This window comes from Dolosigranulum pigrum ATCC 51524 (assembly GCF_000245815.1).
GTDB lineage: Bacteria > Bacillota > Bacilli > Lactobacillales > Carnobacteriaceae_A > Dolosigranulum > Dolosigranulum pigrum.
This window is the reverse complement of record NZ_JH601103.1, coordinates 1,128,452-1,243,794: the sequence shown is the minus strand read 5'-3', so window position 1 is coordinate 1,243,794 and position 115,343 is coordinate 1,128,452. Positions and strand designations below refer to the sequence as shown.

The following is a 115,343-nucleotide window of genomic DNA, read 5'->3' as shown; positions in this document are numbered from 1 at the left end:
TGATGAGTGAGAAAGAAAAAGAGACTCAACCAGAATTAACAGGTGATGAAAAAACAGTCGAAAAAGAACCAACTGATCCAAAAGCAAGTAAAAATACAGTAGTTGGTGAAGTAAAAGAAGTTGACTCACCACTAAACGGCGATGCAGAAGCCGTTGAAGCACCGCAGGATCCACAGTTAGTGGATGAAGCGTAAACTGATAAACAGTATGAGGCAAAGTATGTGTTTGATAATACATGCTTTGCTTTTCCTTTGTCTTAAATAAATGTTCAGGATCCAATAAAATAGAAATGACTATCGCGATATCGCTTTATCTATGATAAAATAAAGAAGATAATGAGTTTAAACAAGATGAAGATAACTATATATCAAAAAAGAAGGAGAGTTATTATGAGCGTTGAACCAGTAAAAGCATTAGATGACAACTATATTTGGGTTTATACACAAGCTTCCGATGCTGTAGTAGTTGATCCGGGAGAGGCTTCCTCTATTTTAACTTACTTGCAAGAGCATAATTTAAACGTGATCACTATTTTATTAACACATGATCATGATGATCATACAGCAGGTGTTAAAAAAGTGTTGGAAGTTTATCCTAAAGCATCTGTTATTGGACCAAAAGAAACCGAACGATTTAATACACAAACGGTTGCACCGGGAGATTCATTGACTCTATTTGAGCAAGAAGTGAAGGTTTTGTTGACAGCGGGACATACTTCTGGGCATATTTCTTATTTAACAAATGATATGTTGTTTTGTGGGGATGCGCTTTTTTCTGCTGGCTGTGGTCGTGTGTTTACTGGAGATTATCAGGCGCAGTATGATGCACTTAAGATATTTAGTGAACTATCAAATAATACGCGAGTTTTTGCAGGGCATGAGTATACAGAAACAAACTTGAAATTTGCTCAAAGTTTAGCGGAATATCCTGAAGCGGTAGATAAGAAGTTAACGGAAGTATCTCTGTTGCGGATGCAAGATATTCCGACATTACCAAGTACAATTGGTCAAGAGAAAGAAATTAATGTCTTTTTACAAGCAGATACGTTGGCTGATTTTAAGGCGTTGCGAGATAAACGCGATAATTTCTAAAAAATAAGCGATTAGAAATTGTGAGATACAATGAAATATACGAACCATGCAGCGAAAAAAATAAAAAATAGTCACTTAATGATAATTAGTTGTGGTGTGTGTAAAGAAGAATTAATCATATATCAAAAAGTGGGGACGGGGCAGTTACTTAAGCTATTTGTTGAGCGGATTTTGGCTTGTGAAATGGGAATTGGTCATTCAGATCAGTTAACTTGTCCGAAATGCCAAAATGTCATGGGATATAAGGTTAGAATAGATGGAAAGCTTGCTTATAAGATGACACGAAGTCGCTATAATACTCGAATAAAGCATCGGTAACTCGGATAGAATGAATTAGATCAAAAGTGGGGGATGGACGCACAATGGATGAGGTGCAATTTATTGAACAGGCGGCGTTAACCATAACGCGCCATGATGTAGTAGCTTTATCAGAGATAGAACAGATACAAAATACGGTAGTAGATAACGTATTCGTACCGAATAATGGTCAACAAACAGACGGTATGAAATGGTTGCAATATCTTGATCACATGAAAATACTTGAAAAAGAAGCACAGCGAATATTCGAATTAGAAGAGCGTAAATCCCCTGCTGAGCGTGTATTTGTGGCGGCTAAAGAAGTCACAGCAATGGATCAGTCATCAGTTGAAAGAACAGTAAACACTGAACCTATTGCAGAAAAGATTGAATCTAAACCAACACCTCAGACAGCATTAGGATCTAACACTGAAAAAGTAGAACAACTGCATAAAAATGATATAGGATTACTATCGGATCAGTTGGAAGTAAGCCCTGATGAGACTGTAAGTATTCAAGAGTTGTGTCACTTGATTGCGCAACACAGCTAATAGTAGGGTTAAAACTTAATAACTGTAGTAAAATAAGGAGTATATTGCATTATGAAATACAGAATTGTTAAAAAGAGACCGTTTAGTATTGTAGGCTTCAAAAAGCAAGTCCCTGTAGTAACAGAAGGAACTAATCCTGAAATTGAAGCTATGAGAGAGTTGTTAACTGATGAAGTTATGGAAGATTTATCTAATTTAGCAGATACGGAACCGTTTGGCATTATTAGTGTGTCACAAGCTACAACAAATGAGTTAGATGAACCAATGATTGATCATTATTTAGGCGTGGCTGTCTCATCTGGTCAGACGAAAAGTTATGATGTGTTACCCGTTGAGCGGACGGATTGGGCAGTCTTTGAAGCAGTCGGGCAATTTCCAGAATCTTTAGAAAGCTTATGGCACGAAATCTTTACAGAATGGTTACCCAATGCAGATTATGTTATCAATGAAGCGATTCCTTTATTATGGAATGCGGAGGATTACACTGCTGACACGAAAAATCCTGTTTGTGAAGTATGGATACCGGTAACGCCAAAATAGTGAGTTAATATATATTTGCAGACCTGTGAACGACATGAATTATTTCTAATAATGAAACATGCAAATCAATAGAAATTCTGCTATAATAAGAACATGTGATTTAGTTAGGAGTTAGAATATGAGTGAACCAAAATATGAACGAATTGTGTTGAAATTAAGTGGTGAAGCGCTCGCGGGAGAGGATGGCTTTGGGATTAAGCCACCGACCATTCACGAGATTTGCCAGGAAATTAAACAAGTTTATGATATGGGAGTAGAAATCGCAATTGTAGTCGGTGGGGGCAATATATGGCGCGGACAGATTGGCTCAGAGATGGGCATGGAACGCTCACAAGCAGATTATATGGGCATGCTGGCCACCGTAATGAACGGACTAGCTTTGCAAGATAGTTTGGAAAATATCGGTGTGCCGACGCGTATGCAAACTTCTATCGAGATGCGACAAATTGCGGAACCGTATATTCGTCGCCGAGCTATTCGTCATCTTGAGAAGAAGCGCGTCGTTATCTTCGCAGGAGGAACAGGAAATCCTTACTTCTCGACTGATACAACTTCAGCCCTTCGAGCGGCAGAAATTCAGGCCGATGTTATTATGATGGCAAAAAATAATGTGGATGGTATTTATTCTGCTGATCCAAAAGTCGATCAAGAGGCAGTAAAATATGATGAATTGACCTATCTCGATATTATTAATAAGTCTTTGAAGGTTATGGATACCACCGCATCAAGCTTAAGTATGGATAACGATATTCCATTAGTTGTCTTTAACTTAAACGAAAAAGGTAATATTAAACGAGCAGTGTCTGGTGAACGCATCGGTACAACTGTTATTAAATAAAGGAGACCAAAAAATGACTGATCAATTATTGAAAGATTTAAAACAACGGATGAAAAAAGCAGAAGAATCATTAGAATATGAATTAGGAGGTATCCGTGCTGGGCGAGCAAACGCTAGCTTAGTTGACCGCATTACAGTTAATTACTATGGAGCAGATACCCCACTAAACCAAATGGCAAATATTTCTGTACCTGAAGCACGTGTACTTTTAATTTCACCATATGACAAGAGCACATTAGGTGATATCGAAACAGCTATTCAAAAATCAGATATTGGTATTCCGCCATCAAATGACGGAGATGTTATTCGACTAGTTATTCCAGCCTTGACTGAAGAACGTCGTAAAGAAATTGCTAAACGTGTTGGTCAAGAAGAGGAAAATGCTAAGATTGCAATTCGTAATATTCGTCGTGATGGTATGGATAGTGTCAAGAAAAGTGAAAAAAATGGTGACATCTCAGAAGATGAACGCCATCGCTTAGAAGATGACATCCAAAAATTAACTGATGAATTTACTAAACGAGCAGACAAAGCAGCCCGAGTAAAAGAGGACGAAATTTTGGGGAACTAAGACTAAGATAAAGCAAATATAAAAAGCGAGGGGATAACCCTCGCTTTTTATATGATTTAAACGACTTCATCAATAAGGTAGTTGACAATTTTAGATACAACAAAGGATATCATCAATCCTAATATATATTTTTTTACGCGACGTTTCAATCCAATCCCTCCTTTATTTTGTTAAGTGCTTTTAGTATATCACAGAATAGGGGATAATAATAATTTTTTAAGACAAATTATTCTAACTTGTTAATCAATGAGTCGGACAGATTTTGTAGAAAACCATTGACGTGAAAGCGGTATTAAGGTAAGCTGAAATAAATTAACGTAAGGGAATGAGTGAAGATGGTCAAGAAAGAAAATATTCAGGGGAGTCAGCCCAATATTGTACTTATTGTATCGGATGATCATGGTTATGGCGATTTAGGGTTTAGAGAAGAATTATCAGATATAGCGACACCTAATTTAGATCGTTTGCGGGCATCGGGCATGTTATTGGAGCAGGGCTATGTCAGTGCGCCGATTTGTTCACCATCGCGGGCTGGCTTGATGGTCGGCAACTATCAGCAACGATGGGGAGCAAAATGGTTTGACTCCTCAAATTTTGCTCCAGAACCGTATTTATCGATTCCAGAAGTCTTGAAGCAAGCGGGCTATCGGTCTGGTTATTTTGGGAAAGTACACTATGGACCTGATCAACCTGGAACGCGTGCTTGTCCAGATCAGCACGGTTTTGATGAGTCTTTTTATGGACTAGCGGCGCTCAGTATGGGGCGATTGCATTATTTGAAACATGAAGTAGCAGCTGAAGATAAGTTTGGTAAAGAAAATGCGGAGCGCAATGGATTTTATCCAATGTACCACAATGGGGAGCCAGTTGATTGTCATACACATTTAACGGTTGAATTTGCGAATCGAGCGATTGACTTTATCGATGAATCCTTACAAGCTGAGGTGCCGTATTTTTGTATGGTGGCCTTCAATGCGGTACACAATTTTGCTTGGCAACTGCCGGATGATGAATTGAGACAACGGAACTTACCAGCATTTCCGGATTTTGATGAAGCGAAGCATGATTATTATGATTGGTATGATGGCGTGATTATGCCACATTTGGAGAATGGACGTGATTATTATTTGGCGCAGTTGGATATTATGGACCGTGAGATTGGCCGGATTCTAGATAAGATTGAAGCTGCAGGCGAGCAAGAGAATACGCTCATTATTTACTTGACAGATAATGGTGGTTCACCGTGTAATTATGGGAATAATACTCCCTTGTTTGGGACGAAATATTCATTATATGAAGGAGGAGTTCGCGTACCATTCATTGCATCATGGCCGGGGGTAGTAGAAGCCAATAGTCAGTCACGGAATTTAGTCTCGAGCTTAGATTTATTACCAACATTTGCTTATTTAGCCAGTGGAGAGTTAATTAATCAATCTTATCCAACTGATGGCAAAAATATTATTCCGACTTTGCTGGGACAAGATGGGGGACATAAAGAACTATACTTCGATACCGGTTTTCAATGGAGTGTTCGCGATCAGGAATGGAAGCTACGCACTGTGAGTGGTGAAGAAGCTAGAGATGCTGCCCGAGCACTTAAAGATACTGAACATGCGGATATTGGCTATGGGACATCTCTGGTACCAATTGGGCAGTCCTTGGATGAGTCTGATGAAGCAAACCAAGCCACTGATCGACCTGATTTGGTTGCTTATTACCAAAAGCGTTATAAGCAATGGGCAGCTGATGTTTATGGTACAACAGAAGATTCAAATAATACGAATTAAAAATAAGTATTTGGTAGAAATACAGGTATATACGTTTATACCTGTATTTTTCTAACTGTAGAAAAGCAAAAAAAATTGTAAAGCTCCGTTTTTGAGAGAAAATGTATGTTATAATAAAGTGGATGCGAGAAAAATTGTACGTGAGCGAAAGATAAATAATACAGATTCAAAGTAAGGATGAGTGCAGTGAGTAACCAATTAGCGGTACCTAAGCATGTGGCAATTATTATGGATGGGAATGGACGTTGGGCGAAAGAACGTGGCTTAAAGCGAACAGAAGGCCATCGTGAAGGGATGGAGGCTATTCGTCGAGTGGCGCATCATGCAGCTAATAGAGGGGTTAAAGTCTTAACATTATACGCCTTTTCAACTGAAAATTGGAAACGTCCTCCTCAAGAAGTACATTATTTAATGAAGTTACCGGTTGAATTTTTTGACCGCTTTGTTCCGGAATTAATCGAAAACAATATACGAGTCCATATGATGGGGATTGAAGAGAAGGTGCCGTCCTCGACGCTAAAATCTATTCATAAGGCTATGGATGAGACGAAACATTGTACCGGGATGGTGTTAAACTTTGCATTTAATTATGGTGGGCGCTTAGAAATTACTGAAGCAATTAAAACAATTGCTCAAGATGTTTTAGAAGGACAAGTAGCCGTCAGAGATATTGATGAAGAATTGATTGCTCAGCAATTATTTTCTAATGATTTAGCACCATATAGTGATATTGATTTAATGATTCGAACAAGTGGTGAACAGCGATTGAGTAACTTTATGTTATGGCAAAATGCGTATAGTGAGTTTTATTTTGCAGAAAAAAATTGGCCAGACTTTAATGGTGAACTATTCGATCAAGCATTATCGAGTTACCAACAAAGACATCGACGTTATGGTGGTTTAGCTTAATGGTAAGAGAGGATGAGTAAGTATGAGAGAACGTGTTAAGACAGCAATCATATTCGGTGCTGTATTTATACCGATATTGGTGCTAGGAGACTTGCCACTGCTTTTATTGACCACATTTTTAGCGATTAGAGGATTATTTGAGCTGTTGCGTATGATTAATGTGCCATTTTTTAGTTGGCCAAGTATGTTAGCTCATTTTAGTATTTCTTTTATTGTTTTTAGTGATGTTATAACACCATTTTTACCCGGATTTACTGAGGGACATCATGTAATCGGGATGATGACGCTAGCTTTATTAGTACTGGCTACCGTTCACCAACAATTTACGTTTATTGATGCCGGAATTACTTTGATCGGTTTAATTTATATTGGCTTTGGTTTTTATTCATTACATTATATTCGACGAGAGAGTGCTTTTTTACTTATTTTTATTGTTTTAATCATTTGGGCTTCTGATATTGGTGCCTATATGGTGGGCCGACGTTTCGGCAAACGAAAATTAGCCCCCGCTTTATCCCCGAATAAAACCATTGAAGGATCGCTAGGTGGTATTATTTTAGCAATGCTAGTGGGTGCTATTTATATTAGTATTTTACCGAGCTTTCAATATAATCTTCCAGTAGGTATGCTTGTGGCGGGTATTTGTGCGGTGTCGGGACAGTTTGGGGACTTAATTGAATCAGGCATGAAGCGCGAGTTTAAGGTGAAAGATTCGGGACGAATTTTGCCTGGGCATGGTGGGATATTGGATCGGTTTGATAGTTTGATTTTTACGATGACCTTAGTTGTATTGTTAGGCATCGTATAAGAGGAGAGGAAGGACAAACATGCAATCTATAGTGCTGTTTATTATTGTATTTGGTATTTTGGTCTTTATTCATGAATTAGGCCACTATTTATTAGCAAAACGAGCAGGTATTTTGGTACGTGAATTTGCGATTGGTTTCGGACCTAAGTTAGTCAGTATTCGCAGAGGGGAGACTGCTTATACGCTTCGGATGTTGCCATTAGGAGGCTATGTCATGATGGCAGGGTATGAAGACGATGATGATATTCGTTCGGGGATGTTGGTATCAGTAGAACTCAATCATAACGGGGAAATTACACATATTGACACCACGCAAGAAGTTCAACTGAACAATGCCTTGCCAATAGAAGTTCGAGAATTTGATTTAGTAGATGATTTATACTTAGAAGGGCGTGTCCAGGGTCAAGAGGAAAGTGAGCGTTTTGCGATAACAGAGACGGCTCTTGTTACGAAAGAAAATGGTGTAGCTGTTCAAATTGCGCCGCGTCATCGTCGGTTTAACCATGCCAAGGTAGGAGATAAGATGTTGACTAACTTTGCTGGGCCGTTCAATAATTTTATTTTAGCTATTATTTTATTTATGGCGCTGGCCTTTATTCAAGGTGGAGCCCCTCCAACCCTTAATTCCACGCCAATTGTCGGAGATATATTACCTAATTCGCCTGCTCAAGCAGCACAAATTCAATCAGGCGATGAAATTATTGCGATTGATGGACAAACAGCGAACACTATTCAGGCGGTATCGGATGCAATTTCCACCCATCCGGATGAAATGATTACATTGGATGTTCAACGAGGCAATGATCGTCAGACATTGCAAGTTACTCCGGAACAAGTAGAGACCCCAAGTGGCGAAATGATCGGACAGATTGGGATTGTGTATGCTCGTGAAAATGGATTTTTTGCCAAGGTGTCTTATGGTTTTACACAAACATGGGATGTGATTAAGCAATTAGTTGGTGCATTTACTGGTTTATTCACGGGACGTCTAGGTATCGAACAATTAGGTGGACCAGTTGCTGTTTTTCAAGTTACTGACACAGTCGTACAGACATCGGGACTAATTGGTTTACTAAGCTTGGCAGCAGGGTTAAGTGCCAACTTAGGATTCGTCAACTTGATTCCTATCCCAGGACTTGATGGTGGGAAGTTATTGTTGAATATTATTGAAATTATAAAAGGAAAACCTATAAGTGAAGAAAGAGAAATGATGATTACGATGGTGGGTGCGCTCTTTTTAATCGGACTTATGATTGTAGTGACATGGAACGATATTCAGAATTTTTTCTAAAGATAAGATAGGAGAGATGACATAGATGAAACAATCAAAATTATTTGCCCCAACGCTAAGAGAAATGCCAAGTGATGCTGAGGCTAAGAGTCACCAATTAATGCTTCGAGCAGGGTATATTAGACAAGTGGCTTCAGGTGTCTATGCTTATTTACCACTTGCGCACCGTGTCTTAGCTAATATTACACAAATTGTGCGTGAAGAGATGGAAGCGATCGATGCGGTTGAGATGGACTTACCAAGCTTTATTCCGGCTGATTTATGGCAAGAGACAGGTCGTTATGCGACCTATGGACCAGAATTAATGAAGATAAAAGATCGTCATGAACGTGACTTTATTTTAGGACCGACGCATGAAGAGACTTTCACAGATTTAATTCGTGGGGATATTGATTCTTATAAGAAATTACCATTGACGTTATACCAGATTCAGACAAAATATCGTGATGAAAAAAGACCGCGCTTTGGTTTGTTACGGGGACGCGAATTCTTAATGAAAGATGCGTACTCTTTTCATATGAGTGATGAAACCTTAGATGAAACCTATCAAGCAATGAACCAAGCTTATAGTAAAATATTTAGTCGTCTAGGCTTGAATTATAAAGCGATTATCGGAGATGCTGGATCGATGGGGGGCCGAGAGTCGACAGAATTTATGGCACTATCTGAATCAGGCGAAGATACTATTGTATACTCTAACGCGAGTGATTATGCTGCTAACTTAGAAATGGCAGAGAGTGCCGTTTTGGAAATCTCTAATGACCAACCACAATTAGAACGAGAAATCGTCGAAACACCCAATGTACGTACGATTGAAGAAGTCGGTGAATTTTTATCAAAAACATCTGCAGAAATCTTAAAGAGTGTTTTGTTTATAGTGGATGACGAGCAACCTGTCTTTGTAGTTGTGCGTGGCGATCATACGGTGAATGAAGTGAAGGTGAAGGGGCAAGTCGGTGCTTCTAGCTTAAGGCCAGCAACAGATGAAGAAATTATCGAACAGTTTAGGGCGACACCTGGCTTTGCTGGACCAATTGATTTGCCAGAAAATGTTCAGATTATTGTAGACTATCATGTTAAAAATAGCATTAATACTGTTATTGGAGCGAACAAAGAAGGATATCATTTCATCAATATTAATCCTGACCGTGATTTTGATCAGTTCGAATATGCTGACTTACGTACGGTAGAAGAAGGGGATCCTGCACCGACTGATGAGGGGCAACTTGTCTTCGAACGTGGAATTGAAATTGGTCATATCTTTAAATTAGGGACTTTTTACAGTGAAAAAATGAATGCGACGGTATTAGACAATACAGGGCGTCCTCAACCTATTATTATGGGAAGCTACGGAATCGGGATTAGTCGCTTATTATCAGCTATTATCGAACAGAATTATGATGATAAGGGAATTGTTTGGCCGAGTAATATTGCCCCATTCGACGTTCATATTGTGCCAATTAAGTTAACTGATGCAGATCAGAGTGCCCTTACGGAAGAAATTAAGCAATTATTGGAAGAAGCGGGGCTGTCAGTTTTAATCGATGACCGGAATGAACGGGCGGGTGTTAAATTCACGGATGCTGAATTGTTTGGTATTCCTGTTCAGATTACAGTTGGCCGCGATGCAGCAGATGGTATAGTTGAACTTACCTCGCGCCGTGATGGGCAACAATTTAATCTTAAAAAAGAAGATATTATCGATACAATTAAGCAATTAGATCAATAATTAACAAATTATATTAGGAGAGGGATTCGTTCCTCTCCTAATTATTTAAGTGCAATGAAAGTAGGTAGAATATGGCGTTAAGTAGTCACGACTTATTTCAAGTGTTATTAAAACAGCTTAACTTAGCTGATCAGAATAATGAGACAACATTAAAGCGAGGGGAGATTCAGTCACTCACCGTATTAAAAAGTAAACAACAATGGAATCTGCAGTTGCGATTTCCATCATTGTTATCGGTGGATCAATATATGGTGCTAAAGAGTCAGTTAGACCGTACATTTGCTGATATTGCAACGATTCATTTAACTATTAATACAGAAGATAAAACTTATTCTGAAGCGGATATGATAGCTTATTGGCGATCAGCCTGTCAATTAAGTGAGATTGATTCACCGCTGTGTAATCAATTATTCGAAGAGGCAACTCCGATCATAAAGCAAGGAAAGCCGATTTTTTATATTGAGCATGAATTAACATTGGACAAATTTAAGCAAGATTTTTTTACTGTCATTAATGAGGCATATCATCAATTAGGGTTTCCTGATAACTTTCGAATTGAGCCAGTTGTGGATGAGCAGAAGAGCCAGGCGAGAGTGAATGAGTTTAAGGAAGAGAAAGAAAAACAGGATGAAGCCCTTGCACAGCGTTTAACAGAGCAATTCCATGAAGTACAAGCTCGTCAGCAACAACAGCAAGCTCATGTGGATACGCCAAGTGGTCCGATTCAGATAGGACGCGATATTCCGACTAATGACCCTATTCGTGAGATGGAGACGGTAGTGAGTGAAGAAGGTCAAGTGACATTCGAAGGCTATATATTTGATGTTAATATTCGTGATCTGCGTTCAGGGCGGAAGTTGCTCTTGATGAGTATGACGGATTATACCTCTTCTTTTAGATTGAAGAAGTTCTTAAATCCAAATGAAGAAGCTGACGCTGAGCTAATTAAAGAAGGAATGTGGATGCGCGCGCGTGGACGTGTACAAGAAGACACCTTCGATAAAGATATTGTAATGATGGTGCAGAGTCTGCAAGAAATAAAAAAAGAACCGCGTAAAGATACCGCACCAGATGAACGTAAACGAATTGAATTGCACGCTCATTCAACGATGAGTCAGATGGATTCCGTTGTGAGCCCAACAGAATTGGTAGAAAAAGCAGCTGAATTTGGTCACGCGGCTATTGCTTTAAGTGATCATGCGGTGTTGCAAGGATATCCGGATGCTCACTTCGCTGCCCAAAAGCATGGTATAAAGATGATTTACGGGCTAGAAGCTTATTTAGTTGATGATGGTGTTCCAGTAGCCTATCATCCCGCTGAATTGAACTTGCAAGAAGCAACTTATGTCGTCTTTGATGTGGAGACAACAGGTTTGTCAGCTATTTATGACAAAATTATTGAGCTAGCTGCTGTGAAGATGGTAGATGGCCAGATTATTGAGGAGTTTCAAGAATTTATCGATCCTGGTCATGCATTATCGGAGACGACGATTAACTTAACGGGAATTACCGATGATATGGTCCGGGGCTCAAAATCAGAAGTAGAAGTATTAGAAGCCTTTAAAGCATTCACTAAAGATACGATTTTGGTGGCGCATAATGCTAGTTTCGATATGGGGTTTTTAAATGCCGCGTATAATCATCATCAACTTGGCGAGTCCACATTACCTGTGATCGATACGTTAGAGCTGTCCCGGACGCTTCACCCCAATATTAAAACACACCGCTTAAATACGTTAGCAAAACGTTATGATGTAGCCTTAGAACAGCATCACCGAGCTATTTATGATTCGCAAACAACGGCTCGTTTACTCTGGATTTTTCTTAAAGAAGCGAGAGATAAATTTCAAATGGAAACACACCGCTCACTTAATAATCGAGTTGGAGAAGGTGATGCGTACAAACAAGCGCGTCCAACACATGCTACCATTTTAGTGAAAAATGCGACGGGCTTGAAAAACTTGTTTAAAATTGTGTCAGAATCATTAACCCGTTATTATTACCGGGTTCCTCGTGTACCCAAGTCGTTGCTCGATAAATATCGGGAGGGCTTGCTTGTCGGGAGTGGTTGCGGGCAAGGAGAAGTTTTTGAAGCAATGATGCAAAAGGGGATGGATGAAGCGCGGAGTGTCTCTAAGTATTATGACTACATTGAACTGCTGCCGAAAGAAGCTTATATTGACTTGATTGATCGTGAATTAATTCAAGATGAGGCCAATTTGGAAGATATTTTGCGAAACTTAATTAAACTAGCGCACAATGAGAATAAATATCCTGTCGCAGTGGGCAATGTGCATTATTTGGAACCGAGAGATGCAATATTCCGTGACATTTTGTTGGAAACCTCGAAAAAAGGAGCGCGTGCGAACACTCGAAATCCGCAAGTCCATTTTAGAACAACAGATGAAATGTTAGAGGCATTCTCGTTCTTAGAGCCGGAATTAGCTGAAGAAATTGTTATTGACAATACGCATAAAATTGCGGATTCCATTGACTCAATTTCTCCAGTACGAACAGATCTCTATACGCCGAAGATGGAGGGCGCAGAAGCAGAAATCCGTCAGATGAGTTTTGATAAAGCACGGGAATTATACGGTGATCCACTACCAGAACTGGTTCAAAAACGCTTGGAAAAAGAGCTAGATAGTATTATAGGGAATGGATTCTCTGTTATTTATCTAATTTCACAAAAATTAGTGAATAAAAGTGTTCAAGATGGGTACTTGGTCGGTTCACGAGGATCGGTCGGGTCAAGTTTTGTAGCAACCATGACAGGTATTACAGAAGTGAATCCGCTAGCGCCACATTACCGATGTCCTAATTGTCAGTATTCTCACTTTTTTACGGAAGGAGAAGTGGGGTCCGGCTTTGATTTACCTGAGAAGAATTGTCCGGAATGTGGGACTAAAATGGACTCAGATGGCCATGATATTCCGTTCGAGACATTCTTAGGTTTCAAAGGAGATAAGGTTCCCGATATTGATTTGAACTTTTCAGGAGAATATCAGGCACATGCGCATAATTATACGAAGGAATTGTTCGGAGAAGATTATGTTTATCGAGCAGGAACGATTACAACCATTGCCGATAAGACTGCTTTCGGCTTTGTGAAAGGATATGAAGGGGATAAGCAATTGACCTACCGCAAGCCAGAAATTGATCGCTTGGCCAAAGGATTGACGGGGGTACGCCGATCAACTGGTCAGCACCCGGGTGGTATTATTGTTGTGCCGAATGATATGGATATTTATGATTTTACACCTATTCAGTATCCAGCTGACGATCAAGAAGCAGAGTGGAAGACAACGCACTTCGATTTCCATTCCATTCATGATAACTTGCTTAAGCTCGATATTCTGGGTCATGATGATCCAACGATGATTCGGAAGTTACAAGATTTATCTGGGATTGATCCACAGACAATTCCGGTGAGCGATGAAGAAGTGATGAAAATTTTCAGCGGGCCCGAAGTGCTTGGTGTAACAGCGGAGCAAATTTTTTCTAAGACAGGGACACTCGGTATACCTGAGTTCGGAACTGGCTTCGTGCGGGGAATGTTAGAGCAGACGCATCCATCAACCTTCTCTGAGTTGCTTCAGATTTCTGGTTTATCACATGGGACCGATGTATGGCTAGATAATGCAGAAGAGTTGATTCGGAAGCGAAACATCCCACTATCCGAAGTGATTGGGTGTCGTGATGATATTATGGTTTATCTACAACATCAAGGCCTTGATGATGATTTAGCTTTTAAGATTATGGAGTTCGTGCGAAAAGGTCGCGGTCTTAGCGAGGAATGGATTGCTGAGATGAAAGAACATGGTGTGCCGCAATGGTACATCGATTCCTGCTTGAAAATTAAATATATGTTCCCGAAAGCTCATGCCGCCGCTTATGTCTTGATGGCGCTCAGGGTGGCTTACTTCAAGGTTCACCACCCGCTCTATTATTACGCAGCGTACTTCTCTGTTCGTGCCAGTGATTTTGACTTAGTGGCTATGACACAAGGGAAGAATTCAGTAAAAGCCGCTATTAAAGAAATCAATGACAAAGGGTATGACCAAACAGCTAAAGATCGTTCGCTATTGACAGTTCTGGAATTGGCTAATGAAATGATCGAACGTGGCTTTAATTTTGAGATGGTTAATATTGATGAATCACACGCCACCGATTTTCTAGTGAAGGATGAGAAGACGCTCCTAGCACCGTTCCGGGCAGTTCCTTCACTTGGCTCTAGCGTTGCCCAAGCGATTGTGCAAGCGCGAGAAGATAGTGATTTCTTATCTAAAGAAGATTTATCCAAGCGCGGTAAAGTATCTAAAACGGTGATGGAATACTTCAGTGTGAATCATGTTGTAGACCACTTGCCTGACGAGAACCAATTGTCACTATTCGATTTGTAAAATAACGGTACTTCAAGGTTAATAGTTGCGTTCAAACAAAATATATGGTAATATGAACTAGCAAGAGGTCGTAGAAGTTAGATATTCAGAAGGGGGTGAGTGCATTGAAGCACTCACTCTTTTTAACGACAAGGTATGAATTGAAAGTGGGGAGAAAAGCTAAAATGAGTATTGTAGAAAAAGTTGAAGACATGATTACACCGATTGCTCAAGAGAGCGGTTATCAACTTATTGATTTGGAATACTTGAAAGAAGGGCAAAACTGGTTTTTAAGAATTTATATTGATAAAGTTGGCGGTGTTAGCTTGGATGATTGCACATTCTTCAGCGAAAAAGTATCAGCTGTCTTAGATCAGCAACCGGAAAATTTTATTCCGCAAGCGTATTATCTTGAAGTCTCGTCACCGGGGGCAGAACGTCCACTTAAGACACGAGAAGATATCGATCAAGCGGTTGGTGAATATATTCATGTGAAGTTGTACAATATGATTGGCCCGTACAATTCATATGAAGGTCGTTTGTTAAGTACGGATGAAGACACCATTACGATGAATTATAAAGAAAAAACGCGCGTAAAAGAAGTTGAAATTCAGCGCGATAATATTTCTAAAGCACGTACAGCAATTGAATTTTAGATTCGAAGGAGAGAATTATGAACCAGAAATTAGTTGGCGCACTGGAAGTCTTGGAGAAAGAAAAAGGGATTTCGAAAGAAATTGTCTCTGAAGCACTAGAGGCAGCCTTAATCGCTGCTTATAAGCGTCATTACGGAACATCTCAGAATGTTGAAGTAACATTCGACACCGATACGGGAGATATTAAAGTTCTACAAGTAAAAGAAGTTGTTGATGAGGTATTCGATTCACAGTCTGAGATTGCCTTAGTTGATGCACGCGAGCGCAACCGAGCTTACGAGCCGGGGGACAAAATTAAGTTCGAAGTCACTCCAGAGAATTTTGGTCGAATTGCGGCTCAAACAGCTAAACAAGTCGTCATGCAGCGCATGCGAGAAGCAGAACGTTCTATTATCTACAACGAATACATCGAATATCAAGATGATTTGATGACAGGAACGGTTGAGCGTCAAGATGATCGGTTTATCTATATTGATTTAGGAAAAGTAGAAGCTGTCTTGTCTCAGCGCGATCAAATTGAAGGTGAGCAATATAATGCGCATGATCGAATTAAAGTCTATGTCAGCAATGTAGAAGATTCAACGAAAGGACCGCAAGTCTTCGTGAGTCGTACGCATCCTGGCTTGATTAAACGCTTATTCGAGCAGGAAGTTCCTGAAATTTATGATGGAACGGTTGAGATTATGTCTGTTGCGCGTGAAGCAGGAGACCGTTCGAAAGTTGCCGTGACGTCTCGTGATGGCGAGGTGGATGCAGTTGGAACATGTGTCGGTCCTAAAGGGGCACGTGTTCAAGTGATTGTGGATGAATTGAACGGGGAAAACATGGATATCGTTGAATGGAGCGAGGATCCAGCCGTCTTCATCCAAAATGCTTTGAATCCAGCTGAAGTACTCGATGTTCGCTTCGATGATATCGAACAATCGTGTGTCGTTGTTGTACCGGATTATCAACTGTCATTAGCAATTGGTAAACGAGGACAAAATGTTCGTCTAGCAGCTAAATTAACCGGCTACAAGATCGACATTAAGTCTGACGTTGAGATGGAAGAATTGGAACGTGAAGCATTAGCTGAATCGTCAGAAAAAGTAGATAAATCAGCTGAGGAGTCTTCGGAAGTATTAACAGATTCTATTGAGGACAATTCGGCTGAAACAGATACTGAAGTAGATGAGTTCTTCCAAGCGCTTGAAGCTAATCAAGTCACAGCGGAGGAAGACGAAGAAGAATTAGACTTTTCTGAAACGGAAGAAGATGAGGTTTCCGAGACTTTAGACGACGATTCTGAAGCAGAATAGAATGTTGAGGAGAGAATAAACATGGCCAAAAAAACGCCGATGCGAAAATGTGTTTTGTCAGGTGAGATGAAACCAAAAAAAGATATGGTTCGGATTGTTCGCAATCCAGATAAATCGGTAGCAATCGATCCAACCGGTAAAAAAAATGGCCGTGGTGCCTATGTATCGATGGATCTTCAACTACTTGAATCAATGAAAAAATCCGCCAAGCTAAGCCAAGCATTAAATACAGAAGTACCAGCGGAATTTTTTGAAGAATTAATCGATCATGTAGATTATAAATTAGCACGAATGGAATTATTAAATGATCAATAAAGAAAAAGCACTGAATTTATTAGGCCTTGCGATGAAAGCAGGCAAGTTGAAGACGGGTCAAGGAGCTACATTGGATGCTATCCGTAGTACACGAGCAAAATTAGTCATCATGGCTAGTGATGCCAGCCCAAACACCCAAAAAATATTTAATGATAAATGCGAATCCTATGATGTACCATTGTTTTCAGGATTCACACAAGAGGAAATTTCAAGAGCAATTGGAAAGAATCGGACAAATTGTGCACTAATTGATAGTGGCTTTGTCAAATCTTTTAATCAATTGACAGAAAGGTGATTGTATGAGTAAAAAACGTATATATCAATTTGCAAGAGAACAGGATATGTCCAGTAAAGAACTTTTGGAAATTGCCCAAGATGCTGGATTAGATTACAGCAGTCATATGGCAACAATTAACGATAACGAAATGGCGAAATTAAAAGAATTTATGAATAATAAAACAAATAAACAGCAAAAAAGTAATACAGCTAATCAATCAGGACACAATCAGACAAAACAAGCAACAGCTGATAAGAAAAATAACCAAAAGGACGAGTCTTCAAACGAACAGTCGAGTCTAAATCCTGAAAAACGAACAACCAGTGAGAAACAGAAAGCAAAAGAGCGTCAAAACCGTTCGAAAAAACGTCATTCGCGTCAGCACCGTGGGATTAATGGTGGACCAGCTGGGAACCGAACAAAGCGTAAGACAAACACGGATCACAAGCAACAGGATAATTCTTCACAACAATCAACGAAAAAACAACCGTTACCAGATGTAGTAGAATATACAGAAGGGATGACTGTTGCAGAGTTGGCCAAAGAATTGCACAAGCCAGCTGCTGAAATTGTTAAGAAATTATTCATGATGGGTGTTATTGCGAATAAAAACCAATCACTTGATAGTGGCTCCATTGAAATTATTTTAGAAGAGTATGGTGTACAAGCTCAAGAAAAAGTCGAAATCGATGAAACAGACTTCGACACTTACTTTGAGCAAGAAGTTAATGAAGAAAACTTAACATTACGCCCACCAACTGTCACTATTATGGGGCACGTTGACCATGGGAAAACCACCTTACTTGATACACTTCGTCAAGAAAAAGTGGCAGATGGAGAAGCAGGTGGGATTACCCAACACATTGGTGCTTACCAATTAGAAGTTGAAGGGAAACCCATCACATTCTTAGATACACCAGGACACGCAGCCTTTACAACCATGCGAGCACGTGGAGCTGATGTGACTGATATTGCTATTATTGTTGTAGCAGCTGATGATGGCGTTATGCCACAAACTGTTGAAGCAATTAATCATGCCAAAGCAGCTGAAGTCCCTATTATCGTTGCGGTTAACAAAGTTGATAAACCAGAGGCTAACCCACAACAAGTCATGCAGGAATTATCTCAATATGAATTAATTCCAGAAGACTGGGGTGGCCAAACTATATTTGTTGAAATTTCAGCGAAGTTTAACCAGAACTTAGATGAATTACTCGAGATGATTCTTCTAGTTGCTGAAGTTGAAGAATTGAAGGCAGATCCAACACGTCTAGCAATCGGAACGGTCTTGGAAGCCCGTCTAGATAAGGCACAAGGACCAATTGCGACATTGCTTGTACAAGAAGGAACCTTGAAGCACGGGGATCCAATCGTTGTCGGAACAGCGAATGGACGTATTCGTACAATGACGAATGATCAAGGACAACGTGTTAAAAAAGCTGGTCCATCGATGCCAGTAGAGATTACTGGATTGAACGACACACCACAAGCTGGAGATCGTTTCGTTGTCTTCGATGATGAGAAGAAAGCCCGTTCGATTGGTCAATCTCGTGCGCAAGCAGCGAACGAAGCACAGCGTAATGCTGTTCAAAAAGTAACCCTTGAGAACTTATTCGATTCGATTGAAGAAGGCGAATTAAAAGAAATTACAGTTATTGTAAAAGGTGATGTACAAGGATCTGTTGAAGCGATTGTAGCCAGCCTTGAGAAGATCGAAGTTGAAGGTGTGAAGATTAAGATTGTTCATACCGGAGTCGGTGCAATTAATGAAAGTGATGTAACTCTTGCGTCTGCAAGTGGATCTATCATTATTGGATTTAACGTACGACCAACACCTCAAGCACAAGAAAGTGCTAACCGTGAACAAATTGACATTCGAACTCACCGCGTTATCTACAATGCGATTGATGAGATCGAATCAGCGATGAAAGGAATGCTGGATCCAGAATTTGAAGAAAAAGTTACTGGTCAAGCGACTGTTCGCGAAACATTCAATGTATCTAAAGTCGGAACTATTGCTGGATGTTACGTTAACGACGGAGTTATCAAGCGCTCTAGCTCGGTTCGTGTTATTCGTCAAGGGGTTGTGAAGTATGAAGGAGAACTTTCAAGCTTGAAACGATTCCAAGACGATGCCAAGGAAGTATCTAATGGTTATGAGTGTGGATTGACCATTGAAAACTTTAATGATATTAAGATTGATGATGTTATTGAAGCATACGAAATGGTTGAAGTGAAGCGTAACTAAGATCAACCATATAATATAAGGATTAAGAGGTGAAAATATGCCAAAATATAGAGTCGAACGTGTCTCACAAGAAATATTAAGAGAAGTAAATGATATTTTGTTAAAGACAGTCAAAGATCCACGTGTCCAGAATGTTACGATTACAGATGTGGAAGTAACTGGTGACCTTCAACATGCAACAGTTTACTACAGCACGTTAGAAAAAGATGAGCAAGCACGTGAAGACACTCAAACTGGCTTAGATAAAATTGCTGGTCTGGTGAGAAGTGAAATCGGGAATCGGATTAAGTTGTACAAAACACCCGAAATTAGATTCGAACGTGATAAATCCTTAGAGCAAGGACAGCGCATCGAAAAGATTTTGAAAGACTTAAAATAATAATTCAACTTAACAGTTTACTGTTAATGAAAAAAGCGCCCATCATAATGATGGGCGCAAATTTTTATATTAAAGCAAATTTTCTCTTATTTAGTCAAAATATTGACTATCATTTTGGTTCAACCAAGAATGGGTAAGTCCCATGATAAGGCCACCACCAATATAATTTCCAATTAAGACAATAATCCAGTTTATTAAAATAGTGCTAGCAGTAAAACTTTCAAGTGCTCCGGGGTTAGTGAATTGTACAATACCAAACATTGAGAAGTTCGCGATTAAGTGCTCATAACCGAGCAATACGAAAATCGAAATAGTTCCCATTAGATAGATAAACTTAGCAATGAACTCTTTCGTACGTAACATTCCCATAATACCAATATTAACAATGATATTAGCAATAATTGCTTCGATGAATAAGCGACCAACTGATTTTGCAAGCTTTCCATCTGCAAGTGCATAGAGTAAATGGTTTGAGTCAATCGCGTTAAAAATGGTCGTCTGTCCGAGTAAAAAGCTGATGGCATAAGCGCCGATTAGATTCCCCAAAGTACAAAATAGTAGCAATTGGGCTGCTTTTTTGTAAGAGAAAAATTTTCGATGAGCAGAGATGGTCATCATCATCATATTAGAGGTAGCAAGTTCCCCATTTAGAAAGACGATAACAATTAGACCAATTGTGAAGAAAATAGCATAAACAACTCTGGCAATTGCGGGGCTAAATTCAACAAAACCCTGAGCTGCAACTAAACCAAATGCCGTTCCTATCGTTAAATATATTCCTGCAAATAAACAACGAACACCATATTTTAAGATATTTTCTTCAAATAGCCTCATCTTCATACCGGCTACCGTTGTAATAGTATTCATTAAATGTTGTTCCATTGTGGAATCACTCCTATCTATGTTATAATAATTATATCACAAATTAGATTGATAATGAAATACAAATTCATTTTTAACAGTTATAGAAAGAGGTACTTGTATGAATCTACGGCTCCCCCCTAAATTACATCCTGGAGATACAGTTGCTATCGTATCCCTATCAGCCGGAACAGCCGGTGATGCTCACTTCAAGTGGCGTACTGAACAAGGGATTCAGCGCCTAGAAGATAATTTTGATCTCCGTGTAAAAGTGATGAATCATGCACTGAGCGGAAGTGATTATTTATACCAACATCCAGAAAAACGAGCAGAAAATTTAATGATGGCTCTGAAGGATCCTAAAGTTAAAGGAATTATATCGTGTATTGGTGGGATTGAGACGGTACGTTTATTACCGCATATTGATTTTAACGTTATTAGAGAACATCCGACCTTGTTTTGTGGGTACTCGGATACGACAACCAACCACCTCATGTTTTACAAGGCCGGTGTATCCAGTCATTATGGCCCTGCTTTGCTAACCGATTTTGCTGAAAATATTGCAATGGATGATTATACGGTTGATCATATCCAGCGTGCGTGGTTTTCAGCTGAACCGATTGGGGAAATTCGTGCATCGAAGCATCTAAGAAAATTTGGCTTGCTGTGGGATGAAGAAAACCGGGAAATTATGCGCGAATATCGCGTGAATCCGGGCTATCAGTCATTAGGAGCAGAAACTGTGGCGACCGGTCATTTATTGGGTGGCTGTGTGGAAACATTAGCTTCGCTCCGCGGTACATCTTTATTCCCAACTGTTGATCAGTTCCAGGGTGCCATCTTATTTTTAGAAACATCTGAGAATTATATGAAACCAGCACGCTTGGAAGATGAGCTAAGAACATATGGTATGATGGGAATTTTGGAGGTTATTCATGGGATTATTGTTGGTCGACCGCAAGATGGCATCTATTATGAAGAGTATCAAAAAGTTTATCCGAAAGTCATGAAGGAATTCGGTCGAGAAGACTTACCGATTTTGTATAATATGAATTTCGGACATAATGAGCCCAAATGTATTCTCCCATATGGCATGCAAGCTCAGCTTAACACCATTACTAACCAATTTAAAATCTTGGATAGTGGCGTTACTTGTAGAGATAAGTATCGAATGAACTGATTGGGTGAGATGTATAACAGCGAAGTATTTGATTGGCAAAATAATCAGTAGCATCAGCTTCAATATTAAATAATAGATATTGTAATGAGTTAATGTTTTGTTGATGGAATAAATAAAAAATTTAATTGACTAGATAAATTAAGATTAACATTTCCACCTACGTAACTAAATTCAGATTGATTATTAATATGATAGATAAGACTATATGTTGTAATAGCATTAGATTGACATAATATAAATAAACAATCAAAAGATAAATCATCAAGTATATGGCTTTATGCCGTATACTTGATGAGGGTGTAATATCAGAAGATAATGGATTGATGCGTGTGAATTTTTATAATTAGAATGAACTAACTGATTCAATGAATTTAAAGTATTCTGACTTACTTCTTGAAATGAGTAAATACATCCGTCACTACAAGCACAATGTGGATAGAATGATGAATTCGTGTAAATCTGCCGTACTTTCTTAAAATTATGGTTTTTTAAGAAAGTACGGCAGATTTATTTCCAGGATTGTTTCCTATTTCTAAACTATATTCTGAATGAGTTGTCTGAAATAATAGAGTATTGATTCCCTGACATCGATGATTTTGATCAACATAAATGGTTACATAATTATTATGAGGAATAGATGCTTTTGTATACTAATTAACTCTAAAAGATTATTTTTTAAAAATAGAGATAGGTAATCTTATTGGGTTGTTTGTATGGTGATGAAGTATTATTTTTATTGAATGTAAAATGAGTTTCGTTTATCAGTATAAATATGGGAGTAATTTACCAACTATTGAAATAAAATTTCAATTTGTAAACGATTTATTGAAATGTGGTTTCTTTGTGGTAGGATAGAGTTAGTTAGGAGGATGATGAAGATAGTCACCATCAAATTAAAAGATTATTATATAGATGCTACTGACACAGAAAAAATTATTATAGATTATATATTACGAGAACCTAAAAAAACTGTGAATTTAACTATTCATGAATTGGCTGAAATGACTTATTCCTCTTCTTCAACGATTATCCGGCTATGTAAAAAATGTGGCTATGAAGGATATCGAGATTTTTCAAAACAGCTAACGTATGAAATAGCCGTGAGAGAAGATTACCGTGAAAAAAGACAGTTAGAGATTAATAAAGATGATGATATAGATGATGTGATTAATAAAATATCACAAAATAATATTTTATCTTTAGAGGAATCGAGAAAAACTATCGATTCAGAAACTGTTATGAAATCTATAAGTATTATTGATCAAGCTGAACGAATATTTATTTTTGGAATTGGAGCATCGTTTTTAGTAGCAAAAGACTTGCATATGAAATTAGCTAGAGTTAATAAGATGGCTCATATCAATGAAGATTGGCATACAATGCTTCTTATGTCCAAAAATGTTTCGAAAAATGATGTAGTTATCATTATTTCTTATTCAGGAAAAACGACAGAAATGATTACTTGTTTACAAGTAGCTAAAGAAAATGGTGCAACAATTATTGCTATAACTAAAGAGGAGGCTACTGAAATATCAACCCAAGCAGACTTAAATATGTATGTTCCAGGTAAAGAATTTAGTTTTAGAAGTGGTGCAATGTCATCAAGAATTGCACAATTAAATATAGTTGATATTCTTTATACAAGTTACATCAGCAAAAAATTTGATGGCTTGCGTGAAGTCTTAGAAAAAACATATATTGATAAGGATGATGTACATGGTTAATATTAATCAATTAGTTACTGAACAACGGAATAATAAAACACAAGATTTAGATATAATGTCAGTTCATGAAGCTTTAAAAGTTATGAATGAAGAAGATTATAAAGTGCTAGACTCTATAAAAGGGAGTTTGGACGATATAGAAAAAGCAATTCATCTTGTAATTAAACAACTAAAGGATAATGGTAGATTAATTTATATGGGGGCAGGAACCAGCGGGCGATTGGGTGTATTAGATGCATCAGAATGTCCACCAACATTTGGAACGGATAAAGAACGAGTTATTGGATTAATTGCTGGAGGTCAAGATGCATTCACGGAAGCAATCGAAGGGTCCGAAGATAGTGAGAATGCAGGAAAATCAGATTTACAAGGTATTAGTATCTCATCCAATGATGTATGTATAGGTTTAGCAGCTAGTGGAAGAACTCCCTATGTCGTTGGAGGCTTAAAATATGCTCGTTCACTAGGTGTACCTACTATTTCTATTGCATGTAATCCAGATGCAATAATTAGTCAATTATCTGATATAAGTATTGAAGCAGTGGTTGGACCAGAAGTTCTTACAGGATCTACTAGATTAAAAGCAGGAACTGCTCAAAAATTAATTTTAAATATGATCTCAACATTGTCAATGGTAGGAATTGGAAAAGTTTATCAAAATTTAATGGTTGATGTCCAGTTGTCTAATGAAAAACTTCATTCAAGAGCAGAGAAAATTGTTCAAGATGCTACCGATGCAGATATAGACAAGGTGAGAACAGCACTGAAAGAAAGTTCAGGGTCTACAAAGATTGCTATAGTTATGTTACTACTTGGAATTAATAACAAAGAGGCACAACAAAAATTAAATAGTAATAGTGGGTTTGTAAGACAGACATTAATGGAAGGAACTGATAATAATGGTTGATAACAAACAATTAATTGATAAAATTGTTGATTTAGTTGGTGGTATAGAGAATATTAATTCTGTTAATAACTGTATGACACGATTAAGATTGAAAATAGCAAATGAAAAACTTGTAGAGCACGAAAAATTAAAACAAACTGACGGCGTTATGGGAGTTGTAGATTCAGATACATTACAAGTTGTAGTTGGCCCCGGTAAAGCTAAAAAGTTAAGAGATATCTTAGTTGAAGATTTTGGAGTAAGTTCAGATTCAACAGCACAGCAGAATAACTGGAAAGATAATAAAGAAGATATAAAAAATAAGCAGAAAAAAGGGAAATTGAAACAAGGATTAGAGTTAATTGCAAATATTTTTATTCCAATGATTCCCGCTATTATTGCAGCCGGAATTTTTCAGGGCTTTGGAACTTTACTCTCTCAACTAATTGAGAGTGGTGTTATTGCGGGAACAACTTGGGAAGTTATCCAAATAACGTTTACTTTAATTGGAAATAGTTTTTTAGGATATTTTGCAATTTTCACTGGGGTGAATGCAGCTAAACAATTCGGAGCAACTGAAGCACTAGGTGGAATGATAGGAGCCGTGTCAATTGCTGAGCCACTAATAACACTTTCACAAACTGTTGGTCTCTATGATGCTGAAGAACCATTAAATTCAATACTAACAACTGGAAAAGGTGGTATTATTGGTGTCATCTTTGGAGTATTTATATTAGCAAAAATTGAAAAGTTCGTCAGAAGTAAAGTGCCGGATGTATTAGATTTGATTGTAACACCAACCGTAACATTGCTTGTGACTGTCAGTTTAATGGCATTCGTAATTATGCCAATTTCAGGAGTTCTGTCAGATTGGTTAGTAGCCGGACTTGGTTACTTTATTGGATCAGATAATACAGTTATCAGCATTTTATCAGGTTATGTATTATCAGCAGTTTTTCTTCCAATGGTATTATTAGGACTTCATCATGGATTAATTCCTATTTATGCTATTCAACTAGAAGTACTCGGTGGTGTCTCGTTATTCCCAGTATTGGCTATGGCTGGTGCAGGGCAGGTTGGAGCAGCGATTGCTATCTACTTTATTGCTAAAAAAGAAGGAAATAAACGATTGACTCAAGTTATAGCCGGAGCTTTACCCGCTGGAATACTGGGTATTGGTGAACCATTAATTTATGGAGTAACATTACCATTAGGAAAACCATTTATTACTGCTGGGTTAGGAGCAGGATTTGGTGGAGCATATGTTATGATGATGCACGTAATGGCAAATGCTTGGGGGCCTTCTGGTTTGATTGCAATTCCTTTAATGACGCCTGATACTATGATACATTACGTAATTGGTATTTTCATTTCGTATATTGGTGGTTATATCTTAACATATCTTTTCCTGGATAGACAGAGTGTTCAAAATGTCTAGTCAGTTAGGTTTTTCAGTGTATGTATCTACATTTTCAGAACAGAAAAAATTTCTAAAAAAATTGGAAGGTAAAGAATATTTTGTATTCACCTCTTTTCATATCTCTGAAGAAATAACTCCTAATTATAGTGATAAAATTATTGAAATGTGTCAATGGCTAAAAGAACATAAATTTTCTATAATTGCTGATATCTCACCGAAGACAATAACAGAGTTTGATGTACAATCTCTAGAAGACTTAATAAATATTATTTCAGTGGATTATTTGAGGCTGGATTACGGGTTTTCTAAAGAAGAATACAATCGATTAGAATCAAATCATCAAATTGTTTATAATGCTTCAACTGCTATAAGGGATACAATTAATTATGGATCAATTTATATGCATAATTTTTATCCTCGACCTGAAACAGGATTAGATGAGTATTATTTTTCTGCTTTAAATACAAAAATAAGAGAGAAAGGAGGAGAGATTTTAGCATTTATTGCTAGTGATAGTATGCGACGTGGACCATTGCATCAAGGCTTACCAACATTAGAAAAACATCGAAATCTATCACCTTATGTTCAATATTTAGATTTACACAAAATATATAAAGTAGAGCATATATTTTTAGGTGATTTAGAGATGGGGTTAAACGAGTTAGAATTAATTACCTCATATCTACAAAGTAGAGTAATCTCAATCCCAGTAAAAATAGATTCAAAGTATAATCATTTAATTGATCAAGAATTTACAGTAAGAATTGACTCGCCTAAGTCACTTATTCGTGTACAGGAGTCAAGACAGATTAATCACTTTAAAAAATCAATCTCTCCTGAAAATACGTCTGATCGATTAAAAGGAAGTATCACCATTGATAATGAACAAATGAAGAGATATGAGGGAGAAGTTCAAATCATCTGTAAGGATTATCCAAATTGCAATGGTGTGAACGTTATTGGGCAAGTATTACCTCGGTATCATCACTTATTAGATATAATTGATCGTGGAGATAAATTTAAGTTTGTAATGGAGAACTAAAGTTTTTAAAAGAAATTTTGTTAGAATACCAGGATAATTCGGATGATATAAAATTATTTTTTAAAAGATAGCTAATACAAAAATTTGTAAGAACCTACTGGTGTTCGTGATGTGACCCCAAAAGTTAGGGTAAATTATTCTAATTTTTTTGGGGTCAGTATCTTTTTGATACAGCTTTTTTAATATTGCATTTTAATATGCTAAGAAAGCAACAAGAGATTTGTCTCTAGGATATTGCGCCCCATTTGTAAACTATATTCTGAATGAGTTGTCTGAAGTGATAGAGCACAGATTCCCTGACATCGATGATTTTAATTAATATAAATGATTAATATTTGGTAGATAAAAGTTAAATATCATTTCGTTATGTGTTATAATAAAGTCATTAAAAAAGAGAAGAGGTTAACCACAAAGCGATGAGCAATTAATTCCATTTCAAAGACAAATAGTTTTAAGCTTACAGAAATGTAGGCATGTTCAAGTTGTCGGAAATGGGAGTGCATTGTGGTTGACACAGGGGACTTCTGTATCTATATAGAGGTCCTTTTTTGTATTCTTATTTCCACGAGGATGAAAGGTGGAAGTAACTGTATGCAAGTGTTAGAATTACAAGATGTAACGTATAGTATAAGAGATCGGTTGTTGATTGATATTGATCATTTGCAACTACAGGCGGGGCAAGTTGTGGGGTTGATCGGTAAAAATGGTCAAGGGAAGACCACACTGTTAAGATTAATTAAGGGAGAGATACTGCCAGATAGTGGCACGGTGAAAGTTGAGGGAATTCCTTACTTGATGCCCCAACTAAAGCAAGATCAGACACAAGGTGCGAGCGGGGGCGAAATAACGAGTGAATTCTTTCTTCAAGCGACTAGAGACCGGGCGAAGTTATTGTTGTTAGATGAACCGACGACGAATTTGGATGCAAACCACCGTCAATGGGTTGAGCGTAAGTTGAAAAGGATGGATGCAGGTGTGATTTTAGTGTCACACGATCGTCATCTGTTAGATGAAACCTGCTCAGAGATTTGGGTGCTAGATGAGGGCAATGTCACCGTATATTCGGGAAATTATTCGGATTATATAACTGAGAGAGATCGAAAGCGGAGACATCAACAAAAGGAATATGAAAAGTATCAAAAGAAAAAACAGCAGTTAGAAAAAGCTGCTGAAATGAAAAGGCGACAGGCAGAGCGAGCGACGGTCGTTCCAAAGTCTGTATCAGACCCGGATCGGCGGCAAATAGGTGCGGCTATTTATTATGCGGGGAAGCAGAAAAAGTTGCATAAAAATCGTCAGGCAATTGAGACTCAAATAAAGCAACTAGAGCCCGTAGAGAAACCGAAGCAATTAAGTACCATTGAGATGGAAGTGCCTAATCAGCAACGGTTACGCGAGCGGACCATTATTCGATTTTATGAATTAGCTGGTGGGGTAGAGCACAAGACATTGTGGAAACCAGCTACGCTGCAGTTAATCGGTGGACAGAAGATTGGTTTGATCGGAGATAATGGTGCGGGGAAGACGACTTTACTTAGGATGTTATTGTCAAGCAAGCACCCAGATATTCAAGTTAATCCGCAAGTGAAATTTGGTTATTTTGCCCAAAATTTGTCTGTATTAAAAACAGAAGAGACTGTGTTAGTTAATGTAATGGAGACATCTGTTCAGTCTGAGACAATCTGTCGAGTCGTTTTAGCTCGGATGGGCTTTTATGAGCAGGATATCCGAAAATTGGTCGGCGTATTAAGCGATGGGGAACGAGTAAAAGTCGCCTTAGCCAAGATTCTAGTAGGGGATTTTAATGTATTGGTCTTGGATGAACCGACGAATTATTTAGATATTTACGCAGTCGCTGCATTGGAGGAGTTGTTGATAGAGTATCCGGGGACGATTATACTTGCTTCACATGATCAGTCTATTGTAGAAGCTGTGTGTGATCAATTATTAGTTATTAATCAGAACAGGCTGCAATTATTTGAAGGCACGCTCAGTGAATTCCAAGCCTATGAGTCCCAAGAGAATCGTAATCATTATCACGACCGTTTGCTTCAGTTGAATAATCGAATAAGTGAGATTCTAGGAAGGCTGAGCTTAGATCCGGATGATGAACAGCTTCAAGAGCAGTTCGACCAGCTAATGGCAGAAAAGAAAGAAATAGAAGTGTTAGAGTAGAGTGAGTTAATTTAGGCCAGAAAAAAAAGCAACGTCGGTAAGAAGACGTTGCTTTTTTAGTAGATTGCTATGGTTTACGCCAAGTACTAGTGATATTGACATTAGCATCGTTGGCTAAGTTATAGAGAGGGCAGCGTTTTTCAACGATAGTTTTCATTTCTTGAATACGTTCGTCAGGTTCATCAGTGTCAATGATAACTTCTAAATGAATTGTTTGGAAATAGGTTTGTACGTCAGCTTTGCCAGCAAATCCGCGTGTGTCAAGCGTTCCTTCTGTATTGAAGTCAACTCTGGTATACTCGAATGCTTCATCACGCGCAGCATAACGCAAGACAATTGAGGTACAAGCGGAGAGAGCACCTAAGAAATATTCTAAGGGATTAGCTCCAGCATTGGTACCACCGAGACGTTCGGGTTCATCAACAATGAAGCCATCGAGATCGCGTACATTCACCGTTGTCTTTAATCCATCTTCGTTGTTACCTGAAACACTCAAAGTTGCCATAGATTCATGACTCATTCTAATCACTCCTTATAAAATATCTAATCTAAGTTTAGCAAAGATGAAAAGGAATTCAAGCAATTAGTTTTAAGCAAGTTAGTCGAAGTAGTCAGTTAGGCCTTTGAAAATAACATCTGCAACATTTTTGTGGTAAGTTTTTGTGCTAATAATGTTGTAATCAGAGTCATTATCCATATAGCCAAGTTCAAGTAAGACACTTGGGCGGGTATTGTTACGCAAGACATGATAGTTCCCAAAACCAATTCCGTTATTGCTGAGTTGGCCGTCTGCTTTGAGTCGATCATTAATCGCATTAGCTAGTGGTAGATCCATATCAGAATAGTGATAGGTTGTCGTTCCACTAATGGAATTACGAATGCCAGTTGCATCATAATGAATGCTAACAAAAGCATCTACTGACTGCGTATTTGAGATATTAGCCCGTTCATCTAACCCTACATCTATATCTGATGTTCGCGTCATCAGAACAGTAGCACCTGCTTTTTCTAATTGTTGTTGAAGATAGAGAGAAGTACTCAAAGCAATATCTTTTTCGTACGTATCATTGTAGACAGCACCGGGGTCAGTTCCTCCATGACCAGGATCAATTAGAATGGTGGCATGTTCAAGCGCTGGAATATCCACAATTGTATCTAGGTCCAAGTCATCAATGTCTGTTGTGTGCGCATAGTCGGCATGTACGAAGCCTGTTGTATTCTCGGTTAATTGAATTTCATACCAATGATCTATCTTTTGCACATAGGTATAGGACTGATTAGCGAATGCTTCTCCAATAATATCAGCTTCAAGGGATGGTTCGCGGCGAATATTGGCGTTGTGTTCCAGCATCGTGATGGTTTTCTCAGAATCATCCGGTCGCGTGTCTGAACTGAGTAGCTTTACATAGTCTGAGCTGATCCAAGCGGTTTGATCGCCATAATTGATCTCCGTCCAGTCGTCAACTTGACCAATAATATCAACTTGATCTCCTTCTGTAAGTTCACCTATAATCTCTGAATCTAGAGAATGATCTGAACGAATATTTAAAGTAGGGGAAATAACTTCTCCCATTAGGTAATGTGATGATTTTTCGCGGGGAGCTTGATTTTCGACGAATGATTCTGTCACCCAGCCAATTTCATTATTACTCGTTCGAACTTTTAGCCAGCCATCTTGTTCGGCTAACACATGGAGATGATCATTTTGATATAGTTGAGTAATTACTTCATGGGATTGTCCGGGCCCTGAGCGTACATTTAATTCTGCCACATTGACTGTTACACTGTGTTCTTGTGCCATAGTTAGAATTGACACGAATGAAAGTATGAATAAAACGATTACAGTGAGCAAAAAAGTACCTCGTTTAGTTATTTTTTTGTGAGAAGAGGGAGAAGAATTAGGCATTAGGAAAGTTCCTTTCTCAAAATAGAATGAAAGTACGGGATACTCCCGTCAATACTGCCTACATTATAGCAATATTTTTGTCAGACTACAATGGAATTGATAGCGAAGAAGATGTATCTTTTAGAAATAGATAGATTAAACATTTAAGATAAGCAGGGAATGAGAGGAAAACATTGACGGCTAAGGGAATGTTTAGTATAATTAGGTTAGTTGAACAAGTTACCTGTGATGGAGCAAATAGTCCAACAGAGAGCATTCTCGTGGCTGGAAGGAATGTGGACAGAATAGAAACACTCCGGAGGTTGGCAATGCAAAGTTGTCACGCTACTCAGCGTTATGAGTGAGGGGAAGCATGTCTTCCTGAATTAAGGTGGTACCACGTGAACCTACATACACGTCCTTACTGAGCCAAGTGTTGGCATCGGTAGGGAGTTTTTTATTTTTAAGGAGTGAATTAAAGGTGAGTTATCAAAAAATGAAAGGGACGGTTGATATTTTTCCGTCTGAGGCAAGTAAGTGGCAATATGTTGAACAAGTAGCGACCGATATATTGCGTCAATACCAGTTTAAAGAAATTCGTCTGCCATTATTTGAGTCATTTGATTTGTTTGCACGCGGTGTCGGTGAGTCTACTGATGTTGTTAGCAAGGAAATGTATGATTTTTATGATAAGGGAGATCGTCATATTGCCTTGCGACCAGAGGGAACAGCCGGAGCAGTGCGTGCTTTTGTGGAGAATAAGTATTACGGACCTGAACACCACAAGCCACAGAAGTACTATTATATTGGCCCGATGTTTCGTTATGAGCGGCCGCAGAGTGGTCGCCAGCGTCAATTTTATCAACTAGGTGTGGAAGTGTTTGGCTCGAAGAATCCCGCAACTGATGTAGAAACAATGGCACTTGCTGTTGATTTATTCCAGTCATTAGGGTTAGAGCAGGTACGGTTAGTCATTAATTCGCTCGGATCAAATGAATCGCGAGCTGCTTTCCGCCAAGCATTGATTGATTATTTGGAGCCATTCAGTGATCAGTTAAGTGATGATTCGAAGCGTCGATTGCATGAGAATCCATTGCGCGTGTTGGATAGTAAAGCACCAGAAGATAAAAAAATTGTAGCCAATGCGCCATCTGTGCTGGACTTCTTAGATGAGGAGTCGGCTAAACATTTTGCTGCAGTGAAAGAACAACTTGATTTATTAAATATTCCGTATGAAGTGGATGCAAATATGGTACGTGGATTGGATTATTATAATGATACCGTATTTGAAGTGATTACAGATCATGAGAAGTTTGGTGCTAATACAACAATTGCCGGAGGAGGACGCTATGATGGGTTAGTCGAGACAGTTGGCGGACCAGCTACTCCTGCATTTGGCTTTGGCTTCGGACTAGAACGACTTCTCATGTTAATGGAGTATAGCAATGTGCAGTTCCCAGCAGACCCGCAACTCGATGTATTTATCGTCACAATTGGTCAACGGGCATCGACGGAAGCGACCAAATTAGCACATGCATTGCGTCAGCGTGGACTCTTAGTTGAGCGTGAATTTATGAATCGAAAACCTGGGACACAATTCAAATCAGCTGACAAGTTAAATGCTCGCTTCACCTTCACATTAGGGGACCGTGAATTAGAGAAAAATACCGTAAATGTAAAAAATATGGCAACTGGACAAGAATTAAGTATGGACCTAGCTGATGTGTACAGCAAGGATTTTCGAGAAAATTTTCAAGAGATTAAAGACGAACTCAAGTAATGAAAAACTTATAATACAAGGAGAAATATAATGACAGAGAGAGTATATTTTGGAGAGATTGATCGATCGTTAGTAGATCAACAGATAATAGTAAAAGGCTGGGTGCACCGCCGTCGTGACTTGGGAGGAATGGTCTTTGTTGATTTGCGTGATCGTTCCGGTCTGCTTCAAATTGTCTTCAGTGATAAAGGATCAGAAGCAGCATTGCAAGTGGCTGATTCACTGAGAACAGAGTACGTTATTGAAGTGAGCGGACAAGTTGTTGCACGAAAAGAAGGCCAGGAAAATCCGGATATGAAAACCGGGTATATTGAACTATTAGCAACGGATATTAAGATCTTGAATAAAGCTAAAACACCACCATTCGAGATCAATGAACAAGCTAATGTGAGCGAAGAAATTCGATTGGAACATCGCTACTTAGACTTGCGTCGCCAAAAAATGGCTGAAAATATGAAGTTGCGCCACCAAGTGAAAAAAGTATTCCGGAATTTCTTAGATAATGAAGGATTTATTGACATTGAGACACCTTTCCTAACCAAATCAACACCAGAAGGAGCACGAGATTACTTAGTCCCTTCTCGAGTAAATGAAGGAAAATTCTTTGCTCTGCCACAGTCTCCTCAATTGTTTAAACAATTATTAATGGGAGCGGGGATGGAGCGTTACTACCAAATTGTTCGTTGTTTCCGCGATGAAGATTTACGTGGAGACCGTCAACCAGAATTTACTCAAGTTGATATTGAAACAAGCTTTTTATCTGCTGAAGAGATTCGGGAATTAAACGAACGCTTACTGAAAGAAATTGTTCGTGAAGTGAAAGGGAAAGAAATAACCGGAGATTTCCCTGTATTAACTTACCGTGAAGCGATGGACCGCTTCGGAAGTGACAAACCGGATATCCGCTTTGGCCTTGAGTTGGTTGATGTAGCAGATATCGTAGCGCAGTCAAACTTCAAAGTCTTCACTTCTGTAGTTGAAAATGGTGGATCAGTTCGTGGAATTAACGCCAAAGGAGCAGGAGATACCTTCACGCGTAAAGAAATTGACGGACTTGCTGAGGTTGTCTCACCATATGGGGCGAAAGGCTTAGCGTGGATGAAAGTGAGTGAAGATGGCGTGAGTGGACCGATTGCTAAATTCTTCAGCGAAGGTGACTTAGCATCTAACTTGCTAGAGGCGATGGATGCAGAAGCAGGTGATCTTTTATTATTCGTTGCCGATGAAACAAAAGTTGTCTTCGATGCACTTGGAGCTCTGCGCAATCACTTAGGACGTGCCCTTGACTTAATTGATACAGAAGAATTAGCGTTTGTCTGGATCACGGACTGGCCATTGCTTGAATATGATGAAGAACAGGGACGATTTATCGCTGCTCACCACCCATTCACTCGACCAATCGCTTCTGACATTGAAGTCTTAGCAGAAGATCCCCATCAAGTAACAGCCAATGCGTATGATATTGTCTTGAATGGGTACGAAATTGGTGGCGGATCAATCCGTATTCATGAGCGTGAGTTACAAGAAACAATGCTTGAAGCACTCGGCTTTTCGAAGGAAGAGGCCCAGGAACAGTTTGGGTTCTTACTTGATGCGTTGGAGTATGGTTTCCCTCCCCATGGCGGTATTGCGTACGGATTGGACCGTATTGTGATGATTCTTGCCGGCGAACCGAATATTCGCGAAGTTATTGCCTTTCCAAAGAATAAGCAGGCGAAGGATCCATTAACACAAGCACCGTCTATCGTATCACCAAAACAACTTGATGAATTGAAACTGACTGTCAACAAAGGAGAGAATTAATTTATGGTATTGCTTGGTTCACATGTGAGTATGAAAGGGAAGAAAATGCTCTTAGGCTCAGCTGAGGAAGCAGTTGGTTATGGAGCCAATACGTTTATGATCTATACGGGTGCACCCCAAAATACGCGCCGAAAAGAAATTGAACGCATGAACATTGAGGACGGTCAAGCATATATGGCGGAGCATGATATTGACGTTAATGATATTGTTGTGCACGCACCGTACATTATTAACCTTGGTAATGTGAACAAGCCTGACAATTTCAAATTTGCCATTCAGTTTATGAAAGAAGAAATTGAACGAGCCGAAGCATTGGGGGCAACACAGATGACGATGCACCCAGGCGCACATGTCGGTGAAGGACCTGAAGTTGCTATCAAACAAATTGCAGAAGGTTTGAATGAGATATTAACCGAAGATCAGACGATTCAGATTGCCTTAGAAACCATGGCAGGAAAAGGAACAGAAATTGGTCGTAGCTTTGAAGAAATTGCGGCAATTATTGATCAAGTTGAACTAAAGAATAAGTTATCCGTCACCTTGGATACGTGCCACATTCATGATGCTGGCTATGATGTCGCTAATGACTTCGATGCCGTTTTAGAAGAATTTGATCGCGTTATCGGCTTGGAATGGTTAAAAGTTATCCATGTGAATGATTCTAAGAATGAACGAGGCGCCCAAAAAGACCGCCATGCCAATATCGGTCACGGACATATTGGCTTTGATGCCTTATGTAAAGTTGTCCACCATCCAAAATTAAAAGGACTCCCTAAAATCTTGGAAACACCTTATGTTCAAAAAGGTGATGATAAGAAGAATAAATTTGCCCCATATAAACATGAAATTCATATGCTAAGAACAAAAGAATTTAACGAAAACTTGCTGGACGATATTGTGAACGAACGTCCCGTCGAATAATTAGCAGATAACAAAACAACCTTGGTCAGAATTAGGCCAAGGTTGTTTTAATCATTATTATTATTACCATATGATATTTTTTGCCCAATATCAAGTATGTGTATTATTATTGTAAGTGAAAGGGGTATAAGAAAAATGAAACATAATAGGCAAGTTTCGTGGATGAGATTAATTATAACATTCATTACAGCATTTATTTTAACTACATTTTTACAAGAGAGGCTTATTACTAATAATATTTTGGATTATATTGTTGTGTTTACTAGTGTAATCTTAGCGGGAATAGGAGTGAATCAAATAATAGGAAAAATATTTAAAAAGTGATATTTTATTTACAAATTTATTATGGTTGAGTAACTAAGGGTTAAAATAAGTTAGTCAAACTTTTGACAAGTTTGGTTAGCTTATTTTTATTATGGCTGCATAACTGTTAAAATAAAGATACAGATAAAAGAGGTGATGAGCGTGGAAAAGGTGATTGTTATTGTGGGGCCGACTGCGGTAGGTAAGACGGCTCTGGGAGTCGAATTAGCACAACTGTTTAGTGGGGAAGTGATTAGCGGAGATTCGATGCAAGTCTATCGTGGACTAGATATTGGAACGGCGAAAGTAACGGATGCGGAAAAAGAGTCCGTTCCCCATCACTTAATAGATGTACGCGATGTGGATGAACCTTATACGGCCAGTGACTTCCAACAAATGGGACGGGCTAAAATCAATGAGATTACTGCCCGTGAGCATATACCGATCGTTGTTGGGGGGACGGGACTTTATATTGAATCACTCTTGTATAATATGTCGCATGGCGAGGCAGATCCGGATCCTGATTTTCGAACAGAGATGGAAGCTCTCGCTGAGAAAGAGTCCCGCCAGTTTGTCTGGGAGAAGCTAAAAGCAATTGATCCTGAAGCAGCAGACAATATTCACCCCAATAACTTGGTACGCACAATTCGAGCCTTGGAAGTTCATCACGTCACAGGACAAAAATTTTCTGATTATAAAAAACAACAAAATGAATGTCAGCCACTTTATGATACGTTCATTATTGGACTGAATACCGACCGCGAGCTACTTTACAACCGGATTAATCAACGGGTCGATTTAATGATGGCGGATGGACTGATTGATGAGGCGAGGTGGCTAGATTGTGCAGTCAGTCGTGATGCCCAAAGTATACGGGGAATTGGCTATAAGGAGTTATTTGCTTACTTCGATGGAGAAATTGAGTTACAAGAAGCAACGAGTGATATTAAGCAAGCGTCTAGGCACTATGCTAAGCGACAACTCACCTGGTTTCGGAATAAGACAGCCGTGGATTTATGGGTGAATTTAGTCGAATATCCGGAAGAACTCGAACAAATAAAACAAGCGGTTAGAACGTTTTTGAAAGGATAAAAATATGAAAAAGAAACAACAATATGAACAAGTCATTCTGGTTGGCGTGCAAACAAAAGAGAGTGATGATCAATTCCGTGAGTCCTTGAATGAATTGCAAGCTTTAGTTGAGAATGCTGGTGGTGAGGTGGTCGGTGAATTAACACAAAAGCGTGACCAGATTGACACTAAAACGTTTATTGGGAGTGGTAAGCTGATTGAATTGTCGCATTTAACGGATGAACTAGCAGCGAGTACAGTTGTGTTTAACCAACAACTTAGCCCGAGTCATACGCGAAATATTCAAGAAGTTGTCGATGCGAAAGTAATTGACCGTACGCAAGTTATCTTAGATATCTTTGCACTGAGAGCCCGCAGTAAGGAAGGGCAATTGCAAGTACAATTAGCCCAGTTGGAATATATGTTACCACGCTTAGTGGGTCAAGGCGAAAATATGTCGCGACTAGGGGCTGGCATTGGGACGCGTGGACCTGGTGAATCTAAACTAGAAACAGATCGTCGTCACATTACCGCACAGATGACAGATATTCGGCGCGAACTTCAGAAGATTACCGATCACCGACAACGTAATCGTCAGCACCGAAGTGAATCAGGTGTTATCCAGATTGGTTTAATTGGCTATACCAATGCTGGAAAATCAACTGTGCTCAATGCACTGACCGATGCAGGAACTTATGAGGCAGATGCCTTATTTGCCACGCTAGATCCATTAACACGTGAATTAGAGCTTCCAAGTGGGGCGCAAGCAACGATGACGGACACAGTTGGTTTTATTCAAGACTTACCGACAACGCTTATCGAAGCTTTTAAATCAACGATAGAAGAAGCCCGCGGAGCGGATATGTTGCTGCATGTCATTGATGCTGCTCAGCCAAATATTCAAACACGGGAGCGAACGGTTCGTGAATTACTAGAACAACTCGAAATGGATGATATTCCCGTCCTCTATGTGTATAATAAAGCCGACATGATCGAAGATGTGAACTTTACAGCGGAGTCTTATCCAAGCGTCGTTATATCGGCTCGGCGTGAAGAAGATGCAAATTATATCTTGCGGGAAATTGAAGCCTTCTTGCAGGAAGAGTTCGTCTATTATGAAGCACAAATTGAACCAAGTCGGGGCGATATTTTAGCACGTCTGCGCCAAGAGACAATTATGACTGAGCAAGCCTTTAATGAAGAAGCGCGCCAATATGACGTAGCTGGCTATACGAAGCCAGAAGGATATTGGGATACTCAGTTGAATGGATAAGCATATTCTGTTAGAGAGGGGTTGATGATAATGGATAGTGGCGGATTTAACTTAGATGACTTAATTCAAGTAGAGCCCAATGCGGATTGGCAGTCGGCTACAGATGAAGAATCAGATACTGAAGAAATTGATGAGCTGAGTGATGCCCAAACACCGACTACTCAGATTGAAAAGTCAACAGAGCCGTTAAGTCAATATTCAGCTCAAGAAATTAATGCACGTGACGCGGAAGCTTATGTTCAACATTTGAAGCAATCCGGACGAGGGAATCAAATACCGGCTAAGAATGACCCGAATTATAAGCGGACAATTACAAAAATTAGTGCCCAAAAACGAAAAGGACGTTATAATGTTTATTTGGGTGGAGAGTATGCTTTTCCGATTGCAGAAGCTTTATTAGTCAAACATTTGCTCCGCAAAGGGATGTTGATTTCTGAAGAGTTTCAGAAGCAATTGGAAGTTGAAGATAACTTCTCGAAAGCTTATACAAGAGCGCTGAATTATTTGAGTTATAAGATGCGAACTGAGCAGGAAATTAGAGATGATTTAGCGGAGCATGAATTCTTAGCTCAAGCAGATGCCGTTGTCGATAAGTTGAAAGAACAGAACTTAATTAATGATCTCGAATATGCCAAGAGTTATGTACGAACAGCCGCACGAGTGAATAGAAAAGGGCCAAGAGTTATTGCGCAAGATTTAGCAGAGCGTGGTGTTGATGATCAGTCGATTCAGGTTGCTCAAGTTGAATATGACTTATCAGAGCAAGTCGAGAATGCTTGTGCCCTTATTAAGAAACGGATGAAGAAGCGCAATAAAACATCTGAGCGACAACGGATGCAGAAGTTGAATAATTATTTATTCAAAAAAGGTTATACGAATGAAGTCATTAACTTGGCATTTGATGAGATGGAGCCAGAAGTTGATGAGGATGAAGAGTATGATGCCTTAGTCAAGCAAGGTGAGAAGGCTCTGCGGCGATATTCTCGCAAGACACAGGGGTATGAACTTCACCAAAAAACGAAGGCATTCTTGTACTCAAAGGGATTTAAGCGGGAATTGATTGAACGATTTATGACAGAGAAGGTTGATGATTAAGTGGATAAACAACAACTAAAGGATGACTACGGGGTTGAATTATGGGATCAAGACCGTATCCAAGCATTTAGAGAGACGGTCTTAAGCTGGTATGATGCGCATAAGCGTGAGTTGCCGTGGCGAGAGACACGTGATCCGTACAAGATTTGGATCAGTGAGATTATGCTTCAACAAACCCAAGTTAAGACGGTTATTCCTTATTATAAGCGATTTTTAGAAACATTTCCCACTGTTGAGGATTTGGCAGATGCCTATGAAGATGATCTGTTGAAAGTATGGGAAGGATTAGGCTATTATTCGCGAGCACGTAATATGCATACAGCTGCACAACAAGTTGTTCAAGAATTCGGGGGCGTGTTCCCATCTAATATGAAAGGGCTGAAATCTCTGCGTGGTATTGGGCCATATACGGCGGGAGCAATTGGGTCGATTTGTTTTGGATTAGTAGAACCAGCAGTGGATGGTAATCTGATGCGAGTGATTGCCCGCTTGTTCGAAGTGGATCTTGACGTGAAGCAAGCTAAAAATCGCAAAGTGTTTCAAGCCATTGCAGAGCATCTGATCGATCCGGACCGTCCAGGAGACTTTAACCAAGCATTGATGGATATTGGGGCGACGATTTGTACACCGAAAAATTATCATCCAGAACGGTCGCCACTGAAAGAATTTAATAGCTCATATGTGAATAAGACATGGGAATATTATCCAGTGACGTCGAAGAATAAACCTCCTACACCGTATACTTATCTGGCTATTATTGTGCGAGATGCAGAGGGACAATATTTAATGGAAAAGCGGCCGAATGAAGGATTGTTAAGTAACATGTGGACGTATCCATTAATTGACGTGAAGGATTTAGATGAAACGGGTTGGAGAGCGGTGCAACCGACCGCTATTGAGCACTTAGATGATGAGATGAGTGGACAAGTTGAACATATTATGGCCGATCGTTATAATTTACCACTTACCATTCGCCCCCAAGTTGATGGAGATGTGGTACATGTCTTTAGTCATCAGAAGTGGACGCTCTATCTTATTGTGGCCGATTTACAAGTTGAGGCAGTAACAGATAATATTCCAGACAACTGCCAATGGATTGCACCAGATGAATTTAGTCAATATACCTTCCCAGTTGTCCAACAAAAATTGGTGACTGCTTACCGAGAACAGACATTATTTTAAAAGGCACCAACTTATTCATAGGATGGTTGAGATAATTGACTATTTTTGATGAATAAATTTTTATTCGAATCATTATTTGTGTTATAATGAATAGTGAAGCGTAAATAGGTGAACAGACAAATAGATCAGAAAGTTGGATGACGATGCGATTTCCAAGAGAAGGAGATTTCATCACAATTCGAAGTTATAAACATGATGGCAGTTTGCACCGAACATGGAAAGATACCATGGTGCTAAAGACGACGGATCATTCTTTAATTGGATGCAATGATCATACCTTAGTAATTGAATCAGATGGGCGACGCTGGAAGACGCGAGAGCCGGCGTTAGTCTACTTTCATAAGAATTATTGGTTCAATATTGTGACAATGATTCGACAGAAAGGCACATCATATTATTGTAATATGGCTAGTCCTTTCTTGATTGATCCAGAAGGGGCGAAGTATATCGATTACGATTTAGACGTTAAGATTTTCCCAGACGGCGAAAAACGCTTACTTGACGTTGATGAATATGAAGCCCATGGGAAAAAATGGGACTACCCTGAAGAAATTGACTTAATCTTGAAAGAACATGTGAAGATTTTGGTCGATTGGATTAAAGAAGAGAAGGGCCCCTTTTCAGAAGGATATGTCGATTTATGGTACAATCGCTACAAGGAGTTAACTGGCAAATCATAATTGTGATGAAAAAATGCCCTCACATTTAACGTGAGGGCATTTTTGTAAGCTAAATTATTATTTAGAGATATTTTCTTCTAACACTTTAGTTTCATCTTTATGATATTTGATATAGTTGCTGATGACAGAGTTTAAATTACGCAAACTTTCTTCGTATTCCAAAATACCCGACATCATTTTCAAGACGGCATTACTGTCACCATAATCGCCTTCCATATAAGATTCGAGACTTGCTTCACTGAAGAAAGAATCTATAAATTCCTTTCGCAAATCACTTTTATGTTTTAAGAAATTAACTTCTTCAGGCAACACACGTCCGTTCCATTTCAACAAAATTTGCTCATGAGCGGACATTAAGACTTCTAAGCGTTCTCGAATAAGAATGCGGAAGTGCTCAGGATAGTTATTAAAGATATTTTCCGAGCGGTGGAGTATCACCACTAAGTTATAAGCTTTTTCTGAAGCAATAATATAATGTTTGTAAACAACCAAGAGCCTAGCGAGGGACTTCTCATGCTTGTTAAAGAAAGTCACAAGTTCACCTTCGTTAATATAGTTGAAATAGGTTTTCATTAGATTAATTTTTGAGCGGACAGTTGCCAAGTCTGATTTCATTAAGCCAAATTGCATATTTTTTCTTAAGGCAATACGTGTATAGCGTGTTGTTTCATCGACTACTTGTTTGGTTAATTCGAAGAAGCGGTAGTCATACTTCGGTGGACACAAAAAGGTGTTGACGAAGAAAGCAATGACGACACCTAAGATTGTTGCAGACACCCGAGTAATAGCGACATAGACAACATTACTGGATGATTCTACCATAATAATGATCAAAGTCATCGTCGCCAATGTGATCACTTCATCCAGAGATAGCTGGTGTAAGACCGCAATGAGCGCCAGTGAAGCAATAGCAATATAGAGTGGCGTTGTCCCGAGATAGGTGGCGAAGAAGTAAGCCACTACCCCGCCAATTAAGTTGGCTAAGATACGCTCGCGAAATGTGATGTAAGAGCGCTTGACCGAGGGCTTAACCGAAGCAACTACAGCCAAGCCAGATAAAACAGCTAGCTCATTGTAACCTGTTATGATAGGAATAGTCAGTGACAAAAAGATTGCGAATGCAGTTTTGAGCATCCGAGCACCTATTTTCATAGTAAATATCAGTCCTTATAAACGATTTGTTGATTATTATTATAGAACATGCTTGCATGAAATACTACATGACTTGATTGAAATAATATAATTTTAAGATTTTTTTAATAATTAATGTATTCTGACAAAGAATAACGAGAAAAATTGTTATTGAAGTGCAAAATGCGATATAATAAGTGAGTAATACTTTTATAGTAAGTTGAAGGTGAGAGATGAATGAATAAAGTAGAACAATTACAGGAAATTAAGCAACAATATGAAGCATTGAAAGCACGGGATTTGTCATTGAATCTATCGCGTGGTATGCCATCAGAGGAACAATTAGACTTATCCAATGAGCTTCTCAGTATGGATGTAACTCCTTATATTAATAATGGTGATTTTATTGATATTCGGAATTACGGTTATTTAAGAGGAATACGTGAAGCAAGAGAATTTTTTGCAGAGATGATGGATGTACGTTACGAACAAGTCATGGTCGGTAGCAACTCAAGTCTCCAAATGATGGCAATTGTCTTGAATTACTTAGTCAATCATGCCGAGTCACAGTGGAAGCAGGAAGAGACGATCAAGTTTATCTGTCCAGTTCCGGGTTATGACCGCCACTTCAATATGTTGGAACATTCTGGCTTTGAGATTATTCCGGTTGAATTAACGGGTGAAGGCCCTGATATGGATGAGGTCGAACGCTTGGTTAAGGAAGATTCTGCGATTAAAGGGATTTTCTGCGTACCTAAATACAGTAATCCTTCAGGGGATGTCTATTCTGATGATGTGGTGAGACGATTAGCACAGATGGAAACAGCGGATGAACATTTTGTGATTCTTTGGGATAATGCTTATTGTGTCCATCACTTAACTGATGAAAAAATTGAAATTGCTAATATTATTCAGTTAGCAGAAAAAGCTGGATATCCTGAGCGTCCGATAGCATTCACATCAACGTCCAAGATTACTCATCCAGGAGCAGGGATCTCTGCGGTTGCTGGTTCAGAAAAGCGGATGAATGACTTAGCCGCAGAATTCTCATATCAATTAATTGGATTCGATAAAGTTAATCAGATGCGACAAGTCTTGTTCTTAAAAGATCAAGAGAACCTAGAGAAGTTGATGGAAAAACATGCCGAAATCTTGCGTCCAAAATTCAAAATAATTTTAGAAGCCTTAGATAAACATTTTGGCGGTGGGCAATATGAAGTTGAATGGAATGAACCAAAGGGCGGTTACTTTGTCCATCTAACAACCAAAGATGGTACTGCCAAGGCGATTGTTGATAAGATGACGGAGCTCGGTATTGTCTTGACCCCAGCCAATGCACCCTATCCAGTCGGTCACCAGCAACAAGATAACAGTATCCGACTAGCACCTAGTTATGCAAGTTTAGAAGCGGTAAAAGTGACCATTCAAGCCTTAATTGTCTGCATTAAGTTAGTTTATTTATCAATGGAATCATAAATAAATCATAAAAAGCATTACTTAATATAGGAGGAATTATTATGTCAACAGCAAAAGATAAATTCGGAGCGGGTCTTGTTTTTGGATCATTGCTTGGCGCAGCAGGAGCTTATTTATTTGCGCCTCAATCCGGTGAAACATTTCAGAAAAAAGTAAAACATAAGACATTTTCTATTGCTCACGAAGGATTAGAAGTCGTTATTGAGCAATTAGACCAATATATTGCGCATGAAGAAGCGTGGCAACAGGACCACTTCGAATAAAGCATCTTATTTCTTCAAGAAAAAGCCCATAAATATTAAAAATTATTTGCTAAATAGATTAATCCGTGTTAATATATTATTTATAGGTTAATTGAGTTTATTGGTTTATATCAGTCCACCATCAGATACTGATATAAATGAATATTCAGCTATGACTTATACAACGTGCCATTTCGCCGTGATTAACACCGAAATGGCGCGTTTTTCAATACATAGAATGCCCCTCAACACATTAAGGAGATCGTTATGAATCATATTGTCTTATATAAACCGCAAATTCCACCGAATACAGGAAATATTGCCCGAACTTGTGCGGGGACCAATACCGCGCTTCATCTGATTCATCCACTTGGGTTCGATGTGACAGACCGCACGTTGAAGCGAGCTGGTCTAGATTATTGGAATGAGCTAGAGATTTATCACTACCGAAATCTAAGAGCCTTCCTGCAACAAGTGGATCAGAAGCAATTGTTTTTGGTGTCTAAGTTTGCGCCGCGAGTGTATAGTGATGTAGATTTGTCAGAAGTAGATCAAGATTATTATTTTCTTTTTGGCAAAGAAACAACCGGTTTGCCGGAGCGGTTTATGCGCGACTATGAAGAGCAGTGTATCCGTATACCGATGGATGATACACATATTCGGTCGTTGAATCTGTCTAATACGGCCAATATTATTATTTATGAAGCCTTGCGCCAACAACAGTTTGTCGGGTTGGATAAAACCTATACGTATGATCATGATAAATTAAAATAAAAAAATGCCTTCACTGCATGTCTAGCTTGTTATGCAGTGGAGGCATTCTCTTTAGTAAGAGTTCACTCTAATTACCAAATCCAGTTGTGACCGTCTTTTGTAAGGAGGTCTTCTGCTTCTTTTGGTCCTTTAGAGTAGACGTCATAGGTCGTTAAGTCATCGGAATCTTCCCAGACTGATTTGACCTGATCAATATATTTCCAAGAAGCAATCACTTCATCATATTGGGCAAAGTTAATTTGATTCCCTTGTATCGCTTCAAAGATAAGACGTTCATAGTCATCTGGCGTTTTTTCGAGTTGTTCATCGGTTCGGAAATTATTTAGGGTTGTAACCGAGTTGCCAAACTTATAGCCAATTTCTTTTTCGTTAATACACAGCGAGAAGCCATTCTTAGGTCCAAGGTGAATTGTTAAGACATTTTGTTCGGCGTTATCAAAAATGGAGTCTTCTTGATTTTTGAACACAATGTCGAAGCGAGTGGTTTTATCTGCCATTTTTTTGCCGGTACGGTAGTAGAATGGGACACCTTCCAATAAGTCATTGTCTACATAGAGCGTTCCAGCGACGTAGGTTTCGGTCTCTGATTGGCTATCAACATTTTTATTTTCACGATAAGATTCTTCCGCAGTATCTTGTTCGTCTGCAACGTATTGTGCTCGCACGATTGAATCACATAATGCTGAGTCGTCAAGTGATTTAATATTGCGTAGGGCATCGACCTTTGCTTGTAAGATATCAGCAGTATCGAGCGATTTAGGTTGTTCCATCGCTAAGTAACTGAAGCATTGTAAGATGTGATTTTGGACCATATCTTTTAAGGCACCAGTTTTATCATAGAATTCCCCGCGTTCTTCAACCCCCACTTTCTCCGCTAATGTGATTTGGACATTAGCGATAGCATCCTTATGCCAGACGTTGTTAATTAACGGATTGGCGAAGCGCAAGGTCAGTAAGTTTTTGACGATTTCTTTTCCTAAGTAGTGATCGATTAAATAAATTTCGTCACGATCCAAGTGTTCTAAGAGTTCTTCTTTTAATTGTTTGGCTGACGCAAGATCCGTTCCGAACGGTTTTTCAAAAATGACACGATTAATATGCGCATCGTCGGCAAATAAATCATATTCTCTCAAGTAACCAGTAATGGTACTGAACAAGAAGGGAGCGACCGATAAGTAGAAGAGACGGTTACCACCAATATTGTATTTTTCATCTAATTCATCGGCTAAGTCCTTCAGTAAAGTGTAATTCTCACCATTCGTTGCATCATGTGATTGGTAATAAAAGTGGCTAGAAAATTCTTCGATCAATGCTTGGTCATCATCTTGGATCGACTGGCGGACAATTGATTGTAATTTTTCGGTTGTCCATTCGCGTCGTCCTGTTCCAATAAGCGCGAAGTTCTGAGATAATTCTTTCTTTTTGTATAAGCTGAAGAGGGCGGGATATAATTTGCGTGCAGCTAAGTCACCCGTTGCCCCAAATAAAGTAATAAGTGTTTGTGATTCTTGAGTCATTGATAATCTCCTTTATCATAAAAAATAATACGTTATGGCTATTATAACACCTTGTAGTAAAAATAAAAAAGAATTGATACCAAATATATGATACAATAGAGTAGAGAGAAGGGATATTATGACAGATCATTTTAAACAATATAATTTTCAACCATTTATTTACGAAGCTTTAGACGCAATTGATTTCTATGAACCGACCGCAATTCAGGCAAAAGTTATTCCTGAAATGACAAAAAACCGTGACTTAGTTGTGCAATCACAGACCGGTTCAGGCAAGACGCATGCGTTCTTGTTGCCATTAATCAATCAAATTGAGGCAGACAAGAGAGAAGTACAAGTTGTCATTACTGCACCTAGTCGTGAACTAGCTGAACAGCTCTACCGGATGGCGGAACAAGTGGCTGGCTTTGCTGATCCGGAAATTATTGTCGGACGCTTTATCGGCGGACGGGATAAGGAGAAATCATTAGATAAGTTAGAGCACCGCCAACCGCATATTGCAATTGGAACACCGGGCCGGATGTTGGATATGATCCAATCCAATGCATTAGACATTCATAAAGCTCCTTTTATGGTAGTTGATGAAGCAGATATGACATTGGATATGGGCTTTTTAAATGTAGTTGACCAAATTGCGAGCCGCATTCCCAAAGAGAGTCAACTATTTGTATTTTCTGCAACCATCCCAGAGAAATTACAACCATTTTTCCGTAAATATATGAATAATCCAAAATTTATTGAATCAGAGAGTCAATCCTTATTATCAGAGTCCGTTGATAATTGGTTGATATCAACGCGTAGTAAGAACCGGATCGATTTAATTCATGAAGTATTAACATTAGGGCAACCTTACTTAGCGTTGATTTTTGCGAATACGAAGGAAAAAGTTGATGAGATTGCCAAGCAATTGGTAGCGCGTGGATTGAATTGTTGCGTGCTGCATGGGGGATTGAGTGCACGTGAACGTCGCCGTGTCATGCGCCAAATTAGAAACTTAGAGTATCAATATGTAGTGGCTACTGATTTAGCATCGCGCGGTATTGATATTGATGGCGTATCCCATGTGGTCAATGCGGAAATTCCACGTGAGTTAGATTTCTTCATTCACCGAGTGGGACGAACTGGACGCAACAATTTACCGGGAACAGCAATTACCTTCTACCATCCAGATGAATCACCAGCCATCGATATACTAGAAGATAAAGGCATTGAATTCCAGCCAAAAACGATTAAAAACGGACGAGTGGTGGATGTAAAAGATCGTCGCAACCGTCAACAGCGTAAACACAAACAACAAAAAACATATGATCCAGAAATTGCCGGCATGGTGAAAAAAGCGAAGAAAAAAATTAAGCCAGGCTATAAGAAAAAAATCAATGAATTTAAAAAACGAAAAGCACGTCGACAGCGAAGAAAGAAAAAATAAATCCATATTAATTAAATGCAGAGATGAATAATGTTGCATATAAATTTATAGTTCACAACGTATTAGTTAGTTATAAGATTTTTAACCTATTAGTACAAAGGAGTATAAAAATGAACGCGCAAAGAATTAAAAAACTAATTTGGATTATCATTGTAGCAGTTTTTTCAGTTTGGACAACATATTCCTTACTCAATCGCTTAACAAAAAATAGTATGATATTTGAATGGATATATTTCTCTACTACTTCATTTGTTACATTTTATCTTATTCATGTAAAGCTTTTCGAGAATGATTAACTCAGTGATCATTTGTTGTATTATATATATGCAATAAGACAAGTTGATGATATTAATATAGGTAGTACATGTTATGTAAATATTTTTCATAGAAAGTTGTGTAATTAAGAACGTCCACTGTCAAATTAAATGCAACAAAAAGGTGTTAGTAAGGAAAATCCTCACCAACACCAAAAGTTGTAGAGCCTAAAAATCGTCATTTGACCGATCAACTTATCGGTTAAATGACGATTTTTTAGTTAATTCGACTGTTCTTTTCGGTAGTAATAGACATTCACTTGGAAGAGTACGAGTGAGAAGATAGTTAGCAAGTTGGACTGGTAAGAAAATACAATGCCGAGGCTATTAATTGCTGTGACGAAAATAATAGGCAATGTTAATGTCAGCAGCGTTACGTTTGCTGAAAATGTTAGATTCCAAACTCTACTAATAGCCACTGATATATAATTGATCAGAATAATGGGCATAACTTCTAGTATAAATACAATCAGCATCGATATGAACATTACGATTAAGACTGTCAGCACTGCACTAATACTACCCTGCTGTAAAGATGTTAAAATATTTCTAACCAACTCTTCATCGAGTGCCGGTATTTGTTCGTAGGAGAATTCTTGTGTACTATTTAAAATAGTTAACGTTGCTTTATCCTTCAACAAACCGAAACTAACAGGTGTTTGTTGTTGGGAGGTGTTTTTCTCAATCAACTCTGTATCCATTTCCTCATCGGGATCGAAGAAGAACAGGAAGGAATCAGTCACATGTACATAACTTTTTTGATCGCTTATCAGTTGATTATCCTTGATTTGGAAAGTGGGAAGCGCTTCTGCAATCTCACCCGCTGCTGATTGAGCGGCTGTGTAGAGTGGTATTGCTCGCACCACACTGCCGACAAACGTAATAGCTGCCAACAACAGCAAATAACGCCAAAACTTGAATGATTTCTCTTGAGCTAATCGATATTGCTCGCTCGGATTTTTTAACGCATAAAGTAATTGTTTAATCACCATAGTAACTCCTTATAAAAAATAGTGTATAACTATTATAACACAAATAACGACCGTGCCTATGATTAAAAATTAGGGAGTTAACTCGGAAAATAATTTTTAATGGAATAATTTAAAAAATATATTATAAAAAACATTACAAATGGCATAATCTAAACCACTTGTAATGTTTTGTTTTGTAGCTTATCTATTTTGCTTACCTTGGTTACGACGACGGTTCTTTGTTGGTGGAACTTTAATATCTTGTGGGCGTTTTGGCGCTTGTTTTTGTGTGTTGGCTTTTTGTTTTGCACGGGTTGATTGACGCTTGCGTGTTGCTTCAATCTTGTCACCATAACGTTCGTCTAGGTCAGCTTGGATACTTGGTTTAAAGACTTTGTTAATGTAGAATTGTTGGGCAATTCCGACAAGTGCACTAACCATAAAGTAAAGGGCTAAACCAGCAGGAGAAGTGAAGGAAATCATTCCCATCATAATCGGCATCATTAACGTCATCGCACCGCCTCCAGGAGCGTTGCTATCATTATCAGACGTTGCTGAAGCAGATGTCATCATCTTCGACTGCAAGTAGTAAAGAACAACGGTTACTGCGGCTAAGACCATACTTGGTTCACCGAGTGGGATACCGAAGAATGTTGTCGTTGCAATTGCTTCTGAGTGTCGGAACACGTGGAAGACGGCGATGAAGATTGGCATTTGGAACAGCATCGGCAAGCATCCTGCTAATTGTCCGACCATACTAATGTCATTCTCTTTATAAACAGTCATGAGTTCTTGTTGTAGCGCTTGTTTTTCGGCAGGATCCGTTGCTTCTTGCATATCGGCTTGAATGTCATCAATAATAGGTTTCACACTGGACATTTTGATTTGTTGTTCCATCATGGATCGTTGCTGTTTCAGTGTGAACGGTAAAATAATGACTCGCACCAAGATCGTTAGAACAATAATCGCAAAGCCATAGTTTCCGAGGAACGAAGCTAACCAGTCAAGTGCATATTCAGCCGGAACGACTAAGTAGTCATACATTAATTGTGAGAAGGTTCCAGTTGGTTCACCCGCTTCATTCGTACGCATACAGCCTGATAAGATAATCATCGTTGTTAGTAGGCCACCAGACAAGACCCATCGTTTCATTCGTTTAGTCAATATAACTCCATCCTTTTTCTAGTATATTGTACAAATTGTACCAATACACATTTTAACGGATATGACATTAATTTTCAATTAGCTTGTGAGAATCGTTGGTAATCTTTAATCGAATTGTCAAAATGAATGTCGACTTTATCGACTTCGGCTGCGGGGGAGGGTCCTTGGGCTAAGCGCTTAATGAAGGTATCAATTTGTTCTTCAGCCCCAACTGCTTCGACATAAACCGTTCCATCTGATTCATTGCGCACAATTCCCCGAATATCAAGCTCCTGAGCTAACTGATTAGTTGTGAAGCGGAAGCCTACACCTTGAACGCGTCCGTGAATGGTTGCCTTGAACTTAATCTCTCCATCAAATTGAGAACGATCGCCCTTTGTGATAATTTCAGCATCCGTTTGATTGTTCTTTGATTTTTTAAAAAATTCATCTAATAATGATGTCATCATAATCCCTCTTTCTATTTTTAATTTATTATACAACTTTTCTGCTGAGAATCGAATTGTTAGCTATTTGGTATTCATGTTATAATGGTTGATAGACATTGAAATTAGGAGTTTTTATTATGGCAAGATCAAAAAAACGACAGAAGAAGAAAAAAAGTGAAAAGTTACCGATTGAGATTGTCGGTATTGGGCTAGTCATTCTTAGTATATTTGCAATTGGACAATTCGGCTTCATTGGTGTGGCGTTAGCCAATCTATATCGTCTGATTGTCGGCGAGACGTACCGATTACTGGGAGGATTGTTGATTGTACTAGGTATTTATATGTTATTTGCGGGTAAGCAACCGGCTTATTTGAGTCGACGCATGTGTGGGGGAGAGTTGTTATATTTTGTTGGCTTAACGTGGCTACATATGAATCGTTTTTTTCCAACTTATCAAGGAACGGCTGCTTTAAATCATGTTTGGCGTGTATTTGTGAGTGATTTTAGAAGACAAGCAGTAACTGAATCGATGGGTGGCGGTATGATTGGTGGAATCTTTTATGGCGGTTTGATGCCACTGTTAGGTCGGGCAGGGCTATCTGTTATTCTGATCATAGCGTTATTTATGAGCGTGATGTCGCTGGGCGATTTTTCGTATAAGACATTGTTGGAGCGGATTAAGTTAGGGAGTCGTTCAACTTATGAGAAGGTTGACCAGTGGATTCATCAGTTGAACCAATCGCGCCAACAAAAACAAGCTAAGAAAACCAAAAAAGTAACTAAACCGACGAAAGCCAATGAAAAAACAGAAGAAGAGGACTTAATTCGTGAGATTGAAGCAGCGAGTCATACTGAAAAAGCCCCCGCTAGTAACTTAGAACAGACAACTTTAGAAATCAAAACGTTTGAACGGAAGAAAAAACAAGTGGCTACCTCGAATAAGAAGGATGAAGAGGCTGACGTTTCCTTCGAAGTAAGCGAGGAGGAGAATACAGCTTATAAACTACCACCTGTTTCACTCTTGAAAAATATTCCAGAACAAGATCAATCCGATGAATATTCAATTATTGAATCCAATGTCCAGAAGTTGGAAGAGACGTTCCATAGTTTTGGTGTAGAGGCAAAAGTGGTGAAAGCTAATCTCGGGCCAGCTGTGACGAAGTACGAAATTCAACCAGCTACAGGTGTTAAGGTAAGTAAAATTGTCGGATTATCTAATGATATTGCACTGGCGCTAGCAGCTAAGGATGTACGGATGGAAGCTCCAATTCCGGGCAAAGCGGCGATTGGTATTGAGGTGCCTAACTCAGATGTGAGCATGGTATCGTTCCGTGAAGTGATTGAAGAGTCACCGCGAGATAAGGATCGTCTATTAGAAGTTCCATTGGGTCGGGATATTGCGGGGAATGTTCAGTTAGCTGATCTGTCACGCATGCCACACTTACTGATTGCGGGAGCAACTGGATCAGGTAAGTCAGTCGGTATTAACTGTATTATTTCTAGTATTTTGCTGAAGGCGAAGCCGAATGAAGTGAAGTTGATGATGATTGATCCGAAGATGGTGGAGCTAAATATTTATAACGGCATTCCCCATTTACTGACACCGGTTGTGACAAATCCGAAAAAAGCGGCCAAAGCCTTAAATAAAGTGGTGCAAGAGATGGAGCGACGCTATGAATTGTTCGCTCAGAGTGGGACACGAAATATGAGTGGCTATAATGAATATATTGAAAGTAAACAAGCAGATGGGCGCGATGATTTGTTGAAATTACCGTATATTGTGGTAATTGTAGATGAATTAGCTGACTTAATGATGGTCGCTAGTAATGAAGTAGAACACGCGATTACGCGTCTAGCACAAATGGCGCGGGCAGCCGGCATTCATATGATCTTAGCGACACAACGGCCGAGTGTAGATGTAATTACCGGAGTGGTAAAGGCGAATATTCCATCGCGAATTGCTTTTGCCGTCTCGAGTGGAACAGATTCACGCACGATTTTAGACTCTAATGGTGCTGAGAAGTTACTTGGTCGCGGTGATATGCTCTTTTTACCGATGGGAGCTAATAAGACAACACGTGTTCAGGGAGCCTTTATTTCGGATGAAGAAGTGGCAAATGTTGTTGAATTCGTTAAGCGTCAGCAAGATGCAAATTATGTAGAAGAAATGATTCCAGATGAGCCTGAGACGAACTCACAAGGCGAGCCAGAAGATGAATATTATCAAGAGGCAGTTGAGCTTGTTGTTGAGATGCAGACAGCCAGCATTTCCTTGCTGCAACGACGTTTTCGTATTGGGTATAATCGGGCCGCACGTATTGTTGACGAAATGGAAGTGCGAGGTATTGTCGGCCCACATGAGGGAACGAAACCACGTGATGTGTTGGTTAACTCACTGCCATCTGAAGCAAGTGACGACCCTCAGGAACAACATAACGAACCGAACTAATTGTACAGAGAAAAGGTGAATTGCTATTAATAGCAAAAGGGTGACTGAATAAATAGTATAGAAAAAACAAGAATATTCGGTTTTTAATCGTAATTATTTTAATATTAATCGTTCACAGGTATATGTAAGGGAATGCACGCCGAATAATATTTATAATTTTGTTTAAAAAACTCTTTACTTTTGTAAGGATTTAAATTATGATAAGAGAGTAGGTTGCATGAGCAATTTATAGGAGAGACTTAAAATATGGAGGGATTTTTGTGTCAACGAAATTAAAATCTTTATTAGCTTTGAGTTCATCAGCTCTAATCTTGGCAGCGTGCCAGGGTCAAGATGCAGGGAATGCAGATGGGGGAGCAGATGATACTGCTCAAACTGAAGATGTTGTCGATCAAGGAGCAGATGACGCAACAAATGAGTCAACAGATGGAGAAGCAGGTGGCTCTGGATCAGTTGGATCTGAAGATGCTGACTTCGCAATTGCAATGGTTACTGATGAAGGTGGAGTAGATGACCGCTCATTTAACCAATCAGCTTGGGAAGGAATGCAAGCATGGTCAGAAGAAACGGGTGGACGTGCAGAATACTTCCAGTCAACAAACTCAGCTGATTACATTCCAAACTTCCAACAAGCCGCTACACAAGATTTCGATATTATTTATGGAATTGGCTTCCAGTTAGAAGATGCAGTTAGTGATATGGCAGCATCTAATCCAGAACAACACTTCGGAATCGTTGATAGTGTCGTAGAAGCAGATAATGTAGTCTCACTTAACTTTGCCGATCATGAAGCAGCATTCTTAGCGGGAGCAGCAGCGGCCCTTACCACTGAAAAGGATCAAATTGGTTTTATCGGTGGAATTGAAAGTCCAATTATTGACCGTTTTGAAACAGGATTTTTAGCTGGAGTTGAAGAAATTAATCCAGATATTGATGTAGATGTTCAATATGCAGATAGTTTCTCTGATGCAGCAGCTGGTCAACAAATTGCAAATGGTATGTACACTGCTGGTGCAGATGTTATTTATCACGCAGCTGGAGCTGTCGGTAACGGCTTATTTAATGAAACACGTAACCGTCTAGAATCTAATCCAGATGAGCAACTTTGGGCAATTGGTGTTGACCGTGACCAAGAAGACGAAGGAGAATGGGATGGCGGAAACTTTGTCCTAACTTCAACATTGAAGCAAGTAGGTACAGCTATTCAATTAGCGACTGAACATGCGAAAAATGAGGGGTTCCCTGGTGGCGAAAACATCCAATACGGTTTGAAAAATGACGGTGTTGATTTAGTTCAAGGAAACTTATCTGACGAAGCTTGGGCGAAAATTCAAGAATTACGTCAACAAATCATTGATGGAGAATTAGAAGTTCCAGAATTCTCAAGAGAATGGTAAGTTTAATTTAATCATAGATCTGATGAGAATAACGCTGGTCGAACAACAGGCTAGCGTTATTTTTTTACACAATGGAGACATTCTATAGTATAATGAATGTAATACATATGAGGAGGGATACCCTTGACAGAAAATTATGTTATTGAAATGAAAGGGATTACGAAAGAATTCGGGACTTTCAAAGCGAATGATAATATTAATCTTCAAGTGAAAAAAGGAGAAATTCACGCACTATTAGGAGAGAATGGTGCCGGAAAATCTACCTTGATGAACATATTATCAGGCATTCTGAGTCCGACAAGTGGGTCAATTCATGTAAAAGGTAAAGAAGTAGCGATTACTTCGCCTGATAAAGCAGCTGAGTATGGAATTGGAATGGTGCACCAGCATTTCATGTTAGTTGATAAATTTACCGTAACCGAAAATATTATGCTGGGAAAAGAAGAGCATACAATGGGGTATATCGATAATAAATCAGCTGAAAAACGAATTCAAGAGCTGTCTGATCAATATGGACTCAAAGTTGATCCAAAAGCTATTATTCGTGATGTATCAGTTGGTATGCAGCAACGGGCTGAAATTATTAAAACACTTTATCAAGGATCAGATATTTTGATTTTCGATGAACCGACTGCGGTATTGACACCACAAGAGATCGATGAATTAATGGCGATCATGCAGAAGATGACGGATGAAGGAAAGTCTATCATCCTCATTACGCATAAATTAGATGAGATTAAGCAAGTAGCTGATCGCTGTACAGTTATTCGTCGCGGTCAAAGTATCGACACGGTTAATGTCAAAGAAACGTCTCAACAAGAATTAGCGGACATGATGGTTGGTCGTTCTGTCAACTTCAAAGTCGATAAAAAAACGAAGGAACCAGGCGAAGTGGTCCTAGCAATTAATGATCTTGTCGTCAAAGACACGCGAGGCTTAGATGCGGTAAAAGGCTTATCACTTGAAGTACATGCCGGTGAAGTATTAGGGATTGCTGGAATTGATGGGAATGGGCAAACAGAGCTGATACAGGCTATTTCTGGCTTAAGAGCTGTGGAATCAGGAAACATTAAATTAAATCATACCGATGTTACTCATGCCAAACCACGTCAGATCACCGAACACGGCTTAGGACATATCCCAGAAGATCGTCAACGCCATGGACTGATCTTAGATATGGAAATTCAAGAAAACATGATGTTGCAGTCTTATTATCAGGCGCCATTTAGTCGAAAAATGTTACTACAACATGATACGATTAAGGAGCATTCAGAGCGACTTGTTGAAGAGTTTGATGTTAGAACACAAACCGTTCATAATACTGCTGGCTCGCTGTCTGGTGGGAATCAACAAAAAGTTATTATTGCCCGAGAGATTGATCGTAATCCAGAGTTATTGATTGCAGCGCAACCGACACGTGGGCTTGATGTGGGGGCGATTGAATATATCCATAAACGCTTAATCGAACAGCGTGATCAAGGAAAAGGCGTGCTACTGATGAGCTTTGAATTAGATGAAGTTATGAATGTCTCCGATCGTATTGCCGTGATGTATGATGGGAAAGTCATTGCTGTTGTGGATGCAGAGCAGACGAATGAATCAGAATTAGGTCTGTTAATGGCGGGGGTTCCACTGGAGAAAGCGCGAGAACAAGCAAAACAAAGAGAGGAAGCTGAGACTATTGCTTAGACAAGACAACAAACACTGGCTAAGTAGCTTAAGTGTGCCATTAATTTCAATTATATGTGGCTTTATTTTGGGCGCAATTGTCATGTTAATTTTTGGTTATAATCCCATAAAAGCCTATGATGCTATGATTATGAGTGTATTTAAGAATCCTTACTTCTTTGGAGAAGCACTGAGACAAGCGACTGTGCTGACTTTTACCGGTTTGAGTTTCAACATCGCTTATCAAGCTGGATTTTTCAATATTGGCGTAGCGGGTCAATTATTAATGGGCTGGATGACATCGATTTGGTTAGGATTACTACTACCGGAGTTACCACGAGTTGTGATGTTGCCGATATTATTGCTTGTTGGTGCATTATTTGGTGCATTGTGGTCAGCAATCGCAGGGGTGTTGAAGGCTTACTTCGGCACGAATGAAGTTATTGTTACTATCATGTTGAACTATACAGCTTTGCATGCAACAAACCATCTCATCCGTAATGTGATCGCTACGGGAAATATTTCTGATCGAGTAGGAGTCAATGCTAGCTTAGCAGTAGGATGGCTAACTAGCCTAACAAATGGTTCGCGTCTAAATATTGGGTTATTCATTGCAATTGCAGTTGTTGCACTTTACTGGTTCGTTATGAAACATACAACAGTTGGTTTTGAGTTGCGTGCAGTAGGATTGAATAAAGATGCTGCTGAATATGCCGGGATGAGCGCTAAGAAAAATATCATTTTATCGATGTTTATTAGTGGAGCGCTAGCTGGATTAGGCGGTGCTATTCACGGCCTGGGTACGTTTGGTAATATCTTTACGCAGGGTCATCTGCCACCAGAAGGATTCGATGGAATTGCTGTAGGGTTACTCGGATTAGGGACACCTGTGGGAACATTTTTATCAGCTATTTTATTTGGTATTTTGAATATCGGATCTGCTTTCATGCCAAACATGGCAGGTGTACCTGATGAACTTGCACAAGTCGTTACTGCGTCAATTATTTTCTTTATCGGAGCGAACTATATTATTCGTTACTTTATCAATAAACGAGTCGGTAAAGGAGATAAAAAACAAGGAGGGGACACAGTATAATGAATATCCAAAGTTTACTGCAATTACTTGTATCGAACACATTGATTTATGCGGCGCCACTTATTTTTACGGCACTAGGCGGGACATTCTCTGAGCGTGCTGGAGTTGTTAATATTGGGTTAGAAGGTATTATGGTGATGGGAGCTTTTTCGGCAGCTATTTTCAACTTAGCCTTCGCGAGTCAGTTTGGCACGATGACACCATGGATTGGTTTGCTAGTTGGGGGCGTTATCGGGGGAGTCTTCTCACTGCTACATGCTGTTTCAACTATTCATTTCCGAGCTGATCATATTATCTCAGGAACCGTTTTGAACTTGGCGGCCCCCGGTCTATCAGTCTTTTTAGTACGTGCACTGTACGGGGCAGCTCAGACAGGACCACTAGCACGTCCGTTTTCATCACAGAGTTTTCCTGTTTTAAAAAATATTCCATTCTTCGGTCCGATTTTATTCCAAAACATTTCAGGGCCGGCTTATTTAGGAATTGCGCTATCATTTGTTTGTTGGTTTGTCGTCTTTAAGACACGATTTGGTTTACGCTTAAGATCGGTTGGAGAACATCCGGATGCAGCTGAATCAGTTGGGATTAATGTTTATTTAATGAAGTATTACGGTGTTATTCTATCTGGAATTTTAGGTGGTATCGGTGGTGCAATTCAAGCACAAGCAATTCACAATGAATTCGGAATTCTAACCGTTTCGGGTCAAGGATTTATGGCGATGGCAGCTATGATTTTTGGTAAATGGAATCCAATCGGGGCAATGGGGGCCGCTTTATTCTTTGGCTTTGCGCAGAGTTTAGCTCGATCTGGAAATTATATTCCATATATCCAAGATATTCCATCTATTTGGCTAACAGTAGCCCCTTACTTGTTGACTATTATTGTTTTAGTAGCCTTTATCGGTAAATCTGAAGCACCGAACTTTATTGGAAAAACTTTTGTGAAAAGTAAATAATAATTAAACCTTCTGCATCTATTGTTGTGTAGAAGGTTTATTGTTTGATAGGGATAATTAAATTAGTTCAAGTTTCTGAGCATAATATTTGAAACCTCTTAACAGTTTGGTATAATAATAATCAGAATAGAAATAGGAGGAATGTTTGTATGAGTTTTGAATTACCACAATTGCCTTACGCACATGATGCATTGGAGCCACACATCGATGAGGAGACGATGAAACTCCACCACGGCAAGCACCACCAAGGTTATGTAAGCAAGACAAATGCAGCACTTGAGGGGCATGATGACTTAGCTAACTTATCAATTGAAGATTTATTAGCGAAGTTAGATGAATTGCCAGAAGATATCAAGACAGCTGTTCGTAACAATGGTGGAGGCCATGCTAACCACTCACTCTTTTGGCAAATTCTTTCGCCAAATGGTGGTGGTGAACCAACAGGCGATGTAGCGGATGCGATTAATGATGCGTTTGGCGACTTTGCGTCTTTCAAAGAAGCGTTCGAAAACGCTGCAACTGGTCAATTCGGTTCTGGTTGGGCATTCTTGGTTGTTGATGGCGACAAGTTAGACGTTGTTGCTAAACCAAACCAAGATTCACCATTATCAGACGGGAAAACACCTATTTTAGGTATTGACGTATGGGAACATGCGTACTACCTGAACTACCAGAACAAGCGACCAGATTATGTTAGTGCATTCTGGAATCTTGTAGACTGGGAAAAAGTTAACGAGTTGTACCAAGCAGCGAAGTAAGTTTCTGTTCATATGTTGTTATTAACTAAAGCAGTTTAATAGCAATACGGAGGCCGGGATTTCCCGGCCTTTTTGTGTAATCAAATTTAAATAGTGTGTGAGAAGTCGTATTATCGACTATAAAAATATTCTAGAAATAGTTTAAGATAGTTCACCGGATTAACGTGCATTTTTAGGTGAATTTTGATAGAATGGATAAGACAGTCTTATTGATAACATGGGAGGTTGGTTCAATGAAGACTCCTGAAAAGAAAAAACGACAATTATTAAAATCACATATTCCATTTCGTTTGAACTTCTTATTTTTCACTATTTTTATGCTATTTGTTGTGTTAATTTTACGCTTAGGTTATATGCAAATTATTCATGGGGAAGATTATCAAGCAGAAGTGGACCGAACAGAGAGTACGACGATTGCTCGTCCATCTGCTCGTGGTGAAATTTATGATGCAAATTTGCGCAAGCTAGTGGCTAATGATGCGCGCAATACAATTACATATACGCGCGGACCTAGCACTTCAGTAGAAACCATGGCTAATATTGCTTATATGCTAGCTGAAGTAATCGATATGCCTCATCGGACGCCATTTGATGAAGGAGATCAGCAAGATATGTCCGAACGCGATATGAAGGACTTCTACTACGCGCACCATTTGGAGGAGATGCAAGAACGAATTGATGCCCATTTAGCGCAACAAGAAGAGGTTAATAATTTGTCTTATGAAGAGAGTTTGGCCTTAATTAAGCCAGAAGAGATTGAGAGTTTCTCAGAACAACAAAAGGAAGCAACGGTTATTTTTGCTAAGATGAATGCGGCCTATGCATTGAGCACGGTTAATATAAAAAATGAAGAAGTTACTGATAAAGAATTAGCAACAGTTAGTGAACATTTGCATATGATGCCTGGAGTGGGGACAGGAACAGATTGGGTCAGAGCTTATCCTGAGGGCAACATGTTACGCAGTGTCTTAGGGACCGTTTCTGATGAACGTTCAGGGTTGCCTCAATCCGAACTAGAAAAATATTTAGCAAAAGGTTATTCCCGCAATGATCGCGTGGGAATGAGCTACTTAGAAGAGCAATATGAGGAAGTTCTTCATGGGTTGAAGGCACGCGTAGAAATCGAGACCAATACAGAAGGCGATATCATTAATCAACAAGTGCGTTATCCTGGTCAAAAAGGTGACAACTTAATTATGACGACTGATATTGATTTCCAAAGTGAAATTGAAACGATCACTACAGATGTCCTCCAAAAACAGCTCGGCTTAAATGAATCGGCGTATATTGTGGCGATGAACCCACAAAATGGCGATATCTTAGCTCTAGCAGGTAAACGTCGCAATAGTGATGGCGAAATTGTTGATGATGCGATGGGAGCAATTAACAATGCCTTCGAGATGGGATCGGTTGTTAAAGGAGCAACCATTCTTTCGGGCTATATGGATGGTGTATTAACACTTGATAATAATGTGATTGTTGATCAACCACTGCAATTTAGTAATTCACGATCAATTAGTTCGGTTTTTAACCGCCAGGGACAAGTTGCCGTTAATGATATCGAAGCATTGAAATTCTCCAGTAACACGTATATGGCTCATATTGCGATGCGTATGGGAGGAAAATGGGGTTATACCCATCAAGAAATATTATCGATGGACGAAGAGCTAGCTATTAATAAATTGCGTAGTTACTATGAACAATTTGGACTAGGATCTGAGACGGGGGTTGATTTGCCTAGCGAATCAATCGGCCAACAAGGAGCATTATCCAATTCAGCTCAACCCTTGTTCTTGTCCTTTGGTCAGTTTGATACGTACACGCCTTTCCAATTAGGGCAATACATTTCAACTATTGCTAATAAAGGAACACGCTACGCGCCACGATTTATTTCTGAGGTGCGAGGAACGAATACGGAAACAGGAAACATCGGAAAGTTAAAGACACAAATACAACCTAAAATATTAAACCAAATTGATGTCGAACCAGAAATCTTCGATCGTGTGCATGAAGGGTATCGTCAAGTGCTCTTTGGTGGGTACGGAGCAGGAGATGCTATGTTCCATGACGCGCCGTTCACAGCTGGTGGTAAGACGGGGACTGCGGAAGCAACTTACTGGGGCATGCACGAAAACTTAAGAGGAGAACCCGTCATCAACCAAACATTTACGGCATTCGCGCCATTCGAAAACCCCGAAATTGCTATCGCGGTGGTATTGCCATACGTGTCTAATAGTACACCACATACAGAAAGTGCAGCGATTGGCCGTCGTGTGATGGATGCTTACTTTGCAACTAAAGCAAAAAAACAAGAAGTGAGTGAAGATAGTAATATTGAAGAACTAGAAGAGACAGCAACGACTGAAGTAACCGAATAATCAATAAAGCATTCACCTTTTCAATGAACGACTAGCAACATGATAGTGTCATTTCGAAAAAGTGAATGCTTTTTTTGTTATCAATAAGTTAAAAAGCTTCCCCATCAATTAGGAGAAACTTTTTAGCGACTTTTAGCCTTTGTTGCTTTTGGTTTCACGGTGAAGGGTAACTTTTTGAAGTCTAGGGCAGTATTTTTTTATTTCTAGACGTCCTTCATCGTTACGTTTATTTTTAGTGGTAATGTAATTGCGGTCGCCGCATTCTGTACATTCTAATGTAACATTTACGCGCATAATCAACCCTCCTTAATCAGTACAATGCTGTCAACTAGCTAGTAGTCTAGAATAGTTGAACACAATGTCTAGGATACCATACTTTGTATTAAATTTCCAATGTTTTATTTTTAGAATAGCTATTTTCAATGGAACAAATGATAGATTTAAGTGAGATATTAGAATTATACACGCTATCATGCTATAATAGTTAGTATAGGTAAGGGTGATGACATGCAACGACATTATTCAAGTAGACAGTTCTCGCAAAAACCGATTGTAACGTACGGGATTATTGGCATAACACTTGTGACGTTTGGTTTGCAGGTGTTTTTTGGTGGCAGTGAAAATATTGAATCTCTCATTATTATGGGAGCCAAATTTAATGAACTTATTATTTATAATAATGAGTGGTGGCGTTTGATTACACCAATTTTCTTACATATTGGTGTGCCCCATCTGTTGTTCAATATGTTAGTGGTGTATTTTTTAGGACAACAGATTGAGTTTATTTTTGGTCATGTGCGATTTGCCTTGTTGTATCTATTCAGTGGTCTTATGGGCAATGCGTTTAGTTTTGCTTTTAATACATCACTGTCAGCAGGTGCTTCGACAGCTATTTTTGGATTATTTGTATCAACAATTGTATTATCCAAGTTATTTCCTCATGTACGAGAATTAGGTATGTTGGCGCGACAATATGGGATGCTAATTTTTTTAAATATTGTATTTTCATTCATGTCAGGCGGAGTCGATAATATGGGACATATCGGTGGCTTAGTAGGAGGATATCTTATTTCATACGCTATATCTGTTAAGCATACTGATCATAATCCCTTACACAATCGCTTCACTAATATCGGGATCTATTGTATTATTTTAGGAATTTTAATTTTTATTGGCTACAACCAATTGTTATATATTAATTTTTAAGTGAATATTTTTATTATTGAAAGGACGAATAGAATGGACAAGCAATTAATTGGAATTGATTTAGGTGGAACAACGACTAAATTTGCCGTAGTTACGACAAATGGTGAAGTGAAAGATCAGTGGAGTATTAAAACAGATGTTAGTGAACAAGGAAGCAAAATTGTTCCTAATATCATTGACTCAATCAATGATTATTTAACATCAAACAACTTGGAAGCTGCTGACTTCTTAGGGATTGGGATGGGCTCACCAGGAACCGTTAATCGTGAAGCGGGGACTGTTGTGGGAGCTTACAACTTGAACTGGACTGAGGTACAACCGATTCGAGAACAAGTGGAATCAGCTACAGGGATTGATTTTTATTTAGATAATGATGCGAATGTGGCGGCACTGGGTGAACAATGGCTAGGTGCAGGTGGTGGCGAACCGAATGTTATCTTTGTTACACTAGGAACAGGTGTCGGTGGCGGTATTATTGAGAATGGTCGACTTGTTCACGGGGCAATGGATGCTGCGGGAGAAATCGGTCATATTACGGTTGATCCGCTTGGTTTTCGCTATGAATGTACGTGTGGAAAAATTAGTTGTTTAGAGACGGTAGCAAGTGCAACGGGAATTGTTCGAGTCACACGGGAGAAGTTGGCTGAAGATCATATAGCGAGTCAGTTGGACACTATTGATCAAGCAGAACTGGAAGCAAAAGATGTCTTCGATGCGGCTAAAGCGGGCGATGAATTTGCACTTGAAGTTGTTGATTTGATTACAGAATACTTAGCACTGGCTGTTGGGAACTTAGCTTGTGCACTTAATCCGTCAACTATTGTAATTGGTGGTGGTGTCTCGCGAGCGGGTCGTATCGTAACTGATCATATTGAGCAAAGTATGCAAAAATACCTTTTCCCAACCTTGCGCGGAAAAACAGCCGTTCGCTTAGCTGAACTAGGAAGTAGCGCGGGTGTGATTGGGGCAAGTTCCCTTGTTCTTCAAGAAAAAGAACTTGTCTAGCGATAAGAAAGGATGGATTAATGTGGATGTATCACAAGTTATTTGGTGGATTTTACTCATTGCCGGGCTTGGATGGTTGCTTTATGAAGCGGTGAATTTTTTCCGTCGTCGTCAAGCAGCGGAAGCTTTAGAAAATGATGAATTTCGTGAAAATATCCGAAAAGCTCAGCTAATTGATCTGCGCCAGAAAGATGAATACAAGCGCAGTCATATTCTAGGAGCACGCAATATGCCCTATGCTGAATTGAATCGACGAATGGGAGAATTGCGCTATGATCAACCAATTTATCTTTATGAAGAAGGAAAAATGTTGAGCTTACGAGCAGCTCTCAAACTAAAAAAAGAAGGATATAAAGAAATTTACTACCTGAAAGGCGGTTTCGATAATTGGGATGGTCGGACGAACTCGAAGCCGATCTATTAATGGGGGTTAGATCGATGAATAAATTAGACTATGCAATGGAAAAATTATCCGATAATGGTTTTAAATTAACCAATAAGCGCCATAAAATGCTTAATATATTAATGCAAGAAGATCGTTATTTATCAGCTAAAGATGTACAAGAGAAGATGCTGGAGCACTTTCGTGGTATTAGTCCAGATACAATTTACCGCAATTTATACACATTTGTTGATTTGGGCTTAGTGGAAGTGACGGAGCTGGAAGGAGAACGAATTTTCCGCTTCAGCTGTGATCTGCATGATGATCACCACCACCATCACTTTATTTGTACCGATTGTGGCAATACGAAAGAATTGGAAGATTGTCCCATGAGTTACTTCAGTGATCAGCTACCGAACTGTGAGATTAAATCTCACCGCTTCGAGATTTTTGGCTTATGTGAAAACTGTTCCCATCATTAAATAAAATAAATCATAAACCAGTGTCGAATGAGTGGATTCTCTTTGTCACTGGTTTTTGTATTGAAAATTTCTCTCACATAGCACATAGAATAACCCCTTTACAAAATGGAAGGATGAGAGAGCTGTGTGCCGACTAAAGCGTTTATAAGACATTATTTGTTTTAAGAGGTGTATTATACAATTAGTAAGCTGAGAATGTCTGGTACAACCAAGAATCAATCAACTTATTAGCGTTATTTTTTCTGTTGTAGTAATCATTGTATTAAGGTGATGGTAAAATTTTATATCGAGAAATTGAAAATGGGTATTGATTGTTGCGTGATATTTTTATATAATAAGTGTAATTGGATAACTATCCAATAAGTAAGTGAGAGGTGCATAGCACCTGAGTAGACGAGGGGAGGTTCAGTCATGACTAAAACAACAATTAAAAATGGTGAGTCAATCGATGACGCTCTTCGTCGTTTTAAACGTTCAGTTTCTAAGAGTGGCACATTAAGAGAAGCACGTAAACGTGAACATTACGAGAAACCAAGTGTTAAGCGTAAGAAGAAATCAGAAGAGGCACGTCGCCGTAACCACAAGCGCCGTTAATCTGTAGAGAGGTGTTATAATTGAGCGTATTAGATCAATTAAACCAAGACATGAAGGCAGCGATGAAAGCGAAAGATAAAGCAAAACTAAAAACAATTCGCATGTTAAAAGCATCGCTCCAAAATGAAAAACTAGCTAAACAAGACGATTTAACAGAACAAGAAGAACTTGATATTCTTGCTCGTGAGAAGAAGCAACGACTTGATTCTCTGCAAGAATTTAAACAAGCTGGACGTGACGACTTAGTAGACGAAGTGGAAGAAGAATTAGCTATCGTTGCTGAGTATTTACCAGAACCCTTATCAGATAACGAAGTGAAAGAGATTGTTCAATCTGTCATTGATAGTGTCGATGCAAGTGGTATGCAGGATATGGGGAAAGTTATGGGAGCTGTCATGCCCAAAGTTAAAGGTCGCGCAGACGGCAATTTTGTCAGTGAAGTCGTCAAAGCTAAATTATCAGAATAATATAAATGAGGCATCAACAATTTTATGTTGGTGTCTTTTTTTATTTATAAAATAAGACCGACACTGAGTGGTTAGCACAAATCTATCTAATATTAATTATATATAATAAAAACTATTGACATGTTAGATAATTTAATTTATTATACTAATATGAAAAGGAGGAGCACTTATGAAGAACGTATTGAAGGTATATAACGTAAAAACTAAATTATCAAAAAAATCAGTTCAGGCAGATAGTGCACCTACTGCTCATAGTGATTACTTAGTCATTATTATTATTTAGCCCAGGATTCTACAGTTGAGTAAACGTAGAGTCCTATTCGAAGTTAGTTGAAGGGCTCTAATCTAATGACGATCGAGCCTACAGTGATATGTAGGTTATTTTTATACTTAAAAAAGAGAGGGAGGAAGTTATGAAAGCAAAGCAGTATGTGCAAGAACAGGTTATGAAAGTATCATCAGGGGTTGCGTTTGCAATTTTTGTTGCGGTTGGAATTGGTTTTTTAATCCAAACGCTTGGTAATATGACCGGAATTGAGATGCTATTTAAGATTGGAAAAGTTACTACAGTTATGCTCGCACCAGCGTTAGGAGCGGGCATTGCCTATAAGATGGAAGTCAACGCACTTGTCTTATTCTCCGCGATGTCATCAGCGACATTGGGGGCAGGAGCAGTTACTATTTTAGAAGATGGGTCACTTAGCTTAGTAGGTGGGGATCCAGTCGGGGCTCTTATAGCTGCTACAGTAGCGGTTTTTGTTGGTAAAAAAATTACGGGCACATCAAAATTAGATATGATTACTATCCCAATCGTTACCGTGCTAATTGGAGGAGTTGTTGGTGTCTTGTCCAGCGGTGTGATCCAACCGATACTCTTGCAATTAAGTCAGATGATTTCAGGTGCGGTTGAAGGGAGTCCCGTTGTTGGGTCAATGATCATGTCCGTCTTGTTCGCAATTGCGTTAATGTCACCTTTGTCATCAGCAGCGCTATCAATTGCTCTAGCGCTTAGTCCATTAGTGAATGGCGCACTACTCATCGGTACAACATCACAATTCTTTGCTTATGCATTTGTTTCTTGGCGCGATAATGACATGGGTGGTTTCTTAGGTCAATTAATTGTCACAGCAAAGTTGCAATTACCGAATCTAATCAAAAATCCAACCGTCATGATCGGACCACTGCTCTCAGCTGCCATCTGTGCACCACTTGCAACAGTTGGCTTTGGCTTCCAAGCCGTTCCAGAAGTGGGCGGAATGGGTTTTTCCGCTTTCGTATCTCCGATTTGGTTGCTGAATAATGGCGGTCTAAGTGCATTGGGTATTCAGTTATTATGTGGTGCAGTCTTGCCAATTTTGATCACATATGGCGTGAATAAAGTATTGTATGCGACACATTTTATGCGTTTTGGTGATTTAGCTTTGTCAGTTGAATAATAATTGCAGCCACCTTGAAGGGTAAAACTTGCGAGGTGGTTTTTCTGTTTGTACCATAACATAGTAGGATAAAATTTAATTGACAACTGGTCCTCAACTGTAATCTGTGGTATGATAAAGTTGACGAGAAAATTTGAAGGGGCGATGTTACTGTTGACAGATCAGAAATTTCAATCGATGCGAACATTTAAGGATCCCGATCAAGCGATTGCGATATTCGGTCCGAGAAATAATCACTTAACGTTATTGGAAGAGGCCTTAGATATTCAGATATCAACGCGTGGCGAAAAGGTGATTTTGACCGGTTCAGAAGCGCAAGTCATTCGGGCAGGAGAAATTTTAGGACAACTCGAGTTGCTTTATGAACACGGCAGTCGAATTAAACCGGCTGATGTAATGAGTGCACTGCGATTGGCGGAGGCCGATCAACTTGACCAATTTATGCGAATGCATGAACAAATTGTTGGACGAGATGTAGATGGGAAGCCAATTCGCGTGCGAAATGTGGGGCAACAATATTATGTGCAAAGTGCTAAGAAGAATGATATTGTCTTTGGAATTGGTCCAGCAGGTACGGGAAAAACATTCCTAGCTGTGGCCTTAGCGGTTGAAGCATTACGTAAGAATGAAGTGAAGCGAATTATATTAACCCGTCCCGCGGTTGAAGCTGGTGAGAGCTTAGGATTCTTACCCGGTGACTTGAAGGAGAAGGTTGACCCATATTTGCGTCCGCTCTATGATGCGCTCTACAGTATTTTAGGCGTAACGCATACAAATCGCTTAATGGAAAAAGAAACCATCGAGATTGCACCTCTTGCTTATATGCGGGGACGAACATTAGATGATGCGTTTGTGATTTTAGATGAAGCGCAAAATACAACCATACAACAGATGAAGATGTTCTTAACACGACTAGGTTTTGGATCTAAGATGATGATTAATGGGGATATTAGTCAGATCGACTTACCGCGTGGACAGATGAGCGGTTTAGTTCATTCACGCCATATCTTGCAAGATACACCGGGGATTGGACACGTTCAGTTTAGTGCAAGTGATGTTGTCCGTCACCAGCTTGTGTCACAAGTTATTGCCGCTTATAATCGTGATGCAGATAATAAACATAAGGAGTAAAGTATGATTGTTGAATTATACGATGAGCAACAAACATTGACAGATGAGTTGACACAAATGGTTCAAGATGTTTTGGCGTATGCCGCTGATTATTTAGAACTGGAAGAGAATTGTGCTATGTCAGTCATCATTGTGGATAATGAAGAAATTCAAAACATTAACCGAGAATATCGTCAAAAAGATGCTGTAACTGATGTGATTTCATTTGCGTTGGAGGAATCTGTAGTTGAAGATGATTTTCCTGCCATTCAAGAAGTGATGGATGAGTCACGTGAATTAGGTGATATTTTTGTGTCTTTCCAGCGAGCACAAGAACAAGCAGTTGAATATGGACATTCATTTAAGCGTGAGTTAGGTTTTTTAGTCGTACACGGTTTCTTGCACCTGAATGGATATGATCATATGACGGAAGAAGAAGAAGCTGAGATGTTCGACTTGCAACGGGATATTTTGGATGGATTTGGGCTGGTTCGATGAATCAACCACGTCCTGAAAAAAATAAAACCTTTAAGCGATCTGCTCATTTTGCATGGGAAGGGGTTAAGACGGCCTATCGTGAAGAACGCAATTTTCGATTTCATATCTCAATGACGGTGATCGTATTTCTAGGTTCTTTGGCCTTTGATTTCTCTCCGAGTGATTATAAGTGGTTATTGGTAGCGGTATTTGTTGTGATTGCTAGCGAAATCTTAAATACGATTATTGAAAACTTAGTTGATCTAGTTATTGATGAGTATCATCCACTAGCTAAAAAAGTCAAAGATATGTCAGCCGGAATTGTCTTAATTTCAGCTGTGTTTTCTTTTATCATCGGATTATTATTATTTGTGCCAAAGATTATGACGTATTTCTAGAGGGGGATTGATTATGGTAGCAGAAAATTATATACAAGAATTGAAGCAAGTGGCGCATGGGATGTTGGATAAGGCGTATGTTCCCTATTCACAGTTTCCTGTTGGCGCGGCTGTTTTAACAGATTCAGGTAAGATTTATGGTGGATGTAATATTGAGAATGCTTCATATAGCTTAGGGAACTGCGCAGAACGTACAGCTTTGTTTTCGGCTATTGCCCAAGGAGATCAATCCTTTGAATGTTTAGTGGTGACGGGCAATACAGAGGGGCCAATCTCTCCCTGTGGTGCGTGCCGCCAAGTGATTTCAGAGTTTTGTCCCCCAGAGATGCCGGTTATTTTGATGAATAGTCATGGTTTAATCCAAGAAACAACGGTCGGTACACTACTTCCAGGAGCTTTTAAGTCAGGAGATTTGGTATAATGAAAGAAACATCACAGTTTAAATCAGGTTTTGTCACACTAATCGGACGTCCCAATGTTGGGAAATCAACTTTGTTAAATCACATTGTCGGTCAGAAGATTACGATTATTAGTGATAAAGCGCAAACAACCCGTAATAAAATTCAAGGGATCTATACAACTGATACTGAACAAATTGTTTTCATTGATACGCCAGGAATACATAAGCCTAAGCATCGATTGGGCAAGTTCATGGTGGACTCAGCGATTGGAACAATCGGTGGCGTTGATGTTGTGTTATTCTTAATCAATGTAACTGAAAAAATAGGCCCCGGTGATCGCTTTATCATGGATAAGCTTCAGTCTATTCAGACACCAGTATTTTTAGTCTTAAACCAAATTGATCAAATTTCACCGGATGAGTTACCAGATATTATCGCATCATATACGAGTGAGGGTAACTTTGCCGAAGTTATTCCGATTTCTGCGTTGCAAGGTAACAATGTGTCAGAATTGTTAAATCATGTTGTCAGTTATTTACCAGAAGGCCCCCAATTTTATCCGGATGAGCAAGTTTCAGATCACCCAGAGTACTTTATTGTTTCAGAACTTATTCGGGAGAAGGTGCTTCACTTAACCCGAGAAGAAATCCCGCATTCAGTAGCGGTTGTGACGGAACAGATTGATCGAGATACAGATGGTAAAGTACAAGTTAATGCGATGATTATTGTTGAGCGAAAGAGCCAAAAAGGAATTATTATTGGTAAAGGTGGCAAGATGATTAAAGATATCGGTATTCGTGCCCGAAAAGATATCGAACGCTTATTAGGAGACGATATTCATCTTGAGTTATGGGTAAAAGTTCAAAAAGATTGGCGAGAAAAACCAGCGCGCTTGAATGAATATGGTTATCGTCGCGATGATTACTAATTAAAGATTACTTAACAAATTGAGGTGAAACTTTGGCCAACATTGTTGAATCAGCGGGTATTGTGTTGTCTATAAGACGCTATAAAGAACGTGACTATCTCGTTAAAATTTTTTTAAAAGACTATGGGAAATTAATGTTTTTTGTACGGGGATCGAAGCGTCCGAATCAGCGCTTAGCTGCAGTGATTCAACCGTTTACGATTGCTCACTTTATTGTCCAACTCAATTCACAAGGGTTATCGTTTATTAGAGATGCTTCGCAGGTGGAACCTCTGACGCATATTCAACAAGATATTTTTAAAAATGCGTACGGAACATATATTTGTGGCTTAGTTGATGCGAGTATGGAAGACCGTATACCTGCGCCGGGATTGTATAATCAGTTAGCTATTGGGTTAGAGTTACTTGATCAAGGGTTGGATGGGCAAGTTATTATGAATATTTTTGAAGTGAAGTTGCTCTATCAATTTGGGGTGATGCCGGAGTTGCGCGGGTGTGTTATTTGTTATCGGCAAGATGGACGCTTTGATTATTCGAGTCGTCTACACGGTTTATTGTGTCCGGAACATTTTGATCGTGATGATTATCGACTGCAGGCCGATCCACGTGCGGTTCATTTTATTCGTCAATTCGCACAGCTTAATATCGAAAAATTGAGACGCATTTCTGTCAGCGATGAGGTAAAGGGAGAAATGCAACGAGTAATCGATACGATCTATGAAGAGTTAGTCGGGGTGCACCTAAAAAGTAAAACCTTTATCCAACAAATGCAAGATTGGGGTCAATTATTACAAGAGAAAAATGATTGACAACCAGACAATATTTTGGGAAAATAGATTTAATATAGAATGGTTAGAAGTATTCGCTATGGAGTTGGCAGGCACCAACTTGGTAAGTAGCGGAAGTCACTACATCTGCCAACTATTATAAAAGTGCTAGCATTCTTAGAGGAGTGTTGGAAGTAGGGTGGAACCGCGGGAAAACCGTCCCTATGCTGATCACAGGAGATATGTGTCAGCATAGGGATGGTTTTTTTAATGATGAGAAAGGAAGACAATAAATGAGTCAAACATTATCGTTTCAAGATATTATCTTAAAGTTACAACGTTATTGGTCTGATCAAGGCTGTCTATTATTAAATGCATATGATACGGAAAAAGGAGCAGGAACAATGAGTCCGTATACGTTCTTGCGCAGTAATGGCCCAGAGCCTTGGAATGCTGCGTATGTTGAACCTTCACGGCGACCGGATGATGGACGTTACGGTCAAAATCCGAACCGCTTATTCCAACACCATCAATTCCAAGTGGTGATGAAACCTTCACCGGACAACATTCAAGCACTGTATTTAGGGAGCTTGGAAGCATTGGGAATTGACCCACTGCAACATGATATTCGTTTCGTGGAAGATAACTGGGAGAATCCATCGCTTGGTTGTGCTGGGCTTGGTTGGGAAGTCTGGTTGGACGGGATGGAAGTCACTCAATTTACTTACTTCCAGCAAGTAGGAGGTATGGAAGTGGATGTTGTTACAGCGGAGCTCACATACGGGATTGAACGCTTAGCGTCTTATGTGCAAGAAGTTAATGATGTATACGAGTTAGAATGGACGCAAGGGGTTAAGTATGGCGATATCTTTAAACAACCTGAATTCGAACATTCGACATATGCTTTCGATCAAAGTAATCATCAAATGTTAAGTGACCAATTTAAAGCTTATGAAACAGAAGCTTTGCGATTAATTGAAGAAGGATTGGTACACCCAGCGTATGATTATGTCTTGAAATGTTCACATGTCTTTAATTTACTAGACGCGCGTGGAACAGTTTCACAAATTGAGCGACCTGATTACTTGCGACGTATTCGACAAATGGCTCGCGCAATTGCGAAACAGTTTGTGACAGAGCGCTTCAAGTTGGACTTCCCGCTCTTAGATGGTCCGGCGAAAGAAAAATGGTTAGCGCATTATAGCGAAAAGGAGGCCAAATAATGACACACACATATTTATTCGAAATTGGCTTAGAAGAGATGCCTGCTCAGATGATTTTAGGCCTCGAACAACAATTACAAGCGAAGACTGAATTATTCTTAGCTGAGGTTCGACTCGCTTATGAAACAATTGAAACATTTTCTACTCCGCGACGTTTAGCCGTGCGTATTAATGGACTAGCTGAGCGACAAGAAGATCAACTGGAAGTCATTAAGGGGCCTGCCAAAAAAATTGCTCAAGATCATGAAGGGAATTGGACTGAAGCAGCAATCGGATTTTCAAAAGGGCAAGGCGTTGAGGTGGACGATATCGTCTTTAAAGATGTTGACGGCGTACCATACGTTTTTATCGAAAAACAAATTGTCGGCCAAGCTACCGAAGCCGTTATCGGCGATATAGTGACTATTGCGAAGCAGTTATCATTTCCAGTCAGTATGAAGTGGGGCACTCGCAGTGAACGTTATATTCGACCTGTTCATTGGTTGATTTCTCTACTGGATGACTCGGTAGTTCCGACATCTTTATTCGGTATAGAAGCTTCCAATACGACTTGGGGACACCGTTTCTTAGGAGAAGAAATTTTACTGGAGCACCCCGATCAATACGAAGAAAAATTATTGGAACAATATGTTATTGCTCATTACCAGACACGTCGCACAGCCATTCAGAGTCAAATTCGTGAGTTGTGTCAAGATAATGGTTGGCAAGTTCCTAATATACCATCACTTCTCGAGGAAGTTACGAACTTAGTGGAGTATCCAACTGTTTTTTACGGTCAATTTGATGCAGGATTCTTAGAAGTACCGGAGAAGATTTTAGAAACATCTATGGCAGATCATCAACGCTATTTCCCAGTTCGTGATGAATCAACCGGAGCATTCTTACCATACTTTATCGGCGTGCGCAATGGCGATGAAGCTTATTTAGAACAAGTGGTAAAAGGGAACGAAAAGGTGTTAGTAGCTCGCTTAGAGGATGCGAAGTTCTTCTATGAAGAGGATAAACAAGTGACGATTGAAGCATTCGTCAAGCAATTAGAGACCTCTATGTATCAAGAGAAGCTAGGCCACTTACGTCAGAAACAAGTGCGCGTGAAAGAAATAGCACTTGCACTAGCTGAAAAACTCAATATGTCATCTGAAGTAAGAGAAACACTTCAGCGAGCAGGTGATATATATAAATTTGATTTAATGACAAATGTAGTTGGTGAATTCTCGAAGTTGCAAGGATATATTGGATCTGTCTATGCGCGTGAACGTGGTGAGAGTGAGACTGTTGCTCAAGCAATTGAAGAACATTATATGCCAACACATGCGAATGGATCACTGCCACAAAGTGAAGCAGGCGTATTATTAGCCTTAGCTGACAAGCTAGAGATGTTAATGCTGTTTTTTGCAATTGGTCTTATTCCAACAGGGTCCAATGATCCACATGCCTTGCGCCGTAATGCGCTGGGGGTTATTCGTATACTTGTAGATCATCAGTTATCATTGTCACTTGGCGATTTGATGGATGACTTAATGGAGACAATTACAGTAGCAGAAGATATAAAAGCAGGTTTTTATGCACATAAAGAAGATCTATTACAATTCTTCAAAGGGCGTCTCGACCAATTACTGGAGGATGAGTCGAATACACCATACGATATTCGTCAAGCGGTATTAAGTACTTCAACATTAGATCCACTACAAGTGATAGAAAAAGCAAAAGTTCTCACTCATGCCCAATCTGAGACAGACTATAAATTAATTGGCGAATCATTCACGCGAATTAACAATATGGCAGATGGCTTATTGTTGGAACAGTCAATTGAGCCAGATAAATTCCAAACAGCATCCGAACGCGCCTTGTATGAAGCGCTTGTTGCTGCAGAATCTGACTACGAACAGCATCAGGTTGCCGAAAGTCGTTTTGATCATTTGCGTCAATTGAGTCCTCTGATCGATCAATTTTTTGAAGAGAATATGGTTAATGCAGACGATTCTCTGGTGAAAGCTAACCGTCAAATGTTATTGAAACGAATTAATCACTTGGCACAAGACTTTGCTGTCTTTAGTCATTTAGTGGTGAAATAAACGATTTACAAAAAGGCTTGAGTACTCAAGCCTTTTTGTATGAAAGGAAGGAGAGTCTATATGTTAAGAGATTTTATGGCGTATTATAGGCCATATAAGAAGTTGTTTTTGTTAGATTTTAGTTGTGCAATTATTGTTGCCATTTTGGAGTTAGCTTTTCCTATTATGGTACAGTCCACCATTAATAAGATATTACCTACAGGCAACTGGTCAATGATTATTGCAATCTCATTGGGACTGTTGTCGGTATATGTTTTGAATACGATTTTACATTATATTGTAATCTACTATGGGCATAGTTTAGGTGTTAATATTGAAGCGGATATGCGTCAAGATTTATACAATCATATTCAACGTCAAGGATTTGATTATTTCGATAATCGTGAAACAGGAAAATTAATTACCCGCTTGACTAGTGATTTGTTTGAAATTTCAGAAGTAGCTCACCATGGCCCAGAAGATATTTTTATTACTAGCTTTACGCTGCTGGGGGCATTCGTTTTAATGCTGAATATTCATGTGAAGTTGGCGATTATGACGTTCATCTTAGTTCCATTTATTATTTTAGCATTAGTGTTTTTTAATAAACGGATGACACATGTGAATAATCGGATTTACGATGACTTAGCTGATTTCAGTGCCGGGATTGAAGCATCTGTTGGTGGCGTTCGTGTAGTGCAAGCTTTTGCTAATGAAGAATACGAACAAGGACGTTTTGGTAAGATCAATCAAGCATACAAAGCCTCAAAGTTTCTATTTTACAAAATGATGGGAATTTCGAATGCCTATAACTATATTTTAATGCGTTTGATTACTTTATTTGCGTTATTTTTCGGTGCTTATTACACGATTCAAGGTGATATTACGAACGGAGATATGGTAGCGTTCATTCTATTCTCAAATATTTTAGTTCGCCCGATCGAAAAAATAAATACAATGATTGAAATGTATCCGAAAGGGATTGCCGGATTCAAGCGATTTAAACAAGAAATTAATACGCAACCAACTGTCCAAAACTCACCAAATGCCCTGGAAGTTAGTGAACTTGAGGGAAATATTCATTACGAACAAGTTGGTTTCCAGTACGAAGAGGGCAACTCAATTCTAGAAGACATTAATTTTCAAATTGAGGCAGGTGAAACAATTGCTTTCGTTGGTCCAAGTGGGGCTGGGAAAACGACGATCACCAATTTACTGCCACGATTTTATCAATTAGATGCGGGATCTATTACGATTGACGGATATAATATCGAAGATTTAACCGTTCAATCCTTACGTGAACAAATCGGAGTCGTACAACAAGATGTCTTTTTATTCCCGGGGACGATTCGTGAAAATGTTAAATACGGCAAACTAGATGCTAACGATGCAGAAGTTCGTGCAGCCATTAAGCTAGCTTATTTGGAAGAGACGATTGATAGCTTACCGAAAGGGCTAGATACGATTATTGGAGAACGTGGAGTGAAACTTTCAGGAGGACAGAAGCAACGTCTATCGATCGCGCGTATGTTCTTGAAGAATCCACCGATTTTGATCTTAGATGAAGCAACTTCTGCCCTCGATACAGAGACAGAACAGGCAATTCAAGAGGCTCTTGATGATTTATCCGAGGGACGCACCACCCTCATTATTGCTCACCGACTTGCGACGATAAAAAATGCGGATCGTATTTTTGTGGTGACGGAGAACGGGATTGAAGAAATGGGAACACATGATGAATTGATCGCACAGGATGGTGTCTATAAAGGATTGTATGATGCACAATTCTCAATGTAAAAATTGTTATAAAGAAATCTAATGAATTAGCTCAATTATACGCGCAAAAAACTTGCAACTTTAGCGTATGATTGGGCTTTTCAGCGAATCTTTGTTATAATGGGTTGACGAACTAAGGAGTAAAGGACTGAATAATGTGTTTAAAAAGCAATTTTTTCCAGAATCGACAATAAAATCATTAGCCACCAACAAAACGGTCTTTAATCGTGGGCAGACGCTATATGATAATGGTGCCGTGAAAAATCTTGGAGTGGATGAAGAAGATCGCACGATTGTCTTCCATGTCAAAGGGAAGGCAGATCATTATAAAACCCAGATTAGCTTCTTAAAAAATGGTGTCGCACGCAAATATCACTGTACATGCCCAGCATTTCAACAATATTCTGGTGCTTGCAAGCATGTGGTCTGTAGTATGTTGCACTTAAATAATATTAAAAAAGACGAGCTAAAAAAAGACGAAAAGCCTCAAAAATCCACCTCTAAACAAACAGCAAGCAGTCGCAGTAGTGCGGTCCTGCAAGATTTAAAACAAATTGCTCAAACTAGTTCAGTTCATCATTTATCCGTTATTAATAAAGAACGAGTTAATTTTGAATTCGTCTTAAATGCGAATATTACGTCTTTCAATAAGCAGTTCGAGTTTTATTTACGCGTAGGGGTGGATCATTTGTATGTGATCAAAAATATTCCTTACATTATCGGACAACTACTTGACGGTAAAGCACATGAATTTGGGAAGCAGTTTGCCTTTACTCCGAGTGACTTTTATATTACAGATGAGGATCGCGACATCCTAGAGATGATCTATATGATCTATAACATGACGCGTTCATTAACTCAATCCGGTTACGAAATCAGTTATACGAATAAAAATCAAATCGAAATTCCAGAGTTGTATGTTCCTCAATTGCTTGAAAAAATGCAAGCGACAGAGGGGGGATTTATCCGTTTCGATCGACCGCCAAGTTCGATTACTAATGTGAGTAACTTAGAAGAGATTCAATTTGACCACGGGACGGAGGACTTTCCGCTGTCTTGTTCATTAAGTAAGCAAGGAACGCGCTTTTATTTTGATTTGCAAGGGCATGACCCTCGTGAATCAACTTTGCGCTTCTATGATCAAGCACATATGATTGAATTAGATCATCATTTTTATACCTTTGACCAGCAACATTATACATTGATGAAAAATATAATTGAATTATTTAAGGATAATCAGTATCAGGCGATTGCTTTGCGAAATATTGATTTAACTGAATTTCTAAGTGAGGTCTATCCGGTTATCCAATCAGTACTCGACGTGAAAATGGATAGCGACGTTCAAAAATTAACCTTCAAAGAAGATATTCAGCCAGAATTATATCTTGATTATGAAAACGATACTCTATTGATTGAACCAGTCTTTAAATATGGAGCGTTGACAGTGCATCCATTAAGTGATCAAGAGGATTCCAATCAGACGGAAAAAATTATGGTTCGTGCAATTGAGACGGAAGCAAAATTATTACGCTACTTACAACAATTTATTCAAGCTTCAACTGTTGTAGAGTCAAAATGGGAAATTTCTGGCACCCAAGAAATTAGCTATATTATTTATAATGGAGTCCCTGAATTTTCCGAAATTTTTGATATTTACATGTCTGATAGTGCTAAACGCTTGCGTTATCGTCGTAAGAATAATCAACCTATTTCGATCGATGTTAACCCAGACTCAAATCTATTAGAGATCAGTTTTAATTTGGAAGATATTTCAGAAGATGAACTTCCTGCTATTATCCGCCAGCTTAATCAGACAAACAAACAATTCCATAAATTATCTTCAGGATCGATCTTGAACTTACAGTCTGAAGAATTCCAAGAATTGAAAAAAGCGACTTCGCGTCTTGATCTGAAAGCAGATGATATGAAAAAACATATGCAAGTCCCGCTATATAAAGGGTTATCTTTCTTAGAAGATGCAAATGTCGAAAAGAGCGAACAGTTTATTCAGATGACAAAATCGCTCTTAGAGCCGAAAGAGCAAAATTTTACAATTCCAAATGGGATCCAAACCGAATTACGTCCGTATCAAGAAGTAGGGTTTAAATGGCTTAAAGCACTCGATGCGTATCAATTCGGTGGGGTGTTAGCTGATGATATGGGACTAGGTAAGACCCTACAAATTATTACTTTCATCTTATCGAAATATAATGAGCAGGGTGGTAAGTATTTAATCGTCTGCCCATCCAGTGTGTTGTACAATTGGCAGTATGAATTTAAAAAATTCGCCCCATCATTAAATCCGGAAATTATTACCGGCAATATTGAAGAACGTCAAGAGCTTATTGCACAGATGAAAGAGGCGGATGATGGGATTTGGATTACGAGTTATCCGTTGATTCAACGTGATGGGGAATTGTATGGCGATATTCACTTCGAAACAGCAGTCCTTGATGAATCACAAAATGTTAAGAATGCATCAGCCAAAACAACTAAGGCTGTTCACCGCGTACATGCCACGAATAAATTCGCGTTATCTGGGACGCCGATTGAGAATAACTTAGATGAATTATGGACACTCTTTTCGATTGTTCAACCGGGTTTGTTCTCGGATAAATCATCATTCAAACAATTAGAAACGGATGACATCTCGGTGCGTATTAAACCATTCGTTCTGCGCCGTCTAAAAGGTCAAGTTCTGGATGACTTACCTGAGAAAACAGAAACAACTGAATACATTGAATTAGAATCAGAACAAAAACGCTTGTATCAAGCGCAATTGAAAGTGATTCGCAATGAGGTCCAAGAATTACTGGATCAAGAGAGCTTCGAATCCAATAGTATCCGTGTGCTAGCCGGTATGACACGTCTTCGCCAAATTTGTTGTCATCCAAGTCTTGTTACTGATGATTATGATGGAGAGTCTGCTAAGCTGGAGCGCTTAATGGAATACTTGCAAGAAGCAAAAGAAAATGGGAAACGCGTTGTTTTATTCTCCCAATTTACGAAAATGCTGGACATTATTAAACAAAAGTTAAGTGAAATCGATATGGATTATCATTACTTGGATGGACAGACTAAAAAAGAAGATCGCTTAGAATTAACCGCCCGCTTCAATGAAGGGGAAAAAGATCTGTTCTTAATTTCATTGAAAGCTGGAGGAACAGGTATTAATCTAACGGGAGGAGATACGGTGATTCTGTATGATTCATGGTGGAACCCGGCGATTGAAGATCAAGCAGCTGATCGTGTGCACCGCTTTGGCCAAAAGAATGCCGTTCAAGTCTTGCGCTTAATTTCACGGGGGACCATTGAAGAGCGTATTAATGAACTACAAGAGAAGAAGCGTGAGCTAATCGATTCAGTTATCGAAACTGGTGCGAACAAGCAAATTTCAAGCTTATCAAAAGAAGAAATTTTGCGGTTGTTAGATTTTGAATAAAATAGTAGACATACTCATTATTTACACTAAGCAGACGGTATGCTATAATAAGCCATGCTAAAAAATGACGAAATAAGGGGAAGGAGCGTGAGGCTATGCGACTGTCAGATGAGCTGATCGATCGTATTCGCAATCAAGCGAATATTAAAGAGGTTGTCGGTCAATACGTTGATTTACAAAAATCAGGGCGCAACCACTTTGCTCATTGCCCTTTTCATGAAGATAATACACCTTCACTATCAGTTAGCGAACAAAAACAAATTTATAAATGTTTTAGCTGTAAGCGTGGAGGGAATGTTTTTGGCTTTATTCAAGAAATAGAAAATATATCATTTGTTGAGTCAGTTTTTAAAGTGGCTGAGATGGCAAATGTACCAATCAATGATCAATTAAAACATCAAGTGCTTAATCAAGGAACTACGCAGGATTCCTTAACCTATAAACTAACAGCTATTCATGAGAAAGTGGCTGAATTTTATCATCATCTACTGATGAGTGGACAAGGTGGTAGCGATGCGTATGATTATTTAACGCAAGAACGAGGGATGTCTCGTGAATTATTGGAAGAGTTCCACATTGGCTATTCACCTAAACAGCGGGATTATACTCAAATCATGTTGGAAGGCAATGATGAGCTTGAGTTGTCAGATGATCTCTTAGCACAAAGTGGCCTGTTTTCTGAGCGACACCATCCAGATGATACGTTTAAGGATCGGTTTGCCAATCGTATTATGTTTCCCATTCGCAATCATAGCGGGCATACAATTGGTTTTTCAGGACGAGTATTTCAGGATAGCCCAGCAGCGCAAAATCGGGCAAAGTATTTAAATAGTCCTGAGACCAAATTATTTAATAAGCGAAAAATATTATTTAATTATGATAAAGCAAAGTCAACGATTCGTCAGACAAAAGAAGTTGTCTTATTTGAAGGATTTATGGATGTTATCTCTGCTTGGGAAGCGGGGATAAAAAATGGTGTTGCATCGATGGGAACAGCTCTAACCGCCGAACACCTACAAGTTATTAGTCAACTAGCTGACACCATTGTCATTGCTTATGATGGCGATGAAGCAGGTAGAGAATCCACTAAACGCCTCATTGATTTTATTACACAAAAGAGCGAGCTAACGATTGAAGTGGCGAGCTTCCCCAATGGATTAGATCCGGATGAATTTATTCATGACCGGGGAAGTGAAGCGTTCGTGAACTTTATCCAAAATGGGCGCGATTCGCATTTTGCATTCTTAATGACCTATTGGCGTCAAGATTATAACTTAAATAACGAGTCTGAAAGTGTAAAGTATGTACAACAAATGGCAACTGAACTTGCCAAGCTTGACTCGCCGATTGAGCGAGATGTGTATATAAAAGAATTGGCAGAAGAGTTTAATATTGCGTACGAATCAATTGATCGGCAAGTCCAATCGAGTACGGTTCAGCAACATCAAAAGCGAATAAGGGATCTAGAACAGCAACGTAACTTTCCTACACCTGAATCGCCAGCAAGTTATCAATCATATGCACAAACACCACCGAAGACCCAAGTTGAAAGAGCCGAAGAAAATTTATTAAATCGCTTATTTTATCACGATCATGCTTGGTTATTGTTGAATGAATTAACAGATGATTTTTCTTTTGCGCATGCGCATTACCAGCGATTATTTATTCTTTATGAGGACTTTCGTGCTGACGAAAAGCCGTTGGAATCCTTTGTCGATTATCTGTCGGATAGTCGCTTAAAGAATATCGTCTCTGATATTATGTGGCAGGAGTTAAGTGAAGAGCCGACTAAACAAGAAATGGCCGATTATATTCATATGATTCAAGAAGTCTATCCATTGCAACAAAAAATCAAGGACAAACAAGAAGCCTTAAAAATGGCACAAAAACAAGGTGATGCAAATAAAGAACTATCGCTCACCATCGAAATGATTAATTTAAACCGCACGTTAAAAAATTTAAACTATTCAGGGGGCAATTAATAATATGGCTACAATCGAGAACCAACAAGCAGCAAAGAAAACAAAAGAGTTAATTAAAAAAGCAAAAGCTAGTGAAAACAATACAATTTCTTATGTCAAATTATCAAAAGAAATTGCAGAGCCATTCGAATTAGATAGCGAAGCGATGGATAAAGTTGTCCAATCCTTCGAAGATGAAGGGGTCGGGGTTGTCGATGAAGAAGGAAACCCGCTAGCTAAGCAAGTGGCAAAAGAAGAAGAAGTTGTTGAAGAAGCAAAAGAAGAAGAAATGATTGCCCCACCTGGCGTTAAAATCAATGATCCTGTGCGTATGTACTTAAAGGAAATTGGACGAGTAGACTTACTCGACGCAGAACAAGAGGTTGCCTTAGCGAAGCGAATTGAAGAAGGCGATGAATTGGCTAAACAAGAACTAGCAGAAGCGAACTTGCGATTGGTTGTTTCGATTGCTAAGCGATATGTTGGGCGAGGAATGAGTTTTCTTGACTTGATTCAAGAAGGTAATATGGGATTAATGAAGGCAGTCGAGAAATTTGATTACCAAAAAGGATTTAAGTTCTCAACTTACGCTACTTGGTGGATTCGCCAAGCGATTACGCGTGCTATTGCCGATCAAGCGCGTACGATTCGTATTCCAGTGCATATGGTGGAGACGATTAATAAGTTAGTCCGTATTCAGCGCCAATTACTTCAAGACTTAGGCCGCGAACCAACACCAGAAGAGATCGGAGCAGAGATGGACTTACCTACTGAGAAGGTTCGTAATATTTTGAAAGTATCGCAGGAGCCAGTATCATTGGAGACCCCTATTGGAGAAGAAGATGATTCTCATTTAGGAGACTTCATTGAAGATGATCATGCGTTGAGTCCATCTGATAATGCAGCCTATGAGCTCTTAAAAAATGAATTGAAAGATGTCTTAGATACACTAACAGATCGCGAAGAGAATGTTTTACGCTTGCGGTTTGGCTTAGATGATGGGCGTCAGCGTACATTGGAAGATGTGGGGAAAGTTTTTGATGTGACGCGTGAGCGAATTCGTCAGATTGAAGCAAAAGCGTTGCGTAAATTACGTCATCCAAGTCGTTCAAAACAACTAAAAGATTTCTTAGAATAATTTCAGCCAATAGTTGCTTAAATATTTTGCAATCAAATCAAGAGTTTGTTATAATAGTTATTGGCTTGTGTTTGAACACATATTATGATTATAATTGTTCAATAAAATAACGTTGGAGGTAAAAGTATGAAATTAACAGCAAAAAAACGTACTCAAACGGGTACTAGTGCTTCTAAAAGAGCACGTGCCGCTGGTAAATTACCTGCCGTCGTTTACGGTAAAGCAGTTGAATCTACTCCTATTTTATTAGACTTAAAAGAAGTAGAAGATACATTGCGTGAAGTTGGAATGAATGGTGTATTTGAAATTGACTTAGAAGGCGAAACCCTTCAAGTCTTCGTAAAAGATGCGTCAAGTGAGACATTCAGACCACGCTTACGCCATATTGACTTGCTTGCCTTTACGGCTGGAGAGAAAGTTACCATGGCTATCCCTGTTTACATTACAGGAGAAGAAACAATCGAAGTGGGTTATGTATCGCAATCAATTTCTGAGATTGAACTTGAAATTGCACCTGCGAAAGCACCTTCTGAATTAACATTAGACGTGACAGGACTTGAAATTGGTGATCAACTCCTTGTCTCTGATATTGAATTACCAGAAGATGCAGAATTACTAGAAGATCTAGAAACAACTGTTCTTGTTGTTTCTCCACCAGATGACATTTCTGATGATCTTGAACCTACAACTTCTGAAGATGAAGAAGAAGTTGCAGAACCAGAAGTTATCGGTGAAGAAAAAGATGAAGAAGGCGAAGAGGCCGAAGAATCTGAAGAGTAATAACTTAAGAAAAGGACAGGTATCTTTGCAGATACCTGTTTTTTTCTATGCTCTTTTTGATATAATAGATATAACATTAAATTTGGAGTGACAATATGAAATTATCCAAGCGTTTATGGGCGGTTGCTCAGTATGTAAATAAAGAAGCAAGATTGGCTGATATTGGATCGGACCATGCGCATCTGCCAATTTGGTTAGCTCAAAATGGTCAGCTGGTATTCGGGGTAGCCGGTGAAGTGGTCAAGGGACCCTATGACAATGCAGTTGATGAAGTACAGCGAGCGGGATTAAGCAACTTGATTGCCGTTAGATTAGGTGATGGGTTAGATGTGATTGATCGTTCTGATCAGATTGATACGATTACAATATGTGGCATGGGGGGAAGGTTAATTAGTGACATTCTTGAGCGTGGGCTACATTCAGGTCGGTTTAATCAGACAGAACGCTTAATTTTGCAGCCAAATGTGGGAGAATCTGTATTAAGGAGCTTCTTAACATCGATTAATTACCAGATTATTGCTGAAGAGATCTTAGAAGAACAAGGACAAATTTATGAAATTATTGTCGCTGAACCAGCTGATTCGCCTATTCAGTTAAGTGAAGATGAACAAATGTTTGGCAAGTTTTTGTTACAAGAGCAATCAGCTATCTTCAAACAAAAATGGCAAGGTGAGTATGATAAACTAGATCATATCTTAGAGCAATTGATGAAAGCATCAGGTGACACAACGAACAAAATAGCAGCAATTAAACAGCAACAACAACGCATTAAGGAGATGATTCAGTCGTGACAACGGTAGGCGATATTATATCACAAATTGAACAATTTGCACCTCCCCACTTAGCGGAAGATTGGGATCCAATTGGGTTAATATTTAGCACAAAGGATCAGAGGGTTAGTAAGGTGATGGTGGCATTAGATTTAGATCAGGATACACTGCAGGAAGCGATTGATCAAGAGATTGACTTGATTGTGACCCATCATCCCCCCATCTTCAATAAGTTACAAACGTTAAATGGTGAAGATCCGCGACGCCAACAGTATATCGACTTAATTAAGCATGATATTGCATTATATGCAGCGCATACCAATCTGGATGCAGCAACTGGAGGAGTCAATGATTGGCTGGCAGATGCGATTGAAATGAGCTCGAATAGAGAAATTGTGACTGTAACTCGACAAGAAGTGCAATATCAGTTAACTGTTTTTGTGCCAGAAGCGGAGAAACAGACAGTGGTAGAGGCTATTTTAGAACACATCACTTTTTCCGAGCATTATACGGATGTGTATTATGAGAGCAGTGGCACGGGGCATTTTACTCCAACAGCTGGAGCTGATCCAGCGATTGGTACAGTGGGAGAAGCCGAGCAAACAGCCGAGAGTCGCCTTGAATTTTTAGTCAATGAGTCAGAATTATCGACCGTCTTGCAGGCTTTACGTGGCGCTCATCCGTATGAAGAACCGGTCTATAATGTGGTCCAAGTCCAGAGCAATGGGCAGGCATATGGTTATGGTCGTGTTGGTACAGTCGGTAAATCAACTCCTGAATTAGCCCAGCATATTATGAAGACGTTCGACGTATCAGGTGTACGCTATGGCACCCACGATGAGACCCGCGTGCATGAGCGAGTGGCTATTTTTGGTGGAGCAGGCAGTAGTAGTTTTGAAGCAGCTAAGCAGAAAGGAGCCACCCTCTATATTACGGGAGATATTAGTTATCATACAGCGCAAGATATGATGCGAGCCGGTTTAGATTTTATCGATATGGGTCATTACACAGAACATATCATTGTTCCCCGCTTAGCGGAGAAGTTAGAAACATTTAGCCAAGAGCAGAATTGGTCGATTAAGATACATGAAGCAACCAGTCAGAGTGATATGTTTCAATATATTAGTAAGCAATAAAAAATAAAGAGGAGTGATTTTAATGTACAACCATTTAGTTGATCGATTTTTAAAATATGTCAAGGTGAATACGCGTTCAGATGTGAATAGTGAAACTATTCCTTCAACAGAACGCCAAGTTACATTTGCGAAAGAAGTCTTAATACCAGATTTGGAAGCTATTGGCTTAAGTGAGATTCACTACAATGAAGCGAATGGATTTGTGACCGCTACTTTACCAGCTAATACAGAACAAGAAGTACCGACCATTGGATTTATTGCCCACATTGATACGGCTGATTTTGCTTCAGAAAATATTCAGCCCCAAGTTCATGAAGATTACGATGGGGAAGCTATTCAGTTGAATGATCAGTTTACTCTATCACCAGAAGATTTTCCTAACTTGAAAAATTATGTAGGCCAGACCTTAATTACAACTGATGGAACAACACTGCTTGGGTCAGATGATAAGTCAGGGATTGTAGAAATTTTAAGTGCTGTAGAACACCTGATTGATCATCCAGAAATTAAACATGGTAAAATTCGTGTGGCATTTGGACCTGATGAAGAGATTGGTCGTGGAGCCGATCATTTTGATGTGGAACATTTTGCTGCAGACTTCGCTTACACGATGGATGGGGGCCCGGTCGGTGAACTGCAATATGAAAGTTTCAACGCTGCGGGATTAAAACTATCTATTCAAGGTAAAAATGTCCATCCCGGAACAGCGAAAGATACCATGATCAATGCTTTGCAACTTGCCCATGACTTCCATGCTAAGCTACCGGCTGAAGATGTACCGGAAAAAACAGATGAGCGCCAAGGATTTTTCCACTTAATGTCAGTGAACGGAACAGTGGAAGAAGCCGAAGCTGAGTACATTATTCGCGATCATTCGCGCGATAAGTTTAACCAACGCAAGCAATTAGCTGAGACGATCGCTCGAGAGTTGAATGAGCGTTACGCTGTTGATCCAATTACCATTGAATTACATGATCAGTATTACAATATGGCTGAAATTATCGAACAAGATATGCGCCCAGTTGAATTAGCTCAAAATGCGATGTTATCTCTTGATATTAAGCCGATTATTGAGCCTATTCGTGGAGGAACTGACGGGAGTAAGATTTCATTTATGGGCTTACCGACACCAAATATCTTTGCAGGTGGAGAGAATTTCCACGGCCGTTATGAGTATGTATCGGTTCAAAGTATGGAAAAAGCAGTCGATACAATTGTAAAAATTGCTGAATTAGCTGTTAAATAAAAAAGAATATTGACGGGGCGATCAATCAAGTCGCCCTGTTTTTTTAAGGAGTGAGAACATGGCATTAACCTTTGTCTTAGGCCGAGCAACCAGTCAGAAAGAATCGTATTTATATGATTTAGCTCAACAACAGTTACAACAGGATGACGTAGAGACGGTCTATTATTTAATTCCAGATCATTTGAAGTTTGAGTCGGAAGTAGCTATGTTAAAATATTTCAATAAAGATCAGTCTCAAAGTGGTATGATTGATTTACAAGTGTACAGTTTTAATCGTCTAGCTTGGCATCTCCTGCAACAAACGGGAACATTCAGTCAGACGCGCCTATCAGAGACTGGATTAAGTATGTTAGTGAAGCATATTATTCGTGATATTGAAGAAGACTTAACCATTTTTCGTGGAGAAAGTCATTTTGAAGGATTTGTCCAAAAAGTTCTGCAAATGTTGCTGGAATTTCGTGGAGGCAAGATTGATCCCCAAAGTCTGCGTAATATAAATAATCAGATGGATGCGCAGGATTTAACTCAAAAGTTACATGATTTATCTCTAATTTATGAGAAATTCTTAGACGCACTAGATGGTAAATATTTGGAAAAAGAAGATGTCTTGCGACTGTTAATTGCGGAGTTAAAGCAACGCGATTTATCGAAGACAGTCATTATCATTAATCAACTAGAAACCTTCTCAGCACAAGAGCTAGAGCTCGTTCTTACCCTAATTGCTCATTGTCAGCATGTTTATCTTGCCTTAACCTTAGATCGACCGTATATGTTAAACGAGCGCCCGGGCAATTTTGACTTATTCTATCAGTCGGGAATGACGTATCACACAATTTTTAATTTAGTAAAAACACCAGAATGGGGTATGATTCCGGTCGAAAATATCTTGCTCGATGATGTGGATGAAACAATTACGCCACCGTTGATCGCCTTAGAACGCTTTTGGGTTAACTCCCAAAACGGGCAGAGTTTACCGCAAAAATCAACAATTCCCTCAACAGATGAAGCAATTCAAGTGGTGCAAGCAACCACAAAGCAGGCGGAAGTTGAGTATATTGCCGCCACTATTCGTGATTTAACACGTTTGAGAGATTTTCGATATCGAGATATTTTAGTGACGGCACGTGATGTGGATGCGTATAAAGATGTGCTACAGCCAATATTTCAGCAGGAAGGGATTCCATATTTTATGAATGAACGGGAATCGATGGCGGATCATCCCTTTGCCTTGTTTTTAAACGCATTATTACGCTTGTATAAGCGACATTTTCGTTATGAAGATATGATGAGTCTGTTGAAGACGGAACTGTTCGTGCCAGCTAATTATTCAGACCAGGATTGGCGTCAGATGGTTGATGTCATGGAGAATGTGATGTTAGCGTATGGGTATGAAGGAGCTTATTGGTTACGCGATGAGCCGTGGCAGTATGCGCGATTTGACTTAGATGAGATAAGCGAACCCCTTGATTATGATCAACAGTTGGAAGAGACTGCCAATACGGTGAAAAATATTATTCGAGAGGCACTCCTACCGTTGTTTGATGCCTTTGATAAGGCTGAGACAAATCTGGAAGCAGTGCAGGCGCTATATAACTTTTTAGTTAAGCAAGGGATTAAAGAGCAGTTACTGACTTGGCGCGATCGCGATATTGAAAACGGCCAACTTGATCATTCCCGTAAACATGAACAAATGTGGAATGTGTTTATCAATTTGTTGGATGAATTTGTCGAGATATTAGGTGAACAACTATGGGCAGTGGAGGGATGTTTAGCTATTTTTGAGACGGGGTTTGAACAGGGGACTTACAGTTCAGTACCACCGACATTAGATCAAGTAACCGTCTCTCCATTTACCTTTTCACGTGTCTTACGCCATAAAATCGTATTCTTATTGGGAGTGAATGAGGAGGCTTTGCCTGTGACGGCCGAACAATCCTCTATTTTAACGGATGAGGACCGAGAGATGATTGCTGAGGAGTTAGGAGATCAACAATACTTGATGCCTTCGACTGCGGCACTACTGGCAGGGGAACCATTTGCAGCATATCGGATGTTCAATGCAGCCAGTGAACAATTAATTATGACCTATAGCCAGAAAAGAGATAGCGGGAATGATCATTATCTAAGTCCGTATGTACAGCGAATTGTGGACTATTTCCCGAGTGTAACAGTGAATAGATTACCATTAATTGAAGAGTCACTTCGTCAAGAACACGCTTCAGCTGTATTACCATTAATTGGTGGATTTCAGTCCACTTTAGGCAAGTTGATTCAAGCGATTCGTATCACTCGTGATCATCAGCAACCGCTTAATCCGTTCTGGTCCGGTCTGTACCGCTATATGATGCGCTCTTTAAGCCCAGCACAAGAACGATTATTGACAAGTTTATCATACAAAAATGTACCTAAAAATATTAGTTCTACTCTAGCTGAACAACTATATGGGACAGACATGCATCTATCTATTTCACAGTTGGAACAATATTTTAAAGATCCGTATAGTCACTTCTTGCAATATGGATTGAAATTGCGTGAGCGGGATACATTAGAGCTTACTCCGGCTGAATCGGGCAGTTTTTACCATGATATACTAGATCAATTAATTAGCTATGTGATTACAGAGGGGCTGGATATAACAGAATTACCTGGAACAAAAATTCATGAATTAGCAGACGGGATTGTCCAAGACTTACTGACAAAATCTCGGTACAAAATATTAACAACAACGCATCAGTTGGCTTTTATCGCTCGAATGCTTCAAGAAACTGTAAGTGAACAATTATTGGTGATGCAAGAGCAATTTAGACGAAGTGCCATGCGCCCGTCCAAGACAGAAGTGCTCTTCGGACGCTTAGGGTCACAGACGGGTATACCTGGGTTGAGCTTCGACTTATCACCGCAACATACCCTGCATGTACGGGGGAAAATTGATCGAATCGATCAAATGGTGGTAGAAGATCAACATCACTTGCAAGTGGTGGATTATAAATCAAGCCGTAAATCATTGGATTACAGCCAATTAGAGGCGGGGTTAATGCTTCAGATGCTAACATATTTTGATGTGGCACTCACGCACTCGCAAGCATTATTCGGCCAGGCGCATCGACCAATGAGTGCTTTTTATGCGCATGTCTATTCTCCGTGGCTGAACTATACAGACTTGCTTAATCAATCGGCTGAAGAGGCATGGTTGAAGGCGTTTAAATACGATGGACTTATTGTCAATTATCCGGATGTGTTTGGACAATTTGAACAGACATTGGCACCGAAAGTCGGTTCACTCATTTATCCGATTAAGTTAAATGCGGATGGCACACCGTCTAAGCGGTCCAAAATAATAACACCAACTGAATTAAAATTAATGTTCCAACATAACCGATCGCTCATTCAACAAGCAGGAAAAGCGATTATTTCCGGTCAAATTGAGTTGCGCCCTTATAAAGATCAATATGCTGACAGTGCTCCGGGTGGGAAGTTTCATAGTATTTCGCTATTTGATGCCTTGCTACCAGAGAATAATTATCGCTATTTAGAGAATTTATCAAAAGAGGAATATATTCAAAAGCTACAAACTATTTATGAGCAGCTACAAGGAGATGACAATGATGAGTCAATTAGCTAAACGAGCCATTCCACTAAAACCGGCAAATGCCCGGGAAACGGATGGGCAATGGCAAGCCATCTATGATACAGGAGAAGATATTTTAGTATCTGCGAGTGCAGGTTCCGGGAAGACCTCTGTGCTCGTTAAGCGAGTCATTGAACATGTGAAGATGGGGGTCAATATTGATGAACTGCTCGTCGTAACATTCACAGAAGCAGCAGCGAAAGAGATGAAAGATCGTATTGCTCGAGCACTGCGCAAGGAAGTTAATCAAGCGGGCACGGCAGAAGATCGTCAATTGACACAAGCCAGCAAACAACATTTATCGCGCCAAATTTCGAAAGTAACACAAGCGCATATTTCAACGTTGCATTCATTTTGTCTGAAGGTCATTCGACGCTTTTATTACTTAATTGATATGGATCCGGTTTTTCGTTTGCTAGCAGTTGATACAGAGCGGATGTTGTTAAAAGAAGATGTCCTGGAAGAGGTTTTGGAAGAGTGGTTTGAGTCGGAACAGGAATCGTTTCATACGTTGGTGCGGATGTATGCCTCTGATCGGTCGCTCGATGCACTGAAGTCTCTTATTATTGAACTGTATGAGTTCAGTGTAGCGAATCCATCTCCTAAGGGGTGGTTGGCGAATTTACCGGCACTCTATCAAGTGGATCAACTAGTAGAGTCGCCTATTTACCAACACATTATCGCACCAAAAATAGCCAGTGATATTGATCACCTCTTGACCTTATTAGAACAAGCTCAAGCGATCGGTGCAGCTTACCAAGAGAATAAATCATTTAGTAAATTTATGACAAAATTTGAGCCGATTCAAGACGTTTTAGAACAAGTAAACATACAGTTGAGCACGCATCAACTAGAGGCACTTGAAGTCACATTACGTGATTTTCAGTTTCCAGCTAAAAGAGGCGGCCCACGCAAAGATTCGGACGAAGAGATGTATGAAGCATTACAAGTCGTGAAAGATATTTTCGATCAAATTCGTGACCGTGTGACAGCTATTCATGAACAGTTCTTCGCTGTACCACTCACCATGCAACTTGATCAGATGAAGCAACTCGAACCAATTATCCAAACGTTAACCCAAGTGACACTTGATTTTAGTGCGGCTTATTCAGAACGAAAAGCTGAGATTAATGCTTTAGACTTTAACGATTTGGAACAATTAACACTCCAAATTTTGGCAACAGAGGATATGGATGGGAATCTCATGGCAACTGAGGCTTCACGGTATTATCGTGAATTTTTTGCGGAAGTCATGATTGATGAATATCAAGATATTAACAAATTACAAGAAACGATTCTAACGTTTTTAGCTGAAGAAACACCGGGGAATCGATTTATGGTAGGAGATGTGAAACAGTCGATTTATGGGTTTCGTCAGGCGGATCCGTCGTTGTTTTTAGAAAAATATCAGTCATATCAAGCAGAGAACAAGCAATCAGGAACCAGTATTATTTTAGCCGAAAATTTTCGGTCGAATGAAGCGGTTATTTCCTTTGTTAACTTGATTTTTATGCAACTGATGGATGAGACAGTTGGGGAGATGACCTATGATGAATCAGCGGCGCTTGTTCAAGGCATGGCAGACTTTCCGATGAGTGAGGAGATGCAACCTGAACTATTAATTTATGAACAAGACGGAGAAGATGCGACAAGCGAGGAAGCGATTCGTACGAGCGCTGAAGGGGAGTTCAAGCTGGTTGCTAGCCGTATTCAAGAACTCATTGAAGAAGAGTTTCTTATTTATGATAAGGAATTACAGACAATGCGACCGATTAAATACCGAGATATCGCAATTCTAACACCAACCAAGAGTCACAACTTATTACTTCAAGAAACCTGCCAAGCATTCAATATTCCTGTAGCACTTAATCAGACAGAAAATTATTTCCAAACAACGGAACTCCTCTTGATGATGTCACTGCTGAAAGTTATTGATAATCCACGCCAAGATATTCCATTAGCCGCCGTATTGCGCTCGCCGATTGTGGGTCTGGATGAGGAAGCGTTAGCTCAGATTCGGATCGCAAACAAAAATGTATCCTACTTCGATGCATTGAAGCAATTTGCTGAGCTGGATGAACAGCCGGAAGCTAAGACTTGCCAAGAATTTTTGAATCAATTAATCGCGTGGCGGGATTTTGCAAGAGACCATCCATTAACTGAGCTGATTTGGCGTATTTATGACGATACAGGCTTTTTAAACTATGTAGGAGGGTTACCTGCCGGCTCACAACGAAAAGCTAATTTACATGCCTTATATGAGCGTGCTGCTGTTTATGAAGCATCCAGTTTTAGAGGGTTATTTCACTTTATTCGCTTTGTTAAAAAAATGAAAGCACAAGATAAAGACTTGGCCGAAGCGTCACATATTACCGATGAAGACAATGCCGTTCGGGTGATGACGATTCATGGGAGCAAAGGACTCGAATTTCCCGCTGTATTTGTCTGTAATTTAGCACGGCGACATAATATTTCTGATGCACAAGGCGCCTATACCTTAGAGCAATCATTCGGATTCGGGACCGATTATATCGATGTTACTCAACATATAAGATACCCAACCTGGATGAATCAAGGGCTCAGCATTCGGAAGAAAAACCAATTACTCTCTGAACAAATGCGAGTACTTTATGTGGCTTTGACCCGGGCGGAACAAAAATTATTCTTAGTGGGGAGCTACAAAACAAAAGAAAAAGCCATTGAAACTTGGCAGCAAGCACGACGACACGAAGACTTGATTCTGCCCGATTATTTACGGACAACAGGACAAACAACTTTCTTAGACTGGATTGGCTATTGTTTAATCCGTCATCGTTCCTTCAATAACCACGAACTCCTAGAAGCGCCACTTGATAAATCAGGCAACCACACCATCGAACAGTTTGCGGCTAACTTTGATATCACGTTCAAAAATGAACAGGATTTACTTAGCCAACCTGTTGAAGAAGTGAAGCACAAAGAACAACCGGTCGAACTAACCCAGGTATCGTTGCATGATTCAACCATCCAACAGGCGATCGATCGAATGATGACACCCTATACGCATCAATCCTCCACTGAGACAACCAGTTATCAATCGGTCTCAGAATTGAAGCGATTATTCGAAGTCCCCGAAGATGGGCAAATGGTTAAGTTAGATATCTCAGCACAGAAGCCATCGATTAATCGCTATGTTCAAGATGAACTAGCAGATCCGAGCTTTATACAAGCACGTAAGTCGCAACCGACTGCAAGCGATATCGGGCAAGTGACGCATTTACTTCTCCAGTCAATGGACTTAACTAACGAGATAACACTAGAGACTGTATTGGCACAGTTAACGCAATTGGCAGATAATCATCAATTAGATGCCACTACGACTAAGCAAGTGCCGATTCAATCTATTGTCCAATTTTTCCAAACTGATTTTGGCCAGGAGTTATTGCAACAAGGTGACCGACTCCAGACAGAAAAACCATTCTCGCTGTTGATGGCTGCCCGTGATATTTTCGAACAAATTGATGCAGTCGATGATTATGTATTGATTCACGGAATTGTGGATGGCTATTTTGAAACGGAAGAAGGGATCGTCCTATACGACTACAAGACTGATCGAATCAGCTATCTCGGTGAACAAAAAGCAAAAGCCGAATTACGACAAAAATACAGCGGTCAGCTAAACTTATACAAACAAGCCCTGGAAGTTACCTTGAATAAACCCGTTGTGCGAGCGGTTATCATCTCACTTGACTTAGTAGAAGCGATTGACTTAATTTAAATAAACGACTTAAAAAGCCTCCTTACCGTTATATAGGGTAGGGAGGCTAACTATATTATTCTGTTATTTTAAACTTAGCATCTCGAGAGTAATCACCAGTTGCATTCCAAATCAAGTATTCTTCAACACCATTGTCATAGAGGGCTTGAATTTGGGCAGTAACATCCTCAGCTTGATACTCTTTAAAGTTGCCAGCCCCTAAGTAGCTAGCTGTAAAGTCTTGAATCCATGGACGAGAGCGCGGAGCATTTTCTTCTAACTCAGCCAGCAATTCATTTTCAAGTTCCATATAGCCATCAATTGTATCGTATGGTTCTAAGTCAGGCTTTGGTACGTTGAAGTTCCCCGGGCCCCAGTGACTTGGATAAATCATCGCTGAAATACTGTCCACATGTTCAGAAATGCCTAAGAAACTCTGACCAATACCTGGTGCTTCACGAATGAATGCTGCATATCCAAAGACATCGACTGACGTTTCGACGCCAAATGGTCTAAGTTCTTCGCGAGCATACTTAACGAAATCATTAACCGCTGACATACGTTGTTCGCCGGCAGTTAAATCAGAATCTTCATAGTCACCGCGACTGTAAGTGAGTGTCTCATCAAAGACTTCAAACCCTTCTGGAAAGCGAACATAATCAAATTGGATATCTTTAAAGCCTAGACGAGCTGCTTTCTTGGCAATATCAAGTGTGTATTCCCAAACTTCTTTTTCATAGGGATTGACGAAGGCTTCTCCGTTGCCATTTTTCCAAACTGATCCATCTGCTTCACGGAAGGAGAGATCAGGTCGTTCTGTAGCAAGCATGGTATCTTTGAAGGTAACGACCCGAGCAATCGGATAAATATCGTGTTCGTCTAGTAAACTTAAAATTTCAGCTGGATCATTATCAGCGACAAGGGCATTATTAATATATTCTTCGAATTCACCGTCTGCTTCGATATCCAGGACAATATTACCGTAATCTTCTTTCACATCGATAACAATTGAGTTCAGATCAGTAGAAGAGATGAAGTCCACTAAATTATTTAGTGTTGTCTCATCTGAAGCGCTATGTCCGGGAACAAAGATACCTTTCACACCATCTTCGGGATAAGGAATATCCACACCAGAGTCATAGACTAAATCTTGAGGGATTCGCTTCGGCAAACGAATAAGGGATTCCGTATAGACATTAAGTAAGCCATCTCTGCGGGCTTGCATATCTTCGACAGGTGTCCGGTCTTTGATTTCAACGGGTTCTTCATTAGCTTGTTGTGCTAAAACAGGGGAACTAATAAAGAGGAGTGCCGTTAATAGAGGCCATGTTTTTTTAATTGATTTCATTTATTCAGTCTCCTTACGTGCGGTCAGTTCACTCGGGTTAACGAATGAATAACCTTTTTCTGCTAAACCGTCAATAATATCACCTAAGGCATCGCGCGTCCAGGTGCGATCATGCATGAGAAGGTTAGCGCCATGGTTTAATTCAGGGGCATTAACCATAATATTGGTTAAGCTTTCAGGATTTTGGTACTGTTCTTCCCAATCGTAACCGTATGTCCAGTTCATCGCCGTCATACCTTCTTCATCGAGAACAGTATAGGTGTCTGCATTCATCACACCAAATGGCGCTCGGAAGAACCGTGGACGTATACCAATTGTCTCTTCGATGATGTCATTGGTCTCAACAATTTCATTACGCTGTTGTTCGATTGTTAACTCAGATAAATTTGGATGATTTTGGGTGTGATTCCCAATCTCAAAGCCCATATCGTGTAGTGTTTGAATAACTTGACGGCCATCTTCATCAAGATACATGCCATTGACAAAGAAAATAGCCGATACACCTTTTTCTTGCATCGTTTCGGCCATATCAAGAGCATTACCATACGGAGCGTCGTCAATTGTCAGTAAAGCAACTTGAGATTCGGTGCTGTCTTCAATTGGCTCAATCGTCCATAAGTCCTCGTTTAAGACATATTTAGGTTCAGCAGTAGCTTTGTCAGTAGCTCCATCATGTGCAGCAGATTCTCCTTCATTAGCAGCTGTATTGTCAGCTTCGGGCTCAATCGCTTCCTGATGTTGGAGGGTATCTAACTGTTCAACAGTAGCTTCGAGTTGCTCATTAATCTCTTGAGCTTGTGTATAGAGTCGTTCATGTGTCTCATTAATCACCTCGACTCCGTATGATAAATGCTCGTAATCCATATCTTCTTCAGCAAATGAGTTAAAATATTGACGCTGTTGATTAATTGCTTGTAAGTACAAATCATTATAAGATACAATTTGGGTGTGTAAGGTTGATAACTGCTCAGCAAATTGATTGGCTACCTCAGATGATAAATCTTCTCCTTCATAATTAGTAAAATAATTGACCGCTTGTTCGAAGTCATTATTATGGTCTTGGATGGATTCAATCAATTCTTGACGTTGTGTTAAGTTGTCGTGGAGTGCTCCCGATCCATTGTTGAAATTTTCTAGTGTGGCATCCGTTTCTAGTTCGGCCTCATAAATCTCCATCATTGTCTGTTCTTTTTCGAATAATTGATTAAATGTTGAAGCAGTTTGGTTAATTGTTTCTTCTGTAGATTGTATCTGTTCTTCCAATGATGGCCCTGAGCAGGCAGCTAGCAACAAGGCGACACTGGCTAATGTAACTACTGATTTTTTTCTCATTCAGATCTCCTCCATAAATAAGTCCTATACTCACTATAACAGTTTTTGAGAGAAAATTGTAGTTTAAATAGAAAATTTATCAAAATTGCTGTAAGATAGAAAGTAAACGAAAAGAGGTCAGAAAATGATTATTTATTATATTATTGCTATGATATTGATTGGATTGGATCAGTTGAGCAAATATTTAACTGTGCAAGAAATTGCCTTGGGAGAAGTTGTTCCTGTGATTCCAAATGTATTATCGTTAACCTATATTCGCAATAGCGGGGCGGCTTGGAGTATCCTAGAAGATCAAATGATTTTCTTTTATGTGATTACTGTTGTCGTCGTGGGCGCACTTATTTACTTTTTGCACACAGAAGGGAAAAGGTCTCCGATTGCTAGTACAGGTATTGCTTTTATTATGGGCGGAGCGATTGGAAATTTTATTGATCGGTTGCATTTAAAATATGTTATCGATATGATTCGTTTAGAATTTATCAATTTTCCCATTTTCAACGTGGCAGATATGGCGCTAACCATTGGCGTAATTATTTTAATTGGTTATATTGTCTATGATGAACTTGTAAAGAAGAAAGTTAAGGGATCCTAATGAATAAACAACAGATTGAACTTACCATTGATCAAGAACGCGGACGACTGGATAAGGTGTTAAGCAATTTAATCGCTGAGGTCTCGCGGAATCAGATTCAGCAGTTAATCGCAGAAGGTGCTGTGTTGGTAAATGGAGAAAAACAACTGAATAAATATAAAGTAGCTAGTGGGGATCAGGTGAAGATAACGATTCCTGAACCAGAAGAAATAGAAGCTAAACCACAAAATATACCGCTTGAAATTGTTTATGAAGATGAAGATATCGCTGTAGTAAACAAACCCCAAGGCATGGTTGTTCATCCGGCACTAGGGCATCCAGATGGGACCTTAGTGAATGCCTTATTGTATCATCTAGATAACTTATCCGGTATTAACGGAAAAATTAGACCTGGTATCGTGCATCGGATTGATAAAGATACATCCGGACTATTGATGGTGGCTAAAAATGACCAGGCCCATCATCACTTATCAGCACAGCTAAAAGAGAAAACCTCCAAACGAGAGTATATTGCACTTGTACATGGACGTATTCCTCATGAGAAAGCAACGATTGATGCCCCAATTGGCCGTGACCCGCATGACCGGAAAAAGTATGCCGTAGTGGATGACGGTAAAGAAGCTATTACGCATTTTAATGTCCTGCAGCGCTTTAAAGAAGATTATACCCTGATTGCATGCCAACTTGAAACCGGACGAACACATCAAATTCGCGTGCACTTGAAATACATTAATTTCCCTATGGCGGGTGATCCCGAGTATGGTCCGAGCAAGACGTTAGCGGGGAATGGGCAATTTTTACATGCAGCAACACTCGGCTTCATTCATCCTAGAACAGAAGAGTATATGGAGTTTAACTGTCCATTGCCGGATATTTTCACCCAGACAATTGCTGAATTGGAAAAATCGTAAAAAATTCTTTACATTGAGAAGAAAATATGATAGTATATGTAATTGGTGGGGGACCACCGTAATCATGCAATTATCCGCTAGGACGTATGCACCCATGATAATTGCGCGAGAGGAGTAGAAAGAATGAACCCATTAATTGAAGCGATCACACAAGAACAATTACGTAACGATATTCCTGATTTTCGTCCAGGAGATACTGTACGTGTTCACGCTCGAATTGTAGAAGGAGAGCGCGAACGTATTCAGTTATTCGAAGGTGTTGTCATCAAACGCCGTGGTCAAGGAATTAGCGAAACATACACTGTTCGCAAAATTTCAAGCGGTGTTGGTGTTGAACGTACTTTCCCTGTACATTCACCACGTGTTGCGAAGATTGAAGTTGTTCGCCAAGGTCACGTACGTCGTGCTAAATTGTACTACTTACGTAACTTAACTGGTAAAGCAGCGCGTATTCGTGAGAAAATCAGAAAAGAAGCAAAAGCATAATTCTTAAGAAAAGAGCTTTCTGTTTAGGCAGGAGGCTCTTTTGTCGTCTAATAAAGAGTTATCATTTTAGATTTTGGAGATTATGATTTATAATGGAGATAGCGAAATAAAATAGTATTAATGGAGGAATAATATGAGTTTAATTACAGATAAGTTCAAACAGGTGGCATCCGATCGTAGTATTGGGTTTAAAGATCAGGTGCTTAACCGCCCAATCAAGACCAAAGATGGAAAAGAGATCGAACAAAAGCAAGCCGTCTTCCAAACAGGTATGCAATTAAATGACGAAAAAGTCATTCCTTGCTCAGTTATTATTCACGATGCTGCAAGCGACCGAGTAAATTACCAAATTACGTACAACCGTATCGGATATGTCAGTGATCGTAATAAAATGCCACAAATTCTAGAAAAATTAAATGAACTAAATACTGTACGTTCAGGATACTACCACTTCGCTGTTAATCAAGATGGTGAACTTCATATGCGAAACTTAGGTATTACCGGCGAAGATGTTCGTCCGTTAGTTGATACCTTTGTTTACGGTGGTCGTATTTTACGCGCTCTATTCCCAGAGCTTCAAAAAATTAGTGGGCTTGACTTAAGCCAACGCGATAACTAATAAATAATGAGGCAAGCTCCTACTTGATAATGATGAATATCCAAAAGTTGGAGTTTTGATAGTAACACGTAGTTAAGTGGTTTATTTCTGGTTAAGTAACCAGGGTAAGCCACTTAATTTTTTAACTAATAGATGATTCTCGAATGGATATGAATAATTTTATGATGATATAGATTATCCAAAAGTTAAGTTTTTGGGGAAAATAATTGTAGAGACGAAATTCCCTCTTTTATGTGTATTTATACAGTAGAGAGATGAAGGGGGAAATTTTATGCAGTCGGAATTACATACCTTATTTACGTTAGCTCATTGTCTGTCAGTCAAGCCACGAGAGAAAGGACGTTTTTTTGTCGAGGCATTTCCTGAGTATGCAGAGATGCTGGGCTTCGATTGGGTTGATCGTGTACGGATATCGTCAGGGAAGCGACAATTAATTTCTGAGCAGTTAGAAGCGTTTAACTTAGGTGCTCATTTAAATAGGTTAGAGAAGATGAATATCGAGGTAGTGACAATCTTGGAGGATCGTTATCCGCCGATGTTGCGCCATATTTATGCACCACCGTTATTGTTGTATTATAAGGGAGATTGGGAGTTGACAAAGGGCCAATTACTTGGTGTAGTTGGCTCAAGACGTCATTCTAATTACGGCAAGGAGGCTGTTCAGTCTATTATTCCTAAGATTGCATCGCACAATATCGGGATTGTTAGTGGGCTAGCACGTGGGATTGATGCCCTTGCTCATAAAATAACGGTTAAACAGGGTGGGACAACCATAGCTGTGATCGGAACAGGAATTCACCACTATTATCCAGCTGAAAATCGATCGCTACAAAAATATATTGCCCAAGATCATTTACTGATTAGCGAATATCCACCGCAGACGAAAGCAGACAAACATCACTTCCCAGATCGCAATCGGATTATATCGGGATTAAGCCGCGGGGTATTAGTTGTTGAGGCGAAGCAGCGAAGTGGGAGTCTCATTACAGCCAATCGAGCTTTAGAAGAAGGGCGAGATGTCTTCGCTATTCCTGGCGCTATCGATAATGCTTATTCAACTGGCACGAATAATTTAATCAAATTAGGCGCTATTCCGGTCACACAATCTGATGATATTTTAAGTCAGTGGGAACTTTATTAAACAGTTAATAAAAAATAGTTGACAAAGTGTCTGCATTTTACCTATGATAAGTAGCGACTAGATGAATGAAGAAAGGGGATCTTTGATTTGGCCTTTAAATATTTGGTGATTGTAGAGTCACCGGCAAAAGCAAAGACAATTGAAAAATATCTTGGTCGCAATTATAAGGTAGTTGCGAGTAAAGGACATGTACGTGATTTACCTAAAAGTCGAATGGGCGTTGATTTCGATAACGAATATGAACCCGATTACATTACGATTCGTGGAAAAGGACCGGTTCTGCAAGATTTGCGTCGCTATGCGAAAAAAGCGGAAAAAGTTTATCTCGCAGCCGACCCAGACCGTGAAGGAGAAGCGATTGCATGGCACTTAAGTCATGCCTTGAAGTTAGATCCAGAAGCGGAAAATCGTGTGGTCTTCAATGAAATTACCAAAGATGCGGTCAAAAATGCGTTCAAACAACCGAAAAAACTCAACGCCGATTTAATTGATTCACAACAAGCACGACGTATTTTAGATCGGATTGTTGGGTATAAGATTAGTCCACTTTTATGGAAAAAAGTGAAGCGAGGCTTGAGTGCTGGTCGTGTACAATCAATTGCGCTGAAAATGATATGTGATCGTGAAGATGAAATTCGCAAGTTTGAACCTGAAGAATACTGGTCAATTGAAGCGAAGTTCAAAAAATCTCGTTCCAAATTTGAAGCAAAATTTTTCCGATTGAATGGCAAGAAAAAAGACCTACCAAATAATGAGGCAGTACAGGAAGTCATTGCCAAAATTGATGAAGATCAGCCGTTCAATATCGATAAAGTGAATCGTAAAGAGCGCCGACGTAACCCACAGCCACCATTTACAACCAGTAGCTTGCAACAAGAAGCAGCTAATAAACTAAATTTCCGAACGAGTAAAACAATGATGGTTGCTCAGCAATTGTACGAAGGGATTAAACTGGGTGGGGGTGCGCCGATCGGATTAATTACGTATATGCGTACTGATTCGAAGCGAATCTCTGATGTAGCAAAAGCAGAAGCGACCAACTATATTCATGATGAATACGGCGCATCTTATGCTGCTAGAAAAAAATCAAATGTTAAAAACAGTAGCGGTGCTCAAGATGCCCACGAAGCGATTCGTCCCACCAGTGTTATGCGTGAACCAGAAGCTATCGAAAAGCATTTAACAAAAGATCAATACAAATTATATAATCTCATTTGGTCGCGCTTTGTAGCTAGTCAGATGAAACCAGCTGTGTACGATACGATGCGTGTTGATATTAGCCAAAACGGCGTGACATTCCGCGCTAACGGTTCTAAAATAAAATTCCAAGGATATCAGAAGGTCTATCGGGACTCCTCAACTAAAGATAATATGTTACCAGATATGTCTGAAGGGGAATCCGTAAAATTAGATAAACTAGAACCCAACCAACACTTCACTCAACCCCCTGCTCGTTATAGTGAAGCTACTCTCATTAAAACCTTGGAAGAAAACGGTGTCGGTCGTCCATCAACCTATGCACCAACCCTCGCTACTATTCAAAAGCGCTATTACGTTACTCTAACGCAGAAACGATTTGAGCCGACTGAATTGGGCGAAATCGTCAATGAAATTATTGTTGAATTTTTCCCAGATATTGTGGACATTAACTTTACAGCGGATTTAGAAGTTGATTTAGATAGTATTGAAGAAGGAAAAAATGAATGGATCGATGTCATCGACAAATTCTATCAAGGATTCAAGGAAGAAGTCGATAAAGCTGAGGAAGAAATGGAAGAAGTCGAGATTCAGGATGAACCGGCTGGCTTTGATTGTGAAAGATGTGGGCACGAAATGGTTATTAAAATGGGCCGTTACGGGAAATTTTATGCTTGCTCGAATTTTCCAGATTGCCGAAATACCAAGCCGATTCTGAAGAAGGTAGGCGTTACGTGTCCTGACTGTGGTGAAGGAGAAGTGGTTCAACGCAAATCTAAAAAAGGACGTATTTTCTTTGGCTGCGAACGTTATCCTGACTGTGAATTTACCTCTTGGGATAAACCACTTGCCCGAAACTGTCCAAAATGTGATAGCTTTTTAGTCGAAAAAAGAACACGTACGAAAACTCAAGTTAAGTGTTCAAATTGTGATTACCAAGAAGAAGAACAACGCTAATCAGACTTTTCAATAATTCCAACACTAGCTAAGTGATTCAATCATTTAACTAGTGTTTTTTTATACGTACCTTCATTTTTAATAGACAACTCTTGAAACACAAGGTTCAAAGTGAATAATTATAAATTTAAACGGAATTGTGTTAAAATGTATAGTGGTAACGAGGAGGTAGTTTGAGCGTGAATGAGCAATTAATACACCAATTCGGTAATTATTTAACGTACGAACGCCATTATTCTGCATTAACGAAGCAAGCTTATCTAGATGATATTGAACAATTTCAGGCATTTTTGGGAGCTACGGGAGATAGTGACTTGAGAAAAATCACAAGCACAGATGCCCGAATTTATTTAGGGAAACTGACAGATGACGGCTACAATCGATCATCAATTGCTCGTAAAATATCAAGTTTACGCTCATTTTACCATTTTTTATTAGCACAAGACGAAATTGCTGATAATCCATTCTTATCGATTGATCTAAAGAAAGGCTCAGCAAAATTGCCAAAGTTTTTCTATAATGAAGAGATGGTAGCACTTTTTGCGGCTGCAGCAGGTGGTGAACCACTGGATTATCGGAACCAAGCTTTGCTAGAAGTGCTGTACGGTACAGGTATGCGCGTTAATGAGTGTCGAAATTTGAAACTATCTGATATTGACTTCGAAATGGAAGTGATGTTAGTCCGGGGTAAGGGGAATAAGGAGCGTTATATTCCTTTTGGTACGCCGGCACATCAAGCCTTAAAAACGTATCTCGAAGCTTGTCGATCAGTTATAATGAGCCGCTATAATCAGGATCACCCATATGTGTTTATTAGTCACCGGGGACGACAGATTACAGCGGAAGGTATTACGTATGTCCTGAATAAAATTATTAAAACCTCAAGTCTAACAACAAATATTACGCCGCATATGTTGCGCCATACCTTTGCAACACATATGTTAAACAATGGGGCTGATATGCGGACAGTTCAAGAGTTGCTCGGACATGAAAGTTTATCTTCAACACAGATTTATACTCACGTCAGTAAAGAACGCTTACAACAGCACTATAATAAATTTCATCCTCGAGCAAAACAATAAATATATATACGATGCACGATTAAAAAGAACGACTAAGGAGAGATTACATGACAACGATATTAGCAATTCAACATAATGGACAGAGTGCAATGTCTGGCGATGGACAAGTGACACTTGGTGAAAAAGTAATGATGAAAGGATCAGCCCGTAAAGTTCGAAAAATTCATAACGGTGAAGTTTTAGTTGGCTTTGCTGGTTCTGTATCAGACGCCATCACTTTAGAAGAGAAGTTTGAGGGTTACTTGAATGAGCATGGGGGAAACTTGCAACGTGCAGCTGTTGAGTTAGCGAAAGAATGGCGCACAGATAAGATGATGAAAAATCTGGAAGCCTTGCTCATTGTAATGAATAAAGACGAAATGCTCTTAGTATCCGGTAATGGGGAAGTGATTTCTCCAGATGATGGGATACTCAGCATTGGTTCAGGTGGGAATTTTGCTCTATCAGCAGCTCGTATGTTGAAAAAACATGCCGGAAATACTTTGTCAGCTTCAGAGATGACAGCAGAGGGCTTACATGCTGCAGCTGATATTTGTGTGTACACTAACCACAACGTTATTACGGAAACATTGTAAGGAGATGTTAGAATGAATACAACTGAATTAAATTTAACCCCGAAAGATATTGTCGAACGCCTAGATCGTTATATTGTTGGTCAAGACGATGCTAAAAAAGCTGTCGCCATTGCTTTAAGAAATCGTTATCGCCGTCTACAACTATCAGCAGATATGCAAAAAGAAATTACTCCTAAAAATATCTTAATGATTGGCCCTACTGGAGTCGGAAAAACTGAAATAGCACGACGTTTAGCTGATATTGTGAATGCACCGTTTGTTAAATTAGAGGCTACAAAATTCACTGAGGTCGGTTATGTCGGACGCGATGTTGAATCGATGGTACGAGATTTGGTTGAAAATGCGGTTCACCTTGTCCGAGAACAAAAACGACAAGAAGTCCGTGGAAAAGCACAACAACAAGCTATCAAACGTGTAGCTAAAGCGCTTGCTCCAAGTAAGAAAGATACAAATGCTCAACAAGCCCAGAACCCATTTGCGAGTCTATTCCAAGGTGCAGGAGGTAACCCGCAACAACAGATGGCTAACCTATTTGGTGGGGGCGCACCAGACGTAGAAGAAGACGTCTCAGAAGAAATTGCCACTAAACGAAAAGATTTAGTAAATCAAATTGAACGCGGTGTACTCGATTCACGTGAAGTGGATATCATGGTTGAAGAGAAAAAACAAACACCAAATAACCCAATGAGCCAACAAATGGAACAAATGGGGATTGACTTATCCAGTTTAGGTAGCTTAGGCCCACAGAAAAAAGTCAAACGGACCGTCACAGTCAAAGAAGCCGTTGATATCTTCACTGATGAGGAAGCCGATAAGTTAATTAATACGGAAGACATTAATTCTGAAGCGATTCAGTTAGCTGAAAATAACGGAATTATCTTCCTTGATGAAATCGACAAAATTACTGTCCGTGAGCAGCAAGGAGGCGGCAACGGCCAAGTTTCGCGTGAAGGTGTTCAACGAGATATTCTGCCAATTGTCGAAGGATCAACTGTACGGACAAAATACGGAACGTTAAAAACAGATCACGTCCTATTTATCGGTTCAGGGGCCTTCCATATGTCTAAACCAAGTGATTTAATTCCTGAATTACAAGGACGCTTTCCAATTCGTGTGGAGTTAAATGACTTAACAAAAGACAATTTTGTCCAAATTCTAACTGAACCGAAAAATGCCTTGATTGAACAATACAAAGCATTAATCGGTACTGAGAATGTTGATGTGATCTTTACGATGGAATCGATTGAACGAATTGCTGAAATTGCCTTCGAAGTGAATGAAAATACAGATAATATCGGAGCACGTCGCCTGCACACCATTGTCGAAAAACTCTTAGAAGAACTCTTATTCGAATCACCAAGCATGCAAAGTGGAGAAGTAAAAATCACCGAGAAATATGTTGATGAAAAAATCGGTGAAATTGCGACAAACACAGACCTTAGCCGTTATATTTTATAATCTAATTCCAAAAAATAAACCGTTAGTAAAGGAGTAATCCCATTGAATTCAGATATTAAAGACCTCACACAACAGCTGAATCAACATATAAAAATGACAGATTGGACCCATTATTTACTCAAGCCAGAAAATTTAACACAAGATTTTCCCTTGAATAGTCTATCTAGCGCACTCGGACGGATACTTGAGGCCAACATCTATATTGTGGCATATGATGGGACCATTCACGGCTATTATGAAACACATAAGATCAATACGGGTCGTGTCTATGATATTGTTCAGCGTAAGCAGTTCCCACTCAATTATCTCAAGCGTATTAATGCCATTGATGACACGGAAGAGAACTTATCGATCTACGATAACCGTACTATTTTCCCTGTCGAGACTAAATCACTCTATGAACAAGCCTTAACAACGCTTGTTCCTGTAGAGATGTCTAAAAAACGGCGTGGAACTATTTTGGTAGCAACCATTGACCAAGAATTAAGTCCTAGTGAAGTTGGTTTAGTCGAGTATGCTGCCAATATTGTAGGTATAGCTTTTAGTTTCAAAGAGTCCGTCGAACAAGTCACTGAACAGAATAAACGCGAAAAAGCCCATCTTGCATACAACACCACAACCAAAACAGAACGTAAAGCATTGCGTGGTTTGTACGAAGTATTGGGCAATAAACAAGAAATGCGGGTAACAACCTCGGAAATTGCAGACCAACTTGGCATTACCCGCTCTATTATCGTCAATTCACTCCAAAAACTCGTCGTTGCTGGTGTGATTGAGCAAAAATCGATGGGAATGAAGGGAACTCATATTAAACTAGTAAATGACTATTTCCGCGATATCTTGTTCCAAGATGAAGAATAAATAGTCAGCATTTATGTTGTAATGGCTCGAACCTGTTGGAGAAGTTGCCCTGTTGTCTCACTGACGTTATCTGCCTGCATAATAGCACTCACTAATGAAATCCCAGTAATACCAGTCTTTTCAAGTTGGATAATATTATCTTGATTAATTCCACCAATCGCTACACTAGGCAGAGCACTCCGGTCATTAATTTGACGAACTGTATCAAGCGAGACTGTCTCACAATCGGCTTTAGTAGAAGAGGGGAAGACAGCACCAATTCCCAGATAATCAGCTCCGAGTTGTTGTGCTTCATTCGCCCGCTCAAGCGTATCAGCCGACACCCCGAGTAACTTATTCGGTCCAATAAGTGATCTTGCCACATCAATCGGTAATTCATCATCACCAATATGAACCCCAGCAGCATCGACAGCTAAACAAATATCAACGCGATCATTGATAATCAGCGGTACATCGTATTTATCAGTGATCGTTTTTACTTTTTGGGCCAAGTGAAAGAAGCGATTCGTTGTAGCTTTTTTTTCACGTAATTGAACTAAGGTAACTCCAGCCTGGCAAGCTTCCTCAATAATACTAAAAAACTCATCATCCGTATAATCAAATCGGTCCGTTACTAAATATAATGTATAAATGTCTGTTTTCATAATGGCTCACTCCTTATTCACATTATAGCGGATATAAAAGTTATTTACAGCTCATAACCTATAGAATTTTGGGTATCCAAAAGAGTAACATAAACAAATTTCCCAATGAGACGAGTGATTCAACTAGCTACATTGGGAAATTTGTTTATTGTATTAATTCTTTTTGTTTAGATGTTTGTTTGATTGTTTCTGTTTTTCTTCTAGCCGTGTGATAAGCTCACGCTGTTCTTTTAAATCCTTTTCTAAACGTTTTTCTGTCTTTTTCTGGAACTCTAAATACCATGCATCATCTTCAAAAAATTTGTCAGTATATTTGCTTATAGGGGTCACATCATATGCCACTCGTGACACTAATGACTAGCGCTATCACAACATCTAATATCATGACACACCTCCTTCCTAGTTGAAACATTTACCTTTGGAAGATAGGCAACGTAATAAGTGTATCATGTAAAGAATGGGGAACACAAGAAGAACCACAATATATAGTGTCTATTTTTATGCTGGACACTATATATTGTGGTTTTTCTCAATTGTCTTGTGTTATAAAATCTTCAAAAAATAAAAAAACAAGAGTCCGTCCGAAGCTTAAACCAGTGAAGGACGAGAACTTGTCCTTTAATCTAAATCTGAGTCGCCGTTCTTATAACGGCTTTTCTACCAAAAGGAGCTAAGTTGACGCTTAGTCCTTCTGCACTAAAGAAACCATGAGTAGTAGTTGACAAACCATTGATTACAACGGGGTTTACATCTTCTACATCGGCAATACCAAATAATGAGTTATAGACTTCACAATTAATTCATGTTATACTATTCGTATAATTTATCGGAAGGTTTATAGTAAATGTTATACGTATTGTATAATTTGAGTATGATTGGAAGATAATTGAAAAGTAATATAGAATAATTTGGAGGAAAATAATGAAGAATATCAAGAAGTTATTGGGTGTATTGGCTATTGCGTTGCTTGTGCTAGTTGGGTGCGGGAATGGCATGAAGCAAAGAGTAGATAAGTATGAAGAAGAAACCCAGCAATTACTGGACAATGTTGATAATTACCTAGAAAATAATAACTACGATACACTTACTACTATATCAGAAGAAAAGACGGCAGAAGGAATGGAGATATTGGAAGAAATTGGAAAAGATGTACCATCAGAAGAAATGGGGAGACTCTTTGCCGATTCTGCTTATAGAGATGAAGTGTTTAATGAGAAAGATTCAGAGCTATTTACACGGACATATAACAGCATGTCTTCAGTTATGAATATAGAGTTTGCGATAATTGCCGATAAGTCAAACAAATTTATTGAAAACAGTCAAAGACTTCGTAATAGTGATTTCCTTGAAAGAATTAAAGGATCAAACAATAACTAGTATTAATTTGTATATAAGCAACTCTTTAACAGGGTTGCTTTTTTTCTATGTATACTTTAGTGGGTATATTTATTTTAACTATTAGTTTACATAATATATATTATACAAAGTTAAATGACTAAAATATGGTAAACTATTGTTGCCAAATTATTATATGAACGCTGGCACGAAACAAATTAAAAACAACAGTATATAAATGGCAGCTACACTAGCCAACACTAAGTTGCCAATAACAAAGTCAAACACTTTACTAAATTTAGAAGCTGGTCTATTGGTTTTATAATTATGCCGATTATTCCATGCACGGATTAAACTTAACCCATCAATATAACCATTACAATGCAGACACTTTATTTCATTTTGATGATAATAATCGAATACTTTACATTTATTGCACTGAAACCATATGCGCTCAACATCATCTATTATACGTCCATTTTTTACTCTGTAGCCACCAACTATGCGTATCTCATTTGTTTCATTTGTTTCATTACTCATATGATAAATCTCCTATATCGTTATTTTTATATGTATAGTTTACCAAAAAAACAGCCTAGAACTATAAAACAATCGTTATTTATTAGTTAACATAAGATACATTATGTAACATAACCAATAAATGTAATTGTTATAAGAACAAGGCAAAAAGGGCTAAGCGTCAACTTAGCCCCTTTGGTGGAAAAGCCATTATAAGAACGGCAACTCAGATTTAGAATAAAAGACAAGTTCTCGTCCTCTACTGGTCAAAGCTTCGGACGGAGTCTTGTCTTTTATTTTTGAAGATTTTTGGTATCACATCTTATGTAAACTGTGATTCTATCATTAAACCTCCCCATATTATTTTGGAGAGGTTTGTCGCAAATATTTATCCTTCTTCCCAGTCTTCAGATGCGTTTGAATCAGCATCTGTATCGTCATTGGGAGTACCCTTTTCAGTTGCTCCACTACTAGCTTCTTCTATAGCTTTTTTAACGGCTTCTTTTATACCGTTCGATGTATTGGTTGCTCCAGAGTAAGTATCGACATCGGCAGAATTAGCCTCGATGATATCTTTAGGTAAACCTTCTAAAGCATCTCCAGCAATGTCTGGTGTTTCATCTTGTTCTATAATATCGATGGCTGTAATCTTATTGTCTTTAAATGTGACAGAAAGAACAATGTCTCCATTATATCCTTTTCCAGTCACTTCATACGTACCAGATTCTACGTGATCAATCGCAGTATTTTCTTCAGTTGTTTCTGCAACGTTTTTTGCAGATTCATCTTCTTGTATACCAGCCCCACCCGCATGATAGCCAACAAATGTAAGTGCAATAGCTGCTACTACAATCAAGATAGGATACCAGATATGATCTAATTTCTTTTTATTAAACATTCTATCATCCTTTTCGTTAGTAAGTTGTTTCACTTATTAACAGTTTAACTTAACTAACTTATAAAATCAATTTATAAGAATGGGTCGGATGCATTTATTGTGCCATTGGTCCATGTGTTGGATAAAGAAGTTGATTTTTATCGATATGCACGTGACCACCCTTATCATACGCACCGCCATCTAACGATAAGTTGACTGCTTCAGCATAGTATAAATTAGCAATCGTATCAACAATTCGATACAAGATCTCCAGCTCTCCACTGGCTCCAGCCTGCATTTCAGTAGCTAGCTCTTCAGAAAAATCAACGTGAACAATTCGATCATCATCTAAATACATGTAATTAATCATTGCTTTATCAGGCAATAAGTTAGTTGCTTCGTTATCTAGTGCTTCTTTTAATTTGTCGGTCAACGCTAGACGGATTGGGTCGTTTGTCTTCAGTTCAAATTCCATTTCAATCTCAATGGCTTGATCTAATGTTTGATAATCAAGTGCATACAGCGTAAATGGAATTTTCTCAACTGTATCCGTATTATACTCTGTTAAGGTTGATGTGACGGTCATCTCGGCATCTGAGCCAAGTTCAGTCACTTCCTTCACCAAGCCAATATCTTTGCCATAATAGCGGTGAATCTTTCCTTCATGACCCTCTGGATCTACTGTAGTCGTTGTCACTTCGATACCTTTTACCATACCTTCAGGAGTATCTAGATCTAAATCAGTGGCAGTTATTTCAACACTCTGACCGTCTCTATCTTCCCATTGTGTGCCTACCTCAATCGGCGTCTTCAGAACGATTTCTTCGCCTTCAGAGTCACTTGTTTTGGCTGTGTTAGCAAAATCATCGCGCATTAAACTACCACGATGAGTAAATATTTCAACAATACTATCCTCGCGATATTCATAAATAGAATATGTCGTTATCCCTGGATTCTGACGCTTGATCTGTACAGTATCCTCATGAATAAATTGCGGATAGGTAGTGAACTCTGCAAACTCACTACCTTCTCCTGTATAGATCCGCTCTACATTGGGGGTTTTCGGCACCCACTGTTCTAGTTCATTGACTGCTTCTGACTCATCACCCGACTCTTCTGATGGACTTTGGGTAACATCTTCAACTGACTTCTCTTTATCCTTATTTTCTTGTGAAGATTGGTCATTTGCTGACTTATTTGCTACTTCACCAGTTTGTTGGGCGTCCGCCACCTGTTCTTGTTTCTCTTGTTCTTCAGCTTCTGTCTGAGTCTTTTGCCCACAAGCCACCAACATAACTGATGAAGCAAGCAAACTTACTAATAATTTCTTCATCTGCATCACTCCTTCTTATTATTAATTTATTTGAATAAACTCTGGTATATCTTCTGGATAGATAATTTTATTTTTAGGGATGTGTATATGGCTACTCTGAAAACTATCCCCTTCAACAGTTAAATTAACTGCTTTTGCATTGTACAGTTGAAGTACCGTACGGATTACTCCATAAAGAGTAGCTGATTCCTGATCTCTTGCTGCAATCATATCATCTGAAAATTCTTTAGATAAATCAACATGTACAATATCCTGATTATCAATATACATATAATTAATGATAACATTTTCAGTTAATAAATGATGCATATCATTACTCAACGTTTCTTTTAAAGCATCTTCTAGCGCCATTCGCATTGGGTCATTCGTATTTAAAAATAATTTACTATTTTTCTTATTATGTGATCGTTTATCCATTCCTAATGCATAAATCGTAATTGGAATCTCTTCAGGGACATCTTGTTCAAAGCCAATTAATTTAGTCGGGATTTCTGGTCCACCCGGTCCCATTAAACTAGTTTCTTTAACAATACCAACATCTTTTCCAAAATATCGATAAGTTTGTGACTTTCCTTCATATGGTGGTTCATTATTTACAGTTGTCGTTGTCACTTCTATTCCTTCAACTTTTCCTAGTGGTGTTTCAAAAAAGAATCCTGTATCAGTGATTTCACTATATATTTCGAGATGTTCGTGGTTATGCTCCCATCTATTTCCTACCTCAATAGGTGTCTTTAAAATAACTTGATTGACTTCTTCATCTAACGTTTTCGCAGTATTCTTAAAGTCATCACGGAATATTTTTCCAACACTAGAAGCTGGATTTAAATATTGTCCTGCATAAATAATTTCAGTATCCGTAAATTCATACAACTCATAAGATACTTCGCCACCATCTGTGTTAGCTCGCTTTAGTTGCATATAATTATCTCGAACAAATTGTGGATAGACTTCATAAAAAGTATTAATTGCTGCTTGCGTTTCATAAATAATACGAGTATCTTTATGTTTCGGGAACCATTGTGTTAATTCATTATCATTTTTGGTAACTTCTTGCTCTTCGTCTGACTCTTCAATAATTTTATCAACTGTCTCTCCAACATCTTCCGAATCCATTACGATTTCCTCAGTTTCATTATTTAATTGATGAACTACTTGATCATCATTATTTGATTGTTGACTGTCACATCCTATTAATAAGAGAGAAGATGCGAACAGTCCATAAGTAAGTCGTTTCATAAAAGCTCTCCAATCATCATGTCAATAAGCGCTACCATCCTTACCTCTATTATACCATAAATAAGTTGCATTAGAAAAAGCCCCCGCTAAGCGAGAGCTCGAAATTTTTTACCCTTCAAAGGCATCTGTTAACGGAGGGACAACTTGTTTTTTACGTGAGACGACACCTGGTAATTTAATTTGATGGTCGTTGACTGTTTCATTGAAGGCAGCTTCGACTGTCTCAATTCCTGAACCGACAACTAGCCCAACCGTATCACTCTCTAGAATATTAGTGATAAGAAGCAATGTTAAGTCATATCCCTCTGCAACATTATTTTTCTCAGCTAACTCAATGAGCTCATCTTTACGTTGAAGTAATTCCTGAACATCAACGACATTAACTTGTCCAATGCGAACTGTTTTGTCTCCCATTTCAAAGCTTTTTGCATCACCATTTAAGATATCTTGGGCTGATTTACTATTTACATTTGTTCCAGCTTTTAGCATCTTCATACCGTATGCGTGTAAATCAACCTCAGCAATTTCAGCCAATTCTTGTGCAGCGCGTTCATCTTCTGCCGTACAGGTCGGTGATTTAAATAGCAATGTATCGGAAATAATAGCGGACAGCATCAAGCCTGCAATATCCTTTGGCACATCGATGCCGTATTCTTTATATATCTTGAAGATAATCGTATTCGTACAGCCCACTGGTTCAGCTCGGTAATAAAGTGGTCCAGCCGTTTCAAAATTTGCAATACGATGGTGATCGACAACAGATAAAATCTCGAATTCATCGATGTTGTCTAAACTCTGTTGCGGTTCGTTATGATCAACAAGCATAACAGCTTCTACATTACTATCGGCTTCAGTTACAATTCGCGGCGCTTTTGTATTAAAGAAATCTAGTGCATATTGTGTCTCTTCTGAAATTTCTCCTAACGCAACCGGCTCAACATCCTTACCTAATTGGTTCTGCAAATAAGCAAAACTAATAGCGGATGTTACAGCATCCGTGTCAGGACTTTTATGCCCAAAAACTAAAATATTACTCATAATATCTCTCCTATCAAAACTTTTTCTCTACTATTCAGAATACGATAAATGAACATTTTTTGCAATTCAAACACCAAAAAATCAGCTAACTTTTAGTGTTAACTGATTTCTTGAACTATTTATTTATATTGATCTGTTTTAAGAATCTTATTGGCATTTTCGACACGCTCTTTTGAGGGTGACTCGATACCTTCTAGTCGATAAGGAATGCCCAGTTGCTCGTATTTATAGACACCAAGTTTATGGTAGGGTAAAACTTCAACCTTAGCCACTGAGTCCAAACTATCAATAAAAGCACTTAATTTTTTTAAATCCTCATCAAAATCAGAACGCTCAGGTACTAGGACATGGCGGACCCACATCGGTATGCCACGCTCAGATAAATCACGTGCCATATTTAAGATGCTTTCGTTCGGATGACCTGTATATTTACGGTGGAAATCACTGTTAATATGCTTAATATCCATCAGCACTAAATCAGTATATTTCATTAACTCATCAAAACGACTATAGAATGGTTCATCTTTGGTAAATGGTTGACCGCATGTATCTAGCGACATATGAATACCTTTTGCTTTTGCTAAGCGGAAGAATTCAATTAAGAAGTCAATATGAATGAGCGGCTCCCCGCCACTAACGGTAATTCCACCATTTTCACCCCAGTAATCACGGTAATCCAAGGATTTCTCTAATAATTCTTCTGGTGTATAGGGAGTGCCACCGCCCATATTCCATGTGTCAGGGTTATGACAGAACTCGCAACGCATACGACACCCTTGCATGAAGACGACGAAACGAATACCTGGTCCATCGACTGTTCCAAAACTTTCTGTTGAATGTACGTATCCGATTGGTTGCTCTGCCATAATACTGACTCCTTCTGTGTCTACTTAGTTTTATATTGTTATTTAATCTACCTTACATTGATTCGTGGAATGTACGGCTAATAACATCCATTTGTTGTTCACGAGTTAATTTAATGAAGTTAACTGCATAGCCTGATACACGAATTGTTAGTTGTGGGTATTCACTTGGGTTTTCCATTGCGTCAAGTAAAGTCTCTTTATTTAAGACGTTAACGTTTAAGTGGTGTCCACCTTTTTTAGCGTATCCATCTAACATTAAGCTTAAGTTCTGTTTTTGTGTGTCGATGTCTTTTCCAAGTGCACCTGGTACGATTGAGAAGGTGTTAGAAATACCATCTTTTCCGTTTTTGTACGGTAATTTTGCAACAGAGTTTAGACTTGCTAATGCTCCTTGACAGTCACGTCCGTGTAATGGGTTAGCTCCTGGTGCGAATGGTTCACCCGCACGACGCCCATCTGGAGTGTTTCCTGTCTTCTTACCATACACTACATTTGATGTAATTGTCAAGATAGAAGTTGTTGTTTCTTGAGCACGGTAAGTGTCGTGTTTTTTCAATTTTGTAATAAAGCGGTCTAAGATGTCAACAGCTAAGTCATCAACACGTTTGTCGTTGTTACCATATTTAGGGAAGTCTCCTTCGACTTTATAGTCAACTGCTAAGCCATCTTCGTTACGGATAACGTGAACTTTAGCGTATTTAATTGCTGACAAGGCATCAGCTGCAACGGAGAATCCAGCAATACCTGTTGCCATAGTACGGTGAATCTCTGTATCGTGTAAAGCCATCATAATACTTTCGTAGCTGTACTTGTCATGCATGTAGTGGATAACATTCAATGTGTTGATGTAGAGTTCACATAACCATTCAAGCACTTGGTCATATTTCTCCATCACTTCGTCAAAGTCAAGAATGTCAGATTCAATCTTACCAAAGTCTGGACCTACTTGTACTTCAGACTTTTCGTCCACTCCACCATTAATTGCGTATAGGAGTG

The 115,343-nt window shown here is 39.2% G+C and carries 100 protein-coding genes (1 of these 100 cut by a window edge); 80 read left to right on the top strand and 20 right to left on the bottom strand.

All coding sequences use genetic code 11. From position 1 onward, the window contains the following. The first annotated feature begins 2 nt into the window (after positions 1-2). The 19 genes from HMPREF9703_RS05715 (at position 3) to rbfA (ending at position 19,967) form a co-directional block, all read left to right on the top strand. Complete coding sequence (locus HMPREF9703_RS05715; RefSeq protein ID WP_004636315.1) at positions 3-194, top strand: hypothetical protein; 192 nt, start codon at positions 3-5, stop codon at positions 192-194. Positions 195-389: 195 nt separating this feature from the next. Next, on the top strand, positions 390-1,091 hold the full coding sequence (gene gloB, locus HMPREF9703_RS05710; RefSeq protein WP_004636314.1) for a hydroxyacylglutathione hydrolase: 702 nt from the start codon (positions 390-392) through the stop codon (positions 1,089-1,091). A gap of 30 nt (positions 1,092-1,121) precedes the next feature. Continuing rightward, the gene (locus tag HMPREF9703_RS05705) at positions 1,122-1,409 is read left to right on the top strand and encodes a hypothetical protein (protein ID WP_004636313.1); all 288 of its coding nucleotides are present in this window, start codon (positions 1,122-1,124) and stop codon (positions 1,407-1,409) included. A 44-nt stretch (positions 1,410-1,453) separates the two neighbouring features. Next, positions 1,454-1,939 carry a hypothetical protein gene (locus HMPREF9703_RS05700; RefSeq protein ID WP_004636312.1) on the top strand — a complete coding sequence of 162 codons (486 nt, stop codon included), beginning with the start codon at positions 1,454-1,456 and terminating at the stop codon, positions 1,937-1,939. Positions 1,940-1,990: 51 nt separating this feature from the next. After that, a complete protein-coding gene (locus tag HMPREF9703_RS05695; protein WP_004636311.1) occupies positions 1,991-2,479 on the top strand; it encodes a GyrI-like domain-containing protein in 489 nt (162 codons plus the stop codon). A 118-nt stretch (positions 2,480-2,597) separates the two neighbouring features. After that, on the top strand, positions 2,598-3,317 hold the full coding sequence (gene pyrH / locus HMPREF9703_RS05690) for a UMP kinase (RefSeq protein WP_004636310.1): 720 nt from the start codon (positions 2,598-2,600) through the stop codon (positions 3,315-3,317). 13 nt (positions 3,318-3,330) lie between these two features. Beyond that, positions 3,331-3,888: a ribosome recycling factor gene (gene frr / locus HMPREF9703_RS05685; RefSeq protein WP_004636309.1), complete on the top strand. Its 558-nt coding sequence runs from the start codon at positions 3,331-3,333 to the stop codon at positions 3,886-3,888. Between the two features lie 335 nt (positions 3,889-4,223). Further along, positions 4,224-5,675, top strand: a complete 1,452-nt coding sequence (locus HMPREF9703_RS05680; protein ID WP_004636308.1) for a sulfatase family protein — start codon at positions 4,224-4,226, stop codon at positions 5,673-5,675. Between the two features lie 186 nt (positions 5,676-5,861). Then, positions 5,862-6,584 (top strand): undecaprenyl pyrophosphate synthase, encoded by a 723-nt coding sequence (gene uppS, locus HMPREF9703_RS05675; RefSeq protein ID WP_004636307.1) that lies wholly within the window; start codon positions 5,862-5,864, stop codon positions 6,582-6,584. 22 nt (positions 6,585-6,606) lie between these two features. Beyond that, complete coding sequence (locus tag HMPREF9703_RS05670; protein ID WP_004636306.1) at positions 6,607-7,392, top strand: phosphatidate cytidylyltransferase; 786 nt, start codon at positions 6,607-6,609, stop codon at positions 7,390-7,392. A 19-nt stretch (positions 7,393-7,411) separates the two neighbouring features. After that, positions 7,412-8,683, top strand: a complete 1,272-nt coding sequence (gene rseP / locus HMPREF9703_RS05665; RefSeq protein ID WP_004636305.1) for an RIP metalloprotease RseP — start codon at positions 7,412-7,414, stop codon at positions 8,681-8,683. A gap of 25 nt (positions 8,684-8,708) precedes the next feature. Then, positions 8,709-10,412, top strand: a complete 1,704-nt coding sequence (locus HMPREF9703_RS05660; RefSeq protein ID WP_004636304.1) for a proline--tRNA ligase — start codon at positions 8,709-8,711, stop codon at positions 10,410-10,412. A gap of 71 nt (positions 10,413-10,483) precedes the next feature. Continuing rightward, the gene (locus HMPREF9703_RS05655) at positions 10,484-14,815 is read left to right on the top strand and encodes a PolC-type DNA polymerase III (protein WP_004636303.1); all 4,332 of its coding nucleotides are present in this window, start codon (positions 10,484-10,486) and stop codon (positions 14,813-14,815) included. A gap of 164 nt (positions 14,816-14,979) precedes the next feature. Next, entirely contained in the window at positions 14,980-15,450 is a 471-nt protein-coding gene (rimP, locus tag HMPREF9703_RS05650) for a ribosome maturation factor RimP (protein WP_004636302.1), read from the top strand. Between the two features lie 17 nt (positions 15,451-15,467). Further along, positions 15,468-16,748, top strand: a complete 1,281-nt coding sequence (gene nusA, locus HMPREF9703_RS05645) for a transcription termination factor NusA (protein ID WP_004636301.1) — start codon at positions 15,468-15,470, stop codon at positions 16,746-16,748. A gap of 21 nt (positions 16,749-16,769) precedes the next feature. Then, positions 16,770-17,063, top strand: coding sequence for an RNase P modulator RnpM (gene rnpM, locus HMPREF9703_RS05640; protein ID WP_004636300.1), 294 nt, complete (start codon positions 16,770-16,772; stop codon positions 17,061-17,063). Next, a complete protein-coding gene (locus tag HMPREF9703_RS05635; RefSeq protein ID WP_004636299.1) occupies positions 17,053-17,358 on the top strand; it encodes a L7Ae/L30e/S12e/Gadd45 family ribosomal protein in 306 nt (101 codons plus the stop codon). Before rnpM ends, HMPREF9703_RS05635 begins: the two co-directional genes overlap by 11 nt. 4 nt (positions 17,359-17,362) lie before the next feature. Then, positions 17,363-19,588 (top strand): translation initiation factor IF-2, encoded by a 2,226-nt coding sequence (gene infB / locus HMPREF9703_RS05630; protein ID WP_004636298.1) that lies wholly within the window; start codon positions 17,363-17,365, stop codon positions 19,586-19,588. A 37-nt stretch (positions 19,589-19,625) separates the two neighbouring features. Continuing rightward, a complete protein-coding gene (gene rbfA / locus HMPREF9703_RS05625; RefSeq protein WP_004636297.1) occupies positions 19,626-19,967 on the top strand; it encodes a 30S ribosome-binding factor RbfA in 342 nt (113 codons plus the stop codon). A gap of 90 nt (positions 19,968-20,057) precedes the next feature. On the opposite strand, the gene HMPREF9703_RS05620 is transcribed toward rbfA, so the two are convergent. Then, positions 20,058-20,849 (bottom strand): formate/nitrite transporter family protein, encoded by a 792-nt coding sequence (locus tag HMPREF9703_RS05620; RefSeq protein ID WP_004636296.1) that lies wholly within the window; start codon positions 20,847-20,849, stop codon positions 20,058-20,060. 100 nt (positions 20,850-20,949) lie between these two features. On the opposite strand from HMPREF9703_RS05620, the gene HMPREF9703_RS05615 reads away from it, so the two are divergent. From HMPREF9703_RS05615 to abc-f, 6 genes are all read left to right on the top strand, one after another. Further along, the gene (locus HMPREF9703_RS05615; RefSeq protein WP_004636295.1) at positions 20,950-22,008 is read left to right on the top strand and encodes a S66 family peptidase; all 1,059 of its coding nucleotides are present in this window, start codon (positions 20,950-20,952) and stop codon (positions 22,006-22,008) included. Positions 22,009-22,877: 869 nt separating this feature from the next. Beyond that, on the top strand, positions 22,878-23,732 hold the full coding sequence (locus HMPREF9703_RS05610) for a MurR/RpiR family transcriptional regulator (protein WP_218914820.1): 855 nt from the start codon (positions 22,878-22,880) through the stop codon (positions 23,730-23,732). Beyond that, positions 23,725-24,639 carry an N-acetylmuramic acid 6-phosphate etherase gene (murQ, locus tag HMPREF9703_RS05605; protein ID WP_004636293.1) on the top strand — a complete coding sequence of 305 codons (915 nt, stop codon included), beginning with the start codon at positions 23,725-23,727 and terminating at the stop codon, positions 24,637-24,639. Before HMPREF9703_RS05610 ends, murQ begins: the two co-directional genes overlap by 8 nt. Next, positions 24,632-26,056 carry a PTS transporter subunit EIIC gene (locus HMPREF9703_RS05600; protein WP_004636292.1) on the top strand — a complete coding sequence of 475 codons (1,425 nt, stop codon included), beginning with the start codon at positions 24,632-24,634 and terminating at the stop codon, positions 26,054-26,056. Before murQ ends, HMPREF9703_RS05600 begins: the two co-directional genes overlap by 8 nt. Then, the gene (locus HMPREF9703_RS05595) at positions 26,049-27,080 is read left to right on the top strand and encodes a MupG family TIM beta-alpha barrel fold protein (protein WP_004636291.1); all 1,032 of its coding nucleotides are present in this window, start codon (positions 26,049-26,051) and stop codon (positions 27,078-27,080) included. The genes HMPREF9703_RS05600 and HMPREF9703_RS05595 overlap by 8 nt, the downstream gene beginning before the upstream one ends. 591 nt (positions 27,081-27,671) lie before the next feature. Continuing rightward, positions 27,672-29,255, top strand: coding sequence for a ribosomal protection-like ABC-F family protein (abc-f, locus tag HMPREF9703_RS05590; protein WP_004636290.1), 1,584 nt, complete (start codon positions 27,672-27,674; stop codon positions 29,253-29,255). A gap of 67 nt (positions 29,256-29,322) precedes the next feature. Here abc-f and HMPREF9703_RS05585 read toward each other — a convergent pair whose 3' ends face one another. Further along, positions 29,323-29,775: an OsmC family protein gene (locus HMPREF9703_RS05585; RefSeq protein ID WP_004636289.1), complete on the bottom strand. Its 453-nt coding sequence runs from the start codon at positions 29,773-29,775 to the stop codon at positions 29,323-29,325. A 78-nt stretch (positions 29,776-29,853) separates the two neighbouring features. Then, positions 29,854-31,056, bottom strand: coding sequence for an N-acetylmuramoyl-L-alanine amidase family protein (locus HMPREF9703_RS08625; protein WP_167535654.1), 1,203 nt, complete (start codon positions 31,054-31,056; stop codon positions 29,854-29,856). A gap of 565 nt (positions 31,057-31,621) precedes the next feature. Here HMPREF9703_RS08625 and hisS point away from each other — a divergent pair. The 8 genes from hisS (at position 31,622) to HMPREF9703_RS05535 (ending at position 41,248) form a co-directional block, all read left to right on the top strand. After that, positions 31,622-32,920, top strand: a complete 1,299-nt coding sequence (hisS, locus tag HMPREF9703_RS05575) for a histidine--tRNA ligase (RefSeq protein ID WP_004636287.1) — start codon at positions 31,622-31,624, stop codon at positions 32,918-32,920. Positions 32,921-32,950: 30 nt separating this feature from the next. Continuing rightward, positions 32,951-34,723, top strand: a complete 1,773-nt coding sequence (aspS, locus tag HMPREF9703_RS05570; RefSeq protein WP_004636286.1) for an aspartate--tRNA ligase — start codon at positions 32,951-32,953, stop codon at positions 34,721-34,723. Between the two features lie 3 nt (positions 34,724-34,726). Continuing rightward, positions 34,727-35,644 carry a deoxyribonuclease IV gene (locus HMPREF9703_RS05565; RefSeq protein WP_004636285.1) on the top strand — a complete coding sequence of 306 codons (918 nt, stop codon included), beginning with the start codon at positions 34,727-34,729 and terminating at the stop codon, positions 35,642-35,644. A gap of 459 nt (positions 35,645-36,103) precedes the next feature. Then, entirely contained in the window at positions 36,104-37,039 is a 936-nt protein-coding gene (gene miaA, locus HMPREF9703_RS05555) for a tRNA (adenosine(37)-N6)-dimethylallyltransferase MiaA (RefSeq protein ID WP_040376827.1), read from the top strand. A 4-nt stretch (positions 37,040-37,043) separates the two neighbouring features. Next, on the top strand, positions 37,044-38,291 hold the full coding sequence (hflX, locus tag HMPREF9703_RS05550; RefSeq protein ID WP_004636281.1) for a GTPase HflX: 1,248 nt from the start codon (positions 37,044-37,046) through the stop codon (positions 38,289-38,291). 30 nt (positions 38,292-38,321) lie between these two features. Further along, positions 38,322-39,386 carry a recombination regulator RecX gene (gene recX, locus HMPREF9703_RS08975; protein WP_167535653.1) on the top strand — a complete coding sequence of 355 codons (1,065 nt, stop codon included), beginning with the start codon at positions 38,322-38,324 and terminating at the stop codon, positions 39,384-39,386. Further along, a complete protein-coding gene (gene mutY / locus HMPREF9703_RS08970) occupies positions 39,387-40,568 on the top strand; it encodes an A/G-specific adenine glycosylase (RefSeq protein WP_004636278.1) in 1,182 nt (393 codons plus the stop codon). A gap of 143 nt (positions 40,569-40,711) precedes the next feature. Continuing rightward, positions 40,712-41,248, top strand: a complete 537-nt coding sequence (locus HMPREF9703_RS05535; protein ID WP_004636276.1) for a DUF402 domain-containing protein — start codon at positions 40,712-40,714, stop codon at positions 41,246-41,248. A gap of 57 nt (positions 41,249-41,305) precedes the next feature. On the opposite strand, the gene HMPREF9703_RS05530 is transcribed toward HMPREF9703_RS05535, so the two are convergent. Beyond that, positions 41,306-42,400, bottom strand: coding sequence for an FUSC family protein (locus HMPREF9703_RS05530; protein ID WP_004636273.1), 1,095 nt, complete (start codon positions 42,398-42,400; stop codon positions 41,306-41,308). Between the two features lie 216 nt (positions 42,401-42,616). Here HMPREF9703_RS05530 and HMPREF9703_RS05525 point away from each other — a divergent pair, with 216 nt between their 5' ends. From HMPREF9703_RS05525 to HMPREF9703_RS05515, 3 genes are all read left to right on the top strand, one after another. Beyond that, positions 42,617-43,855 (top strand): aspartate aminotransferase type Ic, encoded by a 1,239-nt coding sequence (locus tag HMPREF9703_RS05525; RefSeq protein WP_004636271.1) that lies wholly within the window; start codon positions 42,617-42,619, stop codon positions 43,853-43,855. Between the two features lie 41 nt (positions 43,856-43,896). Further along, on the top strand, positions 43,897-44,118 hold the full coding sequence (locus tag HMPREF9703_RS05520; RefSeq protein WP_004636269.1) for a YtxH domain-containing protein: 222 nt from the start codon (positions 43,897-43,899) through the stop codon (positions 44,116-44,118). A gap of 246 nt (positions 44,119-44,364) precedes the next feature. After that, positions 44,365-44,871 carry a tRNA (cytidine(34)-2'-O)-methyltransferase gene (locus tag HMPREF9703_RS05515; protein WP_004636267.1) on the top strand — a complete coding sequence of 169 codons (507 nt, stop codon included), beginning with the start codon at positions 44,365-44,367 and terminating at the stop codon, positions 44,869-44,871. A gap of 71 nt (positions 44,872-44,942) precedes the next feature. Here the strand turns inward: HMPREF9703_RS05515 and zwf are convergent, their stop codons facing one another. Beyond that, positions 44,943-46,388, bottom strand: a complete 1,446-nt coding sequence (gene zwf, locus HMPREF9703_RS05510) for a glucose-6-phosphate dehydrogenase (RefSeq protein ID WP_004636264.1) — start codon at positions 46,386-46,388, stop codon at positions 44,943-44,945. Between the two features lie 118 nt (positions 46,389-46,506). Between zwf and HMPREF9703_RS05505 the strand changes: the two genes are divergently transcribed. Continuing rightward, on the top strand, positions 46,507-47,814 hold the full coding sequence (locus HMPREF9703_RS05505) for a DEAD/DEAH box helicase (protein ID WP_004636263.1): 1,308 nt from the start codon (positions 46,507-46,509) through the stop codon (positions 47,812-47,814). Positions 47,815-48,349: 535 nt separating this feature from the next. Here HMPREF9703_RS05505 and HMPREF9703_RS05495 read toward each other — a convergent pair. The 3 genes from HMPREF9703_RS05495 to HMPREF9703_RS05485 form a co-directional block, all read right to left on the bottom strand. After that, entirely contained in the window at positions 48,350-49,117 is a 768-nt protein-coding gene (locus tag HMPREF9703_RS05495; RefSeq protein ID WP_167535652.1) for a DUF1189 family protein, read from the bottom strand. Between the two features lie 183 nt (positions 49,118-49,300). After that, positions 49,301-50,263: a membrane protein insertase YidC gene (yidC, locus tag HMPREF9703_RS05490; protein ID WP_004636257.1), complete on the bottom strand. Its 963-nt coding sequence runs from the start codon at positions 50,261-50,263 to the stop codon at positions 49,301-49,303. A gap of 74 nt (positions 50,264-50,337) precedes the next feature. Further along, positions 50,338-50,709: an acylphosphatase gene (locus HMPREF9703_RS05485; protein WP_004636255.1), complete on the bottom strand. Its 372-nt coding sequence runs from the start codon at positions 50,707-50,709 to the stop codon at positions 50,338-50,340. A gap of 119 nt (positions 50,710-50,828) precedes the next feature. Here HMPREF9703_RS05485 and HMPREF9703_RS05480 point away from each other — a divergent pair, with 119 nt between their 5' ends. The 7 genes from HMPREF9703_RS05480 (at position 50,829) to HMPREF9703_RS05450 (ending at position 61,394) form a co-directional block, all read left to right on the top strand. Continuing rightward, positions 50,829-53,141 carry a DNA translocase FtsK gene (locus HMPREF9703_RS05480; RefSeq protein WP_004636253.1) on the top strand — a complete coding sequence of 771 codons (2,313 nt, stop codon included), beginning with the start codon at positions 50,829-50,831 and terminating at the stop codon, positions 53,139-53,141. Positions 53,142-53,401: 260 nt separating this feature from the next. Beyond that, positions 53,402-54,538 carry a BMP family lipoprotein gene (locus HMPREF9703_RS05475; protein WP_004636251.1) on the top strand — a complete coding sequence of 379 codons (1,137 nt, stop codon included), beginning with the start codon at positions 53,402-53,404 and terminating at the stop codon, positions 54,536-54,538. Positions 54,539-54,685: 147 nt separating this feature from the next. Next, entirely contained in the window at positions 54,686-56,227 is a 1,542-nt protein-coding gene (locus HMPREF9703_RS05470; RefSeq protein ID WP_040376974.1) for an ABC transporter ATP-binding protein, read from the top strand. Next, the gene (locus HMPREF9703_RS05465; RefSeq protein ID WP_004636247.1) at positions 56,220-57,302 is read left to right on the top strand and encodes an ABC transporter permease; all 1,083 of its coding nucleotides are present in this window, start codon (positions 56,220-56,222) and stop codon (positions 57,300-57,302) included. The genes HMPREF9703_RS05470 and HMPREF9703_RS05465 overlap by 8 nt, the downstream gene beginning before the upstream one ends. Further along, on the top strand, positions 57,302-58,258 hold the full coding sequence (locus tag HMPREF9703_RS05460) for an ABC transporter permease (RefSeq protein ID WP_004636246.1): 957 nt from the start codon (positions 57,302-57,304) through the stop codon (positions 58,256-58,258). Before HMPREF9703_RS05465 ends, HMPREF9703_RS05460 begins: the two co-directional genes overlap by 1 nt. A 149-nt stretch (positions 58,259-58,407) precedes the next feature. Beyond that, positions 58,408-59,016, top strand: a complete 609-nt coding sequence (locus HMPREF9703_RS05455) for a superoxide dismutase (RefSeq protein WP_004636243.1) — start codon at positions 58,408-58,410, stop codon at positions 59,014-59,016. Positions 59,017-59,249: 233 nt separating this feature from the next. Then, positions 59,250-61,394, top strand: coding sequence for a peptidoglycan D,D-transpeptidase FtsI family protein (locus HMPREF9703_RS05450; RefSeq protein WP_004636241.1), 2,145 nt, complete (start codon positions 59,250-59,252; stop codon positions 61,392-61,394). A gap of 132 nt (positions 61,395-61,526) precedes the next feature. On the opposite strand, the gene rpmG is transcribed toward HMPREF9703_RS05450, so the two are convergent. Next, a complete protein-coding gene (gene rpmG, locus HMPREF9703_RS05445) occupies positions 61,527-61,688 on the bottom strand; it encodes a 50S ribosomal protein L33 (RefSeq protein ID WP_004636238.1) in 162 nt (53 codons plus the stop codon). A 213-nt stretch (positions 61,689-61,901) separates the two neighbouring features. On the opposite strand from rpmG, the gene HMPREF9703_RS05440 reads away from it, so the two are divergent. The 25 genes from HMPREF9703_RS05440 (at position 61,902) to addA (ending at position 93,958) form a co-directional block, all read left to right on the top strand. Continuing rightward, positions 61,902-62,600, top strand: a complete 699-nt coding sequence (locus HMPREF9703_RS05440; RefSeq protein WP_004636236.1) for a rhomboid family intramembrane serine protease — start codon at positions 61,902-61,904, stop codon at positions 62,598-62,600. Positions 62,601-62,633: 33 nt separating this feature from the next. After that, on the top strand, positions 62,634-63,605 hold the full coding sequence (locus tag HMPREF9703_RS05435; RefSeq protein WP_004636234.1) for an ROK family glucokinase: 972 nt from the start codon (positions 62,634-62,636) through the stop codon (positions 63,603-63,605). Between the two features lie 22 nt (positions 63,606-63,627). Then, positions 63,628-64,029, top strand: a complete 402-nt coding sequence (locus tag HMPREF9703_RS05430) for a rhodanese-like domain-containing protein (protein ID WP_004636232.1) — start codon at positions 63,628-63,630, stop codon at positions 64,027-64,029. 14 nt (positions 64,030-64,043) lie between these two features. Beyond that, complete coding sequence (locus HMPREF9703_RS05425; RefSeq protein ID WP_040376826.1) at positions 64,044-64,469, top strand: Fur family transcriptional regulator; 426 nt, start codon at positions 64,044-64,046, stop codon at positions 64,467-64,469. 411 nt (positions 64,470-64,880) lie between these two features. Further along, positions 64,881-65,063 (top strand): 30S ribosomal protein S21, encoded by a 183-nt coding sequence (gene rpsU, locus HMPREF9703_RS05420; protein ID WP_004636227.1) that lies wholly within the window; start codon positions 64,881-64,883, stop codon positions 65,061-65,063. 20 nt (positions 65,064-65,083) lie between these two features. Further along, entirely contained in the window at positions 65,084-65,530 is a 447-nt protein-coding gene (locus HMPREF9703_RS05415; protein ID WP_004636225.1) for a GatB/YqeY domain-containing protein, read from the top strand. Between the two features lie 413 nt (positions 65,531-65,943). Continuing rightward, the gene (locus HMPREF9703_RS05410) at positions 65,944-66,966 is read left to right on the top strand and encodes a PTS sugar transporter subunit IIC (RefSeq protein WP_004636220.1); all 1,023 of its coding nucleotides are present in this window, start codon (positions 65,944-65,946) and stop codon (positions 66,964-66,966) included. A 153-nt stretch (positions 66,967-67,119) separates the two neighbouring features. Further along, a complete protein-coding gene (locus HMPREF9703_RS05405; protein ID WP_370882816.1) occupies positions 67,120-68,097 on the top strand; it encodes a PhoH family protein in 978 nt (325 codons plus the stop codon). A 3-nt stretch (positions 68,098-68,100) separates the two neighbouring features. After that, complete coding sequence (gene ybeY, locus HMPREF9703_RS05400) at positions 68,101-68,574, top strand: rRNA maturation RNase YbeY (protein ID WP_004636216.1); 474 nt, start codon at positions 68,101-68,103, stop codon at positions 68,572-68,574. Beyond that, on the top strand, positions 68,571-68,951 hold the full coding sequence (locus HMPREF9703_RS05395; protein ID WP_004636215.1) for a diacylglycerol kinase family protein: 381 nt from the start codon (positions 68,571-68,573) through the stop codon (positions 68,949-68,951). Before ybeY ends, HMPREF9703_RS05395 begins: the two co-directional genes overlap by 4 nt. A 31-nt stretch (positions 68,952-68,982) precedes the next feature. After that, on the top strand, positions 68,983-69,372 hold the full coding sequence (locus tag HMPREF9703_RS05390; RefSeq protein WP_208959839.1) for a cytidine deaminase: 390 nt from the start codon (positions 68,983-68,985) through the stop codon (positions 69,370-69,372). After that, on the top strand, positions 69,372-70,280 hold the full coding sequence (gene era, locus HMPREF9703_RS05385; protein ID WP_004636211.1) for a GTPase Era: 909 nt from the start codon (positions 69,372-69,374) through the stop codon (positions 70,278-70,280). The genes HMPREF9703_RS05390 and era overlap by 1 nt, the downstream gene beginning before the upstream one ends. A gap of 32 nt (positions 70,281-70,312) precedes the next feature. Further along, a complete protein-coding gene (gene recO / locus HMPREF9703_RS05380) occupies positions 70,313-71,089 on the top strand; it encodes a DNA repair protein RecO (RefSeq protein WP_004636208.1) in 777 nt (258 codons plus the stop codon). A gap of 251 nt (positions 71,090-71,340) precedes the next feature. After that, on the top strand, positions 71,341-72,270 hold the full coding sequence (gene glyQ / locus HMPREF9703_RS05375; protein WP_004636205.1) for a glycine--tRNA ligase subunit alpha: 930 nt from the start codon (positions 71,341-71,343) through the stop codon (positions 72,268-72,270). After that, positions 72,270-74,345 carry a glycine--tRNA ligase subunit beta gene (glyS, locus tag HMPREF9703_RS05370; protein WP_004636204.1) on the top strand — a complete coding sequence of 692 codons (2,076 nt, stop codon included), beginning with the start codon at positions 72,270-72,272 and terminating at the stop codon, positions 74,343-74,345. The genes glyQ and glyS overlap by 1 nt, the downstream gene beginning before the upstream one ends. 60 nt (positions 74,346-74,405) lie before the next feature. Next, positions 74,406-76,121 (top strand): ABC transporter ATP-binding protein, encoded by a 1,716-nt coding sequence (locus HMPREF9703_RS05365; RefSeq protein ID WP_004636202.1) that lies wholly within the window; start codon positions 74,406-74,408, stop codon positions 76,119-76,121. Positions 76,122-76,257: 136 nt separating this feature from the next. Further along, the gene (locus tag HMPREF9703_RS05360) at positions 76,258-79,542 is read left to right on the top strand and encodes a DEAD/DEAH box helicase (protein WP_004636201.1); all 3,285 of its coding nucleotides are present in this window, start codon (positions 76,258-76,260) and stop codon (positions 79,540-79,542) included. Positions 79,543-79,637: 95 nt separating this feature from the next. Then, positions 79,638-81,524 carry a DNA primase gene (gene dnaG, locus HMPREF9703_RS05355; RefSeq protein ID WP_004636200.1) on the top strand — a complete coding sequence of 629 codons (1,887 nt, stop codon included), beginning with the start codon at positions 79,638-79,640 and terminating at the stop codon, positions 81,522-81,524. 4 nt (positions 81,525-81,528) lie between these two features. Further along, entirely contained in the window at positions 81,529-82,641 is a 1,113-nt protein-coding gene (rpoD, locus tag HMPREF9703_RS05350; RefSeq protein ID WP_004636199.1) for an RNA polymerase sigma factor RpoD, read from the top strand. Positions 82,642-82,767: 126 nt separating this feature from the next. Then, positions 82,768-83,421 carry a 50S ribosomal protein L25 gene (locus tag HMPREF9703_RS05345; protein WP_004636198.1) on the top strand — a complete coding sequence of 218 codons (654 nt, stop codon included), beginning with the start codon at positions 82,768-82,770 and terminating at the stop codon, positions 83,419-83,421. A 95-nt stretch (positions 83,422-83,516) separates the two neighbouring features. Then, positions 83,517-84,212 carry a tRNA (adenine(22)-N(1))-methyltransferase gene (locus HMPREF9703_RS05340; protein WP_004636197.1) on the top strand — a complete coding sequence of 232 codons (696 nt, stop codon included), beginning with the start codon at positions 83,517-83,519 and terminating at the stop codon, positions 84,210-84,212. Further along, entirely contained in the window at positions 84,209-85,327 is a 1,119-nt protein-coding gene (locus tag HMPREF9703_RS05335) for a Nif3-like dinuclear metal center hexameric protein (RefSeq protein WP_004636196.1), read from the top strand. The genes HMPREF9703_RS05340 and HMPREF9703_RS05335 overlap by 4 nt, the downstream gene beginning before the upstream one ends. 22 nt (positions 85,328-85,349) lie before the next feature. After that, the gene (pepT, locus tag HMPREF9703_RS05330; protein WP_004636195.1) at positions 85,350-86,573 is read left to right on the top strand and encodes a peptidase T; all 1,224 of its coding nucleotides are present in this window, start codon (positions 85,350-85,352) and stop codon (positions 86,571-86,573) included. Positions 86,574-86,631: 58 nt separating this feature from the next. Continuing rightward, a complete protein-coding gene (locus tag HMPREF9703_RS05325; protein ID WP_004636194.1) occupies positions 86,632-90,195 on the top strand; it encodes a PD-(D/E)XK nuclease family protein in 3,564 nt (1,187 codons plus the stop codon). Then, positions 90,176-93,958, top strand: a complete 3,783-nt coding sequence (gene addA, locus HMPREF9703_RS05320) for a helicase-exonuclease AddAB subunit AddA (RefSeq protein ID WP_218914819.1) — start codon at positions 90,176-90,178, stop codon at positions 93,956-93,958. The genes HMPREF9703_RS05325 and addA overlap by 20 nt, the downstream gene beginning before the upstream one ends. Positions 93,959-94,013: 55 nt before the next feature. Here addA and HMPREF9703_RS05315 read toward each other — a convergent pair whose 3' ends face one another. Both HMPREF9703_RS05315 and HMPREF9703_RS09235 read right to left on the bottom strand, forming a co-directional pair. Then, complete coding sequence (locus tag HMPREF9703_RS05315; protein ID WP_004636192.1) at positions 94,014-95,285, bottom strand: putative glycoside hydrolase; 1,272 nt, start codon at positions 95,283-95,285, stop codon at positions 94,014-94,016. Further along, positions 95,286-96,617 carry a polysaccharide deacetylase family protein gene (locus HMPREF9703_RS09235; protein ID WP_004636191.1) on the bottom strand — a complete coding sequence of 444 codons (1,332 nt, stop codon included), beginning with the start codon at positions 96,615-96,617 and terminating at the stop codon, positions 95,286-95,288. It abuts the gene before it with no gap. A gap of 124 nt (positions 96,618-96,741) precedes the next feature. On the opposite strand from HMPREF9703_RS09235, the gene lspA reads away from it, so the two are divergent. The 10 genes from lspA (at position 96,742) to HMPREF9703_RS05260 (ending at position 106,496) form a co-directional block, all read left to right on the top strand. Beyond that, positions 96,742-97,209 carry a signal peptidase II gene (gene lspA, locus HMPREF9703_RS05305; protein ID WP_004636190.1) on the top strand — a complete coding sequence of 156 codons (468 nt, stop codon included), beginning with the start codon at positions 96,742-96,744 and terminating at the stop codon, positions 97,207-97,209. Continuing rightward, positions 97,209-98,120 (top strand): RluA family pseudouridine synthase, encoded by a 912-nt coding sequence (locus HMPREF9703_RS05300; RefSeq protein WP_004636189.1) that lies wholly within the window; start codon positions 97,209-97,211, stop codon positions 98,118-98,120. The genes lspA and HMPREF9703_RS05300 overlap by 1 nt, the downstream gene beginning before the upstream one ends. Before the next feature lie 123 nt (positions 98,121-98,243). Beyond that, on the top strand, positions 98,244-98,606 hold the full coding sequence (gene rplS, locus HMPREF9703_RS05295; RefSeq protein ID WP_004636188.1) for a 50S ribosomal protein L19: 363 nt from the start codon (positions 98,244-98,246) through the stop codon (positions 98,604-98,606). 133 nt (positions 98,607-98,739) lie between these two features. Continuing rightward, on the top strand, positions 98,740-99,225 hold the full coding sequence (locus HMPREF9703_RS05290; RefSeq protein ID WP_004636187.1) for a hypothetical protein: 486 nt from the start codon (positions 98,740-98,742) through the stop codon (positions 99,223-99,225). 271 nt (positions 99,226-99,496) lie between these two features. Beyond that, on the top strand, positions 99,497-100,366 hold the full coding sequence (gene dprA, locus HMPREF9703_RS05285; RefSeq protein WP_004636186.1) for a DNA-processing protein DprA: 870 nt from the start codon (positions 99,497-99,499) through the stop codon (positions 100,364-100,366). Between the two features lie 87 nt (positions 100,367-100,453). Next, entirely contained in the window at positions 100,454-102,520 is a 2,067-nt protein-coding gene (gene topA / locus HMPREF9703_RS05280) for a type I DNA topoisomerase (RefSeq protein ID WP_004636185.1), read from the top strand. Between the two features lie 179 nt (positions 102,521-102,699). Beyond that, positions 102,700-103,602 carry a tyrosine recombinase XerC gene (gene xerC, locus HMPREF9703_RS05275; RefSeq protein ID WP_004636184.1) on the top strand — a complete coding sequence of 301 codons (903 nt, stop codon included), beginning with the start codon at positions 102,700-102,702 and terminating at the stop codon, positions 103,600-103,602. A 47-nt stretch (positions 103,603-103,649) separates the two neighbouring features. Beyond that, positions 103,650-104,177, top strand: coding sequence for an HslVU peptidase proteolytic subunit (hslV, locus tag HMPREF9703_RS05270; RefSeq protein ID WP_004636183.1), 528 nt, complete (start codon positions 103,650-103,652; stop codon positions 104,175-104,177). Positions 104,178-104,189: 12 nt separating this feature from the next. After that, a complete protein-coding gene (gene hslU, locus HMPREF9703_RS05265) occupies positions 104,190-105,635 on the top strand; it encodes an ATP-dependent protease ATPase subunit HslU (protein ID WP_004636182.1) in 1,446 nt (481 codons plus the stop codon). Positions 105,636-105,677: 42 nt separating this feature from the next. Then, complete coding sequence (locus tag HMPREF9703_RS05260) at positions 105,678-106,496, top strand: GTP-sensing transcriptional pleiotropic repressor CodY (RefSeq protein WP_004636181.1); 819 nt, start codon at positions 105,678-105,680, stop codon at positions 106,494-106,496. 11 nt (positions 106,497-106,507) lie between these two features. Here the strand turns inward: HMPREF9703_RS05260 and thiE are convergent, their stop codons facing one another. Continuing rightward, on the bottom strand, positions 106,508-107,140 hold the full coding sequence (thiE, locus tag HMPREF9703_RS05255) for a thiamine phosphate synthase (protein WP_004636180.1): 633 nt from the start codon (positions 107,138-107,140) through the stop codon (positions 106,508-106,510). Positions 107,141-107,293: 153 nt separating this feature from the next. Then, positions 107,294-107,482 carry a hypothetical protein gene (locus HMPREF9703_RS08965; RefSeq protein ID WP_155800825.1) on the bottom strand — a complete coding sequence of 63 codons (189 nt, stop codon included), beginning with the start codon at positions 107,480-107,482 and terminating at the stop codon, positions 107,294-107,296. A gap of 579 nt (positions 107,483-108,061) precedes the next feature. On the opposite strand from HMPREF9703_RS08965, the gene HMPREF9703_RS05250 reads away from it, so the two are divergent. Next, positions 108,062-108,517, top strand: coding sequence for an outer membrane protein assembly factor BamD (locus tag HMPREF9703_RS05250; protein ID WP_004636179.1), 456 nt, complete (start codon positions 108,062-108,064; stop codon positions 108,515-108,517). A 150-nt stretch (positions 108,518-108,667) separates the two neighbouring features. On the opposite strand, the gene HMPREF9703_RS05245 is transcribed toward HMPREF9703_RS05250, so the two are convergent. From HMPREF9703_RS05245 to pflB, 7 genes are all read right to left on the bottom strand, one after another. Next, on the bottom strand, positions 108,668-109,015 hold the full coding sequence (locus HMPREF9703_RS05245) for a hypothetical protein (RefSeq protein WP_004636178.1): 348 nt from the start codon (positions 109,013-109,015) through the stop codon (positions 108,668-108,670). Positions 109,016-109,382: 367 nt separating this feature from the next. Then, complete coding sequence (locus tag HMPREF9703_RS08615) at positions 109,383-109,892, bottom strand: FMN-binding protein (protein WP_004636177.1); 510 nt, start codon at positions 109,890-109,892, stop codon at positions 109,383-109,385. 94 nt (positions 109,893-109,986) lie between these two features. After that, entirely contained in the window at positions 109,987-111,204 is a 1,218-nt protein-coding gene (locus HMPREF9703_RS05235) for a GerMN domain-containing protein (RefSeq protein WP_004636176.1), read from the bottom strand. Positions 111,205-111,225: 21 nt separating this feature from the next. Then, positions 111,226-112,443, bottom strand: coding sequence for a GerMN domain-containing protein (locus HMPREF9703_RS05230; RefSeq protein ID WP_004636175.1), 1,218 nt, complete (start codon positions 112,441-112,443; stop codon positions 111,226-111,228). 108 nt (positions 112,444-112,551) lie between these two features. Then, positions 112,552-113,481, bottom strand: a complete 930-nt coding sequence (locus HMPREF9703_RS05225) for a manganese-dependent inorganic pyrophosphatase (RefSeq protein WP_004636174.1) — start codon at positions 113,479-113,481, stop codon at positions 112,552-112,554. Positions 113,482-113,600: 119 nt separating this feature from the next. Beyond that, complete coding sequence (gene pflA / locus HMPREF9703_RS05220; protein ID WP_004636173.1) at positions 113,601-114,347, bottom strand: pyruvate formate-lyase-activating protein; 747 nt, start codon at positions 114,345-114,347, stop codon at positions 113,601-113,603. A 52-nt stretch (positions 114,348-114,399) separates the two neighbouring features. Then, positions 114,400-115,343, bottom strand: partial view of a formate C-acetyltransferase gene (gene pflB, locus HMPREF9703_RS05215; RefSeq protein WP_004636172.1) — the final stretch only. It continues 1,306 nt past the right edge of the window; 944 of the gene's 2,250 nt are visible here — the last part of the coding sequence; the start codon falls outside the window, past its right edge — the gene reads right to left on this strand; it ends in the stop codon at positions 114,400-114,402.

Coding starts and splice junctions, on each gene's coding strand:
- HMPREF9703_RS05325 (WP_004636194.1), top strand. CDS start 86,632: ATGGCATTAACCTTTGTCTTAGGCCGAGCAACCAGTCAGAAAGAATCG.
- HMPREF9703_RS05695 (WP_004636311.1), top strand. CDS start 1,991: ATGAAATACAGAATTGTTAAAAAGAGACCGTTTAGTATTGTAGGCTTC.
- glyS (WP_004636204.1), top strand. CDS start 72,270: ATGACACACACATATTTATTCGAAATTGGCTTAGAAGAGATGCCTGCT.
- HMPREF9703_RS05635 (WP_004636299.1), top strand. CDS start 17,053: ATGATCAATAAAGAAAAAGCACTGAATTTATTAGGCCTTGCGATGAAA.
- zwf (WP_004636264.1), bottom strand. CDS start 46,388: ATGACTCAAGAATCACAAACACTTATTACTTTATTTGGGGCAACGGGT.
- murQ (WP_004636293.1), top strand. CDS start 23,725: ATGGTTAATATTAATCAATTAGTTACTGAACAACGGAATAATAAAACA.
- HMPREF9703_RS05700 (WP_004636312.1), top strand. CDS start 1,454: ATGGATGAGGTGCAATTTATTGAACAGGCGGCGTTAACCATAACGCGC.
- HMPREF9703_RS05595 (WP_004636291.1), top strand. CDS start 26,049: ATGTCTAGTCAGTTAGGTTTTTCAGTGTATGTATCTACATTTTCAGAA.
- HMPREF9703_RS05290 (WP_004636187.1), top strand. CDS start 98,740: ATGAGTTTAATTACAGATAAGTTCAAACAGGTGGCATCCGATCGTAGT.
- HMPREF9703_RS05515 (WP_004636267.1), top strand. CDS start 44,365: ATGAATCATATTGTCTTATATAAACCGCAAATTCCACCGAATACAGGA.
- HMPREF9703_RS05345 (WP_004636198.1), top strand. CDS start 82,768: ATGAAATTAACAGCAAAAAAACGTACTCAAACGGGTACTAGTGCTTCT.
- HMPREF9703_RS05340 (WP_004636197.1), top strand. CDS start 83,517: ATGAAATTATCCAAGCGTTTATGGGCGGTTGCTCAGTATGTAAATAAA.
- HMPREF9703_RS05610 (WP_218914820.1), top strand. CDS start 22,878: ATGATGAAGATAGTCACCATCAAATTAAAAGATTATTATATAGATGCT.
- glyQ (WP_004636205.1), top strand. CDS start 71,341: ATGAGTCAAACATTATCGTTTCAAGATATTATCTTAAAGTTACAACGT.
- HMPREF9703_RS05235 (WP_004636176.1), bottom strand. CDS start 111,204: ATGAAGAAATTATTAGTAAGTTTGCTTGCTTCATCAGTTATGTTGGTG.
- HMPREF9703_RS05715 (WP_004636315.1), top strand. CDS start 3: ATGAGTGAGAAAGAAAAAGAGACTCAACCAGAATTAACAGGTGATGAA.
- HMPREF9703_RS05250 (WP_004636179.1), top strand. CDS start 108,062: ATGAAGAATATCAAGAAGTTATTGGGTGTATTGGCTATTGCGTTGCTT.
- addA (WP_218914819.1), top strand. CDS start 90,176: ATGATGAGTCAATTAGCTAAACGAGCCATTCCACTAAAACCGGCAAAT.
- HMPREF9703_RS05230 (WP_004636175.1), bottom strand. CDS start 112,443: ATGAAACGACTTACTTATGGACTGTTCGCATCTTCTCTCTTATTAATA.
- HMPREF9703_RS05440 (WP_004636236.1), top strand. CDS start 61,902: ATGCAACGACATTATTCAAGTAGACAGTTCTCGCAAAAACCGATTGTA.
- HMPREF9703_RS08615 (WP_004636177.1), bottom strand. CDS start 109,892: ATGTTTAATAAAAAGAAATTAGATCATATCTGGTATCCTATCTTGATT.
- HMPREF9703_RS05245 (WP_004636178.1), bottom strand. CDS start 109,015: ATGAGTAATGAAACAAATGAAACAAATGAGATACGCATAGTTGGTGGC.
- rnpM (WP_004636300.1), top strand. CDS start 16,770: ATGGCCAAAAAAACGCCGATGCGAAAATGTGTTTTGTCAGGTGAGATG.
- rbfA (WP_004636297.1), top strand. CDS start 19,626: ATGCCAAAATATAGAGTCGAACGTGTCTCACAAGAAATATTAAGAGAA.
- lspA (WP_004636190.1), top strand. CDS start 96,742: ATGATTATTTATTATATTATTGCTATGATATTGATTGGATTGGATCAG.
- HMPREF9703_RS05530 (WP_004636273.1), bottom strand. CDS start 42,400: ATGAAAATAGGTGCTCGGATGCTCAAAACTGCATTCGCAATCTTTTTG.
- pepT (WP_004636195.1), top strand. CDS start 85,350: ATGTACAACCATTTAGTTGATCGATTTTTAAAATATGTCAAGGTGAAT.
- rseP (WP_004636305.1), top strand. CDS start 7,412: ATGCAATCTATAGTGCTGTTTATTATTGTATTTGGTATTTTGGTCTTT.
- thiE (WP_004636180.1), bottom strand. CDS start 107,140: ATGAAAACAGACATTTATACATTATATTTAGTAACGGACCGATTTGAT.
- HMPREF9703_RS05395 (WP_004636215.1), top strand. CDS start 68,571: ATGAATCAACCACGTCCTGAAAAAAATAAAACCTTTAAGCGATCTGCT.
- rplS (WP_004636188.1), top strand. CDS start 98,244: ATGAACCCATTAATTGAAGCGATCACACAAGAACAATTACGTAACGAT.
- HMPREF9703_RS05470 (WP_040376974.1), top strand. CDS start 54,686: ATGAAAGGGATTACGAAAGAATTCGGGACTTTCAAAGCGAATGATAAT.
- dnaG (WP_004636200.1), top strand. CDS start 79,638: ATGCGACTGTCAGATGAGCTGATCGATCGTATTCGCAATCAAGCGAAT.
- HMPREF9703_RS05425 (WP_040376826.1), top strand. CDS start 64,044: ATGAATAAATTAGACTATGCAATGGAAAAATTATCCGATAATGGTTTT.
- HMPREF9703_RS05660 (WP_004636304.1), top strand. CDS start 8,709: ATGAAACAATCAAAATTATTTGCCCCAACGCTAAGAGAAATGCCAAGT.
- rpmG (WP_004636238.1), bottom strand. CDS start 61,688: ATGCGCGTAAATGTTACATTAGAATGTACAGAATGCGGCGACCGCAAT.
- HMPREF9703_RS05680 (WP_004636308.1), top strand. CDS start 4,224: ATGGTCAAGAAAGAAAATATTCAGGGGAGTCAGCCCAATATTGTACTT.
- hslU (WP_004636182.1), top strand. CDS start 104,190: ATGAATACAACTGAATTAAATTTAACCCCGAAAGATATTGTCGAACGC.
- frr (WP_004636309.1), top strand. CDS start 3,331: ATGACTGATCAATTATTGAAAGATTTAAAACAACGGATGAAAAAAGCA.
- HMPREF9703_RS05585 (WP_004636289.1), bottom strand. CDS start 29,775: ATGAGTCATGAATCTATGGCAACTTTGAGTGTTTCAGGTAACAACGAA.
- rpoD (WP_004636199.1), top strand. CDS start 81,529: ATGGCTACAATCGAGAACCAACAAGCAGCAAAGAAAACAAAAGAGTTA.
- nusA (WP_004636301.1), top strand. CDS start 15,468: ATGAACCAGAAATTAGTTGGCGCACTGGAAGTCTTGGAGAAAGAAAAA.
- HMPREF9703_RS05525 (WP_004636271.1), top strand. CDS start 42,617: ATGAATAAAGTAGAACAATTACAGGAAATTAAGCAACAATATGAAGCA.
- HMPREF9703_RS05315 (WP_004636192.1), bottom strand. CDS start 95,285: ATGAAATCAATTAAAAAAACATGGCCTCTATTAACGGCACTCCTCTTT.
- HMPREF9703_RS05705 (WP_004636313.1), top strand. CDS start 1,122: ATGAAATATACGAACCATGCAGCGAAAAAAATAAAAAATAGTCACTTA.
- abc-f (WP_004636290.1), top strand. CDS start 27,672: ATGCAAGTGTTAGAATTACAAGATGTAACGTATAGTATAAGAGATCGG.
- pyrH (WP_004636310.1), top strand. CDS start 2,598: ATGAGTGAACCAAAATATGAACGAATTGTGTTGAAATTAAGTGGTGAA.
- gloB (WP_004636314.1), top strand. CDS start 390: ATGAGCGTTGAACCAGTAAAAGCATTAGATGACAACTATATTTGGGTT.
- rimP (WP_004636302.1), top strand. CDS start 14,980: ATGAGTATTGTAGAAAAAGTTGAAGACATGATTACACCGATTGCTCAA.
- HMPREF9703_RS05565 (WP_004636285.1), top strand. CDS start 34,727: ATGGTATTGCTTGGTTCACATGTGAGTATGAAAGGGAAGAAAATGCTC.
- aspS (WP_004636286.1), top strand. CDS start 32,951: ATGACAGAGAGAGTATATTTTGGAGAGATTGATCGATCGTTAGTAGAT.
- HMPREF9703_RS05535 (WP_004636276.1), top strand. CDS start 40,712: ATGCGATTTCCAAGAGAAGGAGATTTCATCACAATTCGAAGTTATAAA.
- HMPREF9703_RS05365 (WP_004636202.1), top strand. CDS start 74,406: ATGTTAAGAGATTTTATGGCGTATTATAGGCCATATAAGAAGTTGTTT.
- hflX (WP_004636281.1), top strand. CDS start 37,044: ATGAAAAAGAAACAACAATATGAACAAGTCATTCTGGTTGGCGTGCAA.
- pflA (WP_004636173.1), bottom strand. CDS start 114,347: ATGGCAGAGCAACCAATCGGATACGTACATTCAACAGAAAGTTTTGGA.
- infB (WP_004636298.1), top strand. CDS start 17,363: ATGAGTAAAAAACGTATATATCAATTTGCAAGAGAACAGGATATGTCC.
- HMPREF9703_RS09235 (WP_004636191.1), bottom strand. CDS start 96,617: ATGAGAAAAAAATCAGTAGTTACATTAGCCAGTGTCGCCTTGTTGCTA.
- HMPREF9703_RS05600 (WP_004636292.1), top strand. CDS start 24,632: ATGGTTGATAACAAACAATTAATTGATAAAATTGTTGATTTAGTTGGT.
- rpsU (WP_004636227.1), top strand. CDS start 64,881: ATGACTAAAACAACAATTAAAAATGGTGAGTCAATCGATGACGCTCTT.
- ybeY (WP_004636216.1), top strand. CDS start 68,101: ATGATTGTTGAATTATACGATGAGCAACAAACATTGACAGATGAGTTG.
- HMPREF9703_RS05620 (WP_004636296.1), bottom strand. CDS start 20,849: ATGGAACAACATTTAATGAATACTATTACAACGGTAGCCGGTATGAAG.
- HMPREF9703_RS08625 (WP_167535654.1), bottom strand. CDS start 31,056: ATGGCACAAGAACACAGTGTAACAGTCAATGTGGCAGAATTAAATGTA.
- HMPREF9703_RS05460 (WP_004636246.1), top strand. CDS start 57,302: ATGAATATCCAAAGTTTACTGCAATTACTTGTATCGAACACATTGATT.
- miaA (WP_040376827.1), top strand. CDS start 36,104: ATGAGCGTGGAAAAGGTGATTGTTATTGTGGGGCCGACTGCGGTAGGT.
- HMPREF9703_RS05485 (WP_004636255.1), bottom strand. CDS start 50,709: ATGACATCATTATTAGATGAATTTTTTAAAAAATCAAAGAACAATCAA.
- HMPREF9703_RS05655 (WP_004636303.1), top strand. CDS start 10,484: ATGGCGTTAAGTAGTCACGACTTATTTCAAGTGTTATTAAAACAGCTT.
- era (WP_004636211.1), top strand. CDS start 69,372: ATGAAAGAAACATCACAGTTTAAATCAGGTTTTGTCACACTAATCGGA.
- HMPREF9703_RS05480 (WP_004636253.1), top strand. CDS start 50,829: ATGGCAAGATCAAAAAAACGACAGAAGAAGAAAAAAAGTGAAAAGTTA.
- HMPREF9703_RS05225 (WP_004636174.1), bottom strand. CDS start 113,481: ATGAGTAATATTTTAGTTTTTGGGCATAAAAGTCCTGACACGGATGCT.
- HMPREF9703_RS05520 (WP_004636269.1), top strand. CDS start 43,897: ATGTCAACAGCAAAAGATAAATTCGGAGCGGGTCTTGTTTTTGGATCA.
- dprA (WP_004636186.1), top strand. CDS start 99,497: ATGCAGTCGGAATTACATACCTTATTTACGTTAGCTCATTGTCTGTCA.
- HMPREF9703_RS05455 (WP_004636243.1), top strand. CDS start 58,408: ATGAGTTTTGAATTACCACAATTGCCTTACGCACATGATGCATTGGAG.
- HMPREF9703_RS05505 (WP_004636263.1), top strand. CDS start 46,507: ATGACAGATCATTTTAAACAATATAATTTTCAACCATTTATTTACGAA.
- HMPREF9703_RS05410 (WP_004636220.1), top strand. CDS start 65,944: ATGAAAGCAAAGCAGTATGTGCAAGAACAGGTTATGAAAGTATCATCA.
- hslV (WP_004636183.1), top strand. CDS start 103,650: ATGACAACGATATTAGCAATTCAACATAATGGACAGAGTGCAATGTCT.
- HMPREF9703_RS05300 (WP_004636189.1), top strand. CDS start 97,209: ATGAATAAACAACAGATTGAACTTACCATTGATCAAGAACGCGGACGA.
- HMPREF9703_RS05615 (WP_004636295.1), top strand. CDS start 20,950: ATGAATCTACGGCTCCCCCCTAAATTACATCCTGGAGATACAGTTGCT.
- HMPREF9703_RS05435 (WP_004636234.1), top strand. CDS start 62,634: ATGGACAAGCAATTAATTGGAATTGATTTAGGTGGAACAACGACTAAA.
- HMPREF9703_RS05670 (WP_004636306.1), top strand. CDS start 6,607: ATGAGAGAACGTGTTAAGACAGCAATCATATTCGGTGCTGTATTTATA.
- HMPREF9703_RS05450 (WP_004636241.1), top strand. CDS start 59,250: ATGAAGACTCCTGAAAAGAAAAAACGACAATTATTAAAATCACATATT.
- recX (WP_167535653.1), top strand. CDS start 38,322: ATGGATAGTGGCGGATTTAACTTAGATGACTTAATTCAAGTAGAGCCC.